At 67.0% G+C, this 113,740-nt stretch carries 106 protein-coding genes, 1 tRNA gene and 1 pseudogene (2 of these 108 only partly in view); 44 read left to right on the forward strand and 64 right to left on the reverse strand.

Annotated elements, in window-relative coordinates; genetic code table 11:
* The 21 genes and pseudogenes from B0B01_RS02510 to B0B01_RS02610 all read right to left on the reverse strand — a co-directional run.
* A protein-coding gene (locus tag B0B01_RS02510) for an NADH-quinone oxidoreductase subunit M (protein WP_076646994.1) crosses the window boundary here: on the reverse strand, positions 1-237 show its 5' portion. 1,305 nt of this gene lie to the left of the window's left edge; only the first 237 of its 1,542 coding nucleotides appear in the window; it begins with the start codon at positions 235-237; its stop codon lies off the left edge, out of view.
* On the reverse strand, positions 238-2,244 hold the full coding sequence (gene nuoL / locus B0B01_RS02515; RefSeq protein ID WP_076646997.1) for an NADH-quinone oxidoreductase subunit L: 2,007 nt from the start codon (positions 2,242-2,244) through the stop codon (positions 238-240).
* A gap of 6 nt (positions 2,245-2,250) precedes the next feature.
* On the reverse strand, positions 2,251-2,556 hold the full coding sequence (gene nuoK / locus B0B01_RS02520) for an NADH-quinone oxidoreductase subunit NuoK (protein ID WP_076646999.1): 306 nt from the start codon (positions 2,554-2,556) through the stop codon (positions 2,251-2,253).
* Positions 2,557-2,698: 142 nt separating this feature from the next.
* Positions 2,699-3,298, reverse strand: a pseudogene (locus B0B01_RS02525) (NADH-quinone oxidoreductase subunit J); the annotation flags it as partial.
* Positions 3,295-3,708, reverse strand: a complete 414-nt coding sequence (locus B0B01_RS02530; protein WP_076647003.1) for a carboxymuconolactone decarboxylase family protein — start codon at positions 3,706-3,708, stop codon at positions 3,295-3,297. The gene B0B01_RS02530 and the pseudogene B0B01_RS02525, both read right to left, overlap by 4 nt.
* Positions 3,705-4,202, reverse strand: coding sequence for an NADH-quinone oxidoreductase subunit NuoI (gene nuoI / locus B0B01_RS02535; RefSeq protein WP_076647005.1), 498 nt, complete (start codon positions 4,200-4,202; stop codon positions 3,705-3,707). Before nuoI ends, B0B01_RS02530 begins: the two co-directional genes overlap by 4 nt.
* 2 nt (positions 4,203-4,204) lie before the next feature.
* Complete coding sequence (gene nuoH, locus B0B01_RS02540) at positions 4,205-5,245, reverse strand: NADH-quinone oxidoreductase subunit NuoH (protein WP_076647007.1); 1,041 nt, start codon at positions 5,243-5,245, stop codon at positions 4,205-4,207.
* Positions 5,246-5,251: 6 nt separating this feature from the next.
* Positions 5,252-5,659, reverse strand: a complete 408-nt coding sequence (locus B0B01_RS02545) for a hypothetical protein (RefSeq protein ID WP_076647009.1) — start codon at positions 5,657-5,659, stop codon at positions 5,252-5,254.
* Entirely contained in the window at positions 5,656-7,722 is a 2,067-nt protein-coding gene (gene nuoG, locus B0B01_RS02550) for an NADH-quinone oxidoreductase subunit NuoG (protein WP_076647011.1), read from the reverse strand. Before nuoG ends, B0B01_RS02545 begins: the two co-directional genes overlap by 4 nt.
* A 3-nt stretch (positions 7,723-7,725) precedes the next feature.
* Complete coding sequence (locus B0B01_RS02555) at positions 7,726-8,133, reverse strand: DUF5333 domain-containing protein (protein ID WP_076650006.1); 408 nt, start codon at positions 8,131-8,133, stop codon at positions 7,726-7,728.
* Between the two features lie 38 nt (positions 8,134-8,171).
* On the reverse strand, positions 8,172-8,501 hold the full coding sequence (locus tag B0B01_RS02560; RefSeq protein WP_076647013.1) for a hypothetical protein: 330 nt from the start codon (positions 8,499-8,501) through the stop codon (positions 8,172-8,174).
* Positions 8,502-8,539: 38 nt separating this feature from the next.
* The gene (gene nuoF, locus B0B01_RS02565; protein WP_076647015.1) at positions 8,540-9,838 is read right to left on the reverse strand and encodes an NADH-quinone oxidoreductase subunit NuoF; all 1,299 of its coding nucleotides are present in this window, start codon (positions 9,836-9,838) and stop codon (positions 8,540-8,542) included.
* The gene (locus tag B0B01_RS02570; RefSeq protein ID WP_076650007.1) at positions 9,825-10,067 is read right to left on the reverse strand and encodes a DUF5337 domain-containing protein; all 243 of its coding nucleotides are present in this window, start codon (positions 10,065-10,067) and stop codon (positions 9,825-9,827) included. Before B0B01_RS02570 ends, nuoF begins: the two co-directional genes overlap by 14 nt.
* 52 nt (positions 10,068-10,119) lie before the next feature.
* Positions 10,120-10,890, reverse strand: a complete 771-nt coding sequence (nuoE, locus tag B0B01_RS02575; RefSeq protein ID WP_076647017.1) for an NADH-quinone oxidoreductase subunit NuoE — start codon at positions 10,888-10,890, stop codon at positions 10,120-10,122.
* 115 nt (positions 10,891-11,005) lie between these two features.
* Positions 11,006-12,241: an NADH-quinone oxidoreductase subunit D gene (locus B0B01_RS02580; RefSeq protein ID WP_076647019.1), complete on the reverse strand. Its 1,236-nt coding sequence runs from the start codon at positions 12,239-12,241 to the stop codon at positions 11,006-11,008.
* Between the two features lie 4 nt (positions 12,242-12,245).
* Positions 12,246-12,677, reverse strand: coding sequence for a thioesterase family protein (locus tag B0B01_RS02585; RefSeq protein WP_076647021.1), 432 nt, complete (start codon positions 12,675-12,677; stop codon positions 12,246-12,248).
* Entirely contained in the window at positions 12,674-13,306 is a 633-nt protein-coding gene (locus B0B01_RS02590) for an NADH-quinone oxidoreductase subunit C (RefSeq protein WP_076647023.1), read from the reverse strand. The genes B0B01_RS02585 and B0B01_RS02590 overlap by 4 nt, the downstream gene beginning before the upstream one ends.
* Positions 13,303-13,836 carry a NuoB/complex I 20 kDa subunit family protein gene (locus tag B0B01_RS02595; RefSeq protein ID WP_200805400.1) on the reverse strand — a complete coding sequence of 178 codons (534 nt, stop codon included), beginning with the start codon at positions 13,834-13,836 and terminating at the stop codon, positions 13,303-13,305. Before B0B01_RS02595 ends, B0B01_RS02590 begins: the two co-directional genes overlap by 4 nt.
* Entirely contained in the window at positions 13,827-14,192 is a 366-nt protein-coding gene (locus tag B0B01_RS02600; protein WP_076647027.1) for an NADH-quinone oxidoreductase subunit A, read from the reverse strand. The genes B0B01_RS02595 and B0B01_RS02600 overlap by 10 nt, the downstream gene beginning before the upstream one ends.
* Positions 14,193-14,559: 367 nt before the next feature.
* Entirely contained in the window at positions 14,560-15,777 is a 1,218-nt protein-coding gene (locus tag B0B01_RS02605) for a DegT/DnrJ/EryC1/StrS family aminotransferase (protein ID WP_076647028.1), read from the reverse strand.
* Positions 15,774-16,475 carry an HAD-IA family hydrolase gene (locus B0B01_RS02610; protein WP_076650008.1) on the reverse strand — a complete coding sequence of 234 codons (702 nt, stop codon included), beginning with the start codon at positions 16,473-16,475 and terminating at the stop codon, positions 15,774-15,776. The genes B0B01_RS02605 and B0B01_RS02610 overlap by 4 nt, the downstream gene beginning before the upstream one ends.
* 127 nt (positions 16,476-16,602) lie before the next feature.
* Here B0B01_RS02610 and glmU point away from each other — a divergent pair, with 127 nt between their 5' ends.
* Together glmU and glmS are read left to right on the forward strand one after the other, a co-directional pair.
* Positions 16,603-17,955: a bifunctional UDP-N-acetylglucosamine diphosphorylase/glucosamine-1-phosphate N-acetyltransferase GlmU gene (gene glmU / locus B0B01_RS02615; RefSeq protein ID WP_076647030.1), complete on the forward strand. Its 1,353-nt coding sequence runs from the start codon at positions 16,603-16,605 to the stop codon at positions 17,953-17,955.
* Complete coding sequence (gene glmS, locus B0B01_RS02620; protein WP_076647032.1) at positions 17,955-19,778, forward strand: glutamine--fructose-6-phosphate transaminase (isomerizing); 1,824 nt, start codon at positions 17,955-17,957, stop codon at positions 19,776-19,778. The genes glmU and glmS overlap by 1 nt, the downstream gene beginning before the upstream one ends.
* Before the next feature lie 33 nt (positions 19,779-19,811).
* Here the strand turns inward: glmS and B0B01_RS02625 are convergent, their stop codons facing one another.
* On the reverse strand, positions 19,812-20,252 hold the full coding sequence (locus tag B0B01_RS02625; protein WP_076647034.1) for a hypothetical protein: 441 nt from the start codon (positions 20,250-20,252) through the stop codon (positions 19,812-19,814).
* A gap of 78 nt (positions 20,253-20,330) precedes the next feature.
* On the opposite strand from B0B01_RS02625, the gene moaA reads away from it, so the two are divergent.
* Together moaA and B0B01_RS02635 are read left to right on the forward strand one after the other, a co-directional pair.
* Complete coding sequence (gene moaA, locus B0B01_RS02630; protein WP_076647036.1) at positions 20,331-21,356, forward strand: GTP 3',8-cyclase MoaA; 1,026 nt, start codon at positions 20,331-20,333, stop codon at positions 21,354-21,356.
* Positions 21,356-22,666, forward strand: coding sequence for a 3-deoxy-D-manno-octulosonic acid transferase (locus tag B0B01_RS02635; RefSeq protein WP_076647038.1), 1,311 nt, complete (start codon positions 21,356-21,358; stop codon positions 22,664-22,666). Before moaA ends, B0B01_RS02635 begins: the two co-directional genes overlap by 1 nt.
* On the opposite strand, the gene B0B01_RS02640 is transcribed toward B0B01_RS02635, so the two are convergent.
* The 4 genes from B0B01_RS02640 to B0B01_RS02655 form a co-directional block, all read right to left on the reverse strand.
* Positions 22,663-24,108, reverse strand: a complete 1,446-nt coding sequence (locus tag B0B01_RS02640) for an NAD(P)(+) transhydrogenase (Re/Si-specific) subunit beta (RefSeq protein ID WP_076647040.1) — start codon at positions 24,106-24,108, stop codon at positions 22,663-22,665. The genes B0B01_RS02635 and B0B01_RS02640 overlap by 4 nt on opposite strands.
* 13 nt (positions 24,109-24,121) lie before the next feature.
* A complete protein-coding gene (locus tag B0B01_RS02645) occupies positions 24,122-25,696 on the reverse strand; it encodes a Re/Si-specific NAD(P)(+) transhydrogenase subunit alpha (protein WP_076647042.1) in 1,575 nt (524 codons plus the stop codon).
* A 191-nt stretch (positions 25,697-25,887) separates the two neighbouring features.
* A complete protein-coding gene (locus tag B0B01_RS02650) occupies positions 25,888-26,664 on the reverse strand; it encodes a gamma-glutamyl-gamma-aminobutyrate hydrolase family protein (protein WP_234967690.1) in 777 nt (258 codons plus the stop codon).
* A gap of 126 nt (positions 26,665-26,790) precedes the next feature.
* Positions 26,791-27,063 carry a hypothetical protein gene (locus tag B0B01_RS02655; protein ID WP_076647046.1) on the reverse strand — a complete coding sequence of 91 codons (273 nt, stop codon included), beginning with the start codon at positions 27,061-27,063 and terminating at the stop codon, positions 26,791-26,793.
* Positions 27,064-27,180: 117 nt separating this feature from the next.
* Between B0B01_RS02655 and pepN the strand changes: the two genes are divergently transcribed.
* The 4 genes from pepN to B0B01_RS02675 all read left to right on the forward strand — a co-directional run bounded on the left by pepN (position 27,181) and on the right by B0B01_RS02675 (position 32,446).
* Positions 27,181-29,745 (forward strand): aminopeptidase N, encoded by a 2,565-nt coding sequence (gene pepN, locus B0B01_RS02660; protein WP_076647048.1) that lies wholly within the window; start codon positions 27,181-27,183, stop codon positions 29,743-29,745.
* A gap of 93 nt (positions 29,746-29,838) precedes the next feature.
* Entirely contained in the window at positions 29,839-31,356 is a 1,518-nt protein-coding gene (gatB, locus tag B0B01_RS02665) for an Asp-tRNA(Asn)/Glu-tRNA(Gln) amidotransferase subunit GatB (protein WP_076650009.1), read from the forward strand.
* Positions 31,357-31,366: 10 nt separating this feature from the next.
* Positions 31,367-31,873: a thioesterase family protein gene (locus tag B0B01_RS02670; protein ID WP_076647050.1), complete on the forward strand. Its 507-nt coding sequence runs from the start codon at positions 31,367-31,369 to the stop codon at positions 31,871-31,873.
* A 135-nt stretch (positions 31,874-32,008) separates the two neighbouring features.
* Positions 32,009-32,446, forward strand: a complete 438-nt coding sequence (locus tag B0B01_RS02675; RefSeq protein ID WP_076647052.1) for a DUF4177 domain-containing protein — start codon at positions 32,009-32,011, stop codon at positions 32,444-32,446.
* 8 nt (positions 32,447-32,454) lie between these two features.
* Here the strand turns inward: B0B01_RS02675 and B0B01_RS02680 are convergent, their stop codons facing one another.
* Positions 32,455-32,712 carry a BolA family protein gene (locus tag B0B01_RS02680; protein WP_076650010.1) on the reverse strand — a complete coding sequence of 86 codons (258 nt, stop codon included), beginning with the start codon at positions 32,710-32,712 and terminating at the stop codon, positions 32,455-32,457.
* A gap of 119 nt (positions 32,713-32,831) precedes the next feature.
* On the opposite strand from B0B01_RS02680, the gene B0B01_RS02685 reads away from it, so the two are divergent.
* From B0B01_RS02685 to B0B01_RS02770, 18 genes are all read left to right on the forward strand, one after another.
* Positions 32,832-33,458 (forward strand): J domain-containing protein, encoded by a 627-nt coding sequence (locus tag B0B01_RS02685; RefSeq protein WP_076647054.1) that lies wholly within the window; start codon positions 32,832-32,834, stop codon positions 33,456-33,458.
* Positions 33,459-33,542: 84 nt separating this feature from the next.
* Complete coding sequence (gene cobS / locus B0B01_RS02690) at positions 33,543-34,529, forward strand: cobaltochelatase subunit CobS (protein ID WP_076647056.1); 987 nt, start codon at positions 33,543-33,545, stop codon at positions 34,527-34,529.
* 250 nt (positions 34,530-34,779) lie between these two features.
* Positions 34,780-36,651, forward strand: a complete 1,872-nt coding sequence (gene cobT / locus B0B01_RS02695) for a cobaltochelatase subunit CobT (protein WP_076647058.1) — start codon at positions 34,780-34,782, stop codon at positions 36,649-36,651.
* Positions 36,652-36,702: 51 nt separating this feature from the next.
* A complete protein-coding gene (locus B0B01_RS02700; protein ID WP_076650011.1) occupies positions 36,703-38,490 on the forward strand; it encodes an aminopeptidase P family protein in 1,788 nt (595 codons plus the stop codon).
* 117 nt (positions 38,491-38,607) lie between these two features.
* Positions 38,608-38,952 (forward strand): DUF427 domain-containing protein, encoded by a 345-nt coding sequence (locus B0B01_RS02705; protein ID WP_076647060.1) that lies wholly within the window; start codon positions 38,608-38,610, stop codon positions 38,950-38,952.
* Positions 38,953-39,032: 80 nt separating this feature from the next.
* Positions 39,033-39,347 (forward strand): hypothetical protein, encoded by a 315-nt coding sequence (locus B0B01_RS02710; RefSeq protein ID WP_076647062.1) that lies wholly within the window; start codon positions 39,033-39,035, stop codon positions 39,345-39,347.
* Positions 39,348-39,424: 77 nt separating this feature from the next.
* A complete protein-coding gene (locus B0B01_RS02715; RefSeq protein ID WP_076647064.1) occupies positions 39,425-40,711 on the forward strand; it encodes a homoserine dehydrogenase in 1,287 nt (428 codons plus the stop codon).
* A gap of 101 nt (positions 40,712-40,812) precedes the next feature.
* Positions 40,813-41,778, forward strand: coding sequence for a class II fructose-bisphosphatase (glpX, locus tag B0B01_RS02720; RefSeq protein WP_076647066.1), 966 nt, complete (start codon positions 40,813-40,815; stop codon positions 41,776-41,778).
* An 88-nt stretch (positions 41,779-41,866) separates the two neighbouring features.
* Positions 41,867-43,621 (forward strand): single-stranded-DNA-specific exonuclease RecJ, encoded by a 1,755-nt coding sequence (gene recJ, locus B0B01_RS02725; RefSeq protein WP_076647068.1) that lies wholly within the window; start codon positions 41,867-41,869, stop codon positions 43,619-43,621.
* Between the two features lie 66 nt (positions 43,622-43,687).
* A tRNA-Glu gene (locus B0B01_RS02730) sits at positions 43,688-43,762 on the forward strand.
* Positions 43,763-44,137: 375 nt separating this feature from the next.
* Positions 44,138-45,772 carry a cytochrome-c oxidase, cbb3-type subunit I gene (ccoN, locus tag B0B01_RS02735; RefSeq protein ID WP_076647070.1) on the forward strand — a complete coding sequence of 545 codons (1,635 nt, stop codon included), beginning with the start codon at positions 44,138-44,140 and terminating at the stop codon, positions 45,770-45,772.
* A gap of 19 nt (positions 45,773-45,791) precedes the next feature.
* Positions 45,792-46,523 carry a cytochrome-c oxidase, cbb3-type subunit II gene (gene ccoO, locus B0B01_RS02740; protein ID WP_076647072.1) on the forward strand — a complete coding sequence of 244 codons (732 nt, stop codon included), beginning with the start codon at positions 45,792-45,794 and terminating at the stop codon, positions 46,521-46,523.
* 12 nt (positions 46,524-46,535) lie between these two features.
* Positions 46,536-46,691, forward strand: coding sequence for a cbb3-type cytochrome c oxidase subunit 3 (locus tag B0B01_RS02745; RefSeq protein ID WP_076647074.1), 156 nt, complete (start codon positions 46,536-46,538; stop codon positions 46,689-46,691).
* A 1-nt stretch (position 46,692) separates the two neighbouring features.
* Positions 46,693-47,562 carry a cytochrome-c oxidase, cbb3-type subunit III gene (gene ccoP / locus B0B01_RS02750; protein WP_076647076.1) on the forward strand — a complete coding sequence of 290 codons (870 nt, stop codon included), beginning with the start codon at positions 46,693-46,695 and terminating at the stop codon, positions 47,560-47,562.
* Between the two features lie 164 nt (positions 47,563-47,726).
* On the forward strand, positions 47,727-49,289 hold the full coding sequence (ccoG, locus tag B0B01_RS02755) for a cytochrome c oxidase accessory protein CcoG (RefSeq protein WP_076647078.1): 1,563 nt from the start codon (positions 47,727-47,729) through the stop codon (positions 49,287-49,289).
* The gene (locus B0B01_RS02760; protein WP_076647080.1) at positions 49,286-49,789 is read left to right on the forward strand and encodes a FixH family protein; all 504 of its coding nucleotides are present in this window, start codon (positions 49,286-49,288) and stop codon (positions 49,787-49,789) included. The genes ccoG and B0B01_RS02760 overlap by 4 nt, the downstream gene beginning before the upstream one ends.
* On the forward strand, positions 49,786-52,029 hold the full coding sequence (locus B0B01_RS02765; protein WP_076647082.1) for a cation-translocating P-type ATPase: 2,244 nt from the start codon (positions 49,786-49,788) through the stop codon (positions 52,027-52,029). The genes B0B01_RS02760 and B0B01_RS02765 overlap by 4 nt, the downstream gene beginning before the upstream one ends.
* Positions 52,030-52,175: 146 nt before the next feature.
* Complete coding sequence (locus B0B01_RS02770) at positions 52,176-53,057, forward strand: hypothetical protein (RefSeq protein WP_076647084.1); 882 nt, start codon at positions 52,176-52,178, stop codon at positions 53,055-53,057.
* A 33-nt stretch (positions 53,058-53,090) separates the two neighbouring features.
* Here the strand turns inward: B0B01_RS02770 and B0B01_RS02775 are convergent, their stop codons facing one another.
* The 5 genes from B0B01_RS02775 to B0B01_RS02795 all read right to left on the reverse strand — a co-directional run bounded on the left by B0B01_RS02775 (position 53,091) and on the right by B0B01_RS02795 (position 63,480).
* Positions 53,091-53,927, reverse strand: coding sequence for a DMT family transporter (locus B0B01_RS02775; RefSeq protein WP_076647086.1), 837 nt, complete (start codon positions 53,925-53,927; stop codon positions 53,091-53,093).
* Positions 53,928-54,011: 84 nt separating this feature from the next.
* Positions 54,012-56,918 (reverse strand): isoleucine--tRNA ligase, encoded by a 2,907-nt coding sequence (ileS, locus tag B0B01_RS02780; protein ID WP_076647088.1) that lies wholly within the window; start codon positions 56,916-56,918, stop codon positions 54,012-54,014.
* 284 nt (positions 56,919-57,202) lie between these two features.
* Positions 57,203-58,204, reverse strand: coding sequence for a YcjF family protein (locus B0B01_RS02785; protein WP_076647090.1), 1,002 nt, complete (start codon positions 58,202-58,204; stop codon positions 57,203-57,205).
* A complete protein-coding gene (locus B0B01_RS02790) occupies positions 58,201-59,628 on the reverse strand; it encodes a YcjX family GTP-binding protein (RefSeq protein WP_076650012.1) in 1,428 nt (475 codons plus the stop codon). Before B0B01_RS02790 ends, B0B01_RS02785 begins: the two co-directional genes overlap by 4 nt.
* A gap of 189 nt (positions 59,629-59,817) precedes the next feature.
* Complete coding sequence (locus B0B01_RS02795; RefSeq protein WP_076647092.1) at positions 59,818-63,480, reverse strand: vitamin B12-dependent ribonucleotide reductase; 3,663 nt, start codon at positions 63,478-63,480, stop codon at positions 59,818-59,820.
* A 534-nt stretch (positions 63,481-64,014) separates the two neighbouring features.
* On the opposite strand from B0B01_RS02795, the gene B0B01_RS02800 reads away from it, so the two are divergent.
* Positions 64,015-64,452 carry a hypothetical protein gene (locus tag B0B01_RS02800; protein ID WP_076647094.1) on the forward strand — a complete coding sequence of 146 codons (438 nt, stop codon included), beginning with the start codon at positions 64,015-64,017 and terminating at the stop codon, positions 64,450-64,452.
* 205 nt (positions 64,453-64,657) lie between these two features.
* Here B0B01_RS02800 and B0B01_RS02805 read toward each other — a convergent pair whose 3' ends face one another.
* The 3 genes from B0B01_RS02805 to sciP all read right to left on the reverse strand — a co-directional run bounded on the left by B0B01_RS02805 (position 64,658) and on the right by sciP (position 67,038).
* On the reverse strand, positions 64,658-65,701 hold the full coding sequence (locus tag B0B01_RS02805) for a cytochrome-c peroxidase (RefSeq protein WP_076647097.1): 1,044 nt from the start codon (positions 65,699-65,701) through the stop codon (positions 64,658-64,660).
* Positions 65,702-65,944: 243 nt separating this feature from the next.
* Entirely contained in the window at positions 65,945-66,661 is a 717-nt protein-coding gene (gene ctrA, locus B0B01_RS02810; RefSeq protein WP_076647099.1) for a response regulator transcription factor CtrA, read from the reverse strand.
* Positions 66,662-66,759: 98 nt separating this feature from the next.
* Positions 66,760-67,038 carry a CtrA inhibitor SciP gene (gene sciP, locus B0B01_RS02815; RefSeq protein WP_076650013.1) on the reverse strand — a complete coding sequence of 93 codons (279 nt, stop codon included), beginning with the start codon at positions 67,036-67,038 and terminating at the stop codon, positions 66,760-66,762.
* A gap of 132 nt (positions 67,039-67,170) precedes the next feature.
* On the opposite strand from sciP, the gene mnmA reads away from it, so the two are divergent.
* Positions 67,171-68,313 (forward strand): tRNA 2-thiouridine(34) synthase MnmA, encoded by a 1,143-nt coding sequence (mnmA, locus tag B0B01_RS02820; RefSeq protein ID WP_076650014.1) that lies wholly within the window; start codon positions 67,171-67,173, stop codon positions 68,311-68,313.
* Here mnmA and lpxB read toward each other — a convergent pair.
* From lpxB to pyrH, 12 genes are all read right to left on the reverse strand, one after another.
* On the reverse strand, positions 68,283-69,482 hold the full coding sequence (lpxB, locus tag B0B01_RS02825) for a lipid-A-disaccharide synthase (RefSeq protein ID WP_076647101.1): 1,200 nt from the start codon (positions 69,480-69,482) through the stop codon (positions 68,283-68,285). The two genes, mnmA and lpxB, sit on opposite strands and share 31 nt — an antisense overlap.
* On the reverse strand, positions 69,467-70,270 hold the full coding sequence (locus B0B01_RS02830) for an LpxI family protein (protein WP_076647103.1): 804 nt from the start codon (positions 70,268-70,270) through the stop codon (positions 69,467-69,469). Before B0B01_RS02830 ends, lpxB begins: the two co-directional genes overlap by 16 nt.
* Before the next feature lies 1 nt (position 70,271).
* Positions 70,272-71,057: an acyl-ACP--UDP-N-acetylglucosamine O-acyltransferase gene (gene lpxA / locus B0B01_RS02835; RefSeq protein ID WP_076647105.1), complete on the reverse strand. Its 786-nt coding sequence runs from the start codon at positions 71,055-71,057 to the stop codon at positions 70,272-70,274.
* A 4-nt stretch (positions 71,058-71,061) separates the two neighbouring features.
* Entirely contained in the window at positions 71,062-71,526 is a 465-nt protein-coding gene (gene fabZ / locus B0B01_RS02840) for a 3-hydroxyacyl-ACP dehydratase FabZ (RefSeq protein WP_076647107.1), read from the reverse strand.
* Between the two features lie 67 nt (positions 71,527-71,593).
* Entirely contained in the window at positions 71,594-72,322 is a 729-nt protein-coding gene (locus tag B0B01_RS02845; RefSeq protein WP_076647109.1) for an OmpH/Skp family outer membrane protein, read from the reverse strand.
* Between the two features lie 19 nt (positions 72,323-72,341).
* Complete coding sequence (gene bamA / locus B0B01_RS02850; RefSeq protein WP_076647111.1) at positions 72,342-74,699, reverse strand: outer membrane protein assembly factor BamA; 2,358 nt, start codon at positions 74,697-74,699, stop codon at positions 72,342-72,344.
* Positions 74,700-74,822: 123 nt separating this feature from the next.
* Positions 74,823-76,175, reverse strand: coding sequence for an RIP metalloprotease RseP (rseP, locus tag B0B01_RS02855; RefSeq protein ID WP_076647113.1), 1,353 nt, complete (start codon positions 76,173-76,175; stop codon positions 74,823-74,825).
* Between the two features lie 4 nt (positions 76,176-76,179).
* Positions 76,180-77,355 (reverse strand): 1-deoxy-D-xylulose-5-phosphate reductoisomerase, encoded by a 1,176-nt coding sequence (gene dxr / locus B0B01_RS02860; RefSeq protein WP_076647115.1) that lies wholly within the window; start codon positions 77,353-77,355, stop codon positions 76,180-76,182.
* Complete coding sequence (locus B0B01_RS02865; RefSeq protein ID WP_076647117.1) at positions 77,352-78,134, reverse strand: phosphatidate cytidylyltransferase; 783 nt, start codon at positions 78,132-78,134, stop codon at positions 77,352-77,354. The genes dxr and B0B01_RS02865 overlap by 4 nt, the downstream gene beginning before the upstream one ends.
* Complete coding sequence (uppS, locus tag B0B01_RS02870; RefSeq protein ID WP_076647119.1) at positions 78,131-78,862, reverse strand: polyprenyl diphosphate synthase; 732 nt, start codon at positions 78,860-78,862, stop codon at positions 78,131-78,133. Before uppS ends, B0B01_RS02865 begins: the two co-directional genes overlap by 4 nt.
* Before the next feature lie 9 nt (positions 78,863-78,871).
* A complete protein-coding gene (frr, locus tag B0B01_RS02875; protein ID WP_076647121.1) occupies positions 78,872-79,435 on the reverse strand; it encodes a ribosome recycling factor in 564 nt (187 codons plus the stop codon).
* Between the two features lie 53 nt (positions 79,436-79,488).
* On the reverse strand, positions 79,489-80,235 hold the full coding sequence (gene pyrH, locus B0B01_RS02880; RefSeq protein ID WP_076647123.1) for a UMP kinase: 747 nt from the start codon (positions 80,233-80,235) through the stop codon (positions 79,489-79,491).
* 121 nt (positions 80,236-80,356) lie between these two features.
* Here pyrH and miaA point away from each other — a divergent pair, with 121 nt between their 5' ends.
* From miaA to B0B01_RS02895, 3 genes are all read left to right on the forward strand, one after another.
* On the forward strand, positions 80,357-81,250 hold the full coding sequence (miaA, locus tag B0B01_RS02885; protein ID WP_076647125.1) for a tRNA (adenosine(37)-N6)-dimethylallyltransferase MiaA: 894 nt from the start codon (positions 80,357-80,359) through the stop codon (positions 81,248-81,250).
* 55 nt (positions 81,251-81,305) lie between these two features.
* Complete coding sequence (locus tag B0B01_RS02890; protein WP_076647127.1) at positions 81,306-82,145, forward strand: AraC family transcriptional regulator; 840 nt, start codon at positions 81,306-81,308, stop codon at positions 82,143-82,145.
* Between the two features lie 127 nt (positions 82,146-82,272).
* Positions 82,273-83,925: an ABC transporter substrate-binding protein gene (locus tag B0B01_RS02895; RefSeq protein WP_076647129.1), complete on the forward strand. Its 1,653-nt coding sequence runs from the start codon at positions 82,273-82,275 to the stop codon at positions 83,923-83,925.
* Positions 83,926-84,061: 136 nt separating this feature from the next.
* On the opposite strand, the gene B0B01_RS02900 is transcribed toward B0B01_RS02895, so the two are convergent.
* Positions 84,062-84,646 carry a lytic transglycosylase domain-containing protein gene (locus tag B0B01_RS02900; RefSeq protein ID WP_083946215.1) on the reverse strand — a complete coding sequence of 195 codons (585 nt, stop codon included), beginning with the start codon at positions 84,644-84,646 and terminating at the stop codon, positions 84,062-84,064.
* Between the two features lie 236 nt (positions 84,647-84,882).
* On the opposite strand from B0B01_RS02900, the gene ssb reads away from it, so the two are divergent.
* Together ssb and B0B01_RS02910 are read left to right on the forward strand one after the other, a co-directional pair.
* A complete protein-coding gene (gene ssb / locus B0B01_RS02905; protein WP_076647131.1) occupies positions 84,883-85,377 on the forward strand; it encodes a single-stranded DNA-binding protein in 495 nt (164 codons plus the stop codon).
* A gap of 78 nt (positions 85,378-85,455) precedes the next feature.
* On the forward strand, positions 85,456-86,535 hold the full coding sequence (locus B0B01_RS02910; RefSeq protein ID WP_076647144.1) for a site-2 protease family protein: 1,080 nt from the start codon (positions 85,456-85,458) through the stop codon (positions 86,533-86,535).
* Positions 86,536-86,575: 40 nt separating this feature from the next.
* On the opposite strand, the gene aroB is transcribed toward B0B01_RS02910, so the two are convergent.
* Both aroB and B0B01_RS02920 read right to left on the reverse strand, forming a co-directional pair.
* Positions 86,576-87,691 (reverse strand): 3-dehydroquinate synthase, encoded by a 1,116-nt coding sequence (gene aroB / locus B0B01_RS02915; protein ID WP_076647146.1) that lies wholly within the window; start codon positions 87,689-87,691, stop codon positions 86,576-86,578.
* Positions 87,692-87,704: 13 nt separating this feature from the next.
* Entirely contained in the window at positions 87,705-88,322 is a 618-nt protein-coding gene (locus B0B01_RS02920; protein ID WP_076647150.1) for a shikimate kinase, read from the reverse strand.
* Positions 88,323-88,402: 80 nt separating this feature from the next.
* Here B0B01_RS02920 and B0B01_RS13250 point away from each other — a divergent pair, with 80 nt between their 5' ends.
* From B0B01_RS13250 to B0B01_RS02935, 4 genes are all read left to right on the forward strand, one after another.
* Positions 88,403-88,552, forward strand: coding sequence for a hypothetical protein (locus B0B01_RS13250; RefSeq protein WP_200805401.1), 150 nt, complete (start codon positions 88,403-88,405; stop codon positions 88,550-88,552).
* Positions 88,542-90,077: a hypothetical protein gene (locus B0B01_RS02925; RefSeq protein ID WP_076647153.1), complete on the forward strand. Its 1,536-nt coding sequence runs from the start codon at positions 88,542-88,544 to the stop codon at positions 90,075-90,077. The genes B0B01_RS13250 and B0B01_RS02925 overlap by 11 nt, the downstream gene beginning before the upstream one ends.
* A complete protein-coding gene (locus tag B0B01_RS02930; RefSeq protein ID WP_076647156.1) occupies positions 90,074-91,030 on the forward strand; it encodes a site-specific tyrosine recombinase XerD in 957 nt (318 codons plus the stop codon). The genes B0B01_RS02925 and B0B01_RS02930 overlap by 4 nt, the downstream gene beginning before the upstream one ends.
* An 80-nt stretch (positions 91,031-91,110) precedes the next feature.
* Positions 91,111-92,409 (forward strand): HlyC/CorC family transporter, encoded by a 1,299-nt coding sequence (locus B0B01_RS02935; RefSeq protein ID WP_076647159.1) that lies wholly within the window; start codon positions 91,111-91,113, stop codon positions 92,407-92,409.
* A gap of 21 nt (positions 92,410-92,430) precedes the next feature.
* Here B0B01_RS02935 and B0B01_RS02940 read toward each other — a convergent pair whose 3' ends face one another.
* The gene (locus tag B0B01_RS02940; protein WP_083946004.1) at positions 92,431-93,570 is read right to left on the reverse strand and encodes a PQQ-dependent sugar dehydrogenase; all 1,140 of its coding nucleotides are present in this window, start codon (positions 93,568-93,570) and stop codon (positions 92,431-92,433) included.
* A gap of 84 nt (positions 93,571-93,654) precedes the next feature.
* Positions 93,655-95,184, reverse strand: coding sequence for a helicase HerA-like domain-containing protein (locus B0B01_RS02945; protein ID WP_076647161.1), 1,530 nt, complete (start codon positions 95,182-95,184; stop codon positions 93,655-93,657).
* Positions 95,185-95,625: 441 nt separating this feature from the next.
* On the opposite strand from B0B01_RS02945, the gene B0B01_RS02950 reads away from it, so the two are divergent.
* Positions 95,626-96,399, forward strand: coding sequence for an invasion associated locus B family protein (locus B0B01_RS02950; protein ID WP_076647164.1), 774 nt, complete (start codon positions 95,626-95,628; stop codon positions 96,397-96,399).
* Positions 96,400-96,542: 143 nt separating this feature from the next.
* On the opposite strand, the gene B0B01_RS02955 is transcribed toward B0B01_RS02950, so the two are convergent.
* The 4 genes from B0B01_RS02955 to B0B01_RS02970 are packed head-to-tail and all read right to left on the reverse strand — an operon-like array spanning position 96,543 to position 100,816.
* Positions 96,543-97,751: a beta-ketoacyl-[acyl-carrier-protein] synthase family protein gene (locus tag B0B01_RS02955; protein ID WP_076647168.1), complete on the reverse strand. Its 1,209-nt coding sequence runs from the start codon at positions 97,749-97,751 to the stop codon at positions 96,543-96,545.
* 27 nt (positions 97,752-97,778) lie between these two features.
* Positions 97,779-98,036: an acyl carrier protein gene (locus B0B01_RS02960; RefSeq protein WP_076650017.1), complete on the reverse strand. Its 258-nt coding sequence runs from the start codon at positions 98,034-98,036 to the stop codon at positions 97,779-97,781.
* A gap of 34 nt (positions 98,037-98,070) precedes the next feature.
* Positions 98,071-99,162, reverse strand: coding sequence for a UDP-3-O-(3-hydroxymyristoyl)glucosamine N-acyltransferase (gene lpxD / locus B0B01_RS02965; protein WP_076647171.1), 1,092 nt, complete (start codon positions 99,160-99,162; stop codon positions 98,071-98,073).
* A gap of 31 nt (positions 99,163-99,193) precedes the next feature.
* Complete coding sequence (locus B0B01_RS02970; RefSeq protein ID WP_076647174.1) at positions 99,194-100,816, reverse strand: L,D-transpeptidase family protein; 1,623 nt, start codon at positions 100,814-100,816, stop codon at positions 99,194-99,196.
* A 338-nt stretch (positions 100,817-101,154) separates the two neighbouring features.
* On the opposite strand from B0B01_RS02970, the gene B0B01_RS02975 reads away from it, so the two are divergent.
* Positions 101,155-101,724, forward strand: coding sequence for a YcbK family protein (locus tag B0B01_RS02975; RefSeq protein WP_076647178.1), 570 nt, complete (start codon positions 101,155-101,157; stop codon positions 101,722-101,724).
* 99 nt (positions 101,725-101,823) lie between these two features.
* On the opposite strand, the gene betB is transcribed toward B0B01_RS02975, so the two are convergent.
* Positions 101,824-103,281, reverse strand: a complete 1,458-nt coding sequence (gene betB / locus B0B01_RS02980; RefSeq protein ID WP_076647181.1) for a betaine-aldehyde dehydrogenase — start codon at positions 103,279-103,281, stop codon at positions 101,824-101,826.
* 219 nt (positions 103,282-103,500) lie between these two features.
* Here betB and B0B01_RS02985 point away from each other — a divergent pair, with 219 nt between their 5' ends.
* From B0B01_RS02985 to choV, 3 genes are all read left to right on the forward strand, one after another.
* Positions 103,501-104,418, forward strand: coding sequence for a choline ABC transporter substrate-binding protein (locus B0B01_RS02985; protein WP_076647184.1), 918 nt, complete (start codon positions 103,501-103,503; stop codon positions 104,416-104,418).
* Between the two features lie 142 nt (positions 104,419-104,560).
* Complete coding sequence (gene choW, locus B0B01_RS02990; protein WP_076647187.1) at positions 104,561-105,394, forward strand: choline ABC transporter permease subunit; 834 nt, start codon at positions 104,561-104,563, stop codon at positions 105,392-105,394.
* Complete coding sequence (choV, locus tag B0B01_RS02995; protein ID WP_076647192.1) at positions 105,391-106,434, forward strand: choline ABC transporter ATP-binding protein; 1,044 nt, start codon at positions 105,391-105,393, stop codon at positions 106,432-106,434. The genes choW and choV overlap by 4 nt, the downstream gene beginning before the upstream one ends.
* Positions 106,435-106,482: 48 nt before the next feature.
* Here the strand turns inward: choV and B0B01_RS03000 are convergent, their stop codons facing one another.
* Positions 106,483-107,115 carry a class I SAM-dependent DNA methyltransferase gene (locus B0B01_RS03000; RefSeq protein WP_076650018.1) on the reverse strand — a complete coding sequence of 211 codons (633 nt, stop codon included), beginning with the start codon at positions 107,113-107,115 and terminating at the stop codon, positions 106,483-106,485.
* Between the two features lie 116 nt (positions 107,116-107,231).
* Between B0B01_RS03000 and B0B01_RS03005 the strand changes: the two genes are divergently transcribed.
* The gene (locus tag B0B01_RS03005) at positions 107,232-108,095 is read left to right on the forward strand and encodes an SDR family oxidoreductase (RefSeq protein WP_076647195.1); all 864 of its coding nucleotides are present in this window, start codon (positions 107,232-107,234) and stop codon (positions 108,093-108,095) included.
* 7 nt (positions 108,096-108,102) lie between these two features.
* Here the strand turns inward: B0B01_RS03005 and dxs are convergent, their stop codons facing one another.
* The 6 genes from dxs to B0B01_RS03035 all read right to left on the reverse strand — a co-directional run bounded on the left by dxs (position 108,103) and on the right by B0B01_RS03035 (position 113,460).
* Positions 108,103-110,028, reverse strand: coding sequence for a 1-deoxy-D-xylulose-5-phosphate synthase (gene dxs, locus B0B01_RS03010; protein ID WP_076647198.1), 1,926 nt, complete (start codon positions 110,026-110,028; stop codon positions 108,103-108,105).
* Positions 110,029-110,056: 28 nt separating this feature from the next.
* A complete protein-coding gene (locus B0B01_RS03015; protein ID WP_083946217.1) occupies positions 110,057-110,932 on the reverse strand; it encodes a polyprenyl synthetase family protein in 876 nt (291 codons plus the stop codon).
* A 16-nt stretch (positions 110,933-110,948) separates the two neighbouring features.
* Positions 110,949-111,233: an exodeoxyribonuclease VII small subunit gene (locus B0B01_RS03020; RefSeq protein ID WP_076647201.1), complete on the reverse strand. Its 285-nt coding sequence runs from the start codon at positions 111,231-111,233 to the stop codon at positions 110,949-110,951.
* Complete coding sequence (locus B0B01_RS03025) at positions 111,230-112,156, reverse strand: histone deacetylase family protein (protein ID WP_076647204.1); 927 nt, start codon at positions 112,154-112,156, stop codon at positions 111,230-111,232. The genes B0B01_RS03020 and B0B01_RS03025 overlap by 4 nt, the downstream gene beginning before the upstream one ends.
* Positions 112,157-112,258: 102 nt before the next feature.
* Positions 112,259-112,960: a response regulator gene (locus tag B0B01_RS03030; RefSeq protein WP_076647207.1), complete on the reverse strand. Its 702-nt coding sequence runs from the start codon at positions 112,958-112,960 to the stop codon at positions 112,259-112,261.
* A complete protein-coding gene (locus B0B01_RS03035) occupies positions 112,957-113,460 on the reverse strand; it encodes a MarR family winged helix-turn-helix transcriptional regulator (RefSeq protein WP_076647210.1) in 504 nt (167 codons plus the stop codon). Before B0B01_RS03035 ends, B0B01_RS03030 begins: the two co-directional genes overlap by 4 nt.
* A gap of 161 nt (positions 113,461-113,621) precedes the next feature.
* Between B0B01_RS03035 and B0B01_RS03040 the strand changes: the two genes are divergently transcribed.
* Positions 113,622-113,740, forward strand: the start of a protein-coding gene (locus tag B0B01_RS03040; protein ID WP_076647213.1) for a branched-chain amino acid aminotransferase. It continues 751 nt past the right edge of the window; 119 of the gene's 870 nt are visible here — the first part of the coding sequence; the start codon lies at positions 113,622-113,624; its stop codon lies off the right edge, out of view.

Genomic DNA, 113,740 nt, shown 5'->3' on the forward strand with positions numbered 1-113,740 from the left:
CATCTTGTACTGCATCCCGAGCAGCCACTCGTACTGTTCGACGAACTGGAACCCGGTCTCGGCGGGGTCGAAGCCGAACAGGATGAAAAGCGACAGGACGAATGTCACCACCGAGGCGAACAGCGCCACCCACCGCGCATTGCGGTTCGCGGCCTCGTCGTTGCCGCGCAGGAACACGGCAAGGATGATCGCCGCGACCGTCGGCAGAAAGGTGACGATGGAGAGGATATTATCCATTTATTTCACTCCCCAGCCAAGGGTCATCCAGGTGACAAGCAGAACGATCCCGAGCACCATCCAGAACGCATAGGTAAAGATGAAGCCCGACTGCATCCGCCCGGCGAGCCGGGTGAAGAAGGGCACGATTCCCATGGCCACGCCGTTCAGGAACCCGTCGATCACGTTGCCGTCGCCGCGCTTCCAGAACAGCCGGCCGATGCCGACGACGGGCCGCACGATGATCGCGTTGTAGATTTCGTCGAAATACCACTTGTTCTTGAGGAACAGATAAAGCGGGCGCTGGTTCTCCGCGAGGCGCCCCGGGATCGAGGGGCTGAGGATGTAGAACCAGATCGCGAACAGCAGCCCCGCCAGCATGGCGATGAAGGGCGATGCCTTGACCCAGGCCGGGGCGGCATGGGCGGTTTCGAGGATCTGGTTTTCGGGTCCGAAGTAAAGCGCCCCCGCCCCCGGCGCGCCGCCAAAGGCATGGCCGTCAAGCGGAATGCTGTAGAAGGCCGCGACCTGATCGGCATGGCCAAAGAAATCCCCCTGCCAGATCATGCCGGCAAAGACCGCGCCGAGCGACAGAACCCCGAGCGGGATCAGCATGGTCAGCGGGCTTTCCTTGGCATGGGCGTGGGTTTCGGCATTGCCGCGCGGCTTGCCGAAGAAGGTGAGGAAGATCAGCCGCCACGAATAGAAGCTCGTGAGCGCCGCCGCCACCACCAGCAGCCAGAAGCCGTGACCGGAACCGGCGGCCCAGGCGCTCTCGATGATCGCATCCTTGGACTGGAACCCGGCAAAGCCGATCGTGGTGAGCGGAATGCCGACCCCGGTGATGGCCAGCGTTCCCATCATCATCGCCCAGAAGGTCAGCGGGATCTTCTTCCGCAATCCGCCGTAATGCATCATGTCCTGTTCGTGGTGCATGGCGGTGATGACCGAACCCGCGCCAAGGAACAGCAGCGCCTTGAAGAAGGCATGGGTGAACAGGTGGAACATCGCCGCCGAATACATCCCGACGCCGGCGGCCACGAACATGTAGCCAAGCTGCGAACAGGTCGAATAGGCGATCACCCGCTTGATGTCGGTCTGCACGAGCCCGATCGTCGCCGCGACGAAGGCGGTGAGCGCGCCGATGACGGTGACGAATGCCATGGCCTGCGGCGCCTGCTCCATCAAGGGCGACATGCGCGAGACGAGGAACACCCCCGCCGTGACCATGGTGGCCGCGTGAATGAGCGCCGAAACCGGAGTCGGGCCCTCCATCGCGTCGGGCAGCCAGGTGTGCAGGAACAGTTGCGCCGATTTGCCCATGGCGCCGATGAACAGCAGCAGCGCGACGATGTTCGCGGCGCTCCACTCGCCCCAGAGGAAGGTCAGCTGCGTTTCGGCAAGCTCCGGCGCGGCGGCGAAGATGTCGTCGAAGCGGATGCTGTCCACCAGGAAGAAGATCGCGAACATCGCCAGCAGGAAACAGAAATCGCCGACCCGGTTGACGATGAAGGCTTTCATCGCCGCGGCATTGGCGCTCGGCTTGCGGTAGTAGAACCCGATCAGCAGATAGGAGGCGAGCCCCACGCCCTCCCAGCCGAAGAACAGCTGGATGAGGTTGTCGGCGGTCACCAGCAGCAGCATCGCGAAGGTGAAGAACGACAGATAGGCAAAGAAGCGCGGCTTGTAGACCTCGCCTTCCTTCCACTGGGGATCGTCGGCCATGTAGCCGAAGGAATAAAGATGCACGAGGCTCGACACCGTGGTGATCACCACCAGCATGATCGCGGTCATCCGGTCGAGCCGGATCGCCCATTCGGTGCTGAGACTGCCGCTTTCGATCAGGCGCAGGATCTCGATCTTTTCGGGGGTGCCGTCATAGCCGAGGAACACCACCCACGACAGGACGGCGACCAGGAACAGGAGCGCGGTCGCGACCCAGAGCGCCGCCGTCTCGCCGATCAGCTTCCAGCCGAAGCCGCAGATGATGGCCCCGACGAGCGGGGCGAGGAGAATGATGGTTTCCATGTCTGATCACCCCTTCATCATGTTCACGTCTTCGACCGCGATGGAGCCGCGGTTGCGGTAGAAGCAGACCAGGATGGCAAGCCCGATGGCCGCCTCGGCCGCGGCCACGGTCAGCACGAACATGGCAAAGACCTGCCCCGCGAGATCGCCGAGAAAGCTCGAGAAGGCGACGAGATTGATGTTCACCGAAAGCAGGATCAGCTCGATGCTCATGAGCAGGATGATGACGTTCTTGCGGTTCAGGAACAGACCGAAGATGCCGATCACGAACAGGATCGCCGCCACGGTCAGATAATGTTCAAGTCCGATCATTGCTCAACCTTTCGCATTCCGGCTTTCGTATTCCGGCGCCCGTATCCCGCGGTGGCCGGCGCATGTCCCGCATCCGCCTGCATCAGCTTTCCGGTCCGCGCAGAGTGGCCGCGGGCGCCGTCTGCAGCCCCTGCCCCGGCTGCACGCCCTGCCCCGGCGCAACGTCGATCAGTTCGACCGCGGTTGCCGGATCACGCCACATCTGGTGCAGCACGTTCTGGCGCTTGACGTCGGTGCGGTGGCGCAGCGTCAGCACGATCGCCCCGATCATTGCCACCAGCAGGATCAGCCCGGCAAGCTGGAACATCAGGAAATAGCGGTCATAGATGATCTGCCCGAGCGCCGCGGTATTGTGCACGTCCACCGGCGTCTCGTGCAGGCGCAGGGTCGCGGCGGCCTCGTTGCTTTGCCAGACACCGAACGCCATGGCGAACTGCATCAGCAGGATCAGCGCCATCAGCAGCGCAAGCGGCATGTATCGCGCCATCTCGGCCTTCAGCGCCGCGAAGTCGATGTCGAGCATCATCACCACGAAGATGAACAGCACGAGCACCGCGCCCACATAGACGATCACCAGCAGCATGGCGAGGAACTCGGCCCCCAGCATGACGAAAAGCCCGGCCGAGGACAGGAAGGCCAGGATCAGCCACAGGACCGAATGCACCGGGTGGCGGCTCAGCACCGTGAACAGCCCGCCGGCGATCGCGCAGAGGGCGAAAAGATAAAAGGCAAATACGGTCATGACTCGTCATCCTTTGGCTCGCCCATGGCTTCGCGCGCCAGCGCGAGCGCCCGTGCGGTGGCGGGAACGCCGGCAAAGACCGACACCTGGCCGATCGTCTCGACGATCTCCTGTTTCTTCGCCCCCGCCTCGAGCGCATGGCGCACCGTCTGCCGCAGCGCGGTATCGGCCTGCGCCCCGTGTATCGTCAACCCGGCGAGGATCAGCAGCAGCCGCGTACGCGCGTCGAGCCCGTCCTTGTTGACGGTCCGCCCGAACATCATCTCCATGGCGTCCCGGGTCATGGTGGGCCAGAAGGCTTCCAGTTCCTTGAAGGAAAACGCCTCGAGCGCCGGATTGAGGGTCCGCGCCATCTCCTGCGCCTGTTTCATCATGGCGTCGAAAGGGTTCTGGGGGCTCTCGTCGGTCATCGGTAGGGCGCGTCCAGTTCGATATTGCGCGCGATCTCGGCCTCCCAGCGGTCGCCGTTGTCGAGCAGCTTGGCCTTGTCGTAGTAAAGTTCTTCGCGCGTCTCGGTGGAGAACTCGAAATTCGGCCCCTCGACGATGGCATCGACCGGGCAGGCCTCCTGACAGAAGCCGCAATAGATGCATTTCGTCATGTCGATGTCGTAACGCGTGGTGCGGCGCGAGCCGTCCTCGCGCGGTTCGGCGTCGATGGTGATTGCCTGTGCCGGGCAGATCGCCTCGCAAAGCTTGCAGGCGATGCAGCGCTCCTCTCCGTTCGGATAGCGGCGCAACGCGTGTTCACCGCGGAACCGGGGGCTCAGTTCGCCCTTTTCGTGGGGATAGTTCAGCGTCGGCTTGGGCTTGAAGAAGTATTTCAGCCCCACCTTCATCCCGAGGATGTAATCGCCGAGGAGGAAATACCACGCGGCGCGGCGGTAATCTATCTGTTGTGACATGCTCATCCTCCCACGGTCCAGCGGGCGAAGAAGCCCCAGAACCATTCGAACCTGGTCGCGAAGGCCACGAACAGCACCCAGCCGAGCGACATCGGCAGGAACACCTTCCAGCCGATGCGCATCAACTGGTCGTAGCGATAGCGCGGCGTGATCGCCTTGATCATCGCGAACATGAAGAAGGCGACCAGCATCTTGAGCACGAGCCAGCCGATCCCGTCGGGCAGGAACGGCACCGGCGACAGCCAGCCGCCGAAGAACAGGATCGACACCAGGGCGCACATCAGCACCACGGCGACCAGTTCACCGATCATGAAAAGCAGGAAGGGCGTGCTCGAATATTCCACCTGATAGCCGGCCACCAGTTCGGATTCGGCCTCGGGCAGATCGAAGGGCGGGCGGTTGGTTTCCGCCAGCGCCGAGACGAAGAACAGGAACAGCATCGGGAAATGCGGCAGCCAGAACCAGTTGAAGACGCCCCAGCCGCCCTCCTGCGCGCGCACGATGTCGCCGAAGTTCAGGCTCCCGGTCGAGATGATGATGCCGATGATGATCAGACCGATGCTGATCTCGTAGGAGATCATCTGCGCCGCCGAACGCATGGAGCCGAGCATCGGATATTTCGAGTTGCTGGCCCAGCCGCCCATGATCACGCCGTAAACCTCGAGCCCCGAGATCGCGAAAACGTAAAGGATCGCCACGTTGATGTCGGCCAGAACCCAGCCGTCGTTGAAGGGGATCACCGCCCAGGCGACCAGCGCCATGACCATGGTGATCATCGGCGCCAGCAGAAAGACGACCTTGTTCGCCCCGGCCGGAAAGACCACTTCCTTGACGATGTATTTCAGGAAGTCGGCAAAGCTCTGCAACAGGCCGAAAGCACCGACCACGTTCGGGCCCCGCCGGATCTGCACCGCGGCCCAGACCTTGCGGTCGGCATACATCAGGAACGCCAGCGCCACCAGAAGCGGCACAACCAGCAGAAGGATCTGACCGATGATCAGCAGTGCGATTCCGAACGCATTGTTGGTAAAGAAATCAGCCATTGGTCCTCACACCGTGGGTATGTCGTGTTCCGCGCAGGTCTCGACAGCGTCTTTCGTGTCGATCATGACCAGCCCGCGAGGCTTGTCCGACGAGAGGGTGTAAACAGTATCCGCGCTCGATACGCCACCCCGTTCCTGCAGCCTGGTCCGCAAATGCCGCGCAAAGCCGTATCCTTCATCGACCGCAAGCTGCGCCATCGCGCAGGCCGCGTAATCCTCCACGTCGCCGGTGGTGCGCGCACCTCGCATGGCCGCGCTGACCTGCACCAGCCCGGCCTCGCCCGCCCCCTCGTCGCCGTCGCCAAGCAGGGCCGCCTCGGCCCCGAGATAGACCGGCGCATAGGGGCGCACGGCACTCTCGGACGCCGCGCAGGCCGCGAGCATCAGGGGCGATATGAGCACGATCCGGGTCACTCGGCGGCCAGCCCCTCGGCCGCGCGGGCCGCTTCGCGGGCCGACATCAGCGCCATGAGTTCGGAGGCGCGCGCGATCGGGTTGCTCAGCCAGAAGTCGCGCAGCGGATTGATGAAATCTCCGCGCCCGAGTTCCCCGGCCGCGAGCGGCTGCCAGTCGTTCTCCGCCACCTCGTCGATGTCACCGAGATGCGGAACCGCCGCGACCAGCGCAGCGCGCAGCGCCGCAAGCGAATCGAACGGCAGAGCGGCGCCAAGCTCGCCCGAAAGGGCGCGCAGGATGGCCCAGTTTTCCTTGGCCTGCCCCGGCGGGAAAGCGGCGCGCAGGGCCAGTTGCGGGCGCCCCTCGGTATTGACGAAAAGCGCGCTTTCCTCGGTATAGCAGGCCGCCGGCAGGATCACGTCGGCACGGTGCGCGCCGCGGTCGCCATGGCTGCCCTGATAGATGACGAAGGCGCCCGGCGCGATGTCGATCTCGTCGGCGCCAAGGTTATAGATCACGTCCGCCCCGGCGATCGCCTCCATGCCCCCCTCGCAGGTCGCGCCGACATCCATCGCGCCGACCCGGCCGGCGGCCGTGTGCAGGACGAGCAGGCGCGCGCCCGCATCCGCGGCCAGCTTCATCGCATGGCCAAGCACCGCCTCGCCGTCGTCACCGATAAGCGCGCCCTGGCCGATGACGACAATTCCGGCGGAACCTTCATTCGCGCCCGGAAGCCCCTGGCCCATCTGGTTTTCCAGCGCCGCGCGATCGGTGCCGAGGTGGGTGTAATCATAGGTCAGGTCCACCGCCTCGCCGATCAGGCTGATGGTCGCGCCCCGCAGCCAGGCCTTGCGGATCCGTGCGTTCAGCACCGGCGCCTCGACCCGCGGATCGGTGCCGATCAGCAGGATCGCCCGGGCGGTATCCAGATCCTCGACCCGCGCCGTACCCACATAGGCCGAGCGGTTGCCGGCCGGCAGCTTCGCGCCGTCGGTGCGGCACTCGACCGCGCCGCCCCGCCCCTCGATCAGTTGCTTGAGCGCGAACGCCGCCTCGACCGGGGCCAGATCGCCGATGATGCCGGCCGGTTTCGCCGCCCCCTTGAGCGCAGCCGCGGCCACCGCGAGCGCCTCGGGCCAGTCGGCCTTGCGCAGCCGCCCGCCCTCGCGGACATAGGGCATGTCGAGGCGCTGACGGCGCAGCCCGTCCCAGACATAGCGGGTCTTGTCCGAGATCCATTCCTCGTTCACGCCGTCATGGTTGCGCGGCAGGATGCGCATGACCTCGCGCCCCCTGGTGTCGACGCGGATGTTGCTGCCGAGCGCATCCATCACGTCGATGCTTTCGGTCTTGGTCAGCTCCCACGGCCGCGCGGTGAAGGCATAGGGCTTGTTGGTGAGCGCGCCCACGGGGCAGAGATCGACGATATTGCCCTGCATGTTCGAGCCGAGGCTCGAGCGCAGCGCCGCCGTCACCTCGTCATCCCCGGGCTCTCCGGTCTCGTTGCCGTAGGTGACGATGCGCATGTCCTCGCCCCGGCTGACGGTGCCCATTTCCCGGGTGCCGGCGACCTCGGTCATGAAGCGCACGCAGCGGGTGCAATGGATGCAGCGCGTCATGTAGGTGGCGATGAGCGGCCCGAGATCGAGCGGCGGCACCGCGCGCTTGGGTTCGCGGAAACGCGAGGCGTCCATGCCATAGGCGATGGACTGGTCCTGCAGGTCGCATTCGCCCCCCTGATCGCAGATCGGGCAATCGAGCGGATGGTTGATCAGCAGGAATTCCATCGCCCCCTCGCGCGCCTTGCGCACCATGGGGCTGTTGGTCAGGATTTCGGGCGGCTGGCCCTCGGGGCCGGGGCGCAGGTCGCGCACCTGCATCGCGCAGGAGGCCGCCGGCTTGGGCGGGCCGCCCACCACCTCGACCAGGCACATGCGGCAGTTGCCCGCGATCGAAAGACGCTCGTGATAGCAGAATCGGGGAATCTCGATCCCCGCGTCGTCGCAGGCCTGGATCAGGGTCATGGCCCCGTCCACCTCGAATTCGAGGCCGTCGATGATGAGCTTGCGCAGGTCAGCCATGGTCTATCTCGCCTTCAGCAGCGCACCGATGGCGCTGGAGTTCCTGATTTCTTCGCGCCCGAACACGCAGTAGGTCTCCGGCTCGCCGATCACCACGCCGCGGGACTTGAGATAGGCCTCGCCCTTCGCGCGCATCCAGGCCTTTTCTTCCTTGGATTCGATCTGGGCGCGGATCTCGTCGTCGCTGTAGCCAAGCTTGTTGGCATGGGCGCGCAGGTTCAGCAGGATGCTGAGCCCCTTGAGACGGCGCGGCGTGATGGTCGGGCAGATCTTGGCGACCTCGTTCGCCACCGCGACGATGAAAAGCGTATCCACGATCTCGGGCACTTCGCGCAGCGGCGGTTTGGCCGTGGCGGCGCCGAAGGGCAGCATCAGCGCCATAAGCCCGGCCAGCACAACGCGATTCACCATGCCGCCCCTGCCATGCCCGTTTCTGTACCGGTTGCGCATCATGGGTCGCATGTCCCCTGCAGTGTGAGCATGTCGGCCTCGGAAATGCCGGCCGTCTCCGGCCCCGCCGACCAGAGAATGTCCGAGGTGCCGTAATTCTCGATGCAGTAGCGCGTCGCCTCGTATTCGCCGGCCCGGCGCGCCCCGTCGAGCGATTGCGACGCCTGCGCCACGTTCACGAAGAAGACCGCGCGCGTCTGCTTCTTGTCGACCGGCCCGGCCTTGGCGTCGAAATAGGCCCCGTTGAAGGGATAGCGTTCGGCGCCGCCGCTGCAGGCAGCAAGCAGCCCGGCCAGCGCCAGTGCAAGAACAGGGATCGCTTTTTCCATGCTGTCTGCCTTTCCTTCGTGTTCGCTCGCCGGCCTTTTTACTGCGCGGCCATGACGGTGATGCCGCGCCCGGTCTTGTGGCGGCGGATGCGGTCCTCGATCTCGTCGCGGAAATGGCGGATCAGCCCCTGCACCGGCCAGGCCGCCGCATCGCCAAGCGCGCAGATCGTGTGCCCCTCGACCTTTTTCGAGATGTCGAACAGCATGTCGATTTCCTCGATCTCGGCCTCGCCCCGCACCAGGCGGTCCATGATCCGCATCATCCAGCCGGTGCCCTCGCGGCAGGGTGTGCACTGGCCGCAGCTTTCGTGGCGGAAGAATTTCGACAGCCGCCAGACCGCCTTGATCACGTCGGTGTCCTGATCCATGACGATCATGCAGCCGGTGCCGAAGGACGACTTGTGCTCGCGCATCCAGTCGAAATCCATGATCGCGTCCTCGAGTTCGCTTTTGGGCAGGATCGGACAGGAGGCGCCGCCGGGGATGATCGCCTTGAGATTGTCCCAGCCGCCGCGCACTCCGCCGCCGTGCTTTTCGATCATCTCGCGCACCGAGAGGCTCATTTCCTCCTCGAAGACGCAGGGCGTGTTCACATGGCCGGTGAGCGCGAAAAGCTTGGTGCCCGAGTTGTTCTGCCGCCCGAAGCCCGCGAACCATTCCGCCCCGCGGCGCAGGATGGTCGGCACCACGGCGATCGATTCGACGTTGTTCACCGTGGTCGGACAGCCATAGAGCCCGGCGCCCGCGGGGAACGGGGGCTTCATGCGCGGCATGCCTTTCTTGCCCTCGAGGCTTTCGAGCAGGCCGGTTTCCTCGCCGCAGATATAGGCGCCGGCCCCATGGGTGAGGAAAAGGTCGAAATCCCAGCCCGACCCGGCCGCGTTGTCCCCCAGCAGCCCGTCTTCATAGGCTTCGTCGATCGCCGCCTGCAGCGCCTCGCGTTCGCGGATGAATTCGCCGCGGATGTAGATGTAGGAGGCATGCGCGCCCATGGCGAAACCGGCGATCAGCGCCCCCTCGATCAGCGTATGCGGATCGTGGCGCATGATCTCGCGGTCCTTGCAGGTCGCGGGTTCGGATTCGTCGGCGTTGATCACGAGGTAAGAGGGCCGGCCGTCGCTTTCCTTGGGCATGAAGGACCACTTGAGCCCGGTCGGGAACCCCGCCCCGCCCCGGCCGCGCAGCCCCGAATCCTTGACCTGCTGGATGATCCAGTCGCGCCCGTTCTGGATCAGCCCGGCCGTGCCGTCCCAGTGCCCGCGCGCGCGGGCGCCCTGCAGGGAACGATCGCCCATCCCGTAGAGGTTGGTGAAGATCCGGTCCTCATCTTTCAGCATGTGAGCTTTCCCCGTGCTTCCGGCGCAGGCGCCAGAGTTGGTAACTGTTGATCAGGGCCCAGACGAACCCGCCGATGGCGCCGAAGTAGAACAGCATTTCATATCGGACCGGCAGGGCCAGAAGCTGCACCAGGATCGGGGCCAGGATGGCCGCAAGCCCGCTCAGCGCGATCACCACGGCGATGACCCGCCCCCTGCGCGAAATTCCGATGTCGCTCTCGCCCGTCATGTCGTCCTCGTTGCGCGCCCCCATGCGCGAGCGGCGGTCGGGGGCGGATGCGTCAGTCTTTCGGCGCCCCGTCTCCGGCCGCGCCCTGTGATCCCTTGCCGCGGCCGAGCCAAGGCGCGCGCAGCGGTGTTTCGGTCCCGTCAATGCGCTTCACCGTGTCGCCGAGCGCGAGCGCGAGCGCGACCGAGGCATTGTGGTCTTCGCGTTTGCCCCCGGTTCCCTTGCCCGCGATTTCGGTAAGCGTGGTCGGCCCGCCCGCCGCCTCGGACGAGAACCGCCCGTTCTGCGGCCCCGGCGCAGGTACCTTCCCGGCGGCGAGTTCGTCGATGATCCCGGCCAGACGCTCGGCGGTCAGATCCTCGTAGTAATCCTTGCCGATCATGGCCATGGGCGCATTGGCGCAGGCGCCCTGGCATTCGACCTCTTCCCAGGAGAACTTGCCGTCCGCGCTCAGCGTATGCGGGACCGGGGCGATCTTTTCGCGGCAGACCCCGATCAGATCCTCGGCACCGCAGATCATGCAGGTGGTGGTGCCGCAAATCTGGATGATGGTCACCTCGCCCACCGGCTGAAGCTGATACTGGAAGTAGAAGCTCGCGACCTCGAGCGCGCGGATATGCGCGACACCGAGCATGTCGGCCACATGTTCGATCGCCGGCAGGGTAAGCCAGCCTTCCTGTTCCTGGGCCCGCCAGAGCAGCGGAATGATGGCGCTGGCCTGCCGCCCCTCGGGGAACTTGGAGATCTGCGCCCGGGCCCATTCGAGATTGGCCGGGGTGAAGGTGAAGCTTTCGGGCTGGTCGGGATGAACGCGGCGAAGCATCAGGACGTTCCTCCTTGCAGGTGGGGGCGCCCGGGGAAGCGCGGGCAGCGCCGGTTGCGGGCGGCGGAGCCTCCGGCGGGGATATTTCCGGCCAGAAGAAATGCGGGTGTGGCGCTCAACGGTCGACCTCCCCGAAGACGATGTCGAGCGAGCCGAGCGCGGCCGAGACATCGGCCAGCATATGGCCGTTCATCAGCCAGTCCATCGACTGGAGATGCGCGAAGCCGGGGGCGCGCAGCTTGGCGCGGTAGGGCCGGTTCGTGCCGTCGGCGACCAGGTAGACGCCGAATTCGCCCTTGGGGGCCTCGACCGCGGCATAGATTTCGCCCTCCGGGACGTGGAAGCCCTCGGTATAGAGCTTGAAATGGTGGATCAGCGCCTCCATCGAGGTCTTCATGTCGGCGCGCGCGGGCGGGGCGAGCTTGCCGCGCGCGAGCACCGGGCCCGGCTCGGCACGCAGCTTTTCGACCGCCTGGCGGATGATTTTGGTCGATTCCAGCATCTCGTCCATCCGCACGAGGTAGCGGTCGTAGCAGTCGCCGTTGCGTCCGACCGGAATCCGGAAATCGAATTCGTCGTAGCATTCATAGGGCTGCGAGCGGCGCAGATCCCAGGGGAGCCCCGAACCGCGCACCATCACGCCGGAATAGCCCCACTCGAGCGCATCCTGTTCGGTGACGATGGCGATATCGACGTTGCGCTGCTTGAACACGCGGTTCTCGGTCAGCAGCACGTGCAGGTCCTGGATCACCGAGGGGAACTGCTCGGCCCAGGCGTCGATGTCGTCGAGCAGGTCGGGCGGCAGGTCGCGATGCACGCCGCCGGGGCGGAAATAGGCCGCATGTAGGCGGGCACCGCAGGCGCGCTCGTAGAAGATCATGAGCTTTTCGCGTTCCTCGAACCCCCAGAGCGGCGGGGTGAGCGCGCCCACGTCCATGGCCTGGGTGGTGACGTTGAGCAGGTGGTTGAGAACGCGGCCGATTTCCGAATAAAGCACCCGGATCAGGCTGGCGCGGCGCGGAATCTCGACCCCGATCAGGCGTTCGATGGCCAGGCACCAGGCATGTTCCTGGTTCATCGGCGCCACATAGTCGAGCCGGTCGAGATAAGGCAGGTTCTGGAGGTAGGTGCGGCTTTCCATCAGCTTCTCGGTGCCGCGATGCAGCAGGCCGATATGGGAATCGACCCGCTTCACCACCTCGCCGTCAAGCTCCAGCACCATGCGCAGCACGCCGTGGGCCGCCGGGTGCTGGGGCCCGAAGTTGATGTTGAAGTTGCGGATCTTCTGCTCGCCGGACAGCACGTCCTGACCGCCGCCCTCGAAGCTTTTCTCGCGGATGTCTCCGTCCATGGGCCTAATCCTCCAACCCGAGCGATGCGCCCTGCCTGGCCAGCCGGGCGTCGAACTCCGCCCGCCTGATCAGCGCGCGGCGGTGGCGCCCCCGGCAGATCTCGTTCGCCCCGTCGCGGGCGTTGACGCGGAACCATATGAATCGTCCGTCGATGTCCTCGACCTCGCTCTCCACGGTCACGGTCTGACCCGGCAGCGTGGGCGCGCGGTGGTCGACATCCACGTGCACGCCGACCGATTGCTCGCCGCTCTCGTAGAACGGGCGCAGCTGCTCGACGCAGGCCCATTCGACCAGGGCCACCATCTGCGCCGTGGCGAAGACGGGCGGCATGTCCGCAAAGGGCCGCGTTTCGGGAAACAGCGCCGGCACAAGATGGCTTTCCCGCACCGTCATCGCATGGCTTGCCGTCGCACCGATGGTCAGGCCGGGCGTCATGCGCCGCCCTCCTTCTGATGCTTCTCGTCACCCGGCAGGATATATTCCGCCCCTTCCCAAGGGCTCATGAAATCGAACTGACGGTATTCCTGCACAAGGCTGACCGGCTCGTAGACGACCCGTTTCACGGTCTCGTCATAGCGCACCTCGGTATAGCCGGTGGTCGGGAAATCCTTGCGCAGCGGATGGCCGCGGAAGCCGTAATCGGTCAGCAGGCGGCGCAGGTCGGGGTGGCCCGAGAACAGGATGCCGAACATGTCGAAGACCTCGCGCTCGAACCAGTCGGCGGAGGGGTGCAGCCCGGTGATCGAGGGCACCACGTCCTCCTCGCGGATCGCGGCGCGGAGCCGGATGCGCTGATTCTGGTACATCGACAGGAAATGATAGACCACGTCGAAGCGGCGGGCGCGCTCGGGGTGGTCGATCGCGGTGATGTCGATCAGCGTCGAGAAACGGCAGGAGGAATCGCGCTTGAGGAAATCCACGAGCGCCGGGAGATGCACATGCGCCACCTCGAGCGTGAGCTCGCCGCGCGCCACCTTGTAGCCGAGCACCGCATCGGGGCGGGCCTGCTCGACATGGGCGCCGAGATGATTCAATGCGTCATTGGTCACTGCGTCATCGCTCATCGTCTGATCGTCCCCGTGCGCCGGATGCGGCGCTGCAGTTGCAGGATCCCGTAAAGCAGCGCCTCGGCCGTGGGCGGACAGCCGGGCACGTAGACGTCAACCGGCACGATGCGGTCGCAGCCGCGCACCACCGAATAGCTGTAGTGGTAATACCCCCCGCCGTTGGCGCAGGAGCCCATGGAGATGACATAGCGCGGCTCCGGCATCTGGTCATAGACCTTGCGCAGCGCCGGCGCCATCTTGTTGGTCAGCGTTCCCGCGACGATCATCAGGTCGGACTGGCGCGGGCTGGCGCGCGGCGCGGTGCCGAAGCGTTCCAGATCGTAGCGCGGCATCGAAAGCTGCATCATCTCGATCGCGCAGCAGGCCAGGCCGAAGGTCATCCAGTGCAGGCTGCCGGTGCGGCCCCAGTTGACCACGTCCTCGAGCGACGTGACGAGGAAACCCTTGTCCTGAAGGGTCTTGTTCACCGCGCCCATGGTCGCTTCGCGATCGGCCCCGGCGGTATTGGCTCCGGTCATCACTCCCATTCGAGAGCCCCCTTCTTCCATTCATAGGCAAAGCCGACGGTCAGCACCACGAGAAAGACGATCATCGACCAGAAGCCGACGAGGCTGAGATCCTTGAAGGCCACCGCCCAGGGAAACAGAAAGGCGATCTCGAGATCGAAGATGATGAAGAGGATCGCCACGAGATAATAGCGCACGTCGAATTTCATCCGCGCATCGTCGAAGGCGTTGAAGCCGCATTCATAGGCGCTGACCTTCTCCGGGTCGGGGTTGCGCACCGCCAGCACCACCGCCGCAAGGATCAGGATCAGCCCCAGCGCGATGGCCACGGCGAAGAACATAAGAATAGGGAGGTATTCCCGCAGCATCTCTTCCATGAATCGGCTCCTCGCTTGTCTGCGCGCAGACGTGCCGGCAACTGGCTTCCACGGGCCTCATGGCCTTTCCCGCTGTCTATCCCTGCGCGGCACGAGGGTCAACGGTGGCCGAGGGCGAAACCGCGTCGCAAATGCCGCAGTCCGCAGCCCTCTAACCCGAGGGTTTCACTGCGTTACTCGCCTGCCGTCGCGGCAACCACGACCCCGCGATGCCCCGGGGCCGGGACAGCCCGCCGCGAGTCGCGTCGTATTCCTCGCTTCATCCCCGAGAGAGAGGCATTTTCGTTGGGCGCCCGGCCAACTCGATCCGCTCACGCCCGGCCGGCGCCGGCCCGCCCTGGATCGGCGCTCCCACGGCTGGCAGCGCCTACCCCGCCCCGCCGAAGGCGCGTGCCGCTTCCTCGCGGATGATGCGCGCGACCTGCGCGCAATCCGCGAGGCTGAAGGCCAGCGGAATGCGCATGTCGAGGGTGGCCCGGATGATCCGGTCGCTTTCGGGCAGATCGGGCACCGGGGCAAAGCGCCAGCTGTCATAGCGCGAGGTATAGCCCTCGGGCTCGGGTGCGCCGAACCAGTTGAGCACGACCCCCCGCGCGGCACAGCCCGCAACCAGCGCCGCGATCGCTTCGGGGGGCTGATCCAAGGCAAGGAACTGGATCGAGGATCCGGTGAATCCGGCCTGCGGATGCTGCACGACCGGCACCAGCCCCGCTGCGTCGCGAAGCCCCTCTTCCAGCACGCGGTAACGGCTGCGCCAGGCTTCAACGCGCTCGGGCAGCTTTCGCAACTGCGGGCGCAGGATCGCGGCGCGCAGGTTGTCCATGCGCCCCGAGACATTCGGAACCTCGTAGCGCAGCGCGGCAAAGGCTTCGGCCGGCGGTGCCGCAAGGTGGCGGCCAAAGTGCATATAGGAACCGGACAGAAGTATCGCGCGCGCGGCGATGTCGGCGTCGTCGCTCACCAGCAATCCGCCCTCGCCCGAGTCGAGATGCTTGTAGCTCTGGGTCGAATAGCAGCCGATGACGCCGTGCCGCCCCGAGGGGCGCCCGTTCCAGGTGGCCCCCATGGTATGGGCGCAATCCTCGATCACCGCGACGCGCGCCCGCGCGCAGATCTCGGTCAGGCGATCCATGTCGCAGATATGGCCACGCATGTGGCTCAGCAGCAGAACCCGCGCCTGCCCGGCCTTTGCCGCAAGATCGTCAAGGTCGATGGTCAGATCCGCGCTCGTCCCGACATAGACCGGCACCGCACCGACCGAAGCGATCGCCCCCGCCACCGGCGCAAGCGTGAAGGCGTTGCATAGCACGGAATCACCCGGCCCGACCCCCAGTGCCCGCAGCGCCGTGGAAAGCGCATAGCCCCCCGAGGCCAGCGCGACGCAATAGCGCGCCCCGACAAAGGCCGCGAATTCCCGCTCGAACAGCGCCACCTCGCCCGGCTCGTCGTCGCCGGCGTCGCCGTAACGGTGCAGCCGCCCGCTGCGCATGAGCGCCACCGCCGCCGCGATACCTTCTTCGGGGATCGGCGCGGGCTCGGTAAAGCTGCGGGAAAAAGCCCCGGCGGTATCGCCCTTGCGGGTCATGGCACCCGCGACATCGCCGGGGGGCGCGTTCCGCTCTCGCCGGTCAGGCGGGTGACGAGGCCCGGCAGTTCCGCGAATGATCCCAGCAGCGCCTCGGGCTTCAGCGCCGCCACGCTGTTTCCGGCCGGTCCGAAGGTCACCAGCACCGAGGGCACCCCGGCCGCGCGGGCGGTGGCGTGGTCGGTGTCGCTGTCGCCGACCAGAAGGCAAAGCGCGGGATCGCCCCCGGCGCGGCGCACGGCCTCGCGCAGGGGTTCGGGGTCGGGTTTGCGCACCGCGAGCGTATCGGCCCCGACCAGCGAATCGAACACGCCCCGGATGCCGAGCCGTCCGAGCAGGAGCTCGGCCAGCGCCTCGGGCTTGTTGGTGCAGATGCCGACCCGGTGGCCCGCGGCTTTCAGCGCGCCGATGGCGGTTTCGACGCCCGGATAAAGCACCGTGTGCACGTCGATCGCATCGCGATAGCATTCCAGCAGCCGCGGGTAATAGCGTTCGACCAGATCCGCGTCGAAACGCCGGTGCCGGCGCAGCCCCTCGGCCAGCATCGGACGCCCGCCGCGCAGGGCGATGCCGGCGTCGCGGGAATGATCCAGCACATCGCCAAGCCCCATCTCGCGGAAGCAGGCATTGGCCGCGGCCAGAAGGTCGCCCGAGGTATCGGCAAGCGTGCCGTCCAGATCGAAGATCACCGTGTGCACGCCCAAATCCCCTCCTGCGCGCATTTCTGCCATTGTTTCAGGGCGCAACCTAGTGTGACCCTGCTGCGGCTTGCGCCGTCTTCCCCAGCGGATAGAACGGGCCTGCCCGAAAGACAAAGGAAAACACATGTCGCTTGCCCTCATCATTCTCGCCGCCGGTCGGGGCACGCGGATGAATTCGGACCTGCCCAAGGTGCTGCACCCAATCGCCCAGGCGCCAATGCTCGCCCATGCGATGGCGGCCGGACGCGCGCTCGCGCCCGAACGGATCGTGGTGGTGGCCGGTCACGGGGCGGAGCGCGTGCGCACAGTGGCGCAGGATATCGACCCGGCGGCCGAAGTGGTGATCCAGGACCGGCAGAACGGCACCGCCCATGCGGTCATGCAGGCGCGCGCGCCGCTTGCCGGTTTCACCGGCGATGCCATCGTCCTTTACGGCGACACCCCCTTCATCAGCGCCGAAACACTGGCGCGGATGCGCGCCGCGCGCGGCAGCGCCGACATCGTGGTGCTGGGGTTCGAGGCGGCGGATCCGGGCCGCTACGGGCGGCTCGTGATGGACGGCGATGCGCTGGAGCGGATCGTCGAATACAAGGATGCGACAGATCAGGAGCGCGACATAAGCCTTTGCAACAGTGGACTTATAGCCGCCGATGCGGGGGTTCTGTTCGATCTGGTCGAGGCGGTCGGCAACGACAACGCAGCGGGCGAATACTATCTTACCGACATCGTTGCCCTGGCGCGGCAGAGAGGGCTGCGCAGCGCGGTCGTCACCTGCCCCGAGGACGAGACGCTCGGCGTCAATTCCCGCGCCGAACTCGCCACAGCCGACCGCGTGTTCCAGACCCGCGCCCGTGCCGAGGCGCTGGAGAACGCCGTCACCCTGATGGCGCCCGAGACGGTCTATTTCGCCTTCGACACGGTGATCGGGCGCGACAGCGTGATCGAGCCGAATGTCGTCTTCGGCCCGGGCGTCACGGTTGAATCCGGCGCGACGATCCGGGCGTTCTCGCATCTCGAGGGCTGCCATGTGAGCCGGGGCGCGGTGGTCGGCCCCTATGCGCGGCTGCGGCCGGGGGTGGAACTGGCCGAGGACGTGCGCGTCGGCAATTTCGTCGAGATCAAGAACGCCACGGTCGATGCCGGGGCCAAGATCAATCACCTGACCTATATCGGCGACGCCCATGTGGGCGCGGGCGCGAATATCGGCGCCGGCACCGTCACCTGCAATTACGACGGCGTTGCGAAACATCACACCGAGATCGGCGCGGATGCCTTCATCGGTTCAAGCACCATGCTGGTTGCGCCGGTAACGGTCGGCGCCGGCGCCCTGACCGCGAGCGGATCGGTCATCACCCGCGATGTGGAGGCGGGCGCGCTCGCCATCGGGCGCGCGCAGCAGCAGAACAAGCCGCATTGGGCAGAGCGGCTGCGCGAACTCGCGAAACTCAAGAACACCAAAGAGGCAGGAACAAAATAATGTGCGGTATCGTCGGAATCCTGGGCAGGCACGAGGCCGCGCCCATCCTGGTCGAGGCGCTGAAGCGGCTGGAATACCGCGGCTATGACAGCGCCGGCATCGCCACGCTGAACGACGGTGCCCTCGACCGGCGGCGCGCGGTCGGCAAGCTTGCGAATCTGAGCGACCTGCTGGTGCACGAGCCGCTGCGGGGGAAATCGGGTATCGGCCATACCCGCTGGGCCACCCATGGCGCGCCCTCGGTCGCCAATGCCCACCCGCACCAGACCGGACCGGTCGCCGTGGTGCATAACGGCATCATCGAGAACTATCGCGAGTTGCGGGCCGAACTTGTGGCAGAGGGTGCCGCGTTCGAGACCGAGACCGATACCGAGGTGGTGGCGCAATTGACCGCATCGCACCTGCGGCAGGGTGACGAGCCGGTGCAGGCGGCCTTCCGCACGCTCGACCGGCTGGACGGGGCCTTTGCGCTTGCCTTCCTGTTCGAGGGTCACGACGACCTCATGGTGGTCGCGCGCCGCGGCTCGCCGCTGGCGATCGGCCATGGCGAGGGCGAAATCTATATCGGCAGCGACGCGATCGCGCTGGCGCGCATGACCAGCCGCGTCACCTACCTTGATGAAGGCGACCGCGCCGTGCTGACCCGCGAGGGCGCACGGATTTTCGACGCGCAGGGCATGCCGGTGGACCGCCCGGAAAAGACCATCGAAGCCTCCGCGACCAAGGCGCACAAGGGCGGCTACAAGCACTTCATGGCCAAGGAGATCGCGGAACAGCCGGTGGTCATCGCCGAAACCATCCGCTGCTACCTGCCAAGCGGGGGTGACATGATCGACCTCAAGGAGGCCGATCTCGATTTCAGCAAGGTCAGCCGGCTGACCATGGTCGGCTGCGGCACGGCTTATTATGCGTGCCTGACGGCGAAATACTGGTTCGAACAACTGGCGCGGCTGCCGGTCGAGATCGACGTGGCCTCGGAATTCCGCTATCGCGAGCCGCCGCTTCCCGAAGGCTCGCTCGCCCTGTTCGTGAGCCAGTCGGGCGAGACGGCCGATACGCTCGCCGCGCTGCGGTATTGCCGGGGCAAGGCCGACCACATCCTTTCGGTCATCAACGCAGCCGAAAGCACCATGGCGCGGGAAAGCGACATCGCCCTGCCGATCCATGCCGGGGCCGAGATCGGCGTCGCCTCGACCAAGGCCTTCACCTGCCAGTTGGTGGTGCTCCTGATCCTCGCGCTCAAGGCCGCGGCCGACCGTGGCACCATGAGCGCGGCGCAGATCGCCGAACACGTGGCGGCGCTGCGCAGCCTGCCGGGGGCGGTGAACTCGGCGCTCGAACAGAGCGAGGCGATCCGCAGGGTGGCCCGGCACCTGAGCGAGGCAAGCGACGTGCTGTTCCTCGGGCGCGGCCTGATGTATCCGCTCGCGCTTGAAGGGGCGCTGAAACTTAAGGAAATCAGCTATATACATGCCGAAGGCTATGCGTCGGGAGAACTCAAGCACGGGCCGATCGCGCTCGTTGATACGGACCTTCCGATCGTGGTTCTGGCGCCGAGCGACGGGCTGTTCGACAAGACCATGTCGAACATGCAGGAGGTGATCGCGCGCAAGGCGCGGGTGCTGCTGATCACGGACGAGGCGGGCGTGGCCGCGGCCGGCGGGGACGTCTGGTCCACCATCGCCATGCCGGCCATCCATCCGGCGCTCGCCCCGATCCTCTACGCAATTCCGGCACAGTTGCTGGCCTATCACACCGCCGTCGCCAAGGGCACCGACGTGGACCAGCCGCGCAACCTCGCGAAATCCGTGACCGTGGAATAGTCGCGGCGGGATCGGCCGGAGCGATCAGAGCGGTCAGCCGCCGGCGGTCACGTCGAGCTCCACGAGATCGCCGGGCGACACGCCGAGCTTCTGCATCGCCTCGAGCGATATCCGGCTCCCGGCGCTTGCGGCGCCCGGAATCGGGATCAGCGTGACCTCGGCGCTCCCGCCGGTCCTGACGGCGCTGAGCCTGCCGGGCATTTCGCTTTTCACCAGCGGCGTTTCCAGCCACAGCCCGCCGCGCGCCGGATCGCCAAGGCTGGCGATGGTGCGCTGCGTCTGGCCGCTGGCAAGCACCGCGCCCGCCGTCTCCGTATCGTTCGCGTCCGCGCCGCGTTCCGAAACGGCCCCGGCCCCGGTCCCGGTCCCGGTCGCATCCGCATCAGCGGCCCCGGCCGCATCCGGGGACTCGGCGCCGTTCCACGCCGCGCAGCCCATGAGCAGGATCGGAAAGGCGAAATGTGCGAGTTTCATCGGATATGTCTCACTGTTTCACAATGTTTTGCGACGGCCCTCTTGTAGATGCGCAGGGCGAGTATTACCACATGCAGCATGAACGCTCCTTTTTCCAGTCCGGCCCCGCTGACCGATCCTTTTGCGCGCCCGATCACCTATCTGCGCGTTTCGGTCACCGATCGCTGCGATTTCCGCTGCGTCTATTGCATGTCCGAGCACATGACCTTCCTGCCCAAGAAGGAACTTCTGACGCTCGAGGAACTCGATCGCATGTGCAGCGCCTTCATCGCGCTCGGGGTCGAAAAGCTGCGCATCACCGGGGGCGAACCGCTGGTGCGGCGGGGGATCATGTCCTTTTTCGATGCCATGTCGCGCCATCTGGACAGCGGCGCGCTGCGCGAACTCACGCTGACGACCAACGGATCACAGCTTGAACGCTTCGCGGGCGATCTTGCCGCCGCCGGGGTGCGCCGCGTCAATATCTCGCTCGACACGCTCGACGAGGCGAAATTCGCCGAGATCACCCGATGGGGGCGCCTGTCCCAGGTGCTGCGCGGTATCGACGCGGCACAGAAGGCGGGGCTGCGGGTCAAGATCAACACGGTCGCGCTGCGGGGTGTGAACGAGGACGACCTTCCCCGTCTAACCGAATGGTGCGCGAGCCGCGACATGGACCTGACCTGGATCGAGGTCATGCCCATGGGAGACATCGGCAACGAGGACCGGCTTGGCCAGTATTGGGCGCTCGACGATCTGCGCCGCAAATACGAGGCCGCCTATACGGTCACCGACCTTGCCGAGCGCACCGGCGGCCCGGCGCATTACGTGCGGCTCGAGGAAACCGGCCAGAAGATCGGTTTCATCACGCCGCTCACCCACAATTTCTGCGAAAGCTGCAACCGCGTGCGCCTGACCTGCGTGGGCGAACTGTTCATGTGTCTCGGGCAGGAAGATCGCGCCGACCTGCGCGGCCCGCTGCGCAACCACCCGGACAGCGACGCGCCGCTCAGGGCCGCGATCCGCGCGGCGATCGCGCGCAAGCCCAAGGGGCATGATTTCGACTATTCGCGCCAGCGCCTCGACGGGCAGATGTCGCGCCACATGAGCCATACGGGCGGCTGATGGCACAGCGGCCCGGGGCGCCGACCGCGCTGTTCCGGTTCTATCGTGCCGCAAGCACCGCCCTTGCCCCGCTTGCCTTCGCCATCGCCTCGCGCAAGCTGCGCCGGCACGGCGTCACAGCCACGCGGCAGCGCGAGCGGCTGGGCCATGCCACCCTGCCCCGTTCCTCGGGACGCCTGATCTGGTTCCATGCGGCCAGCGTCGGGGAAAGCCTTTCGGTGCTGACGCTGATCGCCCGCATGGGCGCGCGCCTTCCCGATGCGGAGTTCCTTGTCACTTCGGGCACCGCGACCTCGGCGCGGCTGATCAATGAGCGCCTGCCGCCGCGCTGCCGGCACCAGTTCGCCCCGCTCGACGCGCCCCGGATCGTGGCGCGGTTTCTCGATCACTGGCGCCCGGATGCGGGCATCTTCGTCGAAAGCGAACTCTGGCCGGTGATGCTCGCGGCGGCAGGCGCGCGGGGCATTCCGCTTGCGCTGCTGAATGCGCGGCTGTCGCCCCGCTCCGCCGCGCGCTGGCAGCGCCACCCTGAGACGGCGCGGTTCGTGCTTGGCCATTTCGCACTGATCCTGACCCAGAACCGCGACAGCGCCACGCGGCTTGCGGCCATGCAGGCGCCGCCCGAACGGCTGCGCGAGGGCAGCAACCTCAAGGCGCTCTCGGCCCCGCTGCCGGTCGATCACGGGGCGCTCGACACGCTTCGCGCCGCGCTTGGTTCCCGGCCCCACTGGCTGGCAAGCTCGACCCACGAGGGCGAGGAAAGGATCGTGCTGGCCGCCGCGCAGGAACTTCTGCGCAGCCACCCGGATCTGTGCCTGCTGCTCATGCCCCGCCACCCCGAGCGCGGCGATACGGTCGAGGCACAGATCCGGGCCGCCGGGCTCACCTGCACCCGCCGCAGCCGGGGCGAGCTGCCGGGGGAAGCGCAGGTTTACCTTGCCGATACGCTTGGCGAAACGGGCACCTTCTATGCGCTTTGCCCGCGCGTGTTCCTGGGCGGCTCGCTGCTGCCGATCGGCGGGCACAACCCGTTCGAGCCCGCACAGGCCGGGGCCGCGATCGCGAGCGGCCCGCATGTGGCGAATTTCGCCGAGACCTACGGCGCGCTTGCCGATTGCGGCGCCGCACGCATGGTGCGCGACGGCGACGAGCTTGCGCAGGTGATCGGCACCTGGCTGGACCGGCCGCAGGATCTTTCCGCCGCGCGCGGGGCCGCCACCCGTTTTGCCGCCGCGCGGGCAGAGGAACTCGACACGGTGGCCGAACGGCTCTGCGCCGCGCTCGGCCTCGATGCGCGCCCCGCGCCCTAGTCGATGAGCGGCAGGAGCTTGTTGATGCTGTCCTTGGCGTCGCCGTAGAACATGCGCGTGTTGTCGCGGTAGAACAGCGGGTTCTCGATCCCGGAATAGCCGGTGCCCTGCCCGCGCTTGCAGACAAAGACCTGTCCGGCCTTCCAGACCTCGACCACCGGCATGCCGGCAATCGGGCTGTCCGGATCCTCGGCCGCGGCCGGGTTCACCGTATCGTTGCTGCCGATCACGATGGCCACATCGGTTTCGGGAAAGTCGGCGTTGATCTCGTCCATTTCGAGCACGATGTCATAGGGCACCCGCGCCTCGGCCAGCAGCACGTTCATGTGCCCCGGGAGCCGCCCGGCGACCGGGTGGATGGCAAAGCGGACCTCCTTGCCGGCGGCGCGCAGCTTGGTGACAAGCTCGCTCACCGCGTTCTGGGCCTGGGCGACGGCCATGCCGTAACCGGGAACGATGATGATGCTGTTCGCCTCGTTCAGCGTCTCGGCCACCGCGCCGGCCTCGATCGCGACCATCTCGCCCTCGACCTCGGCCGCGGCGGCCGAGGTGCCGCCAAAGCCGCCGAGGATCACGTTGACGAACTTGCGGTTCATCGCCTTGCACATGATGTAGGACAGGATCGCCCCGGACGAGCCGACCAGCGCCCCGGTGACGATCAGCAGATCGTTCCCGAGCGTGAACCCGGTCGCCGCCGCCGCCCAGCCCGAATAGCTGTTCAGCATCGAGATCACCACCGGCATGTCGGCACCGCCGATGCCCATGATCAGGTGCCAGCCGATGAACCCCGCGATCAGCGTCACCAGCACCATGGTCCAGATGCCGGCACCCCAGAAATACAGCAGGCCGAGGATCAGCGCGAGGATCGCCAGACCAAGGTTCAGCATATGCCCGCCGGGCAGTTGGCGGGGCTTGCTCGCGATGCGCCCGGCCAGCTTGCCGAAGGCCACGATGGACCCGGTGAAGGTGACCGCGCCGATGAAGATGCCGAGGAACACCTCGACCTTCAGCACCGCGATTTCCGCGGCATCCTTGAGCCAGAGCCGCGTCTCGAAGCCGGTCAGCCCCTCCACGACCGAGAAATCCCCGGTCGCCTTCAGCGCCGTCACATGACTCAGCATGATGTCGGCATTGAGCCCGATGAACACCGCCGCGAGCCCGACGAAACTGTGCAGGGCGGCGATCAGTTGGGGCATTTCGGTCATCTGCACGCGCTTGGCGATCACCCAGCCGGCGGCCGCGCCGATCGCCGCCGCGATCAGGATCAGCCACAGGTGGCGCACACCGGGGCCGAACACGGTGGCAAGCACGGCGATGGCCATGCCGATGATGCCATACCAGACCGCGCGCTTGGCGCTTTCCTGGTTCGAAAGTCCGCCCAGCGACAGGATGAACAGCACGGTGGCGGCGATATAGGCGGCGGAAGCCAGTCCGAGGCTCATGGTGCGGCCCTCCTCACGACTTCTGGAACATGGCGAGCATCCGGCGCGTGACCAGGAAACCGCCGACGATATTGATCGACGCGATCAGCACCGAAACGAATGCAAGGATCACCACCAGCCAGTTGCCGGCGCCGATCTGCAGCAGCGCACCGACGATGATGATCCCCGAAATCGCGTTGGTGACCGACATGAGCGGCGTATGCAGCGCATGGGCCACGTTCCAGATCACCTGGAAGCCGATGAAGCAGCCGAGCACGAAAACGATGAAATGCTCCATGAAGCTCGCCGGCGCGAAGGCCCCGACCAAAAGCACGAGCACCGCCCCCGCGGCCAGCAGCGCGACCTGCTGACGGGTCGCCTTGCGGAAGGCCGCGACCTCCTGCGCGCGCTTTTCCTCGCGGGTCAGTTCGCGCGGCGCCTCCTGCGGGGGCCGGGCGGCGATCGCCTGCACCTTGGGCGGCGGCGGCGGATAGGTCACCTCGCCGTCATGGGCAATGGTGGCGCCACGGATCACGTCGTCTTCCATGTCGTGAGTGATGCGCCCGTCCTTGTCCGGCGTAAGATCGGCCAGCATGTGCCTGATATTCGTCGCGAAAAGCGTGCTTGCCTGGTTCGCCATACGGCTCGGGAAATCCGTATAGCCGATGATCGTCACCCCGTTTTCGGTGGTGATCTTCTGGTCGGGGACGGTCAGCTTGCAGTTGCCGCCCCGCTCGGCCGCGAGGTCGACGATCACGCTGCCGGGCTTCATCGCCGCCACCATGTCCTCGGTCCAGAGTTCGGGCGCCTCGCGGTTCGGGATCAGCGCCGTGGTGATGACGATATCCACATCCGGCGCAAGCTCGCGGAACTTCGCAAGCTGCGCCTCGCGGAATTCGGGGCTCGAGGGCGCGGCATAGCCGCCGGTGCCGGCACCATCCGCCTGTTCGCCCCTGAAATCGAGATAGACGAATTCGGCCCCCATGGATTCGACCTGTTCGGCCACCTCCGGGCGCACGTCGAAGGCCAGCGTGACCGCGCCGAGGCTGGTCGCCGTGCCGATCGCGGCAAGCCCCGCCACCCCGGCGCCGATCACCAGCACCCGGGCCGGGGGCACCTTGCCCGCCGCCGTCACCTGCCCGGTAAAGAAGCGCCCGAAATTGTTGCCGGCCTCGATCACCGCGCGATAGCCGGCGATATTGGCCATGGAGGACAGCACGTCCATCTTCTGCGCGCGGGAGATCCGCGGCACCATGTCCATGGCAATCACGGTCGCGCCGCGCTCGGCGGCCTGCTTCATCAGCGCCTCGTTCGCCGTCGGATAGAACAGCGAAATCAGCGTCTGCCCCTCGCGCAGGCGGGCGATTTCATCCTCGTCCGGCGGGCGCACCTGCGTGACCACATCGGCGGCGGCCACGAGCGCCCCGGCGTTCTCGGCGATCTCGACCCCGGCCTCGGCATAGGCCGCATCGGTAAAGCCGGCGGCCGCCCCGGCGCCGGTTTCGATCATGCAGTCATGTCCGAGTTTCTGAAGCTGGCGGGCACTTTCGGGCGTCATCGCCACGCGCGCCTCGCCGGGCCGGGTTTCCTTCGGTGCGGCAATCTTCATCGGTCTGCCCCCTTTTCCTTCGTCATGTGCTGCGGGTCGCAGCGAGCGCGAATTGGAGAATCAGTAGCGCGTGAACGGCCACGCCACAAGCAAAGCCGCGGAATCACGACAAGATCGGGACAATTTACCGGCCCCTTCCGGGCGGGATTTCCCGTATGAAAAAGCGGTTTTTCCCGGATTTCGGGCGAAACTCAGGCGATCCGCTCGATCGCCGCGGGCCGGCGCGCCGTCACCCAGGCTCGGGCGGCCTCGCCAAAGGCCCGGAACAGCGGCCGCGACACCGGGTCGTTCGCGGCGTTCCATTCGGGGTGCCACTGCACGCCCAGCGCAAAGCCGGCAGCATCGCGGATGTGGATCGCCTCGGGGGTGCCGTCGCCCGCAACCCCGTCCACCGATACCCGCTCGCCCGCGCGTTTGATCCCCTGCCCGTGCAGCGAATTGGTCATGACCTCGGTCCGGCCGAACAGACGGTGAAACACGCTGCCCTCGGTAAAGGTCACGGGATGGCGCAGGGCGAAACGCTCCTCGAGCGTCCCTTCGGGGGGCATCCGGTGGTTCATCCGCCCCGGCAGGTCGCGGATCTCGGGGTGGAGCGAGCCGCCCATGGCCACGTTCATTTCCTGAAAGCCCCGGCAGATGCCGAACACCGGCTGTCCGCGCTCGACGCAGGCGCGCACCAAAGGCAGCGTCACCGCATCGCGGGCACGGTCAAAACTGCCGTGCGCCTCGGTCGCGCTCTCGCCGTATTCCTCGGGGTGGACGTTGGGGCGCCCCCCGGTCAGCAGGAAGGCATCGCAGGTCGCCAGCAGTTCCTTGGTCGAGACGAAACGCGGATCGGCGGGGATGATCAGCGGGATGCAGTCGGCCACCGCCGCCACCGCCTCGGAATTGATGGTTCCGCCCGCGTGAACGGGATATTCGTCGTTCTCGAGATAGGAATTGCTGATGATACCGACAACGGGACGCATGACCGGGCCTTTCTGGTTCATGCATCCTGAGATAATGCCTTGGACGACGGGAATAAACACCCCTCTTGGTGCGCGCGCCCATCCACCGGCGGCGCGTGACCCGCGCCGGGCGTGTTAGCAGGCGCGTTATTCGGTGGCCGGCGCTTCCCGGGTCGCGTCCTCGCCCTCGGTCGCGGGCGCGCCCGTATCGCCCCCTTCGCCGGCGCCTTCGGGGGCGGCCATCTCCTCGCTGGTGGTGGTGCCGGGTTCGGTATCGGCGGCCTCGTTCTCGGCCTTGGGCCCGGCGACGAGCCAGACCGCGAGCAGGAGCATCAGCAGGATGATCCCCAGCGCCATGCCGATCAGTGACCAGCGATGGCGGCGGGCCTGTTTCTCGACGTTGGTTCTGGGTGCGGACATGAGGCGCCCTCCTTGTCGATCGTTCGGTCGGATGCGGTCCCGTGCGGATGGTTGCGCAGCACCGGCTACGGACTTAACGTCTGCGGATTCGGATTTGTTCCATGGCGGAGAAGATCAATGAAGGATTCGGCCCCCGGCACGGTTTACCTGTCGGATTACGCCCCGTTCGGCTGGCTGATCGAAAGCGTGCATCTGGAGTTCGACCTCGACCCGGATGCGACGCGCGTCAAAAGCCGCATCGTCTTCAGCCCCAACCTGAACTCGCCCGAGCAGGAGTTCTTTCTTCATGGCGAGAATCTCAGGCTGATCTCGGCCCGGATCGACGGCACCGCGATTTCGCCCCGGATCACCAGAGAGGGGCTCACCTGCCCCGTGCCCGAAGGCGAATTCCTGTTCGAGGCCGAGGTCGAGATCAACCCGGGCGCCAATACCGCGCTCGAGGGGCTTTATCTGTCGAACGGCATGTTCTGCACCCAGTGCGAGGCGGAAGGATTCCGCAAGATCACCTATTATCCCGACCGTCCCGAGGTGATGGCGGTGTTCACGGTCGAGATCAACGGCAGCGCGAGCGTGCTGCTGTCGAACGGCAATCCCGGGCCGCGGGGACCGGGCCATGCACTCTGGCACGATCCCTGGCCCAAGCCCTCCTATCTGTTCGCGCTGGTCGCGGGCGATCTTGTCGCCCATTCGGACCGCTTCACCACCGCGAGCGGCCGGCGGGTCGATCTCAACCTCTGGGTGCGCCCGGGCGGCGACGAGGACAAATGCGCCTTTGCCATGGAGGCGCTCAAGCGGGCGATGCAATGGGACGAACAGGTTTACGGCCGTGAATACGACCTCGACGTGTTCAACATCGTCGCGGTCGATGATTTCAACATGGGCGCGATGGAGAACAAGGGGCTGAACGTGTTCAACTCCGCCGCCGTTCTGGCAAGCCCCGAGACCAGCACCGACGCCAATTTCGAGCGGATCGAGGCGATCATTGCCCATGAATATTTCCACAACTGGACCGGCAACCGCATCACCTGCCGCGACTGGTTCCAGCTTTGCCTCAAGGAAGGGCTGACCGTCTTCCGCGATGCGCAGTTCACCGCCGACATGCGCTCGGCCCCGGTGAAGCGCATCCGCGACGTGATCGACCTGCGCGCGCGCCAGTTCCCCGAGGACAACGGCCCGCTCGCGCATCCCGTGCGCCCGGATCATTTCCAGGAGATCAACAACTTCTACACCGCCACCGTCTATGAAAAGGGCGCCGAAGTGATCGGGATGCTGAAGCGCCTCGTCGGGGACAAGGCCTATGCCGAGGCGCTCGAGCTTTATTTCGCGCGGTTCGACGGGCAGGCCATCACCATCGAGGACTGGCTTTCGGTGTTCGAGGACGTGACCGGGCGCGAGCTCTGCCAGTTCCTGCGCTGGTATACGCAGGCGGGAACGCCACGCGTAGCGGTGAAAGAAGAATACGATTCAGGCACCTACACGCTGACCTTCACGCAATCCACACCGCCAAGCGCCGCCTCGCCCGTGCAGCGCCCGCAGATCATTCCGATCGCGGTCGGCCTGCTCGGCGCGAATGGCGACGAGGTGGTGCCGACGCAGATGCTGGAACTGACGAAGGACAGCCAGAGCTTCACCTTCGAGGGGCTTTCCGGGCGGCCGGTGCCTTCGATCCTGCGCGATTTCTCCGCCCCCGTGATCCTCGAACACGAGATCAGCGATGCCGAGCGCGCCTTTCTGCTGGCCCATGACACCGATCCGTTCAACCGCTGGGAGGCCGGGCAGGCGCTTGCCCGCGAAACGCTCTGCTACATGGCGACGAGCGATGCGCGCCCGAACCCGGATTACCTTGAGGGGCTGCGCGCGGTGCTGCGCGACGACTCGCTCGACCCGGCCTATCGCGCGCTGATGCTGGGCCTGCCCGGCGAATCCGAGATCGCGCTCGCGCTTTCGGCCCATGGGATCATCCCCGCCCCCGAGGCGATCCATGCCGCGCGCGAGCGCCTTCTGGATGCGCTTTCCGAGACGCTGGCCGACGATCTTCCGGCGCTGCTCGATGCGAACGCGGTGCGCGAGCGCTACAGCCCCGATGCCGCGCAGTCGGGCCGGCGCGCGCTGTTCACGGCGGCGCTTGCGCTCTGGTCGCGCCGCGACGGGGGGGCGCGTGCCGCATCGGAATATGCGGCCGCCGACAACATGACGCTGCAACTTGGCGCGCTCGGGGCGCTGCTCGCGATCGGCCGGGGAGAGGCCGAAACGGCTGCCTTCTACGAGCAATGGCGCCATGAGCGGCTGGTGATCGACAAGTGGTTCGCGATCCAGATTTCCCACGCGGCCCCGGACGCGGCGGTCGCGAAAACCCGCGCCCTGGTGCAGCACCCGGATTTCAACTGGAAGAATCCGAACCGCTTCCGCGCCGTGCTCGGGGCGCTTGCGGGCAACCACGGCGGCTTTCACAGCCGCGACGGCCGCGGCTATGCGCTGTTTGCGGACTGGCTGCTGACGCTCGACCCGGTCAATCCGCAGACCGCCGCCCGCATGTGCACCGCCTTCCAGAGCTGGCGCCACTATGACGGCGGACGCCAGATGCTGATCGGGGCCCAGCTCGACCGGATCGCCACCGCCGGCGGGCGCTCGAAGGACATGGGCGAGATGATCGCCCGCATCCGCGCCGCCCGCCCGCAATAACCCGCATCACGTGATCGGCAGCGCCCTTGCCCAGAACCCGGCGCTGCCGTAAAAAGCAGGCCACGCATGATGCGAATGGAAAGGCAGGGCAAGATGCTCGATCTGGTTTATGACACCCCGGCCCCCAAGGTCTTTTCGGGGGCGAAACACGATTGGGAAGTGGTCGTCGGCATGGAAATTCATGCCCAGATCACCAGCAATTCCAAGCTCTTTTCCGGCGCTTCGGCCCGGTTCGGGGCCGAGCCGAACGCCAGCGTCGCCTTCGGCGATGCGGCCATGCCCGGAATACTGCCGGTGCTGAACGAATACTGTATCGAACAGGCGGTGCGCACGGGGCTTGGCCTCAATGCCCGGATCAATCTCTATTCGTCCTTCGACCGCAAGAACTACTTCTATCCCGACCTGCCCTCGGGCTATCAGATCAGCCAGCTTTATCATCCGCTCGTCGGCGAAGGCGAAGTTCTGGTCGAGCTTGGCGAGGGGCTTGCGCGCCATGTGCGGATCGAGCGGATCCACGTGGAACAGGATGCCGGCAAGTCGATCCACGACATGGATCCGCACATGTCCTTCGTCGATCTGAACCGCACCGGCGTCGCGCTGATGGAGATCGTCAGCAAGCCCGACATGCGCAGCCCCGAAGAGGCCGCGGCCTATGTCGGCAAGCTGCGCCTCATCATGCGCTATCTCGGCACCTGCGACGGCAACATGCAGCACGGCAGCCTGCGTGCCGATGTGAACGTGAGCGTCTGCCGCCCCGGCGATTACGAGAAGTTCCGCGAAAGCGGCGATTTCAGCCATCTCGGCACCCGCTGCGAGATCAAGAACATGAATTCGCTGCGCTTCATCCAGCATGCGGTGGATTACGAGGCACGTCGCCAGATCGCGCTGCTGGAAAGCGGCGAGACCTTCGGGCAGGAAACCCGCCTCTACGATCCCGACAAGGGCGAGACGCGCTCCATGCGCAGCAAGGAAGACGCACAGGATTACCGGTATTTTCCCGACCCGGACCTGCTCCCGCTTGAAATCGAACAGGCCTGGGTGGACGAGATCCGCGCCGCCCTGCCCGAACTGCCCGACGCCAAGAAGGCGCGGTTCATGGCCGACCTCGGCCTCAGCGACTATGATGCGGCTGTGCTGACGGCGGAAGTGGAATCCGCCGCCTATTTCGAATCGGTGGCCGAAGGGCGCGACGGCAAGGCGGCCGCGAACTGGGTCATCAACGAACTGTTCGGCAGGCTCAACAAGGACGACCGCCGGATCACCGAAAGCCCGGTTTCGCCCGCGCAGCTTGGCGCCATCATCGACCTGATCGCGAGCGGCGATATTTCCGGCAAGATCGCCAAGGATCTGTTCGAGATCGTCTATACGGATGGCGGTGACCCGGCCGAGATCGTCGAATCGCGCGGCATGAAACAGGTGACCGACCTCGGCGCGCTCGAAGCGGCGGTGGACAAGGTGATCGCCGAGAACCCCGAACAGGTGGAAAAGGCCCGCGCCAATCCGAAACTCGCCGGCTGGTTCGTCGGCCAGGTGATGAAGGCGACCCAGGGCAAGGCCAACCCGAAGGCGGTGAACGATCTGGTCGCGGAAAAGCTCGGCGCCCAGGGATGAGCGCCCGGGGATGACCACCGACTTTCCCGCCCCGGCATTTTCCAGCGAGATGGTGATCGAACCGGCCTGGATCGACTATAACGGCCATCTCAACATGGCCTATTACAGCCTGCTGTTCGACCGCGGCAGCGAGGAGATCTATGGCGACCTCGGCCTTGGTGCGGAATATGCCGCCGCCACCGGCTGCACCACCTTCACCGGCGCGATCCAGATCCGCTATCGGCGCGAGCTGCACGAGGGCGACCGGGTGCGCGCGCGCCTGCAACTGCTCGATCACGATTCCAAGCGGTTCCACTTCTGGCAGGAGCTTTACCACGTTGACGGCTGGCTCGCGGCGACGGCCGAGACGCTCGGGCTGCATGTGGACCGCAGCGGGCCGAAGGTCGCTCCCTTCCCGCCCGAAGTGTCGGCCCGCCTTGCGGCGATGAAGGCGGCCCATGACCGGCTTGGCTGGCCGGCGGGTGCGGGCAAGGCGATCGGCATCGGCATCCGGCGCAACTCTGCCGGCACGGGCTGAGCAACGCGGGAACGGTTGCAAAACACGAGGGAGCGGCCATATGACATCGTGCCGCGTGACACAGGAAACAGGCCCCGCAGGCGGCCCGGCCATGGGCCGGCGAACGCGGCCGGGCAAAGCCGCAGGTTCTGGCGAATGTATGAATACAAGGTGATACCGGCCCCCGAACGGGGCGAGAAATTGCGCAACGTGAAGGCGCCCGAAGCCCGCTTCGCGCTGACCATCGAGGGCACGCTGAACGGCATGGCCGCCGAGGGCTGGGAATTCCTGCGCGCCGAGACGCTGCCGAGCAGCGAACGCAGCGGCTTTACCGGCTCGAGCGTCCATATGCGCAGTCTGCTGGTGTTCCGGCGCGCAAGCGACGAGGCGGTGGAGCAGTTCCAGCCGCGCCGGCTCGATCCGCCGGCCGTGCCCGAAGGGCCGAAGGCACCGTCAGCACCGCGCCCGGCAGCCGAAGCCGCGGGCGGCGGCGCCATGCGGGCCGAACCGGCCCGCGGCGGGCGCAACGGCGCAGCCGCGGTCCGGCGCGAGCCCACGCTCGGCGCCGGTCCCGACAAGGGTGCGGACCGCTAGGCGCGCCTCTAGGTGCCGATGTCGAGCGCCAGCGCGTGGATCCGCCCGATCAGTTCGGGCCCGAGCGCGTCGTGAACCGCGCGGTGCCGCGCAATGCGTGAACGCCCCTCGAAGGCCGCCGCGCGGATGCGCACGTCGAAATGGCTTTCGCCGCCTTCGCGGTAGCCGGCGTGACCGCGATGGCTTTCGCTGACATCCGCCACCTCGAGTTCGCGCGGTGAGAACGCGGCCTCGAGCCGCCCGCGGATCTGTGCGGTCACGGAGATGGGATCGGGATTGGAATCGGGATGCGTCAATTTGTTCGCCTCGGCCTCTGTTATCCTTTGTCCGTTAGCTTAAACTGCACGATCCGAATCTTGAAGGCATGTCCAGGGAGGATCAGTCCATGACAAGACCAGACCCGTTCGGTTTCGACATGTCCGTCTCGTCGGCCAAGAAACGCGGTTCACGCACGAGGCGGGGAATGTCCGGCGCCTCGGAAACCTCGGTGCGCCGCTGCGAGGCCGAGGGCTGCACCGAACCGGGCCGCTACCGCGCGCCCAAGGCGCCCGATGTGCTCGATGAATATTACTGGTTCTGCCAGCAGCACGTGCGCGAATACAACCTGAGCTGGAATTTCTTCGATGGCACCACCGAGGCCGAAATCAACGCCCAGCATACCCGCGATCGCGTCTGGGAGCGCAAGACCCGCCCGCTGAACGACCCGGAGGCGCGCGCCTGGTCCCGGCTTGGCATCGAGGATCCGCACCAGGTTCTGGGCGAGAATGCGACCCGCAATCCCGGGCGGCGCGGCCAGACCGGCCGCCGCCTGCCGCCGACCGAACGCCGCGCGATCGAGATCCTCGAGGTCGCCGAGACCGCCAGCAAGGCCGACGTGCGCCGCGCCTACAAGGCGCTGATCAAGGTGCTGCATCCCGACATGAACGGCGGCGACCGCAGCCAGGAAGAACAGCTGCAGCTTGTCGTCTGGGCCTGGGACCAGTTGAAGGGCAGCCGCAATTTCAAGGACTGATCCCTTGCCCTTACCCGCCGTTTGTTGCACCACCCCGGGAACCGCGCGCAAGACCCGCGCCCTGTTTGAAAGAGGACGACGCAAATGGCCGATGGCATGATCGACGCCGCCGAAAAGCCGACCGAGGAAATCTCGGTCTCGGAAGTCTTCGGGATCGACACGCCGATGCGGGTGAAGGGTTTCGCGCAGCGCACCGGCCGCGTGCCCGAGCTGGACCCCAACTACAAGTTCGATCCCGACACGACGCTGGCGATCCTCGCCGGGTTCACCTACAATCGCCGCGTCATGATCCAGGGCTATCACGGCACCGGGAAATCGACCCATATCGAACAGGTGGCGGCGCGGCTGAACTGGCCCACGGTGCGGGTGAACCTCGACAGCCATGTCTCGCGCATCGACCTGATCGGCAAGGACGCGATCAAGCTCGTGGACGGCAAGCAGGTGACCGTGTTCCAGGAGGGGATCCTGCCCTGGGCGCTGCGCAACCCGACCGCCATCGTGTTCGACGAATATGACGCCGGCCGTGCCGACGTGATGTTCGTGATCCAGCGCGTGCTGGAACATGACGGCAAGCTGACGCTGCTCGACCAGAACGAGATCATCACCCCCCACCCCTCGTTCCGCCTGTTCGCGACCGCGAACACGGTCGGGCTTGGCGACACCACCGGGCTTTATCACGGCACCCAGCAGATCAACCAGGCGCAGATGGACCGCTGGAGCCTGGTCGCCACGCTCAACTACCTGAGCCACGATGCCGAATGCGCGATCGTCCTGGCCAAGGCCCCCCATTACAACACCGAAAAGGGGCGCCGGACCGTCAGCCAGATGGTGCGCGTCGCCGACCTGACCCGCACCGCCTTCATGAACGGGGAACTGTCCACGGTGATGAGCCCGCGCACCGTCATCACCTGGGCGCAGAACGCCTCGATCTTCCGCAACGTGGGCTATGCCTTCCGCCTGTCGTTCCTCAACAAGTGCGACGAGCTCGAGCGCCAGACCGTGGCCGAGTTCTACCAGCGCTGCTTTGACGAGGAACTGCCCGAAAGCGCCGCGAGCGCCTCGCTGGTCTGACGGACGACAAGACCGCGGTGCACCGGCGAGAGGGCCGGGACAGCACCGGCGGCGGGGCCGGATCTTCATGCCTCCGGCGGGGATATTTCCGGCCAGAAGAAGGCCCGGGGCGGATTGTTTTGCAGGCCCGCGCGCGGCGTTCGGGGCGCGGGGCGGCGGCGGAAATCCGGCGAAGCGGCTGGAGTTTGCCGGACCGGGCCTCTAGATATGTGGGGATGAGACCCGTTCCCCAAGATACAGGGCGCTGTTCATGACCCGCGCGAGCGACAATCCCGCCGATCCCTTCAAGAAGGCACTGGCCGGCGCCACCCGGGTCATGGCCAACGACCCCGAGCTTTCCGTCAGCTATACCGTGGACCCCTCGGGCCTGTCGGGAGAGGCGATGCGGCTGCCGCAGGTGAGCCGCCGCATGACCCGCGACGAGGTGGCGCTGGCCCGGGGCACCGCCGATTCGCTGGCGCTGCACCGGCGCTATCACGACCCCGGCACCCACAACCGCTATGTTCCGCCCATGGGCATGGCGCGCGATCTTTACGAGGCGCTGGAAACCGCGCGCTGCGAGGCCATGGGCGCGCGCGAGATGCCGGGCACCGCGCGCAACATCGACGCACGGATCGGCCACGAGGCGAAGCAGCGCGGCTATCACGAGATTACCGATTCGAGCACGGCACCCCTGCCGGTGGCGGCCGGTTACCTCGTGCGCGAAGTCGCCACCGGGCGCGACCTGCCGCCGGCCGCGCATCACCTGGCCGGTCTGTGGCGCGATTTCATGGAGCAGCACGCGGGAGAAACGCTCCGGGATCTGCCGGCGGCGCTGTCGGACCAGACGGCCTTTGCCCGGCTCGCACGCCAGATCATCTCGGACCTGGGCTATGGCGACCAGCTTGGCGATGACCCGGACGCGCTCGACGACATGCAGGACGACGAGGCCGAGGAGGAGCCCGGGGCCGAGGACGACACCCCCGACAGCACCGGCAACGACGAGGAGGACACCGCCGAGGCGGAGGAGTCCGAGGCCCAGCAGCCCGAGCTCGATGACTCCGAGATCGAGGTCAGCATGGACCAGTTGCAGACCGAGGCCGATGTCGATGACGCCGAGACGCCCGAGGGAGAACTGCCACAGGAGCTCCCCGAGCCGGGCCCGAGCGAGGCCGACCCCGATTACCGCGTCTATCTGGCGGCCCATGACGAGGTGGTGCGGGCCGAGGAACTGGCCGAGCCGGTCGAGCTCGAGCGGCTGCGGGCCTATCTCGACCAGCAGCTCGAACTGCTCAAGGGCGCCGTCTCGCGCCTTGCCAACAAGCTCCAGCGCCGGCTTCAGGCCAAGCAGAACCGCGCCTGGGAATTCGACCGCGAGGAAGGCATTCTCGACGCCGGGCGGCTGGCGCGGGTGGTGGCGAATCCGACCACGCCGCTCAGTTTCAAGATCGAGACCGAGACCGAGTTCCGCGACACGGTGGTGACGCTTCTGATCGACAATTCGGGCAGCATGCGCGGGCGGCCGATCTCGATCGCCGCGACCTGCGCGGATATCCTTGCCCGCACGCTCGAACGCTGCAACGTGAAGGTCGAGATCCTCGGCTTCACCACCCGCGCCTGGAAGGGGGGGCAGGCGCGCGAAGCCTGGCTCAAGGAGGGGCGCCCCGAACAGCCCGGGCGGCTGAACGACCTGCGCCACATCATCTACAAATCCGCCGATGCGCCCTGGCGGCGCAGCCGCAACAACCTCGGCCTGATGATGAAGGAGGGGCTACTCAAGGAGAACATCGACGGCGAGGCGCTGGAATGGGCGCATCGCCGCCTGCTCGGCCGCCCCGAAGCGCGCAAGATTCTCATGGTGATTTCGGACGGGGCGCCGGTCGATGATTCGACCCTGTCGGTCAATCCGGCGAATTACCTGGAAAAGCACCTGCGCGACGTGATCGCCATGGTCGAGCGGCGCCACGGGGTCGAACTGATCGCGATCGGGATCGGCCATGATGTGACGCGCTATTACCAGCGCGCGGTGACCATCACCGATGCCGATCAGCTGGCCGGCGCCATCACCGAGCAGCTGGCGGCGCTGTTCGACACCGATCCGCGCCAGCGGGCACGGGTGCTCGGGATCCGCAACGTCGCCTGAGCCGGCACTGGCGTGCCGGCGGATATTTATGGCCAGAAGAAGGATCGGGCGATGTTCCAGACATTCGAGGCCGCGACCCGTCCCGAACAGGGGCCGCCCCGCGTCGCGGCGCTGCGGCGCGAGATGGCGGCGGCGGGGCTGGACGGGTTCCTCGTGCCGCGTGCGGATGCGCATCAGGGTGAATATGTCGCCCCGCGCGATGCGCGCCTGGCCTGGCTGAGCGGATTTACCGGCTCGGCCGGGTTCTGCGCGGTGCTCGGCCATGTTGCGGGGCTTTTTGTCGACGGGCGTTACCGCACCCAGGTGAAGGCGCAGGTCGCCGACTGTTTCACCCCCCTGCCCTGGCCCGAGGTCACGCTTGCGCCCTGGCTGCGCGAGCAACTTCCCGAGGGCGGAAAGATCGGCTATGATCCCTGGCTCCACACTGCAGGGGAGATCGCGAAGACCTGCGCCCTGCTCGAGGGGTCGGGAATCACCCTGGTTGCCGGCGAGAACCTCGTGGACCGCATCTGGCCCGATCAGCCCGGTCCGCCCATGGCGCCGGTCACGGCGCATCCGCCGGAATTCGCCGGCGAAAGCAGCGCAGCCAAGCGCGAGCGTCTTGCCGGGATCCTGCGCAAGGCGGGGCATCGCGCCGCGGTGCTGACGCTGCCCGATTCGATCATGTGGCTTCTCAACATCCGCGGCGGCGACATTCCCCACAACCCTCTGGCCCATGGCTTTGCGATCCTGCACGAGAGCGGGCGGGTCGAACTTTTCATGGCGGAGCAAAAGCTTGTGCATCTCGCGCCGCCGCTCGATTCCGGGGTGGTCCTGCATGAGCCGGGGGCGCTCCTTGCCGCGCTCACGGATCTGGACGGGCCGGTGCGCATCGACGAGGGTAGCGTGCCGCAGATCGTCGCCGAGACGCTGGGCGAGCGCGCCGTGGCGGGACCCGATCCCTGCGCCCTGCCCAAGGCGCGCAAGAATGCGGCCGAGATCGCGGGCAGCATCGCCGCGCATCTGCGCGACGGCGCGGCGCTGGTCGAGACGCTCGCCTGGATCGACGCGCAGGCGCCGGGCACCATCAGCGAGATCGACGTGGTGCGCCGCCTCGAGCAGGAGCGCCGCAAGGATCCCGCCCTGCGCGACATCAGCTTTGAAACCATCGCCGGGACCGGCGCGAACGGGGCGATTATCCATTACCGCGTGACCGAAGCCACCAATGCGGTGCTGGACGCCGGGGATCTGCTGGTTCTGGACAGCGGCGGGCAATATGTCGACGGCACCACCGACGTGACCCGCACCATCGCCATCGGCAGCCCCGGCGGCGAGGAACGCGCGGCCTTTACCCGGGTGCTTCAGGGCATGATCGCCATGAGCCGGCTGCGCTGGCCCGGGGGGCTTGCCGGGCGCGACATCGAGGCGATCGGACGCATGCCGCTCTGGCTTGCGGGGCAGGATTTCGGCCACGGGCTCGGCCACGGGGTCGGCGCCTATCTCTGTGTGCACGAGGGGCCGCAGCGCCTGAGCCGCGCCAGCACGGTCGCGATCGAGCCGGGGATGATCCTCAGCAACGAGCCCGGCTATTACCGGGAAGGTGCCTTCGGCATCCGCATCGAGAACCTGCTGGTGGCGGAGCGGTCCGATTCGCCGGGCGCGGATCCGGCGCGCGAGTGGCTGTCGTGGCGCACGCTCACGCTTGCGCCGATCGACCGCCGGCTGATCCTGCCCGAGATGCTGACTGAGGCGGAGCGCGAATGGCTCGATGCCTATCACCGCGAGGTGGCGGCGGAAATCGCGCCCCGCGTCAGCCCGGCGGCACGGGACTGGCTGGCAGCAGTGACCGCGCCGCTTTGAATTGCCGCGAATTGCTGCGTGCCCCGGGTTGCGCGGCGGGGCGGCCCTGCCCTAAGGTCAGCCCCTGTCCCGCACTCGCGCGCGCCCTGCCGGGCATCCGCCGCAGAAGGAGAAGACATGGCCCGATCGCTCACCATCCGCCGGCTTGACGGACTCTGGAGCCTGCGTGCCGGCGGTGCGGTTCTCGGTGAAAGCCGCGCCGTGCTGGAGTTGGCCGAAAGCGGTCACCTGCCGGTGCTTTACGTTCCCCGCACGGACATCGCGATGCAGTTCTTCGAGCCGGGCGAGCGCCGCTCGGTCTGTCCGCTCAAGGGCACGGCGCGCTATTATTCGATCATCACCAAATCGACAGTGCTGCGAGATGCCGCCTGGAGCTATGAGGAGCCGACCGTGGAGGCCGAGGCGCTGCGGGATCATCTTGCCTTCGAGGCCGATCGCGGCATCACGCTCGAACAGCTTTGAACCGGCATAGCACGCTTGCGCGCCGCCCGCCTCTTCGGGCATGAACGGAAGGCCGGTTCCACTGTCCTGATTGCCATGCCATGCTGCGCTTTCCGCACCGCCCGACGGCCATAGCGGCCCCTGCCCTTGCCCTGCTTCTGGCGGGATGCGCACCGCCGCCCGAACTCGATGCCACCATCTCCCCGGAGCTGGCGGGCGCGGCCTATCCCGATTTCGCGCCGGTCGAGCAACTTCTCGGGCCGACGCGCGAGCCCCCCGGGCAGGCCGCCGCAGCGACCGAGGCCGAACTGCTCGCCCGGCGCGCGCAGTTGCAGGCGCGCGCCGAGCGGCTGCGCGGCGCTGCGATCGGCGCCACCCCCGCGCGGCCCGGCGGGAACAGATCCAGCGGGCGCTGACCCCTGACGCTCACACGTTGCGCCGCTGCGGCGAACCCGATAAAGCCCGGCAGGAGAAGCCTGACGGGAGATCCTGCATGACGGAACCATTGCGCATCGGAATAGCCGGGCTCGGGACGGTCGGGGTCGGCGTGCTGCGGATCGCGCAGAAGCGCGCGGCGCTGCTCGCGGCACGCACCCGGCGCGAGATTGTCGTGACGGCGGTTTCGGCACGGGATTCGTCCCGCGACCGGGGCGTCGATATTTCGGCCTATGACTGGGAGGACGACCCGGTTGTGCTGGCGCGCCGCGACGACGTGGACGTGTTCGTCGAGCTCATGGGCGGGCCGGACGGGCCGGCCAAGGCCGCGACCGAAGCCGCGCTCGATGCCGGCAAGGACGTGGTGACGGCCAACAAGGCGATGCTTGCGATTCACGGGCAGGCACTGGCGCAGCGCGCCGAGTCGCAGGGGCGCGTGATCCGCTACGAGGCGGCCGTGGCGGGCGGCATCCCGGTCATCAAGGCGCTGACCGAGGGGCTGGCCGGGAACGAGATCACCCGCGTCATGGGGGTGATGAACGGCACCTGCAACTATATCCTCACGCGCATGGAAAGCGCCGATCTGCCCTATGACATCGTGCTGCAGGAGGCACGCGACCTCGGCTATCTCGAGGCCGACCCCCAGCTTGACGTGGGCGGAATCGACGCCGCGCACAAGCTCGCGCTGCTGTCGGCGATCGCCTTCGGATCGCGCCCCGATTATGCGGGGATCTCGGTCGAGGGAATCGAGCGCATCATGATCGACGACATCCGGGCAGCGGCCGACATGGGGTTCCGCATCAAGCTGCTTGGCGTGGCGCGGCGCACCGATCGCGGGCTCGAACAGCGGGTGCAGCCCTGTCTCGTGCCGGCGGAATCGCCGCTCGGGCAGCTTGAGGGCGGCACCAACATGGTGGTGATCGAAGGCGATTCGGTCGAACAGATCGTGCTGCAGGGCCCGGGCGCCGGCATGGGCCCCACCGCAAGCGCGGTCATGGGCGATATCTGCGACCTGGCGCGCGGCAGCCGGGTTGCGACCTTCGGTCAGGCGGCGCAGAGCCTCGAGGCGGTGCCTTCGGCGAAGAACGGCGTGCCCGCGCCCTATTACCTGCGCATGGGGCTGATCGACCGGCCCGGCACGCTGGCCCGGATCGCGGCGATCCTCGGCGAGCACGGCATCTCGATCAACCGCATGCGCCAGTATGGCCATGGCGGCGAGACGGCGCCGATCCTGATCGTGACCCATCAGACCACGCGCGATTCCCTCGACGCGGCCCTGCGTGCCATGCGCGGCACCGACGTGATGCACAGCCCGCCGGTGGCGCTGCGGATCGAACGCATCTGACCCGTTTCGCGCGGCTCGCGCCTTGTGCCGCCGGCCCGGCGCCGTTAAACCCGGCACGAAGCCGGGCCGCCCGGCCACCTGCCCGCAACGAGGATCGCGCGATGCCCGCATCACTGGATTTTGACGACCGTCTGCTTTCTCTGGGCCTGGCCCGCGTGGCCGAACAGGCCGCGCTGGCGGCAGCGCCGCTGATCGGGCGCGGCGACGAGAAAGCCGCCGATCAGGCGGCGGTGAACGCCATGCGCGAGCAGCTGAACATGCTCGATATCCGGGGCGTGGTGGTGATCGGCGAGGGCGAGCGCGACGAGGCGCCGATGCTGTTCATCGGCGAGGAGGTCGGCACCGGCCAGGGCCCGGGCGTCGATATTGCGCTCGACCCGCTCGAGGGGACGACACTCACGGCCAAGGACATGCCGAACGCGCTCACCGTGATCGCCATGGGGCCGCGTGGTTCGATGCTGCATGCGCCCGATGTCTATATGGAGAAACTGGCGATCGGTCCGGGATTCGCGCCGGGGGTCGTGTCGCTCGACATGGCGCCGGCCGAACGGGTCGAGGCGCTGGCGCGCGCGCGCGGTTGCGAGACACGGGATATCACCGTCTGCATCCTCGAGCGTCCCCGCCACGCGGCGATGATCGCCGAGGTGCGCCGGACCGGGGCCGCGATCCGGCTCATTCCCGACGGCGATGTCGCGGGTGTGATCCATTGCGCCGACCCTGACGCGACGGGCATCGACATGTACATGGGTCAGGGCGGCGCGCCCGAAGGCGTGCTGGCGGCAGCGGCGCTTAAATGCATGGGCGGGCAGATCATGGGGCGGCTCGTGTTCCGCAACGCGGATGAGGAAGCGCGGGCGGACAAGGCCGGGATCACCGATCTCGACCGGGTCTATACCCGCGACGACCTGGTGCGCGACGATGTGATCTTTGCCGCGACCGGGGTGACGGACGGCAACCTGCTGTCGGGAATCCGGCGCGAACCCGGCTGGCGGACCACGGAAACCCTGCTCATGCGCTCGAAAAGCGGCTCGGTGCGGCGGATGCAGTACCGCGCGCCGCTGCGCTGACGGGACGCGTCGGGGCGGGATTCGCGCCTTCGGCGCGAAGCCTCCGGCGGGGATATTTCTCGCCAGAAGAAGATCCGGGAGAGTTGGATTGGCCTTTCTGGGTGTCGAGGAGTCGCTTTGCGGACGGCGCTGGGTCGGGCCGGGGCTCGAGGCGGAGCGCGCGGCCGCCGCTCTGGCGCAGGGGGCCGGGCTGCCGGATGCGCTGTGCCGGGTGCTGGCGCGGCAGGGCGTCGATGGCGAGGCGCTCGAGGGGTTTCTGGCCCCGACCCTGCGCGATCTGCTGCCCGATCCCCGGGGACTGCGAGACATGGAGATCGCGGCGGAGCGGATCTGCCGTGCGGTGAGGGCCGGCGAGCGGATCGCGGTCTTTGCCGATTACGACGTGGACGGCGGTGCCGCGGCGGCCCTTCTGATGCTGTGGCTGCGGGGGGTCGGGCGCGAGGCGACGCTTTACGTTCCCGACCGGGTCGAAGAGGGCTATGGCCCCAACGAGGCGGCGATGCAGCGCCTTGCGCGCGAACACCGGCTGATCGTCTGCGTCGATTGCGGAACGCTGTCCCATGCCGCCATCGCCGCCGTGAACGGGGCGGCGGATGTGGTCGTCGTCGACCACCATCTGGGCGGCGAGACCCTGCCCCCGGCGCTTGCCGTGGTCAATCCGAACCGGCAGGACGAGAGCGGCGAGCTTGGTCATCTGTGCGCGGCGGGGGTGGTGTTCCTGCTGCTGGTCGAGTTGCGCCGCCAGATGCGCGGTACGGGCGCGCCCGAGGGGCCGGACCTTCTGGGCATGCTTGACCTCGTTGCGCTTGCGACCGTGGCGGATGTGGTGCCCCTTGTCGGCGTAAACCGGGCGCTGGTGCGCCAGGGGCTCAAGGTCATGGCGCGGCGCGAGCGGCCGGGTCTTGTTGCGCTGGCGGATCTGGCCCGGCTCGATTCGCCGCCCGAGAGCCATCACCTCGGCTTTGTCTTCGGCCCCCGGATCAATGCCGGCGGCCGTATCGGCGCGGCCGATCTGGGCGCGCGCCTGCTGATGGCGCAGCAGCGGGACGAGGCCGAATCGCTTGCGCTGCGGCTTGACGCGCTGAACCGGGAGCGCCGCGCCATCGAGGACGAGGTCCGCCGCTCCGCGCTGGCTCAGGCCGAGGCGCGCGGGCTTGATGCGCCGCTGGTCTGGGCCGCCGGCGAGGGCTGGCATCCCGGGGTGGTCGGGATCGTTGCCGCGCGGCTCAAGGAGGCGACCAACCGGCCGGCCATCGTGATCGGGTTCGACGGCGAGACCGGCAAGGGATCGGGGCGTTCGATCCCCGGGGTCGATCTTGGCGCGGCGATCCAGCGCCTTGCGGCCGAGGGGCTCTTGCTGGGCGGTGGCGGGCACCGGATGGCGGCGGGGCTTACGGTGGCGCGCGGGCAGATCGAGCCGGCGATGGCGCGGCTCGGCGAACTGCTGGCGCGCCAGGGTGCGGGCGCCGCCCTGCCCCACGATCTTGCGCTTGACGGGATGCTGATGCCCGGTGCGGCGGATACCGTCCTGATCCGCGAGATCGAGCGCGCGGGCCCGTTCGGGGCCGCCGCGCCGGCGCCGCGCTTTGCCTTTCCCGATCTGGTGGTTCACCACCAGCGCCGGGTCGGGGATGCGCATCTGCGGCTTTCGCTTGGCGACGGGCTTGGCGCGCGGATCGAGGCGATCGCATTCGGGGTCTGCGAATCCCGGCTGGGCCATGCGCTTCAGAACCACGGCGGGGCGCGGTTCCATGTGGCGGGGCGGCTCGAGGTCAACCGCTGGAACGGGCGTGAGCGGGTGCAGCTGCGGCTCGAGGATGCAGCGCCCGCAAGCGAAGGGTGACGGAGCGCGCGAACTTTGTGCTTGCGCAGCCGCACGGGATTTCCTAAAGACCCGCCTGTGCAGCGTGGCCCGTTCGTCTATCGGTTAGGACGCCAGGTTTTCAACCTGGAAAGAGGGGTTCGATTCCCCTACGGGCTACCATTTTTCTCTTGATACCTCTGATCCGCACGGGGGCATTTCGCCCCCACCCCCGGGATCGTCGCGGCTGACAATCCTGTGCCCGCCGGCTCTTTCCGGGCGGCGCGACACATCCCGCAGTTGCACCCCGGACCCCCTGCCCGCCGGTAAAAGCGCGGTTTCGATCGGCGCCCGCCGGTTCCCGTCCGAAGATGCGTCATATGGCCGCGCAAGGTGTTTTGAAGCGTTCAAAACAGTGCGTGGCATGGTCGCAGGCTGTATGGGTGCTGCTTGACTTTGATCGCTCTCCTGTCTGATCAGGGCGCGACAACATGCAAGATACGTTCCGCTTCCGGCGCGAAGGCGGGGCGTGAGTTTTTGTCGGGGGAAACCACTCCAATGAGATACGGACAAGAGATCGTCTTCTCGGCGCTGCTGGGCATTCTTGTTCTGCTCGGCGCGGCCTTTGCGGTCGACAAGGCGTTCGAGCAGCAGATGTGGATCGCCTTCATCGCGATCGGGCTTTTCACCATCGGACTGCTGCGCAACACGAGCTTCCTGCCGGCGGCACCGGTGGACCAGTCGTCCTACATGGACGGCCCGATCCGTTACGGGGTGCTGGCCACCGTGTTCTGGGGCGTCGTCGGTTTCCTCGTCGGCGTGATCATCGCCGCGCAACTGGCCTTTCCGGACCTGAACCTCGAACCCTGGTTCAACTTCGGCCGGATGCGGCCGCTGCATACATCGGGAGTGGTCTTCGCCTTCGGCGGCAACATCCTGATCGCGACGTCGTTCTACGTGGTGCAGCGCACCTGCCGGGCGCGGCTCTGGGGCGGCAACCTCGCGTGGTTCGTGTTCTGGGGCTATCAGCTGTTCATCGTGCTCGCGGCCTCCGGCTATCTTCTGGGCGTCACGCAGAGCCGCGAATATGCCGAGCCGGAATGGTATGTGGATCTCTGGCTGACCATCGTCTGGGTCGTCTACCTGATGGTGTTCATGGGCACCGTGTTCCGCCGGAAGGAGCCGCATATCTATGTGGCCAACTGGTTCTACATGTCCTTCATCATCACCATCGCCATGCTGCATATCGTCAACAACCTGGCGATCCCGGTGTCGATCGTGGGCTCGAAGAGCTATTCGGCCTTCTCGGGCGTGCAGGACGCGGTGACGCAGTGGTGGTACGGCCATAACGCGGTGGCCTTCTTCCTGACCATCCCGTTCCTGGCGATGATGTATTACTTCGTCCCCAAGCAGGTGAACCGGCCGGTCTATTCCTACCGGCTGTCCATCGTGCACTTCTGGTCGATCATCTTCCTGTATATCTGGGCCGGGCCGCACCACCTGCATTACACGGCGGTGCCGGACTGGGCGCAGACGCTGGGCATGGTGTTCTCGATCATGCTGTGGATGCCGTCCTGGGGGGGCATGATCAACGGGCTGATGACGCTTTCGGGCGCCTGGGACAAGATCCGCACCGACCCGATCGTGCGCCTGATGGTCACCGCGATCGCCTTCTACGGCATGGCGACCTTCGAGGGGCCGATGCTGTCGATCAAGGCGGTGAACTCGCTGTCGCACTACACCGACTGGACCATCGCCCATGTCCATGCCGGCGCGCTTGGCTGGAACGGGATGATCTCCTTTGCGGCGGTCTATTTCCTGGTGCCCAAGCTCTGGGGGCAGCCGCGCCTTTATTCGATCCGCATGGTCAACTGGCACTTCTGGCTGGCGACGCTCGGCATCGTCATCTACGCCTCGGCCATGTGGGTGTCCGGCATCATGCAGGGGCTGATGTGGCGCGAATATGACGATCAGGGCTTTCTGGTCTATTCCTTCGTCGAAACGGTCGCCGCCATGCACCCCTATTACGTGATGCGCGTCCTGGGCGGGCTGCTCTATCTCGCCGGCGGCGTGGTGATGGTCTGGAACGTCTGGCAGACCATCAAGGGCCGGACCCGCAACGAATCCCCCATGGGCGGTGGCGAACGGCCTTCCGCCCCGACCAGCACGCCCGCGGCGACCCCCGCCGAGTAACGAGCAAGGAGCACGATCCATGTCCATTCTGAACCGACACTCCAAGCTCGAACGCCATGCGACGGCTCTGCTGGTCGGGGCGCTCGCCGTGGTGACCATCGGCGGCATCGTCGAGATCGCACCGCTGTTCTACCTGCAGAACACAATCGAAAAGGTCGACGGCATGCGCCCATATACGCCGCTCGAACTGGCGGGGCGGAACGTCTATGTGCGCGAGGGCTGCTATACCTGCCACAGCCAGATGATCCGCCCCTTCCGCGACGAGGTGGAGCGTTACGGCCACTACAGCCTGGCGGCGGAATCGATGTATGACCATTCGTTCCAGTGGGGATCGAAGCGCACCGGGCCGGATCTGGCGCGCGTCGGCCAGCGCTATTCCAACGAATGGCATGTCGAGCACCTGATCGAGCCGCGCGCCGTGGTGCCGGAATCGGTGATGCCCTCGTATGCCTTCCTGATGGAGCGGCCGCTGAACCCGAGCGACATCACCGCGCATCTGACCGCCAATATCAGGGTGGGCGTGCCCTATACCGAAGAGATGGTCGCCAATGCCGCCGCCGACATGCGCGCCCAGGCCTCGCCCGACGCCGATACCAGCGGACTGGAAGAGCGCTATCCCAACGTCAACTACGGCGATTTCGACGGCCAGCCCGGCCGCCTGACCGAAATGGACGCGCTGGTGGCCTATCTGCAGATGCTCGGCACGCTGGTCGATTTCTCGACCTACGACGAATCCACCGGTTATCGCTGAGGAGGGAACGGCATGGAAACCTATACCGCCATGCGGCACTTTGCAGATGTGTGGGGTCTGGTGGGCATGACCCTCTTCTTTGTCGGCGCCATCATCTACTCCTTCCGCCCTGGAAGCCGGGAGCTTTCCGATGATGCGGCCCGCATCCCCTTCAAGGACGAAGACTGACATGAGCGACAAGCAGATCGACGATGTAACCGGGGTTTCCACCACCGGACATGAATGGGACGGCATCAAGGAACTCGACAACCCGATGCCGCGCTGGTGGCTGTGGGTATTCTACGCCACCGTCGTCTGGGCCGTCGGCTATGCCGTTGCCTATCCGGCATGGCCGCTGATCAACTCGGCCACTTCGGGGCTGCTCGGCTATTCGAGCCGCGCCGAGATGCGCGCGCAACTGGATGCGATCGAGGCCGAGAAGTCCGGCTATCTCGCCACCATCGCCGACAGCAGCATGGACGAGATCTTGGCCGACGACGCGCTTTACACATTCGCGGTGTCGGCGGGTGCGGCGGCGTTCCGGGTCAACTGCGTGCAGTGCCACGGAACCGGTGCGCAGGGCTCTGCGGGTTATCCGAACCTCAATGACGACGTCTGGATCTGGGGCGGAACCGCCGAGGACATCCGCCAGACCATCGCCCATGGCGTCCGTTTCGAACAGGACGACGACACGCGGTTCTCGGAAATGCCGGCCTTCGGGGACATGCTGGACACGAGCGAAATCAACCAGGTGGCAACTTTTGTTGCATCGCTTTCGGGCGAGCAGGGCGACGCGGATGCCGAGGACATGGCGGCAGGGGCCGAGGTCTATGCCGACAACTGTTCCGTCTGCCATGGCGAGACCGGCGAAGGCGACCGCAATGTCGGAGCCCCAGCGCTCAACCACGCGATCTGGCTTTACGGCTCTTCGGTGGAGGACATCGCCCGTCAGGTGCGCAACCCGCGTCACGGCGTGATGCCGGCCTGGCAGGCGCGGCTCGGCGATGCCACGGTCAAGGAACTGGCCGCCTATGTCCATTCGCTCGGCGGCGGCGAATAGGCGGCAGGCCAGCACAAGACCGGAGCCCAGACAGGGACAATCCGGCGCCGCATCAAGAGGGACGACACTATCGCGGGGCCTGATCGGGGTCATGCGCCCCGCGACCTCTTTGGATGAAATATGTGCCGGCATGGCCCCCAAGGCCCCGGCAGGAGGAAGACGACATGTCCGACGCGTCGGAAATCGAAACCTTTGACGCCGAAGCGGTTAACTCCGCCACGAACCGCACCCCCCTCTATGCCGCCCGCAGGAAGATCTTTCCCCGGAGGGTGAAAGGCCAGTTCCGCCGCTTCAAGTGGATCGTGATGCTGATCACCCTCGGCATCTATTATATCACCCCGTGGCTGCGCTGGGATCGCGGCCCCCATGCGCCCGATCAGGCGGTGCTGATCGACCTTGCGAACCGGCGCTTCTATTTCTTCTTCATCGAGATCTGGCCGCAGGAATTCTATTTCATCGCCGGCCTGCTCATCATGGCCGGCTTCGGGCTGTTCCTGCTGACGTCCTCGGTGGGACGCGCCTGGTGCGGTTACACCTGCCCGCAAACGGTCTGGGTCGACCTGTTCCTGGTCGTGGAACGCGCGGTCGAGGGCGACCGCAACGCCCGCATGAAGCTGGACGCGGGCCCCTGGTCGGCCAACAAGCTGTTCAAGCGGGTGATCAAGCACGGCACCTGGCTGCTGATCGCCATATCGACCGGCGGCGCCTGGATCTTCTATTTTGCCGATGCACCGACACTTTTCGTCGATTTCTTTACCGGCTACGCCTCGCCCGTGGCCTATATCACGGTCGCGATCCTGACCGCGACGACCTATGTTTTCGGCGGGCTGATGCGCGAACAGGTCTGCACCTACATGTGCCCGTGGCCGCGCATCCAGGCCGCAATGCTGGACGAAAACTCGCTGACCGTCACCTATAACGACTGGCGCGGGGAGCCGCGCACGCGTGGGTCCAAGAAGGCCGCCGCCGCCGGGCAGGTGGTCGGGGATTGCGTCGACTGCAACGCCTGCGTAGCGGTCTGCCCGATGGGCATCGACATCCGCGACGGCCAGCAGCTCGAATGCATCACCTGTGCGCTCTGTATCGACGCCTGCGACGACGTGATGGACCGGCTTGGCCGGCCGCGCGGGCTGATCTCCTATGCGACGCTCGCCGAATACCAGTCGAACATGGACCTCGCGACCGAGGGCGGCAGCCAGCCGATCGACCCGCGCCGCGTGCATGACGCAACCGGCGGGATCCTCGACAAGGTGCAGCGCTTCCGCCTGCGCAAGCTGCTGCGGCCCCGCACCATGGCCTATTTCGGCGCCTGGTCGCTGGTCGGCGTCGGGCTCCTGTTCGCGCTGACGACGCGCGACCGGCTGCAGGTGAACGTGCTGGCCGACCGCAACCCGCAATACGTGGTGCTGTCGGACGGGTCGATCCGCAACGGCTACACGGTCAAGCTTCTGAACATGATCCCGGAGCCGCGCACCTTTGTGGTGTCGCTCGACGGGCTGCCCGAAGGGGAGATGAGCATCTCGGGTTTTGATGCCCCGGTCAGCGGCTCCTACGACGTGGAGGTCGAACCGGACCGCCTGCGCACGCTGCGGGTCTTTGTGCGCCAGCCGTCCGAGGCCGTCGCCGGGCCAAGCCAGTCCTTCACCTTTACCGTGACGGATCGGGACGGAAGCGAAAGCGACACCTACAACGCAACCTTCGATGCACCAGCAGGAGCGGGAAAATGAGCACGACGAAACGCAAGGGCGAATTCACCGGCCGGCACATGCTGGCAATCATGGTGGTGTTCTTCGGCGTCGTGATCGCCGTGAACCTGACCATGGCCTTCATGGCCCGCAAAAGCTGGACCGGCACCGTTGTGGACAACACCTATGTCGCCAGCCAGGAGTTCAACACCCGCGTCGCCGAGGGCCGCGCCCAGGCCGCGCTCGGCTGGGACTCCGATCTGGCGATCAGGGATGGTGTCCTGACCTACCACCTGACCGATGCCGCGGGCGAGGCGGTCATCACCCCGGCCGACACGGCAACCGCCAGCTTCCGTCACGCCGCCTACGAGGCCGACGACCGGAGCGCGGTGCTGGTGCGCCAGCCCGACGGGACATTCTCGGCCCCGGTCGACCTGCCCGATGGCCAGTGGATCGTCGAGATCACGACCGAGGTCCGGGGCCTTGACCATCCCTATCGCGACGCGCAGCGCATCGTCATGGCCGACGGGGTGATGAAATGACCTGCTGTGCCTCGGGCGTGGAGCATTTCGCAAAGGGCGCGGGGGCGGGCCCCTCCGCCGAGGAACTGCACCACGCGGCGCGCAAGCTTGGCGACGGCACCGTCCAGCTTGAACTTTCGGTGCCCGACATCCATTGCGGCGGCTGCATCCGGTCGGTCGAACAGGGGCTTGGCCGGCTCGACGATGTGGTGAGCGCGCGGGTGAACCTTTCCACCAGGCGGGTCTCGATCCGCTATCGCGAGGACAGCCGTCCGCCGCTGGTCAAGACGCTGACCGATCTCGGCTATCCGCCGCATCTGTTCGACGATTCGGCGCTGACCCGGGACCGCACCCTGCGCGACCTGCTGATCGCGGTCGCGGCGTCGGGGTTCGCGACAGCCAATATCATGCTGCTTTCGGTGTCGGTCTGGTCCGGGGCGGACGGGGCGACGCGCGATCTGTTCCACTGGATCTCGGCCCTGATCGCCCTGCCCGCGCTGGTTCTGGGCGGGCGCATCTTCTATCGCTCGGCCTGGCGGGCGCTGCGTCATGGCAACATGAACATGGATGTGCCGATCGCGATCGGCGTCACGCTGGCCTATGCCATGAGCCTTTACGAGACCGTCCACAGCGGCGAACACGCCTATTTCGACGCCTCGGTGTCGCTGCTGTTCTTCCTGCTGATCGGGCGCACGCTCGACCACATGATGCGCGACCGGGCGCGATCGGCGGTGCTTGGCCTCGCGCGGCTCGCACCGCGCGGGGCCGTGGTGCTCGGGGCGGACGGCAGCCGCGAATATCGCCCGGTCTCCGAGATCCGTGTCGGAGAGCGGCTGATGATCGCGGTGGGCGAACGCATCCCCGTCGATGCGCGGGTGGTCAGCGGCGGCTCGGACCTCGACTGTTCGCTGGTCAATGGCGAAAGCGAGCCGCAGCCGGTCGCGGCGGGCTCCGACGTGCGGGCCGGCACGCTGAACCTGACCGGGCCGCTCGTGCTCGAGGCGACGGCGGCGGCCGAGGATTCCTTCCTTGCCGAAATGATGCGGATGATGGAGGCGGCCGAGGGCGGGCGCTCGCGCTATCGCCGCATCGCCGACCGCGTGTCGTCGCTTTATGCGCCGGTCGTGCATCTGACGGCGCTGTTCACCTTCATCGGCTGGGTGATCATCGGCGGCGACTGGCGCCAGGCCATGACCATCGGCATCGCGGTTCTCATCATCACCTGCCCCTGCGCGCTCGGCCTTGCGGTGCCCATCGTGCAGGTGGTGGCGGCGCGGCGCCTGTTCGAGCGCGGCGTGATGGTGCGCGACGGCTCGGCCACGGAACGGCTGACCGGAATCGACACGGTGATCTTCGACAAGACCGGCACGCTGACGCTCGGACGTCCGCGGCTGGTCGATGCCGCCCGCATCGCCCCCGAGGCGCTCGATATGGCGGCGGCGCTCGGCGCGCATTCGCGGCACCCGTTCTCGCAGACCATCGCCGCCGCCGGGCGCAATGCCACGCCGGTCGCCTTCGACGAGGTGGCCGAGGTTCCCGGCGCCGGGGTCGAGGGGCGGATCGGGGCCACCGTCTGGCGGCTCGGCCGCGCCGGCTGGGCGAGCCATGAGGGCAGCGAGACCGGCACCATCCTGACCCGCGACGGCACCGAGGTCGCGCGCTTCACCTTCGAGGACGTGCTGCGCTCCGGCGCCGCGCAGACGGTGGCGGCGCTCAGGCGCGCGGGGCTGAGGGTCGTGATGCTGTCCGGCGATACCGAAGCCGCCTGCCGTGCCGTGGCCGACGAGATCGGTATCGACGATTATGCCCCGGGCCTGCTGCCGGCGGACAAGCTTGCGCGGATCGAGGCGCTGACCGCCAAGGGCCACCAGGTGCTGATGGTCGGTGACGGGCTGAACGACGCGCCGGCGCTTGGTGCCGCGCATGTGTCGATCGCACCGGCGACGGCCGCCGACATCGGGCGCAACATCGCCGATCTCGTGTTCCTGCGCGAAAGCCTCGACGCGGTGCCGCTGGCGATTGATGTCTCGCACCGCGCCGGGCGGCTGATCCGGCAGAACATCGGCCTTGCGCTGATCTATAACGTGATCGCCGTGCCGATCGCGATTCTCGGCCATGTGACGCCGCTCGTGGCCGCGATCGCCATGTCGGGCTCTTCGATCCTTGTGATCTCGAACGCGCTGCGGCTTGGATGGAAGGGGCGGCGCACGCCGCGCGATCGCATGGCCGAAGCGCCCGCGCAGGTGGTGCAGGCCGGGTGACTGCGCGCCCTGCCCCGCGCGACGCATTCGCCCGCCGTTCGCGCGCAAATCCTGTAGCGCGGCCGGGGGCGGCGCTGTAACATCGGCAGTTCGTGACACGCGGGACCACCCGAATGGCCGGTCCCATTCAATATCAGGAGCGAAAATTGCGCCGACGTGATCTGATTCTTGCCGCCGGTGCCGCGGGCGGGCTGGCCGTATTTCCGGGCCAGGCATTCGCCGCGCCCGAGAGCGGCACAAGCGGCCTGCGCATCGTGCAATCCGGCCACAGCCTGACCGACGGCATCCTTGAGCCGCTTGCCGGCATGATCCGGCTTGGCGGCATCCGCGGCGGCACGCTGGTCAAATCCACCATTCCCGGCAGCCCGATGGAGTGGCGCTGGAACAATGCCCCGGGCGGGGACGAGCCGGACATCCGCGACCCCGACGTGATGGCCGGGTTCGACGTTCTGGTGATCACCGAGCGGGTCTCGCTCGCGAATACGGCCGGTTATCACGACAGCAGCGGCATGGCGCTGCGCTGGGCCGAACATGCCTGGCGCTACGGGAACAGCGGCAAGGGCGCACGCAGCATCCTTTATGCCACCTGGGTCTCCGTGACCTCGGGGCCCGACTCCGACAACCCGCACAACGACCCCGAGGCGCATCTCACCTTCCGGGAACGGCTGCCGCTGGAAATGGCCGGCTGGGAGGAGATCCGCGCTTACGTGAACCAGAACCGCCCGGACGACATGCCGGAGATGGAGATGATCCCCGGTCCGCTGATCATGGCCGCTGCCGATGACGACATCCGGGCCGGAAAGGCGCCGGGCCTATCCGATCTGACAGAGCTTTTCGCCGACGACATCCATCTGAACGAACGCGGGAACTACATGATCGCGCTGGCCCATTATGCGGTGATCTTCGGGCGCGATCCGCGCGGCCTGCCGGCGAATATCCCGCCCCGCAGCGGCCCCGGCAAGGAACAGGCCGCCTGGATGCAGGATCTGGTCTGGCGCGTGCTGCGCGATTATCGCGGCGGGGCCTGACAGCGCCGCAGCGTCCGGCCCGGCGACGCCGCATCAGAAGCGCATGAGCACCATGCCGGAGAGGATCATCACCGCCGCCAGCACCTTGGGAAGGTCCATACGGTCGCGGAACACGAGCCAGCCGATCAGGAGCGCGAACAGGATCGAGCTTTCCCGCAGCGCCGCGACCAGCGCGATTGGCGCCTGCGTCATGGCCCAGATCGCGATCACATAGGCCCCGTAGGACGCCGCCGCCGCCACCGTGCCGCGCAGCCATTCGCGCCCGTCCTGCGGCAGCAGCTCGCGCCCGCCCATGAATAGGCTGATCGGCAGAAAGAACACCGCGTTCAGCACGAACAGCCACGAGGTGTAAAGCACCGCATCGCCGGCCGCGCGCGCCCCGAGCCCATCAACCAGCGAATAGCCCGCCGTCATCATGGCCGAGCCCAGCGCCAGCGGCACGAGGCGGCGGTTTTCATCGTTGCGGAATGCCCCCTGCGCCATTACCGCGACGCCGAGCCCGAGCACGATGATGCCAAGATATTCAAGCGGCGCGATCCGGTCGACCAGCGCAAGGACGCTGACAAGGGTCACGACCATCGGCGCCGCTCCCCGGGCAATGGGATAGACGCGGCTCAGATCGCCCTTTTCATAGGCAAGGGCGAGGAACAGCATGTATGAGGTATGGAAAAGCCCCGATCCCACCAGCCAGTACCAGACATGGGTTTCGGGCCACGGGCGGGTCATCACGAGAACCGCGCCGAAGATGCCCTGCAAAAGCACGAGCGTCAGCGCCCCGCCGGTCTTGGAGCGCCCGCTCTTGATCAGCGCGTTCCACGCCGCATGAAGAAATGCCGCGAAGACCACCGCAGCAAAGACGGACACCGGCATCAAACAGACTCCGCGGCCCCTTTCGGGAACCAGATGGGAAAGATCGGGTCCGGCGGATGGGCCGGGCCCGGTTCAAGTGGCCGCTCAGTCGAGCGCCGCCTCGCAGCGCGCGCAGACTCCCGCATGGGCATGGCTGCCGACATCGGGGAGGATTTTCCAGCACCGCTGGCATTTCCGCCCCTCTGCCGGGGCAAAGACCACGCCGATCCCCTCGGTCTCGGGCAGGCGGAAGGACTCGGGCGGCGCGGGATCGGCGGACAGCACCAGATCCGAGGTGATGCAGATATCCGCAAAAGCGACCGACTGCAGCGCGGCGAGCATTTCGGCATCGGCGACATGGACGACCGGCGCGGCCTCGAGGCTGGCACCGATCACCTTTTCCGTGCGCTGCACTTCAAGCGCTGCCGTCACCACGCGGCGGGCGCGGCGGATCATGGCCCATTTCGCCGCCAGCGCATCATCGCGCCAGCCCTGCGGGGTCTCGGGCATGTCCACAAGATGCACGCTGCTGTCCTCGCCCGGATAGCGTTCGAGCCAGACCTCCTCCATGGTAAAGACGAGGATCGGCGCAAGCCAGGTGGTCAGCCGGTGGAACAGGATATCAAGCACCGTGCGGGCCGCGCGGCGGCGCTGGGTGTCGCCGTCGCAATAGAGCGCATCCTTGCGGATGTCGAAATAAAAGGCCGACAGGTCGATCGTGGCGAAATTGAACAGCTTCTGGAACACGCCCTGGAAATCGTAGGCGGCGTAACCGTCGCGCACGGTCCGGTCGAGTTCCGCAAGACGATGCAGGATGAAGCGTTCGAGTTCCGGCATCAGTTCCGGCTCCACCCGGTCGCTGTCGCGGAAATCGGCCAGCGAGCCCAGCATGAAGCGCATGGTGTTGCGCAGGCGGCGATAGCTGTCGGCCACGCCTTTCAGGATTTCGGGGCCGATGCGCTGGTCGGCGGTGTAATCGGTCTGCGCCACCCAGAGCCGCAGGATATCGGCGCCAAATTGCTGCACCACCTCCTCGGGACCGATGGTGTTGCCGAGCGACTTGGACATCTTGCTGCCCTTTTCGTCGAGCGTGAACCCGTGGGTCAGCACGCCGCGATAGGGTGCGCGGCCCTTCGTGGCGCAGGCCTGCAACAGCGAGGACTGGAACCAGCCGCGATGCTGGTCGGTGCCTTCCAGATACAGATCCGCGATCCCGTCCGCGGTGCCATCCGCGCGGTCGCGCAGCACGAAGGCATGGGTCGAGCCCGAATCGAACCACACGTCGAGCACGTCCATGACCGGCTCGTAATCGGAGGGATTGGCGATCCCCTCCAGAACCTCGGCCTTGAACCCCTCGCGATACCAGGCATCGGCGCCATGGATTTCGAACGCGGCCGTGATGCGCGCGTTCACCCTTTCGTCCCGCAGCAGGAAATCGGCATCGAGCGGGCTTGCCCCCGTCTTTACGAAACAGGTGAGCGGCACGCCCCATGCGCGCTGGCGCGACAGCACCCAGTCGGGGCGGGTCTCGACCATCGAATGAATCCGGTTGCGCCCCGATTGCGGGGTCCAAGTCACCAGTTCGTCGATGCTTGCCAGCGCACGGGCGCGGATCGTGTCGCCATATTCGCTCAGGCCGTCGGCAAGGTGGCGGTCGATCGCGGCAAACCACTGCGGGGTGTTGCGATAGATCACCGGCGCCTTGGAGCGCCAGCTATGCGGATAGCTGTGCTTGATCTTTCCCTTGGCCAGAAGCGCGCCAGCCCAGGCCAACTGCTTGATGTTGCTGACATTGGCCGGGCCTTCCGTGCCGTCCCCGGTAATGATCGCCTGCCCGCCGAAAAGCGGCAGATCGGCGCGATAGGTGCCGTCCGGCTCGACGTTATAGGTCATCGGCAGACCGTGCTTCTGCCCGAGCTGATAGTCCTCGTCCCCGTGGCTCGGCGCGGTATGGACAAAGCCCGTGCCGGCGTCCTCGGTCACATGATCACCGGGAAGGAGCGGCACGTCGAAATCCCATTCGCCACCGGCGTCCTCGACCCCGCGATAGGGGTGCGCAAGCGTGAGACCGGCAAGTTCATCCGCCGTTACGTCGCGCAGGCGGCTGTGGGTTTCGACCTTCGCGGCCTGCAACACGCCCTCGGCCAGCGCATCGGCGAGCAGGAGCGTTTCTCCCACGCCGGCACTCGAATTTTCGGATGCGGAGTCAATGCGATACAAGCCATAGCTGATCTCGGGACCAAAGGCCACCGCGCGGTTCTGGGGGATCGTCCAGGGGGTCGTGGTCCAGATCACGACCGAGGCCCCGGCCAGGTCGCCCGTCGCCGTGAGGGGGCGGAACCGCACCCAGACCTGATGGCTGGTGATGTCGTGGTATTCGACCTCGGCCTCGGCCAGCGCGGTCTTTTCCACCGGCGACCACATCACCGGCTTGCTGCCCTGATAGAGGCTGCCGTTCATCAGGAGCTTCATGAACTCCTCGGCAATCACCGCCTCGGCGTGATGATCCATCGTCAGATAGGGATCGTCCCACTTGCCGGTGACGCCGAGGCGCTTGAACTCGTCGCGCTGCACGCCGATCCAGTGTTCGGCGAAATGGCGGCATTCGCGACGGAACTCGACGATGTCCACCGCATCCTTGTCGCGGCCCTGTTCGCGATAGCGTTCCTCGATCTTCCATTCGATCGGCAGTCCGTGGCAGTCCCAACCCGGCACATAGCGGGCATCACGCCCCATCATCTGCTGGCTGCGGGTGATGAAATCCTTGAGCACCTTGTTCAGCGCATGGCCGATATGCAGATGCCCGTTCGCGTAGGGAGGGCCGTCATGCAGGATGAAGGGCGCCCGCCCCCTGCCCCGCTCGCGCAGGCGGTCATAGATGCCGATCCGTTCCCACCGGGCGAGCCAGTCCGGTTCGCGTGCAGGCAATCCGGCCCGCATCGGGAAATCGGTGCGCGGCAGGTTCAGCGTGGTCTTGTAATCGACGGTCTCGGCGGTGGTGTCGGCGCCCATGGATTTCGCGTCCTTCGGAAGATGGCATGTCGATGGAAAGGGTCCGTCAGCTAACGGCATGATGGCGGTGCGATGGATCCGGCACCTTGTCCCGACGCTCCCGGATCAGGGCGCCGGGACGGTAATTCGCATGATGGCTGGGCTTACGTGACGCATGGCGCGGTTATAGGCGCGCCCCCCGACCGGGTAAAGGGCATCGCACCCGCACGCGCGCGTCGCTTCGGCGGTGCGGCCGATCCGCGGACGGGGCACCCGCGCAAGCCCGCATGGTCCGGTCCGGCGGTTCAGGCCGGTTTCTCGGGCAGGATCCCCCGCAGGGCGCGGCGAATCACTTCGCGCACCGAAGGGCGCTTGCGGCGCGTGAAGGGCAGCGGGCGGCAGACCTCCATCGCGGCGACGCCGACCCGCGCGGTCAGCGCCCCGTTCACCGCCCCCTCGCCGAAGCGGCGCGAGAGCTTGCCAAGAAGCGACCCGCCCACGAGCGGCTCGATAAAATCATCACCCGCGGCGATCGCACCCGTGGCGATCAGGTGGGCAAAGACCGCGCGCGTCAGGCGCCAGCTTCCGATCAGCCCGCTGCGCCCGCCATAGATCGTCGCGATCCGGCGGATCATGCGCAGGTTGGCGATGAGCGCGACCAGCACATCGGCAAGCGCAAGCGGCACGAAGGCGGTGACGGTCGCGACCTGCCGCGCGGCCGCCTCGACCTCGCGGCTTGCCGCCGCATCGAGCGGGGCGAGAAGCTCGGCCTCGATCAAGGTGATGACGGAATGTGCGTCGAACTGTTCGCCCATGCGCTCGGTTATGCGTTCGCGGCTCCAGCCGGTATCGCTGCGCGCGTGGTAGAAACCGAGCAGCCGCTCGCCGAGCGCCCGCGCCGCCTCCAGATCGCTGTCCGCAAGCGCCGCATCCGCCGCGCGGTGCAGCCCGTCGAGCCGCCCGAGCCGCCCGAGCGTGGCAAGCTCGCGCAGCACCATGAGCAGCACGACGATGACAAGCGCGACCAGCCCTGCCGATACCGCCCAGCCAAGGACCGGCCAGCGGGCGAGCAGCGAGAGGGCGAAATCCCAGGCCGCGACCGATACGGCGGTGGTGACAAGCGCCGCGGCAAGCCCCCAGAACCAGCGCGCAAGGCGCGAGGGGCGGCGGGCCGCAAGCTGCGCGGCAAGCTGCATCGTCTGCCCGGACGGCGCCGGAGCCTCGTCCGGGACCGGCGGCGCCGCGCCGACATCCACGCGCGGCTCGTCGCTGTCCCCGAGGTCGAAGAACATGGGCCCCCGGCTCACAGCCGGTCCCCGATCAGGAATTGCGCCGCGCGGTCGAGCCGGATATGCGGCGGCCCCTCGCCCGGCCTCAGGCTCAGTTCGGGCGGCGCGAAATTCATCACCTCGTAATCCTCGTCAAGCCATGTTCCCGCGCCGCGCCGCGCCGGCCCCAGAAGCGCGGCCGGATCATCAGGCAGGCGACCCGGATAAAGCGCCGCCTGCCGCCCGGTTTCCAGCAGCGTGCCGCGCACGCAGGGAAACTCCTGTCCCTCGTGCCGGCGGATTTCCTCGACCGTGGCGCGCAGCGACGCGATCGCCATGGATTCGGTGCGCGCCCCGGCAAAGCGCGCCCGCTCACGTGCGCCCTCGGTCAGCGCCGCGGTGATCGCGGCAAGACGCGCGTGTTCGCTATGGTGCAGGTGGTCCGCCTTGGTCGCGGCGAACAGGATCCGCTCGACCCGGCGCCCGCGCAGAAGCCGCGCGAGCAGGGCGTTGCGACCCGGGCGGAAGGCACCGAGGATATCGCCCATGGCGGCGCGCATGTCCTCGAGCGCGGCCGGCCCCTTGTGGATCGCGCCAAGCACGTCAAGCAGCACGATCTGCCGGTCGATCCGGGCAAAATGATCGCGAAAGAAGGGCCGCACCACCTGTGCCCTGTAGGCATCGAATCGCCGCTCCATCTCGCGCCAGAGCGATCGGCGCGGCACGCGTGCGGGCTCGGCCAGCGGCGCAAAGGTCAGCACCGGCGATCCCGCCAGATCCCCGGGCAGCAGGAACCGCCCCGGCGTCACGTCATAGGCGCCGTTGTCGCGCGCAGCGGCCAGATAATCGGTGAAGGCACGGGCAAGCGCCTGCGCGCGGGGCTCTTCCAGTGTGCCTGCCGCGTCTTCCGCTTCGGCCAGTGCAAGATAGCGCGCGGCCTCATTGCTGGTCGCCTTGCGGGCGGAGAGGCGCGCAAGCACTTCGCGCGACCACTCGGCATAGCTTTTTTCCAGCAGCACCAGATCAAGAAGCCACTCGCCCGGATAATCGACGATATCCAGATGCACGACCCGCGCGCCCTGAATCCCGGACAGCAGCCCCGACGGCCGAACCCGGAGCGAAAGGCGCAGTTCGCTGATCGCCCGGGTGCTTTCGGGCCAGTGCGGCGGGCGGGCGGTGAGCGCGCCCCAATGCGCCTCGTAGTCGAAACGCGGCACCGTGTCGTCGGGCTGCGGCTGGAGATAGGCCGCTGCGATGCGCCCCTCCTGCGCGGCGACGAGCCCATGCATGCGCTCGCGTTCGCGCAGACTGGTGACCAGCGAGGTGATGAACACCGTCTTGCCGGCACGGGCCAGCCCGGTGACGCCGAGGCGGATCACCGGCTCGAAAAGCGTCTCCGAGGCGCGGGTGCCCACGTTTTCGACCCCGCGCAGAATACTGTCGGCCAGTGACGTGATGCCCACCAAACGGCTGCCCTCTTCCACGGTTCCCTGCGGAAAGATAGGAGCGCACCCCCCGGGATGCCAGCGCGAAGGACGGCGCGAAGGGCGCAGATGCCCGCACCCGGAACGGCAAAAGCCGGCGTTGCGGAAAGCATGTGCTGTCGCAACGCCGGCCAATCTCCGGGCGGGGCTGTGCCCCGCCTGCCCCGTTCAGCTACAGCCGCTGGTGGCGCCGCAGGTGTTGCACTTCATGCAGGTGCCGTTGCGCACGAGGGTGTAATTGCCGCATTCGCCGCAGGCTTCGCCCTCATAGCCCTGCATCCGCGCCCGGGTGCGCTCATCCAGCGCAACCGTGCCCGATGTCACGGTGGTTGCCGTCGCTGCCGCGACCGTGGCGGTGCTCGTCGCGAGCAGCCCGGTTGCCCCCGTCCGGGGCGCCTCGCCTATGCTCCCGCCCTGCAGAACCAGCAGTTCCTGCGGCATGCGCTTGCGCAGATAACCGCTCGAACTGATGCGCCGCAGCACCTCGAAGGATCGCGCCGCCGATTCGCTGACTTCGGCCACGTTCGATTCCTCGCTTGCGCCGTCGCCGTCGCCATCGCCGTGACAGATCGAGTCGAAGGTCGCGCCCTGGGGTTCCACATGGGCAAGGTCCGTGCGGTCGAGATAGCTCACCGCCAGTTCACGGAAGATGTAGTCGAGGATCGAGGTCGCGTTCTTGATGCTGTCGTTGCCCTGAACGATGCCCGCGGGCTCGAACTTGGTGAAGGTGAAGGCATCGACGAATTCCTCGAGCGGCACGCCGTATTGCAGCCCGACCGACACGGCGATGGCGAAGTTGTTCATCATCGCGCGGAAACCGGCGCCTTCCTTGTGCATGTCGATGAAGATTTCGCCAAGGCTGCCGTCGGTATATTCGCCGGTGCGCAGATAGACCTTGTGCCCGCCGATCAGCGCCTTCTGCGTATAGCCCTTGCGCCGCTGCGGCATGCGTTCGCGGTGGCTGCGCACGACCTCGCGCACGACCACCTTTTCGACCACCTTTTCCGCCAGCACCGCCGCCTTTTCGCGGGGATTGCCGGTTTCAAGCACCTCGGCCGCCTCGTCGTCATCCTCGATCAGCGCCGAGGCAAGCGGCTGGCTGAGCTTGGAGCCGTCACGGTAAAGCGCGTTCGCCTTCACCCCGAGCGACCACGAGAGTTCGTAGGCGCGCAGGCAGTCCTCGATGCCCGCATCGTTGGGCATGTTGATCGTCTTGCTGATCGCGCCGGAAATGAAGCTCTGCGCCGCCGCCATCATGGTGATGTGGCTGTCGACCCCGAGATAGCGCTTGCCCTTGCGCCCGCAGGGGTTGGCACAGTCGAAAACCGGATAGTGGCGCGGATCGAGATGCGGCGCACCCTCGAGCGTCATGGTGCCGCAGACGTGATCGTTCGCCGCGCTGATGTCGGCCCGCGAATAGCCGAGGTGCGCGAGCAGATCGAATCCCGGATCGTTCAGCTTGTCCTGCGGGATACCGAGCACATTGGTGCAGAACTCGGTCCCGAGCGTCCACTGGTTGAAGACGAAGCGGATGTCGAAGGCGCCCTCGAGCGCGGCATCGACCTTGGCCAGTTCCTGCGCACCGAAACCATGCCCGGCAAGCGAGGTGTGATTGACCCCCGGCGCATTGCCGATGGTGCCGTGGCCCACGGCATAGGCGATGATCTCTTCGATCTGGGCGCTGGAATAGCCGAGCCGCTCGAGCGCCGCCGGAACCGAACGGTTGATGATCTTGAAATAACCGCCGCCGGCCAGCTTCTTGAACTTGACCAGGGCGAAATCGGGCTCGATTCCGGTGGTGTCGCAATCCATCACCAGCCCGATGGTGCCGGTCGGAGCGATCACCGTGGCCTGCGCGTTTCGGAACCCGTGCCGTTCGCCCAGCGCAAGCGCCTCGTCCCAGGCCGAGCGCGCGAGATCCACAAGCCGCGCATCCGGGCAGTTCGCCGCATCGAGCGGCACCGGAGCAACCGCAAGCCCCTCGTAGCCATCGACATCGCCAAGGGTGGCGCGGCGGTGGTTGCGGATCACCCGCAGCATATGGTCGCGGTTGCGCGCATAGCCGGCAAAAGCCCCGAGTTCACCCGCGATCTCGGCCGATGTGGCATAGGCCACCCCGGTCATGATCGCCGACAGCGCCCCGCAGAGTGCACGCCCCTCGGAGGAATCATAGCCGAACCCCATGTTCATCAGCAGCCCGCCGATATTGGCAAAGCCAAGGCCGAGCGTGCGGAAATCATAGGAACGGCGCGCGATTTCCTGGCTCGGGAACTGCGCCATGGCAACGCTGATTTCAAGCGTGAGCGTCCAGAGCCGGGCTGCATGCATGTAGTCCTCGGCCTGAAACGCCCCGTCGCGCAGGAAGGTCAGCAGGTTCATCGACGCCAGATTGCAGGCCGTGTCGTCCAGGAACATGTATTCCGAACAGGGGTTCGAGGCGCGGATCTCGCCGTCTTCCGGGCAGGTGTGCCACTGGTTGATGGTGTCGTGGAACTGGATGCCGGGATCGGCGCAGGCCCAGGCGGCATGGCCGACCTGCTGCCAGAGGTCGCGCGCCTTGACCACCTTGGCGACCGTGCCATCGACCCGGTTGACGAGTTCCCAGTCCGCATCCTTTTCAAGCGCGGTCAGGAAGGCATTGGTCACGCGGATCGAGTTGTTCGAGTTCTGCCCCGAAACGCTGCTGTAAGCCTCTGAATCCCAGTCGGTGTCGTAGGTCGGGAACTCGATCGAATCGAACCCCTGCCGCGCATAGTCGAGCACGCGCTTGATATAGGTTTCGGGGATCAGGTCGCGCTTGGCCGCACGGATCGCGCCTTTCAGCGCGGTGTTCTTCTCGGGATCGCTCGCCGCGTCCGCATCGCCGTCCCAGCAGCGGATCGCCTCGAACAGCGCGTTCAGGCGGCGTTCGTGCATTTTCGAGCCGGCGACGAGGCTTGCGACCTTCTGTTCCTCAAGCACCTTCCAGTTGATGAAATCCTCGATGTCGGGATGATCGGCATCGACAATCACCATCTTGGCCGCGCGCCGCGTGGTGCCGCCGGATTTGATCGCTCCGGCCGCACGGTCCCCGATCTTGAGGAAACCCATGAGGCCGGAGCTCTTGCCGCCGCCCGACAGTTTCTCGCCCTCTCCGCGGAGCGATGAAAAATTCGTGCCCGTGCCGCTGCCGTATTTGAACAGCCGCGCCTCGCGCACCCAGAGATCCATGATGCCGCCGTCGTTCACCAGATCATCCGCCACGCTCTGGATGAAACAGGCATGGGGCTGCGGGCGTTCATAGGCGGATTGCGACGGCACGACGTCACCGGTCGCGTCATCGACATAGAAATGCCCCTGCGCCGGCCCGTCGATGCCATAGGCCCAGTGCAGGCCGGTGTTGAACCATTGCGGGCTGTTCGGCGCGCCCATCTGGCGGGCCAGCATGTGGCGCATCTCGTCGTAATAGGCGCGGGCGTCCTCTTCGCTCGTGAAATAGCCACCCTTCCAGCCCCAATAGGCCCAGGCACCGGCAAGGCGGTGGAACACCTGCCGCGCCGAGGTCTCGCCGCCGAATTCGGTGTTGTCGTCGGCCGCGACCGAACGCCAGAGGAACTCCGGCACGCCTTTCTCGGGCAGCGTCTTCAGCCGCAGCGGCACCCCGGCCTTGCGGAAATATTTCTGCGCGATGACGTCGGATGCGACCTGGCTCCAGCCGGCGGGAACCTCGATGTCCTCGAGGCGGAAGACCACCGTTCCGTCCGGATTGCGGATCTCCGAAGTCGCCCGGGCAAAGGCGAGATTGCCGTAAGCGCCTTCTCCGGCGGTGGTGAATTTCCTGTCGATCTTCATCGCTGCGACCTTTCCTCAATTGTCCCGTTCCGCGCCGGCGTTGCGGCCCTGCACCCCGGGGTCAGCGGACAAAGACATCCCGTCCCGCCGGCAATCCGGGCGGGCGACCCGCCGTCATGGCAGGTGTATCGAGTATGTCAGTTTTCTCCGCGTCCCTCTGGAGCCAGCGTTCGGCCACCACATCTTGTGTCGATGTATTGCGCAAACACAACCTGACGCGAGTCGCCGCGCATTGCAACAGAGAATATAAGCCGGATCGCCCCTCGGCCGTTAACTGCGTGTCAACTATTTTCTGGCAGGCGGACATTTTTCCGCGCCGCTGCCGGCGGCCGTGGCGGGACGGCGGCGGGCAAGGATGATGCGCATCGCCATGCGAAGACAGGCGGAATCGCGTTGTCCCCGGACTGTCCCGGAATTGTCCACAGAGTCGCCCCATGCCGGGCGCGCCGGCGATTGACAGGCGCGGGTGCAAGCCGCAGTCTTTGGGCGACCGTTGCGCCAGCCCGTGCAGCACTTTTTGCAAAGGCCCTCCTGATGCGCGCCGCCCTGCTCCTCACCTGTTTCACCCTCGCCGCCTGCGGAGCCGAGCCCGAACCCGAATCGAAACCGGGCAGCCGGGCGCGGTTTGATTCCTACCCCCACCTGCTGTTCACGGCGGTGGAAATGGCCTGTTCCTCGCCCGCGCAGCATTTCGAGCGCCCGGAGCGCGACCGGGTGGAATGCCGCGAATACCTGCCCCCCGAACCCACGGCGGCGCTGATCCTCATGCATGACGGCACGCCCGAGGATCTGCCGCAGGTCGTCATGCGATTCGATACCCGCGCCGAGGCGAGCGGATGGCTGGTCGAGAACGATCTGTTCGTGAATGTTCCCCGTCGCGGCAGCACAGCGCTTGAACTGCGCGATGCGGATGCACCGCCCCGGCGCACGCTGCACCGGCTCTATCGCGATGCGGGCGGGCGTCCGGAATAGCCGGAACAGAAAGCACGCCGGAACAGGCCCGACCGGGCGGAATCGGCACCGCCTGCGGGGCATCGGCAGGCGGCCCTGGCGGGTTTCGCAGGTCGCCGGTGCCCGGCTGGTCAGGGCCCTGCAGGGACGAGCGGTTGCCCGGGGCCTCAAGGACGGCACCGGCCCAGCAGGGCCGGTGCATTTTCGCGCGTCTTGTGAGGGCCGCTTACTGGAGTTCCAGGATCTCGGCCTTGGGACGCGGCGTATCGGCGGTCTCGACCGGCAGCACCGGCACGGTCACCTCGGGCACATTGCCGGTCAGGCTTTCCAGAAAGGCCACGATCCGCGTTGTTTCCTCCGGCTCCAGCGCCTCGCCAAGCTGGCTTTCCGCCATGATGTCGACCGCGACATCCAGATCCCAGACCTTGCCCGAATGGAAATAGGGCGCGGTGACCGCGACGTTGCGCAGCGGAGAGGCCCGGAACACATATTCGTCGTCGGCGGTCTCGGTCACGACGAAGCGGCCCTTGTCGCCGACCGGAAGCACATCGGCGCCCGGCTTTTCCACGAGGCCAAAGGGATAATAGCCGTTGCCGCCCACGTTCACACCGGAATGGCAGCTTGCGCAGCCTTTATCCATGAACAGTTCGAGCCCCGCGAGCGCATCTTCCGAAAGCGCGCCATCGTCGCCGTTCAGCCAGGCATCGAACGGCGCCGGGGTCAGCAGGGTCGCCTCGAAGGTCTCGATCGCCCTTGCCATGTTGTCGAAGCTGACCGGCTCTTCCTCGTCGGGAAAGGCGGTCTCGAAGGCGGCGATGTAATCGGGCATCGAGTTGAGCGTTGCCACCACGTTTTCGGGCGTGTTCGCCATTTCCACGCTGGCCTGGATCGGGCCCTTGGCCTGTTCCTTCAGGTCGGCGGCGCGGCCATCCCAGAACTGCGCCTCGTTCAGCACCGAGTTGAACACCGTGGGCGAGTTGCGCGGCCCCTTCTGCCAGCCATGGCCGATCGAGGTCTCCATGTTGTCGTCGCCGCCGGTGGCGAGGTTGTGACAGGAATAGCAGGAGAACAGCCCCGAGGCCGACAGCCGCGGATCAAAGAACAGCCATTTGCCGAGCTCGACCTTTTCGGGCGTGGCGGGGTTGTCCTTTACCGCCGGCACGGTGGAGGGCAGCGCCCTGAATATATCAAGCGCGTCCTCGCGCAGCGAATCGGCCTGGACCGCCGTTCCGCCGAGAACAGCCGCGAGTGTGAGAATCGAAAGTCGCATAGGATGTTTCCTGTCTTGCGTGAACATGTTTCCCCGCCGTGCTTTCGCCGCAGGGCTGTTTTTATTTCTTTTGATTCTAATCCGCCAGTCGCCGCACGGGATGATCTGGATCAAGGAAACCGTCAAAGAGCACGTGAGTTCCGGGATCGCGAAGCCGAACGCACCCGGTCCTTTCGTTCCGGGCGTTCGGCATCGCGATCGTTATAACCGGTGGCGTCGGATCCGGCTGCCGCCGCAGCGGCCTCAGGCACCCACGGCGAGCGAGGGTTCGGTGGTGTCGGCAGTTTCCGGGTCGCGCAGCACATAGCCCCGCCCCCAGACGGTCTCGATGTAGTTTTCGCCCCCCGTCGCCTGGCCGAGCTTCTTGCGCAGCTTGCAGATGAAGACGTCGATGATCTTGAGCTCCGGCTCGTCCATGCCGCCGTAAAGGTGGTTGAGGAACATCTCCTTGGTGAGCGTGGTCCCCTTGCGCAGCGAGAGCAGTTCGAGCATCTGGTATTCCTTGCCGGTCAGGTGCACCGGTGTGCCGTTCACCTCTACCGTCTTGGCATCCAGGTTGACCGAGATCCGGCCGGTGTGGATCACCGATTGCGAATGGCCCTTGGAGCGGCGGATGATCGCGTGAATCCGCGCGACCAGTTCCTCGCCATGGAACGGCTTGGTCAGGTAGTCGTCGGCACCCGAGCCAAGCCCCCTGATCTTGTTGTCGGGGTCGTCAGCGCCCGAAAGGATCAGGATCGGCGTCTCGACCCGCGCCATGCGCAACTGCCGCAGAACGTCATGTCCGTTCATGTCGGGCAGGTTCAGATCCAGCAGGATGAGGTCATAGTCATAAAGCTTGGCCAGGTCGATGCCCTCTTCCCCCAGGTCGGTGGAATAGACATTCAGGTTGGCATGAGCCAGCATCAGTTCGATGCTCTTGGACGTCGTCGGGTCATCTTCGACCAGCAGCACACGCATGATCCGGTTACTCCACTAATTACTGTCCCTTCAGGTTCAGACCCTGTCCAATAAAAGTTAACCACACGTTACCGTAGTTTCATCTGGCGAAATACACGTCAGGATTGACGGAATTTCTGCAACGCCGTTGCCTTCAAAGCCTCCTCTCCGTGCAGTGTGACGGCCCGGGACCAGGATGCAAGCTCTTCCTCGCTCAATCCGTATGTCTCCATCGCCTCGCGCTTTGTCATCAGCCCGTAAAGGACACCCCACACCACCGCCGCCTTGCGCGAGGCCACCCAGCGCCGGGTCGTGGCCGGCGGCAGATCGGCGCGGGTCATCACCTTCCCGTCCGGCAGCGTCACCGCCCGCGGACCATCCACTTTCTTCAGAAACATCTGCGTCATTCCTCGTTTCCCGCCCGGAACCTTGCGTGCCGGGGCTTAACGAGCGATGAAACCGCACCCTTGAGAATCCATCGGATTTTCCTATATTTCGGCGCAGTCCTTCCCGATCAGGAGTCGTCCATCATGACGCTGGAGCTCGACAGCCGGCTGAACTCGCTCGGTTTCGCCAAGCCGCCGGCCGAGACGCGCGTGGTCGTGGCCATGTCGGGGGGCGTGGATTCCTCGGTTGTGGCCGCGCTCCTTGCGGACGAGGGCTATGACGTGGTCGGGGTCACGCTCCAGCTTTACGATCACGGCGCGGCGCTGGCGAAAAAGGGGGCCTGCTGCGCGGGGGCCGACATTCACGATGCCCGCCGCGTCGCCGAGGAACGCGGCTTTCCCCATTATGTGCTTGATTACGAAAACGTCTTCCGCGATGCCGTGATCGACGAATTCGCCGACAGCTATCTTGCCGGCGCAACGCCGATTCCCTGCGTGCGCTGCAACGAGCGGGTGAAGTTCAAGGATCTTCTGGCAACCGCCCGCGACCTCGATGCCGACTGCATGGCGACCGGGCATTATATCCAGCGCCATGCGGGACCGCAGGGGGCCGAGCTTCACCGGGCTGTGGATGCGGCGCGCGACCAGAGCTATTTCCTGTTCTCGACCACCCGCGAGCAGCTCGAATTCCTGCGCTTCCCTCTTGGCCATCTGCACAGCAAGGCCGAGACCCGCGCGCTCGCCCATCGCTACGGGCTGATCGTCGCGGACAAGCCCGACAGCCAGGATATCTGCTTCGTGCCGAACGGCGATTACGCCAGCGTCATCAAGAAGCTGCGCCCCGGTGCCGCCGACCCGGGCGAGATCGTCCACGCCGACGGGCGGGTGCTCGGCACGCATGAGGGCATCATCCATTACACGGTCGGGCAGCGCCGCGGCCTCGGCATCGGCGGGCTTTCGGATCCGCTTTATGTGGTGCGGCTCGATGCCGAAAAGCGGCAGGTGATCGTCGGCCCGCGCGAGCTTCTGGCGACGCGCGCGGTTCCGGTGCGCGAGATCAACTGGCTGGGCGATGCGCCCTTCGCCAGCCGCGCCGAGTGGCCGCTTTCGGTCAAGCTGCGCTCGACACGGCCGCCGACCGAGGCGGTGCTGCGCCCGGTTTCCGAAACCGAAGCCACGGTCGAACTGCTCTCCCCCGAGGAAGGCGTCTCGCCCGGGCAGGCCTGCGTGTTCTATGATCCGGATGGCAGCCGCGTCTATGGCGGCGGCTGGATCTGGCGCGGCTGAGCGCCGGCGCGGTCGAGCCCGGCAAGCACCGCCCGCGCGGCGCGCAGCCCCGGCGCCTCTCCCCCCTGACCGAGCCGCTCCATGGTCAGCGCCATCGCCGCGCGTTGCGCCTGCGGCGCGGCGCGGACCTCTTCCAGCCGCGCGGCAATCAGCCCGGGGCGGCAGTCAGGCCCCAGGCATTCGGGAACGGTGCGGCTCTCCGACACGAGATTGACCAGCGTCACCGTATCCACGAGCGCCATGCGCCGCATGATCTGCCAGGTCAGCCACTGGAAATCATAGGCGATCACCATGGGTGTCGCCGCCGCCGCAAGTTCAAGCGACACCGTTCCCGACGCGGCAAGTGCCAGATCGGCACCGGCAAAGGCCGCCCGCTTCTGCTCTGCCGCCGCCTCCGGCGACAGCCCGCCCGGATCGAGCACCAGGGGCCGCACCGGCCAGTTTTCGACCTGCGCGCGCACATGGGATGCGACCGCCCCGGCCGCCGGCAGGACCACGCGGTGTTCGGGGTGACGGGACACGAACTGCCCGATCGCGGCGCCAAAGACCGGCGCAAGGCGCGCGATCTCGCCCGCGCGCGATCCCGGCAGCGCCAGCACGTAAGCCCCCTCGAGCCCATGGGCGGCGCGGAAAGCCGCGATCCCGGCCTCGGTGGCGCGGGGGGCGGCAGCAACGGGATGGCCGACAAAATCGCAATCCATGCCCGCCGCCTGCATGAGCGGCGGCTCGAAGGGCAGCAGCGCCAGCACATGGTCGATGAAACGCGCCATCTTCGCCGCGCGCCCGGGCCGCCAGGCCCAGACCGAGGGGGCCACGTAATGCACCGTGCGCACCTGACGCCGCGGGTCCGCGGCCCGCACCTGCCGCGCCACGCGCAGGCAGAAATCGGGGCTGTCGATGGTGATCAGCACATCGGGCTGCGTGGCAAGCACCGCCTGTGCACATTCAGAAATACGCCGCTTGAGTTGCCGATAGCGCGGCAGGACCTCGGCCAGCCCCATGACGCTGAGTTCCGCCATGGGAAAGCGGCTCGCGAGCCCCTGCGCCTCCATCAGCGGGCCGCCGACACCGTCAAAGGCGACATCCGCAACAAGATCGCGCAGGCCCTGCATCAATGCGGCCCCGAGCGCATCGCCCGAGGGCTCTCCCGCGATCAGGAAGACGCGCATGCCGGCTCCCGCTCCCAGAGGAAAAGACCGCGCCGGTCACATTCCGCCACCACCTCGTCGCGGTGCAGGACCAGCACCCCGCCCGAGGCAACGACGATCCCGTCAAGCCCCGCCAGAACCGCGTTTTCGACCGTGCGGGGGCCGATCGCCGGAAGATCGGCGCGGCGGTCCTGATCGGGTTTCGGCGCCTTGAACAGGATGCCGCCCCCGCGATCCGGGCGCGCGGCAAGGCTTTCCAGCATCCAGTCGGTGCCAAACAGCGATTCAATTGCCAGCGCCTGCCCGCCCTGCACCACGCAGCATTGCCCCACATCGACCCGCGACATGGCCGCGACGATGGCTTCGCCCCGCTCCGCATCACGCTGCGCGGCCGCATCGGGCTGGCGCCGCGTCGGGCAGCCCTTGCGTGCAAGCAGCGCCGGGGCGATTTCGTGGGCCGCGCGGATCGCAAAGCCCATTTCCTCGACCACGGTGATCAGCCCGCGCAGCGCGCCATCATCGCCCTGCATCATCGCGCCCTGCAGAAGCGGGATCAGCGGCCGGGTCGCCGCGTCGATCGCGCCGGGGTCGATCACCGGGCGGGTGATCGCGCCGGCAAGGCAGATGTCCCGCACCCCCCGCGCGCGCAGATCCGCAAGCAGCGTGCCGAAATGTTCAAGCCGGAACGGAAGATCGACCGCAACGCCCGAGGGATCGTGCCCCGAAAGCGCACAGACCAGCGGCGGGCGGGGCAGCGCCGCGACCAGCGCCGCCGGCAGATCGCCCGCCCCTGCGATCACCGCCAGCATCTCAGTCTCCGGGGGTAAGGAAATGGCGATCGCTCCCGGCGGTCACGAAATCGACGATCTCGCGCACATAGTCGCTCGTCGTGTCCTGCCCGAGCGCGCGGGCGCGTTCGACAAAACTGCCCTGTCCCGCCGCAAGCGCCTGGAAGGCGGCGCGCAGGACTCCGATTTCCTCGCGCGGGACGCCGCGGCGCTTCAGCCCGACGAGGTTCAGCCCATGCAGCCGCCCGCGCGATGCCTGCACCAGCCCGTAGGGGATCACGTCATGGGTGACCATGGTCACCGCCCCGATGATGGCGCCCCGGCCGATGCGCACCCATTGATGCACGCCCGAAAGCCCGCCGATGATCACATCGTCGCCAAGCACGCAATGCCCCGCCAGCGCCGAGGAATTCACCATGATCACCCGGTCCCCGACCAGTGAATCATGCGCCACATGGCAATTGGCCATGAACAGCCCGTCGTCGCCGATCCGGGTGATGCCGCCGCCGCCGCTCGTGCCCGGGTTCATGGTCACGTGTTCGCGGATCCGGTTGCGTGCCCCGATCACGAGCCGGCTGTGTTCGCCGCGGTATTTCAGATCCTGCGGGATTTCCCCGATGACGGCGAATGGAAAGATCACCGTCTCGGCGCCGATCTCGGTGTCGCCGGTGATGACGACATGGCTTTTCAGTTCGACCCGGTCATGCAGCACGACCTCGGGCCCCACCACGCAGAACGGACCGATCACGACCCCCTCGCCAAGGCGCGCGCCGGGTTCGATCACCGCCGTGGGATGGATGCCCGCCATCTGCTCAGTCCTTCCGGTAATCGACCATGGCCGAGAATTCGGCCTCGGCGGCCAGTTCACCCTCGACCGAGGCGCGGCCGGCGAATTTCCAGATCTTGCCGCCGGGCTTGCCGCGCAGGGTGGTCACCTCCATACGGAGCACATCGCCCGGGCCGACCTTGCGGCGGAACTTGCACTTGTCGATCGACATGAAATAGATCAGCAGATTGTGGTCGGCGAGATCGAGCGCGGTGCCGATCATGACCCCGGCGGTCTGGGCCATGGCCTCGACGATGGTGACCCCGGGCATGACCGGGGTGCCGGGGAAATGCCCCTGGAAATGGGGCTCGTTCATGGTCACGTTCTTGATCCCGATCGCGCCGGTGGTGCCGTCGATGTCGATCACCCGATCCACCAGGAGGAACGGATAGCGATGCGGGAGAATGGCCTGAATCGCCTGGATATCCGCGCTCTGCAAAGTCTCTGTCATGTTCGGGCTTTCACTGTGGCAACCGCGCGGCCTAGCTAGCAACCGGGACGGGCTTCGGCAAGACGGGCTATTCGCCGGTTCCGCCGCTGTCGTCGCCGTCCCTGGACCCGGCCCCGCTGCTGCTGTCGCGATCAGCAGCGGCGCCATCATCCCGCGGGTGATCTTCGGCGCCATCCCGATTGCCGTCAGCACCGGCGGCTGCGCCGTCGCCGCTCTGGTCCCCGGCATTCCCGCCACCGTCGCCGCCACCGTCGCCGTCACCGTCGCCTATGCTCGCGTCGATCCGCCCGATCGCAATGTCGGTAATGTCGGTGCTGTCGGCGCTCAGGAAGACGCTCGAGCGCTCAAGAATGATGCTCGCGCCGGTTTCGCGCATCAGAGCCACGAGAACCGGACGCACCTGACCAAGAAACTCGCTGCGAGCCTGTTCCTGCCGTTCGCCGAGTTCACGCGCCTTGGCGTCCTGTTCGCGCCGGATACGTTGCACCTTGGCGTCGAAATCGTCGGCAAGCCTGCGGAAGGCCTCGGCCTCCATTTCGGCGCGGAGCTGGGTCAGCTCGCGCTCCTCGGCCATGAGTTCGGCCTCGATACGGCGGTTTTCCGCTGCCAGCACCGTTCCTTCGGATTCGATTTCGTTCAGGACCCGCTGGCCATAGGCGGAATCGATGAAAAGTCGGTCCGAAGCCACGGTGAGGATCGCGCTTTCCGGCAGGATCGCGCCGTCCGCTTCCTGTGCGGGCGCCGGCGTCGTGGTCGCGAGCGCAAGCGCGAGCGCCGCCGCACCGGTGCGGATCATGCGCCCCGGTGCGGACAAGTCAGAATCTCGCCTGGATGGTCAGGTCGAAGGAGCGCTCTTCATCGTAATCCTCCTTGCTGATCGCCTTGGAGAAGTTGAAGCGCAGCGGCCCCATCCCCGTGGTCCAGAGCAGCGAGACCCCGACCACATGACGCCACGAGCCGTTTTCGCCAACGATGTCGCCGCCGGTCAGATCCGCATGTTTCAGATCCCAGAGGTTGCCGACATCATAGAACACCCCGCCGCGAAGCCCGTATTCCTCGGGCAGGCCGAGCGGAAATTCCACGTCGAACCGCGCCACCGCATAGAGGTTGCCGCCGAGCGCGTCATTGACGCCGTTCGACTGGTCCCGCGGGCCGATCCCGCCCGGGTCGAAGCCGCGGAACGTGTCCGACGTCAGCAGATAGCGATCCACCACGCGGCTGTGGTTGTCGCCCCGCCAATGGAGCGACCCCGCCTCGAAGGTGGCGCGCAGGGTCACTTCCTCGTTCATGATGCGGGTCTGTGCGACGGCTTTCGCATTGGTGCGGATGAATTCGTTGTCGCCGCCGAGCCCGGCATAGTCGGCCCCGAGTTCAAGCAGCCAGCCGGCATTGGGATTGAGCCCGGTGCGGCGGGTGTCATAGCTGTAGGTAAAGCCGAGCGCCGAGGTGTTGCGCTTGCCCATGGCGATTTCGTTCGCGGTCACAGCGCCGGTCGTGACGGCGTCGCTGCGCGCCTTCATCTCGCTCTGCTGCCACGAATAGCGCAGCTGCAGCTTGCTGTCCTCGCCGATCGGGAAGGTCAGCGACGGATTTACGAAGGCGCGGCTCCAGTCATAGGTCGCGTAGTTCGAGTTGCGCTTGGACATGCCCAGATTTATGCCGAAGGACAGATCCCGCCCAAGCAGGTAGGGCTCGGTAAAGCCAAGCACATATTCCTCGGTATCCCGCGCCGTGGAGGCGGAGAACGAAAGCCGCTGCCCGCGCCCCATGAAGTTGTCCTCGGACAGGCCGAAGGCGACGCCGAAACCGTCATTGGCCGAATAGGAGCCGCCCAGGCTGAGCGAGCCGGTGGGCTGTTCCTCGACATCCACGTCGATCACCACCTGCTGCGGGCTCGATCCCTCGTGCGCGTCAACCTCGGCGTCCGAGAAATAGCCGAGCGCCCGGACCCGCTCGGCACTCTCGCGGATTTCGCGGGGATTGAACGGGTCGCCCTCGGCGATGCGGAACTGCTGGCGGATCACGCGATCGAGCGTGGTGGTGTTGCCCTCGATGTCGATGCGCTCGACAAAGACGCGGGGGCCCTTGGTCAGCACGAACTGGACATCAAGCGTGCGGTTGCGGTCGTTGCGGGTGATGCGCGGCTCCACCCGGAGGAAATCGACCCCCTTGCGCAGGCCGAGACGTTCAAGCCGCGCAATGGAATTCTCCACCTGCGTCGGCGAATAGATCGCGCCGGGCTTGACCTTGAGCGCGGCCTGGAATTCGGCCGCGTCTGCCTCGGGGATCTCGCTCACGGTGGTGATCTGGCCAAAGCGGAACTGCTGGCCTTCGGTGATGTTCATTACCAGGTAGAAGGCGTCGCGCTCGCGGGTGAATTCGACATTGGCGCTGTTGACGCGGAAATCGGCATAACCGCGGGACAGGTAGAAATCGCGCAACACCTGCTTGTCGAATTCGATCCGCTCCTCGATCAGCGTGTCGGAACTGATGAACATGCGCAGCAGCCCGGCCTGCTTGGTGCCCAGCACGCGGCGCAGCCGGTTGTCGGAAAAGGCGCGGTTGCCGACGAAGCTGACGCGCTCGATCTCGGTGGTGCCGCCTTCGGCGATCTCGAACACCAGATCGACGCGGTTGTTGCTGCGCCGGATGATGCGCGGGCGCACCGTGGCGGCCACCCGACCCTGTTGCGAATAGGCTTCGGCCAGGGTGGCGGCGTCGCGTTCGGCCTGACCGGGATTGAAGACGCGCCGTTCGGTGGATTCGATGATCTCGGCGAGCTTTTCACTCTTGATCCGGCGGTTGCCCTCGAAATTGATGCGGTTGATGATCGGGTGTTCGGTGACCCTGACGAACAGCGTGCTGCCGCGCGGTTCGATCTCGACCGATTCAAAGGCGCCGCTGCCGAGGATGCGCTGGTAGGCATCGTTCAGCTGCGCCGCCGAGACCGGTTGCCCGGCCTGAATCTCGGTGTAATTGGCGATGGTGGAGGTCGGAATCCGCTGGTTTCCCTCGACCTCGACGCGGTTGAAACTGTAGTTCTGGGCACTGGCACTGCCCGGCACCAGCGCGGCCGCGAAAGAAATCGCGGCAGCCGATACCGCGCCACGAAGGATTCTGGCCCCACGGCTGCTCTGCCCGCAGGAGCCATGCGTGAACTTGCCGAGGCTCATCTTGTAAAATCCTGTTTCCTGCCCTGTTCCGCGGTCGTGACTAGCCGGATTAACAAACCTTGTCAAAACCACAGAAGCGCGGGAGACACTTTATTTCATGACTGATGTGCAGGCGGCACGGGTTCAGCAGAAGAGATCGTTGCTGAGCGCGAATATCATGAGCCCCAGAATGAGCGAAATGCCGAATGCCATGAACAGGCGCAGCATCCGGTCGCTCAACGGCCGCCCGGCCACGGCCTCGTAGGCATAGAACAGCAGGTGCCCCCCGTCGAGCGCCGGGATCGGGAACAGGTTCAGCAAGCCGATCGCGGTGGACAGCACGGCGATGAACCAGATGAAGCTCTGCGTGCCCTGGCTGGCCATCGCGCCCGATGCCTCGGCGATGCCGATCGGGCCCGACATGTTGCAACTGCTGATCGCCCCGGTGAGCATGTGCCAGAGCCCGCTGAGCGACCCCGTGATCACCGCCCCCGTCTGGGCAAACGCGCTGCCCAATGCCTCGAGCGGCCCGGCGGTGCGGGTTGCGGGGGCAAAGGCCATCTCGCCGGCGATGCCGATGCGCCACTGATTGCTGAAGCCGCCGCCGGCCGCCGGTTCGTCGGTGCGCCGCGGCGTGAGGGTGAAATCCTGCACCTCGCCCCTGCGCCAGACCTCGATCAGGAGCGGCGCGCCGTCGGAGTCCTCGACCATGTCGCGAAGCTGCTCGAACGCCGTGATCGGCTGGCCCTCCGCCGCCACGATCACGTCGCCGGGGCGGAGCCCGCTGTCCATGGCGGCGCTGCGGGGCGCGACCTGGGCAATGAGCGGCGGCATGGGATAGGGGCCGCTCACGGTGATGCGGCTCCCGTCGCGGCGCACGTCGTAATCCAGCACATCATTGACGGGGATCGCAGGCAGGAAATCGCTCCAGCCGGCCGGATCCTCGGCGTCCGGCAGCGGCTCTCCGGCGATCGCGAGAATTTCGTCCCCGGCACGGAGTTCATAGGCGCCGGCCTCGGGCAGCGGGTTCATGGCGCCGACCGTCAGGGGCTCGGCCACCACGCCACGCAACATGAAGATCGCCGCGAAAACCATGATGGACATGGCAAAATTGAACATCGGCCCCGCCGCGACCGTGGCGGCCCGCGCCCAGAGTGGCGCGCCGTGCATGGTGCGCCGCAGCCGCGCCGGATCCTGCTCTGCAGCGGCCATCGCCTCTGCATCCCTGCCCGATGCGGCATCTGCATCGCCGAGGAATTTCACATAGCCGCCGAACGGCAGCGCCGCCACCTGCCAGCGCGTCCCGCGCCGGTCCCGGCGCGAAATCAGCACCGGGCCGAAGCCGATGCTGAACACCTCGGCATGGATGCCCGACCAGCGCCCGACGATGTAATGGCCGAACTCATGCACGAAAACGATGATCGAAAGCGCCACGATGAAGGCCGCGACGGTGTAGAGCAGCCCGCCGAATTGCGGAATGAGCGAAAGAATGTCCAAAATCTCAACCAGTCCGTTGCGTCATGGCTTCATCGGCACGCCTGCGTGCCAGATGGTCGGTTGCCATGACGTTATCAAGGGTCATTTCGCCGTCGATCAGCGCCGCGTCGCCCTCCATGCGGGCAAGCACCGTCTCGACCACGCGGGCCATGTCGCAGAAACCGATCCGCCCGGCGATGAATCCGTCCAGTGCGCGTTCCTTGGCGGCGTTGAAGGCGGCGCCGCGCAGCCCGCCCGCTGCCATCACCTCGCGCGCGAGGCGCAGCGCCGGCCAGCGCCCCTCGTCGGGCGCGGCAAAGCTCATCTGCCCGATCCGGGCCAGATCCAGCCGCTCGACCGGGAGCGCGCGGCGTTCGGGCCAGTGCAGCGCATAGCCGATCGCATGGCGCATGTCGGGCACCCCCACATGCGCCATGAGCGCCCCGTCGCGGAAGCCGACCAGCGCATGAACCAGCGATTCCGGGTGGATCAGCACCTCGATCCGCTCGGGCGCAATATCGAAAAGATGTTGTGCCTCAATTACTTCCATCGCCTTGTTGAACATGGAGGCGGAATCGATCGTGATCCGCTGCCCCATGTTCCAGTTCGGATGACAGGAGGCTTCGGCCAGCGTCGCATGTTCAAGCCGCTCGGCCGGCCAGTCGCGGAAGGCACCACCGCTCGCGGTCAGGATGATGCGGTCGACGGCGTCCATATCGGCGCCGGCAAGCGCCTGGAACACCGCCGAATGTTCGCTGTCCACAGGCAGGATCCGCGCGCCCGCCCGCGCCGCCACCCGGCGCACGAGCGCGCCGGCACAGACCAGCGTTTCCTTGTTGGCAAGGGCAAGCACAGCGCCCTGTTCGAGCGCCGCGAGGCCCGGCCGCAGCCCCGCCGCGCCGATGATCGCCGACATCACCCAGTCGGAGGGGCGCGCCGCCGCCTCGATCAGCGCCGCCTCTCCCGCCGCCGCCTCGATACCGCTGCCGGCAAGCCGCGCGCGCAGCTCTTCCAGACACTCTTCATGGGCGGTCACCGCGATTTCGGCCGAAAGCGCGACGGCATCGCGGGCAAGCCGTTCAACATTACGCCTGCCCGTGAGCGCCACGACCTGATAGGAGTCACGCGCCCGCGCGATCAGGTCGATGGTGCTCTGCCCGACCGAGCCGGTCGCGCCGAGAATGGTGATGCGCCGTGTCATGCGAGCCCTTGCGGCAGCCCCGCGAGCGCCGTGGCCAGCGACAGCACGAGCGCCCCGCCAAGCATCGCGTCGAAACGGTCCAGAAGCCCGCCATGGCCGGGGATGAGCGCGCTTGAATCCTTGACCCCCGCATGGCGCTTGATCGCGCTTTCCACGATGTCGCCCGCCTGCCCCGCCACGGCAACCAGCACCGACAGCGCGACCAGCGCAAGGCCGCCCCCGAGCACCAGCGCCGCCGCCGCCCCGACCAGCGCCGCGCCCAGCCAGCCGGCAACGGTGCCCGACCAGGTCTTGTTGGGGCTGACCCGCGGCCAGAGCTTTGCCCCGCCGATCGCCTTGCCGGCGAAGTAACCGGCGACGTCAGAGGCCACGATCACGAGGGTGAGCCAGATCATCACCGCAAGCGACGCCTCGCGCAGCACGATCACGGCAAACCCCGCAACCAGAATGGCGGCAGCGTAGGGAATGATGATCGCCTGCCCGCGCGGCGCCAGCGCGCCGCCGATCAGGGCCCCGAGCGGAAGCAGCCAGAGCCCGTGCGGCAGGACGACCGCAAGCAGCATCAGCAGGCCGGCCCCCGCAGCGACAGGCAGCGCACGGCCCCCGCCCGCCGGCTCGAACATGCGCAGCAGTTCCCAGACCATGATTGCGCAGGCGAGCGCGATGAACAGCGTGAAAGGAACCCCGCCCGCAAGGACCGCGCCCAGCGCCAGCGCGGCGAGGATCGCGGCCGAGACGATGCGCGGCCCGAGATCGGCCCATCTGCCCGGCGCCGTCATGAGGGCACGGCGCCGAAGCGGCGGTCGCGCGTGCCGTAGCTGCGGCAGAGGCGGCCCAGTTCCTCGGCGCTGAAATCGGGCCAGAGCGTGTCGATGAATTCATATTCCGCATAGGCCGACTGCCAGAGCAGGAAATTCGAGATCCGCGCCTCGCCGCTGGTGCGGATCACCAGATCCGGGTCGGGCAGAACATGGGTATCAAGGTAACGCGGCAGCGTTTCCTCGTCGACTTCATCGGGGTTCAGGGTTCCGGCGGCGACGTCATGGGCCAGGCGGCGCGCGGCGCGGGCGACCTCGTCACGGCCGCCATAGTTCAGCGCGATGGTCAGATGGACCCGGTCGTTGCCGGCGGTGGCCAGTTCCAGGTCGTCCATGAGCGTGATCAGCTTGGCATCGAGCCGCACCCGGTCGCCGATGAACCGCACCCGCACGCCCTGCGCCTGCAGCGCCTTGGTTTCCTTCATGATATAACGGCGGAACAGCCCCATGAGCCCGGCCACCTCAAGCTGGGTGCGTTTCCAGTTCTCGGTGGAAAAGGCGAATATGGTCAGGTACCGGATGCCGAGATCGGGGCAGGCCTCGACCACCTCGCGCACGCGGCGCGCCCCGGCATGATGACCGAACAGGCGCGGCCGGCCGCGCATCGTCGCCCAGCGACCGTTGCCGTCCATGATGATGGCGACGTGGCGCGGGCCGCCTTCCGGCGCGGAGGGGTTGCTGGCCGACATCGCCCCGGGTCAGACCTGCATGATTTCGGCTTGCTTGGTTTCCAGGTGGCTGTCCACGGCAGCGATCATGCGGTCGGTCAGTTCCTGCACTTCGTTTTCCCAAAGTTTCTGGTCGTCCTCGGACAGGTTGTCCGATTTCGCCTTGCGGATCTGCTCCATGCCGTCGCGGCGCACGTTGCGGATCGCCACGCGGGCGCTTTCCGCATATTGCCCCGCGACCTTGCCAAGCTCGCGGCGCCGTTCCTCGTTCAGCTCGGGGATCGGCAGCATGATGATGGTGCCGTTGGTCTGGGGATTGATGCCGAGCCCGCTTTCGCGGATCGCCTTTTCCACCTTGGAAACAAGGCTCTTGTCCCAGACGTTCACGGTCACCATGCGCGGTTCGGGCACGTTCACCGTGCCGACCTGGTTGATCGGCGTGCGCTGGCCGTAGGCCTCGACCATCACCGGCTCCAGCATCGAGGCGCTCGCCCGGCCGGTGCGCAGCGAGGCGAATTCGGTCCGAAGCGCGGCGAGCGCGCCGTCCATGCGCCGTTCCAGGTCGCTCATATCGAGTTGAAATTCGTCTGACATGCCGTTTCCTCGTTCGTCATCGTCCCGCAAGGCGTCCTGCCGGGTCTATAGCGTCAGCCATGCACCTTTGTATAGGTGCCTCGTCCGGCCAGTATGCCCCGGAAGCCGCCGGGTTCATCCAGCGAAAAGACGATGATCGGCAGGTTGTTGTCGCGCGCGAGCGCGATCGCGCTCGCGTCCATGACATTGAGCCGCCGCGCCAGCACCTCGTCATAGGTCACGTCATCGAAACGTTTCGCATCCGGGAAGCGCACCGGGTCGCGGTCATAGACGCCGTCCACCTTGGTGCCCTTGAAGATCGCCTCGCAGGCCATTTCGTTGGCCCGCAGCGTCGCCGCCGTGTCGGTGGTGAAATAGGGGTTGCCGGTCCCGGCGGCAAAAATGCAGACGCGCTGCTTTTCCAGGTGGCGCACGGCGCGGCGGCGGATATAGGGTTCGGCCACCTCGTCCATGCGGATTGCGCTGATGACCCGGCAATGCAGCCCGAGCGCCTCGAGCGAGGACTGCATCGCCAGCGCGTTCATCACCGTCGCGAGCATCCCCATGTAATCGGCGGTGGCGCGCTCCATCCCCTGCGCGCTGCCCTGCAACCCGCGAAAGATGTTGCCGCCGCCGATCACCATGCAGATCTCGACGCCGAGCTCGTGCACCGATTTCACCTCGTCCGCGATCCGTGCCACGGTGGGCGGATGCAGGCCGTATCCCTGGTCCCCCATCAGCGCCTCGCCCGAGATCTTGAGCATGACCCGCCGGTATTTCACCGGCTCCTGCGGCTCGGGGGATGTCGGGTTCAGGGTCATGGTGCACTCCGCCGCAGGTCATTGTTGAACTCGGGCGCAAGATGAAGCAAATCGCCGCCATGCGCAATCTGCCCCGGACCGCCCCTGCCCCGCGCCGCCGCCCGCATGGGAGCGGCACGCCGTGACCCCGCGCCCGGGTCCGGCGGCGCTGCCCCCGATTCCGCCCGACCGCCCGGTGCTGATCGCCGGGCCGACCGCCTCGGGGAAGTCGGCGCTCGCGCTCAGAATCGCGCAGGACGGCGGCGGGGTGATCGTGAACGCCGATGCGGCACAGGTCTACGACTGCTGGCGCGTGATCACCGCCCGGCCGAGCCCGGCCGAGGAAGCCGCCGCGCCGCATCGCCTTTACGGCCATGTGCGCTGGGACCAGCCCTATTCCGCCGGTCACTGGCTGCGCGAGGTGCGCGCGATCCTTGCCGAGGGGCTGCGCCCCATCATCACCGGCGGCACCGGGCTTTATTTCGCCGCCCTGACCGAAGGGCTGGCCGAGCTTCCGCCGATTCCGCCCGACATCCGCGCCCGCGCCGACGCGATGACGCTTGCGGCGCTGCGCGACGGGCTCGACGCGGCGACGGCTGCCCGAATCGATCTGCAGAATCGCGCCCGGGTGCAGCGCGCATGGGAGGTCCTGACCGCGACCGGTCGCGGGCTGGCCGCGTGGCAGGATGCAACCCCGCCGCCGGACCTGCCGCCCGGCGCCGCGGTTCCGCTGCTGCTCGAACCCGATCGCGACTGGCTGGAGCAGAGGATCCGCCGGCGCATCGCCCGGATGCTGGCCGAGGGCGCGGTGGACGAGGCCGCCGCCATGGACCGGCACTATGACGCGAACCGCCCGGCATTCCGGGCCATCGGCGTTCCCGAGTTGATATCCTGCCACCGCGGCATGTATAGTCTGGACGAGGCGTGCGAACGCATGGCCGTCGCGACCCGGCAATATGCCAAGCGCCAGCGCACATGGTTCCGTTCCCGGCGGGAACGCTGGCATCGGCTGGACCCGCAGGACGTCGCCTCCTGACCCGGACCGCGCCTCCGGAGAAAATGCACTCGCCAACGAAAGAACAGCGCCCCATATGCTTGACGCGCCCGAACCCGCATCCCTGTCGCCCGATCCGGCCTCGATCCGCGTTGCCACGCTCGGACAATTGACGCGCGAGGGCGCATGGGAACTCGGCCTTCTGCACAACCGGCCCGATCACATGCTGATCTGGATCACCCGCGGCCAGGGGGTGGCGCTGCTCGAAGGAGCGCGAAAGGGGATCGGCGCGCATAACGTGATCTTCGTGCCCGCCTATCAGCTTTTCGCGCTGGATACGGGACGGCAGGGTTTCGGGCAGGCGCTGATCGTGCCGCCGAACATGCCCCTGCCGTTGCCCACCGGCGTGCATCATCTGCGTATCCGCGACGCAACCGCACAAGCCGAGATGACCATGCGGATGGAGGCGCTTGCCCGCGAACAGGCCACCTCGCAGGAACTCCGCGATCACGCCATCACTGCCCATGCCGAACTGGTCGCGATCTGGCTGCGGCGCCAGATCGCCCATGCCGCCCACCCGGCCGAGCCTGCAAGCGACCGGCAGCGCCTTGCCCGCGCCTATTTCGCGCGCCTCACCCGCGATTTCGCGAGCGGGGCCAGCATATCCGACCATGCCGGGGCGCTCGGCGTGAGTGCGGGCGAACTGACCAGCGTCTGCCGCGCCGAGACCGGGCGCAGCGCCGCCACGCTGCTGAGCGAACGGCTGCTTCATGCCGCCCGCCGGCGCGGGCTTGGCGCCGGCGGCACGCCGGTCGCGGACATCGCCCGGGATCTCGGCTTTTCCTCGCCGGTGCAATTCGCCCGCTTCCTGCGGGACCACAGCGGCAAGGCGCCCGAAATGCTGCAGCAGGTGGCGACCGGAGACCCGGACGCCTGACCCCGACCGCGCCCGATTGACAGGAGCGCGAAACTGCGGCGCAATACCGGCAATTGCGGCTTGCTTTGATGCGCGCGCGCCCCGTTCGCGCGCCGCCCTGCCCCGCCGCCGGACCGAAGGAAGCACGATGGCGCAGCCCGGCCCGATCCACCCCGCCGCGCGGATGCACGCGCAGGAGCTTCGCGCGGGCCGGCTCGGGCGGCGGGAGTTCCTGACCCGCGTGACCGCGCTTGGCGTCTCGGCTGCGGCGGCGCTGCGGTTCGTCGGCGCTGCATCCCCCGCGCAGGCCAACCCCGCGATCCGCAGGGGCGGCACGCTCAGGGTCGCGATGACGGTGCGGGGCCTCAAGGATCCGCGCTCCTACGAGTGGTCCGAACACGGCAACCTGACCCGGGGCATCCTGGAATACCTGGTCGAATATCAGCGCGACGGCACGTTCCGCCCGATGCTTCTTGATGGCTGGGAAGTCAACGCCGACGCGAGCCGCTATGTGCTGCGCCTGCGGCCCGATGTGCGCTGGAGCAACGGCGACAGGTTCACCGTGCAGGACGTGCGGCGCAATATCGAGGGCTGGTGCGACCAGGGCATCCGCACCAATTCCATGGCGCCCCGCATGAAGGGGCTGATCGACCCCGGGACCGGGCAGGCCCGCAAGGGCGCGATCGAAATCCGCGACGCGCGCACGGTCGTGCTGAACCTGTCCGTGCCCGACGTGGCGCTGATCGCCAGTCTCGCGGACTTTCCGGCGGCGATCACCCATGCCGGCTATGACGAGGACGCGCCCTTTGCCGAGATGATCGGCACCGGCCCGTTCCGGCCGCTCGGCATCACGCCGGGCGAAAGCTGCGTGATCGAGCGCGGCGAACATGAATGGTGGGGCAGCGCCGTGTTTGGCGGCCCGTTCCTCGACCGGGTGGAGTTCGTCGATCCCGGCCCCGACCCGGCGGACTGGGTGAGCGCGGCGCGCGATGGCGAGGTGGACCTGCTTTACGAAACGGTAAGCGGTTTCATCGACGCCATGGACGCGATCGGCTGGACCCGCACCCGCGCCCGCACCGCCGCCACCATCGTGCTGCGCGGCAACCAGCAGGCCGAACGGGACGGGATCCGCCCCTATGCCGACCTGCGCATGCGCCGCGCGCTGGCGCTCGCGGTGGACAATGCGGTGTTGCTGGAGCTCGGCCAGGGCAACCGCGGCGAAATCGCCGCGAACCATCACGTGAGCCCGATCCACCCGGCCTATGCCGATATCGGCGGCGTTCCCTTCGCACCGGGCGAGGCCCGCGCACTTGCGCAGGCGGCCGGCCTGGCCGGTTTCGAACATGAGCTCATCACCATCGACGACGACTGGCAGCGCAATACGGGCGATGCCATGGCCGCACAGATGCAGGACGCGGGGCTGCGGGTGCGCCGCCGGATCCTGCCCGATGCGGCCTTCCGCGCGGACTGGACCCGCCACCCGCTCAGCGCCACCGCCTGGGGCCATCGCCCGCTTGCGGTGCAGGTGCTGGCGCTGGCCTATCGCAGCGGTGCGCCATGGAACGAAAGCGGCTATGCGAGCGAGGAGTTCGATCACCTCCTGACCCGGGCCAGCGCCATCGCCGATGTCGATGAACGTCGCAAGGTGATGGCCGAGATCGAATTCCTGCTGCGCCGCGACGCGGTGATGATCCAGCCCTACTGGCGGGCGCTGTTCAACCATCATGCCGGGCGCATCAAAAATGCCGAGATGCACCCCGCGCATGAGATCCACCTCTACCGGATCGGCTTTGCCGCATAGGCGGGCAGCAGCGCCTGGCGGACTCCGCCCGCCATGGCCCCGACATGGGCACATCCGCCGGAAAGATCGCCCGACACAGCGCCCGGCCTGCCCTGTCAACCGAGGGGCGGCGCCGCAACCGTCTGCCCGGTCCCGGTCAGCGCCCGGCGATCACCAGCACGTAATTGCGGGTTTCGGCATAGGGGGGCACACCGCCATGTCTGCGCACCGCCTCGGGCCCGGCGTTGTAGGCGGCAAGGGCAAGCTCCCAGGTGCCGAATTCGCGATATTGCCGGGCCAGGTAGCGCGCCCCGCCCTCGAGGTTCTGGCCGGGGTCGCTGATATCGACGCCCAGCCCCTGCGCCGTCGCCGGCATGAGCTGCGCCAGACCGAAGGCGCCCTTGTGCGACACCGCCTGCGGATTCCAGCCCGATTCCTGCTGCACGAGGCGGGCGAACAGATCCTCGGGCACATTGTGGCGCCGCGCCGCATCGCGCGCCATCTGCAGGAATTCGCCGCGGTAACGCCCGTCATACTGCGCGCTGATGACACCGGGAACCTCGACCTTCGGCGGCTGAAGATTGACCGAATTGCGATACTGGGCCGCGGCGCGCCCGTCGAGAACGCGGGTCTTGGCCGCATAGGCCGCGTGCCGGTCCTTCATGGCGTCGGCAGCGGCGCTGCCGGAAAGGATCGGCAGCATGATGCCCAGTGCAGCGAATCCCGTCGCAAGACGCAGCATGATCCCAACATCCTGTCCCTCGATGGCGCGCACTATGACGACAGGCGGTCCAAAATGGAAGATCATTCGCACCTGCGGGCAAATCCAGCGGCACAGGACACGGCTCACAAATCGTGTTTCAACCCTGCCGCTCGCCGTATAGGCTGCCGCCGCAGGTAGCGGCGCGGGATTCGTCCGCCCGCAGCCCGGCGCAGGCGCTCGGGCATTGATCGTCACGAACACAGGCAGGGGACACCATGGCCGGATCCGTCAACAAAGTCATCCTTATCGGCAACCTCGGCCGCGATCCCGAAGTGCGGACCTTCCCGAGCGGGGGCAAGGTCTGCAACCTGCGCGTGGCGACCTCCGAGACCTGGCGCGACCGCAACACCGGCGAGCGGCGCGAACGGACCGAATGGCATTCGGTCGCGATCTATGCCGAGCCGCTCGTGCGCATTGCCGAACAGTATCTGCGCAAGGGCTCCAAGGTCTATCTCGAGGGCCAGCTTGAAACCCGCAAGTGGCAGGACCAGAGCGGGCAGGACCGCTACAGCACCGAAGTGGCGCTGCGCCCCTACAGCAGCAGCCTTACCATGCTCGACGGGCGCGGCGAAAGCGGCCAGCGGGGCGACTTCGGGAGCGGCGGCGACCAGAGCTATGGCGGCGGCGACTACAGCGGCGGCAGCAGCGAGGGATCGCAAGGCGGGGGCGGCGGTGCCTCGCAGGGGCTCGACGACGACATTCCGTTCTGATCCGGGGATTGCCGCATCGCCCGTGATGCCCGCGAAGATCGCCATCGCCACCACGGCCGCATGTGATATGTTCCTGTCATGAAATGGTCGTTTTCCATCGGGCGGCTGTTCGGCTCGGAACTGCGCATCCATGCCACGTTCTTCCTGTTGCTGGCATGGATCGGCTGGGAAGGATACGCCCGCGCCGGTGCCCATGCGGCGCTGATGTCGGTGCTGTTCGTGCTGGCGCTGTTTGCCTGCGTGGTCGCGCATGAATACGGCCATGCGCTGACCGCGCGCCGCTACGGGATCCGCACCGTGGACATCACGCTCCTGCCGATCGGCGGGCTGGCCCGGCTGGAACGGATGCCCGAACAACCCCTGCGCGAGATCGCCGTGGCGCTGGCCGGCCCGGCGGTGAACGTGGTGATCTGGGCGCTGCTGTCACTTGTCACGGGGCCGGCGACCATGCTCGGCGACGTGACGGACATTCCGGGCTGGCGCGCCTTTTTCGCACAGCTTGCGGCGCTCAACCTGTTTCTCGCGGTGTTCAACATGCTGCCGGCCTTTCCGATGGACGGCGGGCGCGTGCTGCGGGCGTTGCTTTCGATCTGGACCGACCGGGTGCGCGCGACCCGCATCGCCGCCCGCGCCGGACAGGCGGTAGCGGTCGGTTTCGCGCTGCTCGGGCTGTTCTGGGGAAACGTGATCCTGATCCTGATCGCCGGGTTCATCTTTCTCGCGGCCAATGCCGAATCGAACGACGCCACCGCACGCCGGGTCAGCCGGCGGTTCCGGGCGCGCGATGCCATGATCACCGAATACGAGGCGCTGCACCCGGACGACAGCCTCCAGCTTGCGGCGAATTCTCTGATCCGCACCACCCAGCACGAATTCCCGGTGCTGGATGGCGAGGGGCATATTCTCGGCTTTCTCGAACGCAACGCGCTGTTTTCCGCGCTGGATCAGGGGAGCGCGGCACAGGTGGTGAGCGCAGTGATGACCCGCGACATCGTGACCGTGCCGCTTGATGAAGGGCTCGAGCGCGTTCTCGAGCGGCTGCGCGATTCTCCCTCCGGGCTCGTGGCGGTGGTGGGCCGCAATGGCCGCTTCAAGGGCTATATCTCGCGCGAGAATATCGGCGAACTCCTGATGGTGCACCGCCGCGGGCCGGACTGACGCACCGGGTCCGAAGCGGCAGGCGGGAGCAGGCCGGCGATCAGCCGCGGGCCGAAAGCCCCTCGTCCAGCAGACCGCGCACCACCCCGGGGGGCACGTCCGAAGTGACGAAAGCCTTGCCGATGCCGCGCGCCAGCACAAAGCGCAGTTGCCCGTCCACCACCTTCTTGTCCTGCGCCATGAGCGAAAGCAGCCCCTCCGCATCCGGCAGGGGGCCGGCGATATCGGCAAGGTCGGTCTTCATCCCCATGTCGCGCAGATGGGCGCGCACGCGGCTCGGCTCTTCCTGCGGGCACAGGCCAAGCCGCGCCGACAGGTCAAAGGCCAGCGCGCAGCCGATCGCCACGCCCTCGCCATGCAGCAGCCGGTCGGAATAGCCGGTCGCGGCCTCGAGCGCATGGCAGAAGGTATGCCCGAGGTTCAGCAGCGCGCGATCGCCCTGTTCGGTCTCGTCGCGGGCGACGATATCGGCCTTCATCTGCACCGAGCGCCTGACCGCCGCGACCCGCGCCGCCATGTCGCCACCGGCCAGCCGCGGCCCCTCCTGTTCCAGCCAGGCAAAGAACTCCGCATCGCCGAGCAGGCCGTATTTCACCACCTCGCCATAGCCGGCGATGAAATCGCGCGGCGTGAGCGTGCCAAGCGCGCCGGTATCCGCAAGCACGAGCGAGGGCTGGTGAAAGGCACCGATCAGGTTCTTGCCATGGGCGGAGTTGATCCCGGTCTTGCCGCCGACCGAACTGTCCACCTGCGCAAGAAGCGAGGTCGGGATCTGCACGAAGCGCACGCCCCGGCGCAGCACCGCCGCGGCAAATCCGGCAAGATCGCCGATCACCCCGCCGCCGAGCGCGATCACCACATCGCGGCGTTCGACCCGCTGCCCGAGCAGCCATTCCACCGCGCGGGTGAATTCGGGCCAGCCCTTGGTCGCCTCCCCCGGCGGAAGCGCGAGCGCCTCCATCGCGATCCCGGCCCGCGCCAGTCCCTCGCGCAGCGGATCAAGGTAAAGCCCGGCGACGGTCTCGTCGCTCAGGACGGCCACGCGGCGGCGCACCAGCAGCGGCGCGATCAGGTCGCCGGCCTCGGCGATCAGGCCGGGGCCGATCTCGACATCATAGGCGCGTTCGCCAAGGGGCACATGGACCCGCTCTCTCATGGCTCATTGCCTTTCATTGTTCCCCGCCGGGCGCCGCCCCGCCCGTTTCCAGCACATCCGGCCGCGTGGCGAGCTTTTCGATCACCCGGTCAACCATGGTCTCGATCGGGATCCGGCGCCCCGAGCGCACGGCGAGTTCCGCCTTGGCGTAGAACGGCACACGTTCGCCGTAAAGGCGCGCAAGCGTGGCCTGCGGATCGGCCGTCTGCAGGAGCGGACGGGTATTGCGGTGGCGCACCCGCTCCCACAGCACGTCAAGCTCGGCCTGCAGCCAGAGCGCGACCCCGTTGCGGGCGATGATCTCGCGATTCCGGCCGGACAGGAACGCGCCGCCGCCGGTCGAAAGGATCACCGGCGCCTCTGCCCGCATGAGCCGGTCGATGACTTCGGTTTCGCGCGCGCGAAAGAAGGCCTCGCCGTCGCGGGCAAAGATTTCGGGGATGCTCATGTTCGCCGCCGCCTCGATCTCGGCATCGCTGTCGAGAAAGGGCACGCCGAGCCGCGCCGCAAGGGCGCGCCCCACCGCGGTCTTGCCCGCCCCCATCATGCCGACCATGGCCACGGTTTTCCTGAGGCGGCCGGGATTTGTCCCCATGCTGCCCGGATTCGGGCTCTGTTCGATCTCGCGCATGTTGTCTTGAATGACGGGATATTGCAGAAAAGACCATATACAAGTTGCGCAGAACGCAGCAGCGGGCAGTGAGGTCCCCCATGGGCAGACTCTTCAAGTTCATCATCTTTCTCGTCGTCCTCGCCTTTGTCGCGCTGGTCGCCTACGCTTATGTCGGCCCGTGGTTCGGGGTGGATTTCAGCGCCCCGCAAAGCGAGATTCGCCGTCCGGTGACACTGGATGGTCAATAGGACGGGGGTTCTGCTGGCGCTGCTGCTGGCCCTGCCATCCGGCCTGCGGGCCGAGGCACCGCTTTCGGCGATCGACTGGCTGAACGACCCCGATTCGTCGGATTACACCGGCCCCGTGCTGCTGGAGCCGCCGGTAAGCAGTTCGGCGCGCAAACCCAAAATCCGCGTGACCCCGCTCGATTCAGGCGGCAAGCCGGTCGGGCTCGTGCCCGGCTCGGTGACCGGCCTGCCCGCCAATCTCTGGGCCGGGAGCGAGGTCGAGCAACTTACCACCCTGATCAGGACTGCGCGGATCCGCGACTTTCCCGCGCTCCAGTCGCTGTTCTTCACGCTGCTTCTGGCCGAGACCAACCCGCCCCCGGGAGAGGAGGACGCCGAACGCCTGCTGCTGGCGCGGCTCGACCGCCTGATCGACCTCGGCGCCGTCGATCCGGCGCGCGAACTGGTGAAAGCCGCGGGGCCCGGGCGCAATGCGGCGCGATTCGCCCGCTGGTTCGACAGTTCGCTGCTGACCGGTGACGAGGACCGCAGCTGCGCCCTGCTGATGGAAAAGCCCCATCTCGCGCCCTCGCTTGCTGCGCGCATCTTCTGTACCGCGCGAACCGGCGACTGGGCAGGGGCGATGCTGCTGCTCGAATCGGCCCGCGCGCTCGACCTTCTGCCGCAGCGCGACCTGGCGCTGCTCGATCGCTTCGTTGATGCCGAACTGTCCGAGGATGCGCGCGCCCTGCCCCCGCCCGACAATCCCGATCCGCTGACCTTCCGCCTTTACGAGACGATCGGCGAGCGCCTGCCGACCAGCGACCTGCCGCGGGCCTTTGCCACCGCCGACCTGCGCGATGTGGCCGGCTGGAAGGCCCAGATCGAGGCGGCCGAGCGGCTCGTGCGCTCCGGCGCGCTGGCCCCGAACCAGTTGCTCGGCTTCTATACGGCGCGCGCGCCCGCAGCCTCGGGCGGGGTATGGGAGCGCGTCGCCGCGGTGCAGCGGTTCGAGACCGCGCTCGATTCCGGCAGCGCCTCCGCCATCGGAAAGACCCTGCCGCTGGTCTGGACGGCGATGCAGGACAGCGGGCTCGAAGTGCCCTTTGCCACGCTGCTGTCCGAGCGGCTCGCGGAGCTCGACCTCGGGCCGGGCGCGGCGCAGGATCTGCTCTGGCACATCCGCCTGCTCGGCCCGGGCTATGAAGCGGCGGCGCAGGCCCCCCATCGCCGGAGCGCCGAAAACGATTTCCTGGCGGCGCTGGCGCGCGGCCGGCCGGGCGATGCGCCGGCCCCGACCCCGCTTGCCGAGGCGATCGCGAAAGGGTTTGCCGCCGACGCACGCCCGGCCGACGACCTGCAGGAGGCCCTTGCCGGCGGTCGTCTTGGCGAGGTCATCCTGCGCACCATCGTCCTTTTCGACACCGGGGCCGAGGGCAACCTGCCGGAACTCGCCGGCGCGCTCGCCACCCTGCGCCGGGTCGGGCTCGAGGACACGGCGCGCCGGGCGGCGTTGCAGATCATGCTGCTCGAGCGGCGCACATGAGCGGTGGGCCGGCCGGGGATCACGGCTGGATCGCCCGGTTTCTCGAGGCGCAGGCGGCGGAACTCGGCGCCGCCACCAACACGCTGCTGGCCTATGGGCGCGATCTCAAGGATTTTTCCGCCTGGCTGTCGCCCGGCGCGGGCGGATTCGCGGGTGTCACGCAGGAATGCATCGAATCCTACCTGCTGCATTGCGACGCGCAGGGACTGGCGACATCGACCCGGGCGCGCCGCCTTTCGGCGATCCGCCAGCTTTACCGCTTTGCCTTCGACGAGGGCTGGCGCAGCGACAATCCCGCGATCCGCATTTCCGGCCCCGGCCGCAGCCGCCGACTTCCCGGCACGCTCGGCATGGAAGAGGTGGACCGGCTCCTTGCCGCGGCGCGCGCCAGCGGGCGCGACGACATGGCGCGGGTGCGCAATACCTGTCTGCTCGAACTGCTCTATGCCACCGGGATGCGGGTGTCGGAACTCGTGGCCCTGCCCGTTTCCGCCGCGCGCGGCGATCCCCGCCTGCTGCTGGTCCGCGGCAAGGGCGGCAAGGAACGGATGGTGCCGCTCTCGCCCCCGGCGCGCGAGGCGCTCGCCACATGGCTGCGCCTGCGCGACGCGGCGGAGTCCGGGCGCCGGGCGGAAGCGGGCGCAGGCGCGGGCGGCTCGCCGTTCCTGTTCCCGTCGCGCGGGAAAAGCGGGCACCTGACCCGCAACCGGTTCTATCTGCTGATCAAGGAACTTGCCGTCGCCGCCGGGGTTGCGCCCTCGCGCGTCACGCCGCACCGCCTGCGCCATGCCTTTGCCACCCATCTGCTTGAAAACGGGGCCGATCTGCGCTCGATCCAGATGCTGCTCGGCCATGCCGACCTTGCCACGACGGAAATCTATACCCATGTGCTCGAGGCGCGGCTGCGCGATCTGGTGCTGACGCATCATCCGCTCGCCCGCGATGCGCAGTGACGGGGGCGCGGCGTGGCGCTTGATCGCCCGGCGCCGCACCTCCATAAACGACAACAGCCCAATCACGGGAACGGAACATCATGGCGTCTGTATTCGACAGCGCATTCTGGATCACCAGCACGGCGATCATCCTGCTGGTCGCGGTTTCGGCGTTTTTCTCCGGCTCTGAAACCGCGCTGACGGCGGCGTCGCGGGCCAAGCTGCGGGTGCAGGCCGACAAGGGGTCTCGCGGCGCCGAGCGCGCGCTCGGGATCACCGACGACAATGAACGGCTGATCGGCTCGGTATTGCTTGGCAACAACCTGGTGAACATCCTGTCTGCCTCGCTCGCCACGGCGCTGTTCACGCGCATCTTCGGCGACAACGGCGTGGCGCTTGCGACGCTGATGATGACGTTTCTCGTGCTGATCTTCGGTGAAGTGCTGCCCAAGACCTATGCCATCAGCAATCCCGAGCGTGTCTCTGCCCTGATCGCGCCCGGCATCGCCGTGGTGGTGCGGGTGTTTGCGCCGGTGGTCGGGGCCGTGCGGATCCTCGTGCGCCTGCTGCTGCGCTCGCTCGGGGTGCGGGTCGATCCCGACAGCCACATTCTTGCCGTGCGCGAGGAAATCGCCGGCACGCTGCAGCTTGGTCATTCCGAGGGGCTTGTCGAAAAGGAAGACCGCGACCGCATTCTCGGCGCGCTCGATCTTGCCGATCGCACGGTCGAGGAAATCATGCTCCATCGTTCGGGAATCGAGATGATCGACGCGGACGAGCCGGCCGATACGATTCTCCAGCAATGTATCGACAGCCCGCATACGCGGCTCCCGGTCTATCGCAACGAGCCCGAGAACATCATCGGCGTGATCCATGCCAAGGATCTGCTGCGCACCATCTATCAGCAGGTCAGCGCCGGGGCCGAGGGGCACGAGGCGCTCCGGCATTTCCGCATCACCGATGTGGCGATGCCGCCCTATTTCATCCCCGAGACGACGACGCTCGACGACCAGATGCGCCAGTTCCTGCGCATGCGCACGCATTTCGCGCTGGTGGTGGATGAATACGGCAGCCTGCGCGGGCTGATCACGCTCGAGGACATCCTCGAGGAGATCGTGGGCGAGATCACCGACGAATTCGACCCCGACGCCGATTCCCCGGTCAAGCGCACCGAGGACGGGCAGTTCCTGATCGACGGCGCCATGACCATCCGCGACCTGAACCGCGCGACCGACTGGAACCTTCCCGACGACGAGGCCAACACCGTCGCCGGGCTGGTGATTCACGAGGCGCAGATGATTCCGACCGTGGGGCAGGTGTTTTCCTTCCACGGTTTCCGCTTCGAGGTGATCGCGCGCGACGGCAACCGCGTGACCGGGCTCAAGATCCGCCCGCTCTAGATTCGCCTGCTCTGACCGGTATCATTCCGGGCCTCGCTCGGGCGCCATGCGATACAGCGCACCGTTATCCTCGGACAGGAACCAGATGCTGCCATCCTCCGCCTCGGCAATGTCGCGGATGCGCAGCGTTTCGGGCGTTTTGATGCGCTCGATCTCTTCGAGCGGATCGCCCCCCAGCCGGCTGATCAGGTCGAACTTGAGCGCCCCGACAAGGAACTGCCCCTCCCATTCGGGCCAGAGCCTGCCGGAATAGATCATCATGTCAGAGGGCGCGATGGAGGGATCCCAGTAAAAGGCCGGCTGCTCCATCCCCGCCTTTTCGGTGCCCTCGCCGATCCTGGAGCCATCATAATCCGTCCCGTAGGAAATGACCGGCCAGCCGTAATTCGCACCCTTTTCGATGCGGTTGATCTCATCCCCGCCCCTGGCGCCGTGTTCGACCACCCAGAGCTGCCCCTCGGCGTCGATGGCCGCGCCCTGCGGATTGCGGTGCCCGTAGGACCAGATCCCGGGCAGCGCGTCCGCGTCATCCACGAACGGATTGTCCTCGGGCACGCTTCCGTCGCGCTCCAGCCGCACAACGGTGCCGTTGTGGCTGGCGAGGCTCTGCGCCTCGTCGGCGTTCTGGCGCTCGCCGAGGGTGATGAACAGGCGCCCATCCGGCGCCTCGACCACGCGGGAGCCGAAATGATTGCTGCCGCTGCCCGGATGCACCGCCTCGAAAATGCGCTCGATATCCTCGAGTCGGTCCGCCGCATCCGACAGGCGCCCGACGTCGAGCGCCGTCGCCGCGCCATCATCCGTGCGATGCGCATAGGTAAAGAACACCTCGCGGCTTTCGTCGAAATCCTGCGGCACCATCACATCGAGAAGCCCGCCCTGCCCGCGCGCGTAAACCTCGGGCAGGCCCTCGACCTCCTGCCGCTCGCCGTCCTTGCCGACATGCCAGAGCCGCCCGCCGCGCTCGGTCACGAGCACGCTTCCATCGGGCAGGAAATCGAACCCCCAGGGGATCTCGAACCCCTCGGCAACCTGCGTGATTTCATAGGCGCTCGCCTCGGCCTGCCCCGCCCCGGTTCCATCGCCTGCCGCGGCAAGCACCGGAAGACCCCCGCCGGGCAGGGCAATGCAAAGGACGGATAGAAGGGCGTTGCGCGACATGGAACCGTCTCCCTTGACCTGTGTCGAAAGATAGGGACCGCGCCGCGCCCGTCAACGCATGCGCCGAAAATTGCCGCCGCGAGTTCAGCGCTGCCCCTTGAACAGGCTCCCCAATACGCCGCGCACGAGCCGGCGCCCGCTTGCGCCACCAAGCTCGCGCACCACGCTGCGGGCGAGCGCCTCGCCGATGCCGCCCGCGGCACCCGTGCTGTGCCGGCCGCCGTAGGGGCGCCCGCCGCCCCCGCGGCGCACCGCAGCCTGCCCGCCCTGCCGGTCATCCAGCCTGTCGTCCTGTCCGGCTGCATCGGCCGCGACACGGGCGCGGGCCTCCAGAAGCTCATAGGCCGATTCACGGTCCACCGCCCGGTCATATTTTTCGCCCATGGGGCTTTGCTCCATGATCCGGCGGCGTTCGGCCGCGTCGATCGGGCCCAGCTTCGAGGACGGCGGGCGGATCAGGGTGCGCTCGACCATGCCCGGGACGCCCTTGTCGCCAAGCATCGACGTCACCGCCTCTCCGACACCAACCTCGCGGATCGCTTCCTCGGTCGAAAAGCGGGGATTGTCGCGATAGGTGCGCGCGGCCTGCACAAGCTTTGCCCGGTCATTCGCGGTAAAGGCACGCAGCGCATGCTGCAGCCGGTTGCCAAGCTGGCCGAGCACGGATTCGGGTATATCCGCCGGATTCTGGGTTACGAAATAGATCCCGACTCCTTTCGAGCGGATCAGCCGGGCAACCTGTTCGATCTTGTTCACCAGCGCCTTCGGGGCGCCGTCGAACAGCAGATGCGCCTCGTCGAAGAACAGCACGAGCCGGGGCTTGTCCGGGTCGCCGACCTCGGGAAGGGATTCGAACAGTTCGCTCATCAGCCAGAGCAGGAAGGTCGAATAAAGCGCCGGCGATTGCAGCAGCCGATCGGCGGCGAGGATGTTCACCATCCCCCGTCCGTCCGCGTCGCAGCGCATGAGATCGGCAAGGTCAAGCGCCGGTTCACCGAAGAACTGCGCCCCGCCCTGGTTTTCCAGCACCAGAAGCCGGCGCTGGATCGCGCTTACCGACGCGGTCGAGACATTGCCGTAACGCGCGGAAAGTTCGGCCCGGTTCTCGCCGATCCAGAGCAGCAGCGCCTGCAGATCCTTGAAATCAAGCAGCGCGAGCCCCTCTTCATCGGCGAGGCGGAAGGCGATGTTGATCACCCCTTCCTGCGCTTCGCTGAGATCGAGCAGCCGCGAGATCAGCAGCGGCCCCATGTCCGCCGGTGTGGTGCGGACAGGGTGCCCCACCTCGCCGAACAGATCCCAGAATGTGACCGGGCAGCCGCGATAGCCATAACCGTCGAGCCCGATCTGCCGCGCGCGATCGGCAAAGGCGGCGTGCTGCTTTGCCGTCCCGGATCCGGGCAGCGCGAGCCCGCCGATGTCGCCCTTGGCATCCGACAGGAACACCGGCACCCCCGCCTCGCTGAAGCCCTCCGCGAGGATCTGGAGCGTCACCGTCTTGCCGGTCCCGGTCGCACCGGCAATCAGCCCGTGGCGGTTCGCGTATCGCAGCGCCAGTTCCTGCGCCTCGTCATGATCGGGGCCCCCGCCACCGATGAAGATCGCACCGCTCATACCTGTTCTTGCCTCCTGCATCCCAAGACAAAGTTAACCTTTCTCTGCCAGAGTGGAAATCATTCACCGATGCCCCTGGCGGGTGTGAATGTTTCCTCCCTGTCAGACTGGCCGTGCCCTCGGGCACGGCTTTTTTCCTTACAGGCAAGGAATATTCCTGTCAGTCCGGTAAAGTGAAAATTTATACGGGATCCTATGGTATTCCCTGTTGACCGGATCATTCCGCCTGCATAACGTCCTGCCTTACAAGGTCGGCCAAGTCCGACGGGGAGGAAAATAAACAAAAAGGGGCCATTGGCCCCTTTTTTAATGCGCGCGGTTTTCAACGTGATCTGAAATGCGGCCGTCCGGATTGCCGCCGATCATGCAGAATTCCCTGACATCGGGGAAACGCTGTGCTAGCAGATCCACGGAACACCTCCAGCAACCATGAGAGAGCAGATGCTGAAACACCTTTCCCCGCTGGCCGCTGTCGCAGTCTTCGCGCTGGCGTCCGGCACTGCCGCGCAAGAGGCAGAAACCCCCGAGGCCGAGACCGCCCAGCAGGAAGAGGCGGCACCGGAGAACGCTGCCACCGACGCCACGCAGGACGCAGCCGAATCCGCAGCGGACGACGACGCTGCGGCGAGCGACGCCGAAGGTGAGGCGGCACCGGCAGAGGGCGCGGAAGGCGAGGCACCGGCCGAAGGCGAGGCCCCCGCGGCCAGCGCCGACGATCCGCAGCTCGACCTCGGGCAGCCGATCACTTCGGGCGATCCGCAGCCGGGGCAGCGCTATTCCAAGGAAAAGTTCGGCAGCTGGGATCTCGCCTGCATCAAGACCCAGACCGACGAGGATCCCTGCTCGCTCCTGCAGGTTCTGCATGACGACGACGACAACCCGGTCGCCGAGATCTCGCTGTTCCGCATCAAGGGCGAAGGCCAGGCGGTTGCCGGTGCCTCGGTGATCGTGCCGCTCGAAACCCTGCTGCCGGCGCAGCTCACCATCTCGGTGGATGGCGGAACGGCCAAGCGCTACAGCTATGCCTTCTGCACCGACATCGGCTGCGTCGCACAGATCGGCCTGACGCAGGAAGACGTGGACACCTTCAAGCGCGGCAAGGGCGCCCAGGTCAAGCTGCGCCCGGCCCCGGCCCCCGATCACGAGGTGGTCCTCAACCTGTCGCTGGACGGTTTCACCGCCGGTTATGACGTGGTGGACGTGGTCGAGCAATGATCAAAGGGCCGGTCTCCGGCCCCGGCACATGATCCGGCATCAGGGCCGCCGCACATGATCGCGGCGGCCTTTTCCATGCGACTTCCTTGCGACCTTGCGGCAGCCGCGCGCGGGTTTGCTGATTTCCGATCAGGTCCGGGGGGTCAGACCCGGCGCAGCGCCAGGACCGCGTTCAGCCCGCCGAAGGCGAATGCGTTGCTCAGCGCGACATCGACCCGCGCCTCGCGGGCCGCATTCGGCACCACGTCGAGCATGCATTCCGGGTCCGGCTCCTCGTAACCGATGGTCGGCGCGATCACCCCGTCGCGCAGCGCCATGATGCAGGCCAGAAGCTCCACCGCGCCGGTGCCGCCGATAAGGTGGCCATGCATCGACTTGGTCGAGGACATCATCAGGTTGTCGGCATGGCGCCCGAAGACATCGGCCACGGCGGCGCATTCGGTCTTGTCATTCGCCGCCGTTCCGGTGCCATGGGCGTTGATATAGCCGATATCCTCGGCATTGATGCCGCCATCGCGCAGCGCCCCGGACATGGCCCGCGCCGCGCCGTGTTTCGAGGGCATGACGATGTCGCCCGCATCGGCGGTCATGGCGTAGCCGATCACCTCGGCAAGGATCTCGGCGCCCCGGGCGCGGGCGTGGTCAAGGCTCTCGAACACGAAGATGCCCGCCCCCTCGCCCTGCACCATGCCGTTGCGGTTGGCCGAGAACGGGCGGCAGGCGTCGCGGGACATGACCCGCAGCCCCTCCCATGCCTTCACCCCGCCAAAGCAGAGCATCGATTCCGATCCGCCGGTCATCATCGCCGGCGCCGCGCCGCTGCGCACCATCTCGAAGGCGAGCGCCATGGCGTGGTTGGACGAGGCGCAGGCGGTCGAGACCGTGAAGGACGGGCCGCTCAGCCCGTATTCCATGCTGATATGGCTGGTCGCGGCGTTGTTCATGAGCTTGGGCACGACGAAAGGGTGCACCCGGTTCTTGCCGTCCTCGTAGACGCTGCGGTAATTGTCGTCCCAGGTGCCGACCCCGCCGCCGGCCGTGCCGAGAACCACGCCCGCGCGCAGCCCCGCCTCACCCTCGAAGGTGATCCCCGACTGCGCCACCGCCTCGCGCGCGGCGATCAGGGCGAACTGGGTGAACCGGTCATAAAGCGCGATCTGCTGGCGGTTGAAATGCGTCTCGGGCTCGAACCCGTGCACCTGGCCGCCGATGCGGATCGACAGGCGCTCCACGTCGCGAAGCTCGAGCGGACCGATGCCGCAGCGTCCCTCGCGCATCGCCTCGAGCGTCTGCGGCACGTCATGGCCAAGGGCGTTGATGGTGCCCGCCCCGGTGATGACGACCCGGTTCATGCGAGTCTCATCCTGCCCGGAACCGGCTCACGCCTGCCCGGCCTTCAGCTGTTCGATCCCGCTGATGATCGAGGCGACGCTCGAAATGTCGAAATCGCTGGCCTGCGGCTCGTTGGCGTTGAACGGGATCGAGATGTCGAAGGCTTCCTCGATGGCGAAGATGCTTTCGACCAGACCAAGGCTGTCGATGCCGAGTTCTTCAAGCGTGTTGTCCATCTGGACATCCGACGGATCCAGCACGGCCTGTTCGGCGATGATACTGATCACCTTGTCACGAATGGTCATGGCCGACATCCTGCACTCACGCGTTGCGCCTCACTTAGTCGTTCGATCCCGGATTGAAAACCGCCTTTTTCAGCGCAGCGACATCACGCAGCAGCCGCGGCAGACGACGCTGGGCCTTGTAGATTTCGGTATGCGTCTGCATCCGCACCGCCGGATAGCCCATGAGCACGCGCCCGGCCGGAACATTCGAGAGGATCTTGGTGCCGCCGGCGGCGATCACCCCGTCGCCGATGAAGATATTGTCCACGACGCCGACCTGTCCGCCCAGAACCACGTGGTTGCCGATCTCGACCGAACCCGACACACCGACCTGCCCGCAGAGCAGGCAGTCATGCCCGACGCGCGTGTTGTGCCCCACATGAACAAGGTTATCAAGTTTCGTCCCGTTGCCCAGAACGGTGGCGCGGATCGTGCCGTTATCAATGGTGCTGTTGGCGCCGACCTCCACATCGTCGCCGATCTCGACCGAGCCGAGCGAATGGATGCGCACCCAGCTCTGCGCGCCGGCATCGCCGGTATCGCCGAGCGTCTTGCGCACGTTCTCGACCCCCGACACCTCGGGGGTGACAAAGGAAAACCCGTCCGCGCCGATCCGTGCCCCCGGCTGGGCGATGAACCGCGCGCCGATCCGCACCCTCGCGCCGATGCTGACCATCTCGCGCAGGAAGGCACCCTCGCCCAGCACGGCCTGCGCCCCCACGTGGCATTGCGGGCCGATCACCGAATCCGGCCCGATCCGCGCATGGGCGCCGATCACGCTGAAGGGGCCGATCGACACGCGCGCGCCGATTTCGGCGCTCGGGTCGATCACCGCGCTCGCATGGATGCCGGGAGCAAATCCCTGCCCCTCGTCCAGCAGCGCCGTGAGCCCGGCCATGGCGCGGCGCGGGCGCGGCGCGAACACCGCCGCCTCAAGCCCCATGGCGCGCCAGTCCGCGCCGGGCCAAAGTATTGCCGCACGGGCCTTCCCCTGCGCCAGCGCCTCGCCGTAATTCGGCGTCATCGCCAGCGCGAGATCCTCCGGCCCGGCACTGGCCGGTTCCGCCGCACGATCGACGACGATCGTCACGTCGCCCGCCGTTTCGGCGCCGATCGCGGCGGCGATTTGCTGGATGGTGTGGCTCATCGCTGGTTTCCTGCCGTTGTCCGGGCGCAGATTATCCGCGAACCTCCGGCAGGGCCACCCCCGCGCGTGCCAGCGCCTCCCAGATGCGCGCATCCCGCCCATAGACGTCGCGGCGGAAGTCCACGCTGCCCCGCCCGTCGGTAAAGGCGGTGCGATAGATCAGGTGCACCGGCACCGGCGGCTCGATATTGATGCGGGTCTCGCGCCCCGTGTTCAGTGTCGAGCGGAACAGTCCGTCGGGGTCGTCGGTCTGCGGCGCCAGCAGGGCCTTGGCGAAGTCCACCGGATCCGCAAGGCGGATGCAGCCGTGGGAAAAGGCGCGCGCATCGTGGTTGAACAGCGACTTCGACGGCGTGTCGTGCAGGTAGATGTTGTATTTGTTCGGGAACATGAACTTGACCTGTCCGAGCGCATTGCGCTGGCTGGGCGGTTCGCGCATGGAAAAGGGGAAATTGCGCGCGGTATACTGCGTGAAATCGACCGCCCGGCGGTCGATCTGCCGGCCGCTGCTGTCGGTGATGACCAGATGGCTGACCGCATAGGGGTTCCGGCGCAACTGCGGCAGATATTCCTGAGTCACGATCGAACGCGGCACATACCAGGTCGGGTTCACCACCATATGGCTCATTTCGTCCGAGAATTCGGGGCTGCGCCGCCCGTCGGCGTTCATGCCGATGACCGAGCGGGTCTCGAATGTCACTTCCCCGTGGTCGACGATGCGGGTGGTGAAATCGGTCATGTTGACGAGAATATGCCGCTCGCCCCGGTCCATGTTCAGCCAGCGCTCGCGCTCGAGCGCGACCAGCACCGATTTCAGCCGCTGCTCCATCGGCACGTTGACTTCGGTCACGGTGACCGGCCCGGCGATTCCGTCGGCGGCAAGCCCGTGGCGGTCCTGAAACCGCTGCACCGCCTCCTGCAGGGCCGCGTCATAGGTCGGGCTGGCCGAGCGTTTCATGTATCCCATGGCGACCAGCCGGTTGCGCAGCGCGATCACCCGCTCGCCGCTCTCGCCGGGGCGCAGCGTCGGCCCCTCCGGCACACCGGAACCCCAGCCGCCAGCGGCAATCGCCGTTTCCAGGTCGAGCCGCGCCTTCATCAGGGCGCGGTATTCGGCCGTGGCAGGCGCCAGCGCGGCAAGGAACCCGGCTGCTGATTCCGCCGTCGCAAAGCCGCGCAGCAGCACGAGCGGATCGGGGCGCGTCACTTCGCGCACGAGTCCCGAATCGACCTGGCGCGGCACCAGGATCCCGCTCTGCAGGTCGCGCGCATAGCGCAGGAAGGCCCGGCTCAGCGCCACTTCGACCGCACCGAGATCGCGGATGTCGCGGGCATCGCGCATCTGCGCCAGCAGTTCCGCGGTATCGTGGCGCGCGACCGGCAGCCCGTGCAGCGCCGCACGGCCAAGCGAGTCGAACAGCGCCTGCCGGCGGGCGCGGAACCGTTCCCCCACCCCGGTCCAGAGCGGCGCATAGCCGCGGGCACGATAGAATTCGGCCATCGCCTCATCCCCGGCCGACGCGACCGCAACCGATTGGGAAAAGGCGCCGGCGGGGGCGGATTCCGCGGCGGGCAGCGGATCCGCCACAGGCAGAAGCAGGACTGCGGCAAGCAGACCGGAAATCAGTGAAGGACCGCGCAAGAAAAAGGCCATTGTGGAAATTTCCTCGGGAAAACCGACGCATCCGAAGCAGAGCTCATGTCGCTTCGGACTTTCGGAAACCGGGGGCCACATGTCCATCGGCAATCACGGCCGCGCGTGCGCAGGGCCGGGGATGATGCAAGGTTGCATCGGTTTCCCGCGATTATCGCCAGAGCCGTTCCCTGCGCGAGAATCTGCCGATCCACCGCGTGCGCCGGCGCGGGAAAAATATTTTCTTGGACCGAGAGCCCGTCTGTGCCATAGAAATTCCTATCTCGGAATAGAGAAAAGAACACGGCGTAACACCGCCGACAGGCAGAAAACTACGCAAGGGACGGCGCAGTAACATCATGACAGACCGAGCAGGCACTGGTTTCACCCGGCGTGCCCTATTGGGTGCGTTTGCGGCCACCGCGGTGACGGCGGCCCCTACTTTCGCCAACGCGGCAGGCTTTCTTCGCGGTGGCGGCGACATCCGGCGGATCCGCATGTATTCGGGCCGCACGGGCGAACGCCTCGACACGATCTACTGGATCGACGGCGACTATATCCCCGAGGCGGTGAGCGAGATCAATTTCTTCATGCGCGACTGGCGCTCGAACAAGCAGCACAACATGGATGTGCGCACCATCGACATCATGTCGGCCGCGCATCGCCTCATGGACGTGCACGAGCCCTACATGCTGCTGTCCGGCTACCGCACCCCCGAAACCAACGCGATGCTGCGCGGCCGCTCGGGCGGTGTGGCCAAGAATTCGCTGCACCTCAAGGGGCAGGCGGCCGACCTGCGGCTTGCATCGCGCTCGGTCAACCAGATGGCCAAGGCCGCCCAGGCCTGTCGCGGCGGCGGTGTCGGGCGCTACTCCGGCTCGAATTTCGTGCATATGGATTGCGGCCAGATCCGCACCTGGGGAAGCTGACGCGCCTCCCCTCTTTCTCCGTCGTTCATTGTCCCCTGCGGTTTCGACCGCTTTCCGGGTGGCCCTTCCGGGCCGCCCCGCTGCCGTTTCCGGCGCCTTTCAATAGGGCGCCTCGACCCGGCCCATGCGCACGAACACCGATTTCAGCTCGCTGTAATGCTCGATCGCCGCGCGGGAGTTCTCCCGCCCCACCCCGGATGCCTTGGTGCCGCCGAAGGGGGCCTCGACCGGCGTGTCGTTATAGGAGTTGATGAAGCAGCTTCCGGCACGCAGCCGCGCGACCACCCGGTGCGCGCGCGAGATGTCCCGGGTAAAGACCCCGGCCGACAGCCCGTATTCGGTGGCATTGGCGCGGGCGATCACCTCGTCCTCGGTATCGAAATCGAGCACCGCCATGACCGGGCCGAAGATTTCCTCCCTCGCGATGGTCATCTGGTCGCCGACATCGGCGAACACCGCCGGCGTGATCCAGAAACCCGGGCGGTCGAGCACCTCGCCGCCCACGACGAGCCGCGCCCCCTCCTCGCGCCCCCGGGCCACGTAGGACGTCACGATCTCGAGCTGTTTCGCGCTGACAAGCGGGCCGAAGTTCACCGATTCGTCCATTGGATCACCGATCACCACGTCGCGCAGGCGCTCTTCGAGCCGGGCGAGGAAGCGCTCCTTGATGCCCTTCTGCACGAACACCCGGGTGCCGTTCGAACAGACCTGCCCGGAGGAATAGAAATTGCCGAGGATCGCGCCGCCGACCGCATCCTCGATATCGGCATCCTCAAACACGATGAGCGGGGATTTTCCGCCAAGCTCCATGGTCACATGCTTGAGCCCCTCTCCCGCCGCCGCGTAGATCCGCCGCCCCGTCGCCACCGACCCGGTGAGCGAGACCTTGGCGACGCGCGGATCCGCGACCAGGGCCGCACCGACCTCTCCCATCCCCTGCAACACGTTGAAAAGCCCGGCGGGCAATCCCGCCTCGGTCAGGATCTCGGCCACCTTCAGCGCCGAAAGCGGGGTCGTCTCGGAGGGTTTGAAGATCATCGCATTGCCGCAGGCCAGCGCCGGCGCGCTTTTCCAGCAGGCGATCTGCGCGGGATAGTTCCAAGCGCCGATGCCGACACAGACGCCGAGCGGTTCGCGCCGGGTATAGACCCAGTCTTCCCCGATCTGGATATGTTCCCCGCCGAGCGTCGCCGCGATGCCGCCGAAATATTCCAGTGAATCGGCCCCGCTCACCGCATCGGCGACCAGCGTTTCCTGCAGCGGCTTGCCGGTGTTCAGCGTCTCGAGAATGCTGAGCTCGCGATTGCGCGCGCGGATGAGATCCGCGGCACGACGCAGCACGCGGCCCCGCTCGACCCCCGGCAGGGCGGCCCAGGCCTCCTGCGCCGCGGCGGCGCTGGCGATCGCGCGCTCGATCAGCGCCGGCGTCGCGGCATGGACGCGGGCGATCCGCTCGCCGGTCGCGGGGTTCACGACCGGGATTTCGTCGCCGGCGCTATCCTCGACATATTCGCCGGCGATGTAATGGCTGGCGAGGGGCTGAATCTGGTATGTCATGTCATGCTGCCTTCTGATCGGGTCTGTCCGGGTCGCCCGGGCGCGGCACGCGGGCCTACAGAGCGTTTCCCTGAAGGGAAGGTTCGTGTATGATCGCGGCGGTTGTCCGGCGGCCCGCGCGCGCCGGACATCCCCGAATGCGCAACCCCACGCCCTGATTATCCGTCAGGCGTCGAATGATAACAATACCGACAGCATCACCGACAAGGAGCCCACCCCATGCGTCTGCTTTCCACGATCCCGGCTCTCGCCCTTGCCGCGACGCCGGCATTTGCCGATTGCAATCTGGTTCGTTTTTCCGATGTGGGCTGGACCGACATCACCTCGACAACGGCAGCGACCAGCGTCGTGCTCGAATCGATCGGCTACAAGGTTGACGTCAAGGTTCTCTCGGTTCCCGTCACATATGTGTCCCTGTCCAAGGGCGACATCGACGTGTTCCTCGGCAACTGGATGCCGACCATGGAGGGCGATATCGCCAAGTATCGCGACGACGGCACGGTCGAAACCGTCCGCGCGAACCTCGAGGGCGCGAAATACACGCTTGCGACCAATGCCGCCGGGGCCGCCGCCGGGATCGAAAGCTTTGCCGACATCGCTCCGCATGGCGATCTGCTCGACGACAAGATCTATGGAATCGAACCCGGCAATGACGGCAACCGCACCGTGCAGACCATGATCGACGACGATGCCTTCGGGCTTGGCGGTTTCAAGCTGGTGGAATCCTCGGAACAGGGGATGCTTGCGCAGGTGCGCCGCAGCGGGGACGATCCGATCGTCTTTCTCGCCTGGGAGCCGCACCCGATGAATGCCAACTTCGACATCACCTATCTGCCGGGCGGCGACGATTATTTCGGCCCCGACCTCGGCGGTGCGACGGTCTATACCAACACCCGCGAAGGCTATGCGCAGGAATGCCCGAACATGGGACAGTTCCTTGAAAACCTGTCCTTCACGCTGGAGATGGAAAACGAGATCATGGGCGCGATTCTCGACGACGGGGTCGAGCCGCGCAAGGCCGCGACGGCCTGGCTGACCGCTCATCCCGAGGTGCTCGACACCTGGCTCGACGGGGTAAAGACCGCCGACGAAAGCGAAGATGCGCTTCCCGCCGCCAAGGCCGCGCTCGGGCTTTGATCTGCTGACGTGCTGACGCCCCGGCGAGGCTCGAACCGCTCCGCCGGGGCGTCATGCACCCGATCTGCCGCCGCCGGATCCGGCCGGGACCGAGCGCGGGCCCGGAAATGCATGAAAACCACGCACGGGAGGAAATGCCGTGATGGATTGGCTGACCGGAACGAAGATTCCCGTAGGTCGCAGCGCGGGGCGGTTCTTCGACTGGCTCCAGGCGCACGGGGGCTGGATCTTCGACGGGCTCTCGCATGCCATGCTCGCCATGATCGACGCGCTGCTCTGGCTGTTGCAGACGCCTCATCCGCTTATCGTCGTCGCGGTGATCGCGGGGCTCGGCTGGATCCTCCAGCGGCGCATCACGCTTGCGGTTTTCGTGGCGCTCGGGCTGCTGTTCATCCTCAACCAGGGCTATTGGGAAGCGACCACCGAAAGCCTGACGCTGGTGCTTGCGGCCTGTGTGGTCTGCATGGGGCTCGGCGTGCCGATCGGAATCGCGGTCGCCCACCGTCCGCGCCTGTTCCGCGTGGTGCGCCCGATCCTCGACCTGATGCAGACCCTGCCGACCTTCGTCTATCTGATCCCCGCGATCGTGTTTTTCGGCATCGGCATGGTGCCGGGGCTTATTTCGACGGTGATCTTCGTGCTGCCGGCGCCGATCCGGCTGACCCAGCTCGGCATTTCCTCGACGCCGATGCCGCTGATCGAGGCCGCCCGCGCCTTTGGTGCGACGCCGCGGCAGCTTCTGTGGAAGGTCGAGCTGCCCTCGGCCCTGCCGCAGATCATGACCGGGCTCAACCAGACCATCATGCTGTCGCTGTCGATGGTGGTGATTGCGGCACTGGTCGGTGCCGACGGGCTCGGCGTGCCGGTGGTGCGGGCGCTCAACCAGGTGAACCCGGCGCTCGGTTTCGAATCCGGTTTCATCATCGTCGTGGTTGCCATCATCCTCGACCGCATGCTGCGGGTTGAACGCAAATGACGCAGCCAAACGCCGTTGAATTCGACGCCGTCTCGGTGGTGTTCGGCCGCCACCCCGAACGCGCCCTGCCGCTCATGGACGAGGGACTCTCGCGCGCCGAGGTGCAGAAGCGCACCCGGCAGATCCTCGGGGTCCACGATTGCACGCTCGACGTGGGCGTGGGCGAGATCGTCGTGCTGATGGGCCTGTCCGGGTCCGGGAAATCGACGCTGCTGCGCACGGTGAACGGGCTCAACCCGGTAGCGCGCGGCGAGGTGCGCATCCATGACGGCGAACGTATGGTGGACATCACCCATGCCGGGCCGGCGACGCTGCGGCGGCTGCGCCAGCACCATATCGCCATGGTGTTCCAGCAGTTCGGCCTGCTGCCCTGGCGCAGCGTGGCCGAGAATGTCGGGCTCGGGCTCGAACTTGCAGGGCTGGGCCGGGCGGCGCGCCGCGAGCGGGTCGAAAAGCAACTCGATCTCGTCGGCCTCTCCGACTGGGGCGACTACAAGGTGTCCGAGCTTTCGGGCGGGATGCAGCAGCGCGTGGGCCTTGCCCGCGCTTTCGTGACCGATGCGCCGATCCTGCTCATGGACGAGCCCTTTTCCGCACTCGATCCGCTGATCCGCACCCGCCTGCAAGGGGAGCTCATCGACCTGCAGAAGCGGCTGCGCCGCACCATCCTGTTCGTGAGCCACGACCTTGATGAGGCCTTCCGCCTTGGCGACCGCATCGCGATCATGGAAGGCGGGCGCATCGTGCAATGCGGCACGCCGCCCGAGATCTTCACCCATCCGGCCAGCGGCTACGTGGCCGATTTCGTCGCCCACATGAACCCGCTCGGCGTGCTGCGGGCAAGCGACGTGGCGGTTCCGCTCGACCCGGGCGCGGCCCTGCCCGGCGCACCGACCGTCACGCCCGAAGCCACGATACAGGAGGTGATGCGCATGGCGCGCGATCACGAAGGGGCGGTCCTGGTGCTGCGGGACGGCCAACCGGTCGGGCAGATCACCCGCACCGCGATCCTCGACCGGCTTCTCGATCCGCGCAGATAGGGCAGGCGTGGCCCGGCCCGCCTGCCCGCCTAGCCCGCCTGCCGAGGCTCAGGCCTTTTCGAACAGGGCGATCAGCGCAATCTCGTCCTTGTGCTCACCCCGGGCACCCGGGCCATAGATCCGCCGCTTGGGCAGGGCGAGATTGCGGATCCGGTGGCTTTCCAGCGTCCTGAACATGCTGCCAAAGCCCGCGTCCTCGAAATGGCGCGCATTGATCGACAGGGCGAACTGCGCTCCGCGCCGCGCCACCCGCAACAGCCCGTCGACGGTCTCGGGCCCGGCATGGCCCAGCGTGAACAGCCCCGAGGACACGATCCCGGCATAGCTGTCGGGCGGCACCGGGACGCCCTGGTTCAGGTCGGTCACGATCGCGTCGCGGTAGACATCCTTGCGCATGGCAATGGCCAGCATCGCCTCGCTGATGTCCACCGCGTCGATCGGGCCGACGCCGAGATCGGCGAGCACCGCACCGCAAAGCCCGGTTCCCGCCCCCACATCCAGCACCGGCCCCTGGCCGCCCGCCTCGACAAAGGCATGGGCGGTCTCGACATGCAGGCGGTAATCCTCGCGCGTGGCAAAGCCGGCGTCGTAGCCATCGGCCCAGTCGTCATAGAACCGCCGCGCCTCTTCGGCGGTCTTCGGGGCGTAAACGGCCTTGAGATCGGGAGAATCGTCGCTCATACCCTCCATGAAACGCGACCAGCGCGCAGGAAATCAAGTGCCTTGAACGGCCGGATGTTACGCAGGGTCCGCCCGGGTGGCCTGCGGATCGCGCGAGCAAAAGGAAACCGGCCAGCATGACCGCGCTTCTCTCCTTCGGACACGGCTATTGCGCGCAGGCGCTCTCGCACCTGCTCGTCCCCGCCGGCTGGACCGTCATCGGCACGACCCGCGAGCGGGCGCATTTCGAGGCGATCCGCGCCAGCGGCGCAACCCCCCGCCTCTGGCCCGACGAGGCCGGGACGCTCGCGCTCGAATCCGCGACCCATCTGCTGATCTCGGCCGGCCCGACCGAGGCCGGAGACCCGACACTTGCCCGGCTGGGCGGGCGCATCGCCGCACTGGCCGGCCGGCTCCGCTGGGTCGGGTATCTCTCGACCACCGGGGTCTATGGCGATCATGGCGGCGGCTGGGTGGACGAGGAAACCCCGCTCGCCCCGACCACCCGGCGCGGCGAATTGCGCGCGGAGGCCGAGGCCGCATGGCAGGCGATCCCGGGCCTTGCGCTCCATATCTTCCGTCTTGCCAGCATCTACGGCCCGGGGCGCGGCCCCTTCGAAAAGGTCAGGGCCGGAACTGCGCGCCGGATCATAAAGCCCGGGCAGGTGTTCTCGCGCATTCATGTGGAGGACATCGCCGCGGTGCTCGCGGCCTCGATCCGCCGGCCCCGCCCGGGCGCGATCTACAACCTGTGCGACGACGACCCGGCTCCGCCGCAGGACGTGCTGGGCCACGCCGCGGACCTGCTCGGCCTGCCCCCGCCCCCCGAGGTGCCCCTTGCCGAGGCCGGTCTGTCGCCCATGGGGCAAAGTTTCTATGCCGAAAACAAGCGGGTCCGAAACGCCCTGATCAAGAGCGAACTCGGCGTGCGGCTGCGCTACCCGACCTATCGCGAAGGGCTGGCCGCGATCCTGTCGGCCGAGCGCGAACGCCCCGCATGAGCCGTCCCTAGGCGCGCCGCCCGATCGAGGCGACCCCGAGCGTTTCCAGCACCTTCGCCTCGATATGCGCGGCGTCGAGCCCGGCGCTGGCATACATGTCCGCCGGCGATGCCTGGTCGATGAAGGTATCGGGCAGGACCATGGAGCGGAACTTCAGCCCGCCGTCGAACACGCCCTCGTCGGCCAGAAGCTGCGCCACATGGCTGCCGAAGCCCCCGACCGCGCCTTCCTCGACGGTGATGAGCGCCTCGTGTCCGGCGGCAAGGCGCAGGATCAGATCGCGGTCGAGCGGTTTCGCAAAGCGCGCATCCGCCACGCTCGGCTCGATGCCACGCGCGGCAAGCGCCTCGGCCGCCTTGCTGACCTCGGACAGCCGCGTCCCGAAGGAAAGGATCGCAACGCGACGTCCTTCCCGGATCATGCGCCCGCGCCCGATCGCAAGCACCTCGCCGCGTTCGGGCAGATCGACGCCTTCGCCTTCGCCGCGCGGATAACGGAAGGCGATCGGCCCCTCGTCATGAGCGGCGGCGGTCGCGACCATATGCACAAGCTCCGCCTCGTCCGCTGCGGCCATGACGACGAAACCGGGCAGATTGGCCAGGAAGGCGATGTCGTAACTGCCGGCATGGGTCGCCCCGTCCGCGCCGACGAGCCCCGCACGGTCGATGGCGAAACGCACCGGCAGGCGCTGGATCGCCACATCATGCACGACCTGGTCGTAACCGCGTTGCAGAAAGGTCGAATAGAGCGCGCAGAACGGCCGCATCCCCCCGGCGGCCAGCCCGGCTGCGAATGTCACCCCGTGCTGTTCGGCAATGCCCACGTCGAAACAGCGCGAAGGGTAGCGTTCGGCAAACAGGTCAAGGCCGGTGCCATCCGGCATGGCGGCGGTGATGGCGCAGATCCGCTCGTCCGCGGCGGCAAGCGCGACCAGCGTCTTGCCGAAAACGCTGGTATAGCTCGGCGCGTTCGGCGGCGCCTTGTGCTGCTGGCCCGTCACCAGGTCGAATTTCGCCGTCGCATGACCCCGGTCACGGGCGGATTCGGCCGGGGCATAGCCCTTGCCCTTGCGGGTCAGCGCGTGGATCAGCACCGGCCCCGTCGCCCGTGCCTTGACCGTGCGGAGCACCGCCATGAGCTGCTCCATATCGTGCCCGTCGATCGGCCCGACATAGGAGAGGCCCAGCGCCTCGAACAGGGTGCCCCCGATGGTAAGCCCCTTCAGCGCATCATGGGCGCGTTTCGCCCCGGTCTGGAACGGCTCGGGCAGCAGCGAAACCGCCCCCTTGGCGGCGGCGCGCAATTCCTGGAACGGCCCCTCGGTGTAAAGGCGCGACAGGTAGCGCGACATGGCGCCCACCGGCGGGGCGATGCTCATCTCGTTGTCGTTCAGGATGATGAACAGCCGCTTGCCAAGATCGCCGGCATTGTTCATCGCCTCATAGGCCATGCCCGCGCTCATGGCGCCGTCGCCGATCACCGCAACCACGTCGCCCAGCCCCTCGGGCACCGTGCCGCCCAGATCGCGCGCCGCCGCAAAGCCGAGCGCGGCGCTGATCGAGGTGCTGGAATGGGCCGCGCCGAACGGATCATAGGGGCTTTCGCTGCGCTTGGTGAACCCCGACAGTCCCCCCTTCTGGCGCAGGGTGCGGATGCGGTCGCGCCGCCCGGTCAGGATCTTGTGCGGATAGGCCTGATGCCCCACGTCCCAGATGATCTTGTCGCGCGGCGCGTCGAATACCGCATGCAGGGCCACGGTCAGTTCCACCACCCCGAGCCCGGCCCCGAGATGCCCCCCGGTCTCGGACACGGCCGAGATCGTCTCGGCCCGCAACTCCGAGGCAAGCCGGGTCAGTTGCGCGGTATCGAGGCGCTTCAGGTCGGCCGGGGCGGCCACCCGGTCGAGCAGCGGTGTCTCGGGACTCTTGGACATGGCGGGCGCCTCCTTTCAGGGGGCGAGGTCAGTTATCGCGCGAGATAGCGAAGCGCGCGGCAGCACGCAAGCCGTCGGCACGCGCGCCGAAGGGGGCCAGCGCTTCGCAGGCTTCCCCCGCAAGCTCGGCCGCCCGCGCCCGCGCCCCGGCCAGCCCGAGCAGCGAAACGAAAGTGGCCTTGCCGGCCCGCATATCCTTGCGCAGGCTCTTGCCGGCACGATCCGCATCCCCCTCGACATCAAGAATGTCGTCGGCGATCTGAAAGGCAAGGCCAAGCGCCGCCGCATAGGCATGAAACGGCCCCGGATCGGCCCCGGCCAGCCGCGCCCCGGCACAGGCCGCCCAGTCGATCAGCGCGCCGGTCTTGCCGGCCTGCAGCGCCGTGATCTGGGCCAATGTCAGCGGCACTTCGGCAGTTTCCGCCGCGATATCAAGCGCCTGCCCCATGACCATGCCGCCGGCCCCGCCCGCCCTCGCCAGACTGAGCGCAAGCTCGGCACGGATCCCGCCCGGGCCGGCCCCCGGATGGGCGGCAAGCTCGAAGGCGAGCGCCTGCAGGGCATCCCCGGCCAGCACCGCCGTCGCCTCATCCCATTTCACGTGCACCGTCGGCTCGCCCCGGCGCAGATGGTCGTCATCCATGCAGGGCAGATCGTCATGCACGAGGCTGTAGCCATGCATCGCCTCGATCGCCGCCGCCGGCCAGATCGCACGGCCGGGTGCCACATCATGCAGCGCCGCGCTCTCGAGCACGAGAAACCCGCGCAGCCCCTTGCCGCCCCGGATCGCATGGATCATGGCCTGCGTCACGGTGTGGTCGGGAAAGCCGCGCAGAACCTCGCCGAGATGGGCGTCGATCCGCCGCGCCGCCGCCGCAAGACAGGCGCCGAAACCGGCCGTCATCACCGCCGCGCCCGGCTCAGAACCGGCCGTCGCCACCGCCGCCCTGTCCGGCATCGTTCCCCTCGCCGCCGAGCGGGCGCAGACCCGTCGGGTTGCCCTCTCCGTCCAGCGTGATCGCCGCGACCTTTTCCTCGGCCCGGCGCAATTCGTCCTCGCACCGCTTCTTCAGCGCCGCGCCGCGCTCGTAAAGCTCGATCGAACGGTCAAGCGCCACATCCCCCTGGTCCAGCTGGTTCACGACCTCTTCCAGGGCCTTCATCGCCTCTTCAAAGCTCATCGTCGCGACGGGTATCTCGCTCATTTCGCGGCCTTCATCAGTTCCTGCACATGGGCGCGCACCGAAGCGGCGAGCGCACCGAGATCATAACCACCCTCGAGCGCCGAGACCACCCGCCCGCCGCAGGTTTCGGCAGCGACCGCGCAGATCCCGCGCGTCACCCAGGCGAAATCGTCCTCCGTCCAGTCAAGCTGGGCAAGCGGGTCGGCGCGATGGGCATCGAAACCCGCCGAGATCAGGATCAGTTCGGGCGCGAAATCGCGCAGGCGCGGGAAGACCTGTCTTTCGTATTCGCGCCGCATCAGGGCCCCGCCGCTTCCGGGTGCAAGCGGCAGGTTCAGGATATTGCCATGCGCCCCCCGCTCCTGCGCATTGCCGGTGCCCGGATAAAGCGGCACCTGATGGCTCGAAATCATCAGCGCCCGCGCCTCGTCCCAAAGAATGTCCTGCGTGCCGTTGCCGTGATGCACGTCGAAATCCACCACCGCCACACGGGAAAGCCCGTGGTGGTCGAGCGCATGTTTCACCCCGATCGCCACGTTCGAGAACAGGCAGAACCCCATGGCGGTCTCCCGCTCCGCGTGGTGCCCGGGCGGGCGGGTCGCGCAAAAGGCATTTCCCGCCTCGCCGGCGATCACCATATCCACGGCGCGAACCACCGCCCCCGCGGCACGGAACGCGGCATCGAGCGATCCGGGCGACAGCCAGGTATCGGAATCAAGCGCCCGCCCGCCGTCCTGCGGCAGCGCCGCGCGCAGCCGGGCAAGGTAATGTGCCGGATGCGCCCGCAGAATCGCCGCCTCCTCCGCCAGCGGCGCGTCCGATCGCAGCAGGTCGAGCGGCGCCAGCGCCTCCAGCACCGCCTCGAGCCGCGCAACCTGTTCGGGATGCCCCGCGGGGGTCACATGGGCCAGGCAATCCGCATGGGTCAGAAGCGCAGTCGTCACGTCGATCTCCTTTCACCGGATGCTCCGGCCCCGGCCCGCCCGGGCCCTGCGGCAGCCGGCTTCTTCTGGCCGTAAATATCCCCGCCGGAGGCCCCTGCCCGCTCAATCGGGCGCCAGCATGTAACCCGAGCCGCGCACGGTCTGCAAATAGCGGGGCTGTTTCGGATCGGCCTCGATCTTGCGCCGCAGCCGGGTGATCTGCACATCCACCGCCCGCTCCTGCGCCTGCCCGCCGTCGCGGCCCAGGTCCTCGACAAGGCGCGCCCGGCTGACCGCCTCGCCCGGACGGGCCGAAAAGATCCGCATGAGCTGGCTTTCGGTCGCGGTCAGCCGCACCGGCGCATCGCCCCGCCACATCTCGCCGCGTTCCACGTCATAGCGGATCGGGCCGAGATGCAGGAACTTGGGCAGATCGCTGGCCGCCGAGGGCTCGGGCATGCGGCGCAGGATGGCATTGATCCGCAGCAGCAGTTCCTTCGGCTCGAAAGGCTTGGTCAGGTAGTCGTCGGCCCCCGCCTCGAGCCCGCGGATCCGGTCCCCGGTCTCGCCCCGCGCGGTCAGCAGCAGGATCGGCGTGTCGCGCTGCTCGCGCAAGGACCGGGTCAGGCTGACCCCATCCTCGCCCGGCATCATCACGTCAAGCACCAGGAGGTCGAAGTCGAGCCCCGCGAGCAGACGCCTCGCATGCGCTGCATCGCGCGCCGCCGTCACCAGGAAACCGTTGCGCAGCAGGTATTTGCACAACAGGCTGCGGATGCGCTCGTCATCGTCGATGATCAGCAGATGCGGTTCGGGAGCGCTCATGCCGGCCTCTTTCCGATCCGGGTCCGGATCTCGCGCAGCGCCGGGTCCATCATCGCATCGAGCACGCGGTGAAACCCGGCCACGGCCTCGGGGCCGGCGGCGTCGAAAGCGGCCGAAAGCCGCGCCCGCTGCGCGGCAGACAGCCGGTGCTCGAGCGCCACCCCCGAAGCGGTCAGCGCAAGGTGACGCTCGCGCCGGTCGAGCGTCCCGACCCGGCTTTCCACAAGCCCGTCCCCGATCAGCCGCCGCAGCACCCGGTTCAGCGACTGCTTGGTCACGCCGAGAATCTCCAGCAGGTTGCTCACCGTGGTTCCCGGCATGCGGTTGATGAAATGGATCGCACGATGATGGGCGCGCCCATAGCCGAGATCCGCAAGAATCAGGTCGGGATCGGCGGTGAAGCCGCGATAGGCAAAGAACATCGCCTCGATGCCCCGGCGCAACTGCTCGTCGCTCGGGAACGGCGCGCCCATATTCGTGCTGTCCTGTTCCGCCGTCATGACTCCGCCATCCTGCGCTCTGCCCCGTTTCTCGCCAGAGCATACGTCAGCCTTATTGACATTCCAAGGCTCGAGCAGTATCGAATCCGGGTTTCCATGCTGCTTTCCGCGCCCCGTATTCATTCGGAGTCAGGAGTATCCCCGCAAATCAGGAGTTGAACATGGCAGGCTATGACGACCGCGACGGCCAGATCTGGATGGACGGAAAACTGGTTCCGTGGCGCGATGCGAATGTGCATATCCTGACCCATGCGCTGCATTACGCCAGCGCCGTCTTCGA

The sequence above is a fragment of the Pontibaca methylaminivorans genome (genome assembly GCF_900156525.1).
Classification (GTDB): domain Bacteria; phylum Pseudomonadota; class Alphaproteobacteria; order Rhodobacterales; family Rhodobacteraceae; genus Pontibaca; species Pontibaca methylaminivorans.

Coding starts and splice junctions, on each gene's coding strand:
- nuoL (WP_076646997.1), bottom strand. CDS start 2,244: ATGGAAACCATCATTCTCCTCGCCCCGCTCGTCGGGGCCATCATCTGC.
- nuoK (WP_076646999.1), bottom strand. CDS start 2,556: ATGATCGGACTTGAACATTATCTGACCGTGGCGGCGATCCTGTTCGTG.
- B0B01_RS02530 (WP_076647003.1), bottom strand. CDS start 3,708: ATGACCGACGAGAGCCCCCAGAACCCTTTCGACGCCATGATGAAACAG.
- nuoI (WP_076647005.1), bottom strand. CDS start 4,202: ATGTCACAACAGATAGATTACCGCCGCGCCGCGTGGTATTTCCTCCTC.
- nuoH (WP_076647007.1), bottom strand. CDS start 5,245: ATGGCTGATTTCTTTACCAACAATGCGTTCGGAATCGCACTGCTGATC.
- nuoG (WP_076647011.1), bottom strand. CDS start 7,722: ATGGCTGACCTGCGCAAGCTCATCATCGACGGCCTCGAATTCGAGGTG.
- B0B01_RS02555 (WP_076650006.1), bottom strand. CDS start 8,133: ATGGTGAATCGCGTTGTGCTGGCCGGGCTTATGGCGCTGATGCTGCCC.
- B0B01_RS02560 (WP_076647013.1), bottom strand. CDS start 8,501: ATGGAAAAAGCGATCCCTGTTCTTGCACTGGCGCTGGCCGGGCTGCTT.
- nuoF (WP_076647015.1), bottom strand. CDS start 9,838: ATGCTGAAAGATGAGGACCGGATCTTCACCAACCTCTACGGGATGGGC.
- B0B01_RS02570 (WP_076650007.1), bottom strand. CDS start 10,067: ATGACGGGCGAGAGCGACATCGGAATTTCGCGCAGGGGGCGGGTCATC.
- nuoE (WP_076647017.1), bottom strand. CDS start 10,890: ATGCTTCGCCGCGTTCATCCCGACCAGCCCGAAAGCTTCACCTTCACC.
- B0B01_RS02580 (WP_076647019.1), bottom strand. CDS start 12,241: ATGGACGGAGACATCCGCGAGAAAAGCTTCGAGGGCGGCGGTCAGGAC.
- B0B01_RS02585 (WP_076647021.1), bottom strand. CDS start 12,677: ATGACGCCCGGCCTGACCATCGGTGCGACGGCAAGCCATGCGATGACG.
- B0B01_RS02590 (WP_076647023.1), bottom strand. CDS start 13,306: ATGAGCGATGACGCAGTGACCAATGACGCATTGAATCATCTCGGCGCC.
- B0B01_RS02595 (WP_200805400.1), bottom strand. CDS start 13,836: ATGGGAGTGATGACCGGAGCCAATACCGCCGGGGCCGATCGCGAAGCG.
- B0B01_RS02600 (WP_076647027.1), bottom strand. CDS start 14,192: ATGGAAGAGATGCTGCGGGAATACCTCCCTATTCTTATGTTCTTCGCC.
- B0B01_RS02605 (WP_076647028.1), bottom strand. CDS start 15,777: ATGACCCGCAAGGGCGATACCGCCGGGGCTTTTTCCCGCAGCTTTACC.
- glmU (WP_076647030.1), top strand. CDS start 16,603: ATGTCGCTTGCCCTCATCATTCTCGCCGCCGGTCGGGGCACGCGGATG.
- glmS (WP_076647032.1), top strand. CDS start 17,955: ATGTGCGGTATCGTCGGAATCCTGGGCAGGCACGAGGCCGCGCCCATC.
- B0B01_RS02625 (WP_076647034.1), bottom strand. CDS start 20,252: ATGAAACTCGCACATTTCGCCTTTCCGATCCTGCTCATGGGCTGCGCG.
- moaA (WP_076647036.1), top strand. CDS start 20,331: ATGAACGCTCCTTTTTCCAGTCCGGCCCCGCTGACCGATCCTTTTGCG.
- B0B01_RS02635 (WP_076647038.1), top strand. CDS start 21,356: ATGGCACAGCGGCCCGGGGCGCCGACCGCGCTGTTCCGGTTCTATCGT.
- B0B01_RS02640 (WP_076647040.1), bottom strand. CDS start 24,108: ATGAGCCTCGGACTGGCTTCCGCCGCCTATATCGCCGCCACCGTGCTG.
- B0B01_RS02645 (WP_076647042.1), bottom strand. CDS start 25,696: ATGAAGATTGCCGCACCGAAGGAAACCCGGCCCGGCGAGGCGCGCGTG.
- B0B01_RS02650 (WP_234967690.1), bottom strand. CDS start 26,664: ATGCGTCCCGTTGTCGGTATCATCAGCAATTCCTATCTCGAGAACGAC.
- B0B01_RS02655 (WP_076647046.1), bottom strand. CDS start 27,063: ATGTCCGCACCCAGAACCAACGTCGAGAAACAGGCCCGCCGCCATCGC.
- pepN (WP_076647048.1), top strand. CDS start 27,181: ATGAAGGATTCGGCCCCCGGCACGGTTTACCTGTCGGATTACGCCCCG.
- gatB (WP_076650009.1), top strand. CDS start 29,839: ATGCTCGATCTGGTTTATGACACCCCGGCCCCCAAGGTCTTTTCGGGG.
- B0B01_RS02670 (WP_076647050.1), top strand. CDS start 31,367: ATGACCACCGACTTTCCCGCCCCGGCATTTTCCAGCGAGATGGTGATC.
- B0B01_RS02675 (WP_076647052.1), top strand. CDS start 32,009: ATGTATGAATACAAGGTGATACCGGCCCCCGAACGGGGCGAGAAATTG.
- B0B01_RS02685 (WP_076647054.1), top strand. CDS start 32,832: ATGACAAGACCAGACCCGTTCGGTTTCGACATGTCCGTCTCGTCGGCC.
- cobS (WP_076647056.1), top strand. CDS start 33,543: ATGGCCGATGGCATGATCGACGCCGCCGAAAAGCCGACCGAGGAAATC.
- cobT (WP_076647058.1), top strand. CDS start 34,780: ATGACCCGCGCGAGCGACAATCCCGCCGATCCCTTCAAGAAGGCACTG.
- B0B01_RS02700 (WP_076650011.1), top strand. CDS start 36,703: ATGTTCCAGACATTCGAGGCCGCGACCCGTCCCGAACAGGGGCCGCCC.
- B0B01_RS02705 (WP_076647060.1), top strand. CDS start 38,608: ATGGCCCGATCGCTCACCATCCGCCGGCTTGACGGACTCTGGAGCCTG.
- B0B01_RS02710 (WP_076647062.1), top strand. CDS start 39,033: ATGCTGCGCTTTCCGCACCGCCCGACGGCCATAGCGGCCCCTGCCCTT.
- B0B01_RS02715 (WP_076647064.1), top strand. CDS start 39,425: ATGACGGAACCATTGCGCATCGGAATAGCCGGGCTCGGGACGGTCGGG.
- glpX (WP_076647066.1), top strand. CDS start 40,813: ATGCCCGCATCACTGGATTTTGACGACCGTCTGCTTTCTCTGGGCCTG.
- ccoN (WP_076647070.1), top strand. CDS start 44,138: ATGAGATACGGACAAGAGATCGTCTTCTCGGCGCTGCTGGGCATTCTT.
- ccoO (WP_076647072.1), top strand. CDS start 45,792: ATGTCCATTCTGAACCGACACTCCAAGCTCGAACGCCATGCGACGGCT.
- B0B01_RS02745 (WP_076647074.1), top strand. CDS start 46,536: ATGGAAACCTATACCGCCATGCGGCACTTTGCAGATGTGTGGGGTCTG.
- ccoP (WP_076647076.1), top strand. CDS start 46,693: ATGAGCGACAAGCAGATCGACGATGTAACCGGGGTTTCCACCACCGGA.
- ccoG (WP_076647078.1), top strand. CDS start 47,727: ATGTCCGACGCGTCGGAAATCGAAACCTTTGACGCCGAAGCGGTTAAC.
- B0B01_RS02760 (WP_076647080.1), top strand. CDS start 49,286: ATGAGCACGACGAAACGCAAGGGCGAATTCACCGGCCGGCACATGCTG.
- B0B01_RS02765 (WP_076647082.1), top strand. CDS start 49,786: ATGACCTGCTGTGCCTCGGGCGTGGAGCATTTCGCAAAGGGCGCGGGG.
- B0B01_RS02775 (WP_076647086.1), bottom strand. CDS start 53,927: ATGCCGGTGTCCGTCTTTGCTGCGGTGGTCTTCGCGGCATTTCTTCAT.
- ileS (WP_076647088.1), bottom strand. CDS start 56,918: ATGGGCGCCGACACCACCGCCGAGACCGTCGATTACAAGACCACGCTG.
- B0B01_RS02795 (WP_076647092.1), bottom strand. CDS start 63,480: ATGAAGATCGACAGGAAATTCACCACCGCCGGAGAAGGCGCTTACGGC.
- B0B01_RS02800 (WP_076647094.1), top strand. CDS start 64,015: ATGCGCGCCGCCCTGCTCCTCACCTGTTTCACCCTCGCCGCCTGCGGA.
- B0B01_RS02805 (WP_076647097.1), bottom strand. CDS start 65,701: ATGCGACTTTCGATTCTCACACTCGCGGCTGTTCTCGGCGGAACGGCG.
- ctrA (WP_076647099.1), bottom strand. CDS start 66,661: ATGCGTGTGCTGCTGGTCGAAGATGACCCGACGACGTCCAAGAGCATC.
- sciP (WP_076650013.1), bottom strand. CDS start 67,038: ATGTTTCTGAAGAAAGTGGATGGTCCGCGGGCGGTGACGCTGCCGGAC.
- mnmA (WP_076650014.1), top strand. CDS start 67,171: ATGACGCTGGAGCTCGACAGCCGGCTGAACTCGCTCGGTTTCGCCAAG.
- lpxB (WP_076647101.1), bottom strand. CDS start 69,482: ATGCGCGTCTTCCTGATCGCGGGAGAGCCCTCGGGCGATGCGCTCGGG.
- B0B01_RS02830 (WP_076647103.1), bottom strand. CDS start 70,270: ATGCTGGCGGTGATCGCAGGGGCGGGCGATCTGCCGGCGGCGCTGGTC.
- lpxA (WP_076647105.1), bottom strand. CDS start 71,057: ATGGCGGGCATCCATCCCACGGCGGTGATCGAACCCGGCGCGCGCCTT.
- fabZ (WP_076647107.1), bottom strand. CDS start 71,526: ATGACAGAGACTTTGCAGAGCGCGGATATCCAGGCGATTCAGGCCATT.
- B0B01_RS02845 (WP_076647109.1), bottom strand. CDS start 72,322: ATGATCCGCACCGGTGCGGCGGCGCTCGCGCTTGCGCTCGCGACCACG.
- bamA (WP_076647111.1), bottom strand. CDS start 74,699: ATGAGCCTCGGCAAGTTCACGCATGGCTCCTGCGGGCAGAGCAGCCGT.
- dxr (WP_076647115.1), bottom strand. CDS start 77,355: ATGACACGGCGCATCACCATTCTCGGCGCGACCGGCTCGGTCGGGCAG.
- B0B01_RS02865 (WP_076647117.1), bottom strand. CDS start 78,134: ATGACGGCGCCGGGCAGATGGGCCGATCTCGGGCCGCGCATCGTCTCG.
- uppS (WP_076647119.1), bottom strand. CDS start 78,862: ATGTCGGCCAGCAACCCCTCCGCGCCGGAAGGCGGCCCGCGCCACGTC.
- frr (WP_076647121.1), bottom strand. CDS start 79,435: ATGTCAGACGAATTTCAACTCGATATGAGCGACCTGGAACGGCGCATG.
- pyrH (WP_076647123.1), bottom strand. CDS start 80,235: ATGACCCTGAACCCGACATCCCCCGAGCCGCAGGAGCCGGTGAAATAC.
- B0B01_RS02890 (WP_076647127.1), top strand. CDS start 81,306: ATGCTTGACGCGCCCGAACCCGCATCCCTGTCGCCCGATCCGGCCTCG.
- B0B01_RS02895 (WP_076647129.1), top strand. CDS start 82,273: ATGGCGCAGCCCGGCCCGATCCACCCCGCCGCGCGGATGCACGCGCAG.
- B0B01_RS02900 (WP_083946215.1), bottom strand. CDS start 84,646: ATGCTGCGTCTTGCGACGGGATTCGCTGCACTGGGCATCATGCTGCCG.
- ssb (WP_076647131.1), top strand. CDS start 84,883: ATGGCCGGATCCGTCAACAAAGTCATCCTTATCGGCAACCTCGGCCGC.
- B0B01_RS02910 (WP_076647144.1), top strand. CDS start 85,456: ATGAAATGGTCGTTTTCCATCGGGCGGCTGTTCGGCTCGGAACTGCGC.
- aroB (WP_076647146.1), bottom strand. CDS start 87,691: ATGAGAGAGCGGGTCCATGTGCCCCTTGGCGAACGCGCCTATGATGTC.
- B0B01_RS02920 (WP_076647150.1), bottom strand. CDS start 88,322: ATGCGCGAGATCGAACAGAGCCCGAATCCGGGCAGCATGGGGACAAAT.
- B0B01_RS13250 (WP_200805401.1), top strand. CDS start 88,403: ATGGGCAGACTCTTCAAGTTCATCATCTTTCTCGTCGTCCTCGCCTTT.
- B0B01_RS02925 (WP_076647153.1), top strand. CDS start 88,542: ATGGTCAATAGGACGGGGGTTCTGCTGGCGCTGCTGCTGGCCCTGCCA.
- B0B01_RS02930 (WP_076647156.1), top strand. CDS start 90,074: ATGAGCGGTGGGCCGGCCGGGGATCACGGCTGGATCGCCCGGTTTCTC.
- B0B01_RS02935 (WP_076647159.1), top strand. CDS start 91,111: ATGGCGTCTGTATTCGACAGCGCATTCTGGATCACCAGCACGGCGATC.
- B0B01_RS02940 (WP_083946004.1), bottom strand. CDS start 93,570: ATGTCGCGCAACGCCCTTCTATCCGTCCTTTGCATTGCCCTGCCCGGC.
- B0B01_RS02945 (WP_076647161.1), bottom strand. CDS start 95,184: ATGAGCGGTGCGATCTTCATCGGTGGCGGGGGCCCCGATCATGACGAG.
- B0B01_RS02950 (WP_076647164.1), top strand. CDS start 95,626: ATGCTGAAACACCTTTCCCCGCTGGCCGCTGTCGCAGTCTTCGCGCTG.
- B0B01_RS02955 (WP_076647168.1), bottom strand. CDS start 97,751: ATGAACCGGGTCGTCATCACCGGGGCGGGCACCATCAACGCCCTTGGC.
- B0B01_RS02960 (WP_076650017.1), bottom strand. CDS start 98,036: ATGACCATTCGTGACAAGGTGATCAGTATCATCGCCGAACAGGCCGTG.
- lpxD (WP_076647171.1), bottom strand. CDS start 99,162: ATGAGCCACACCATCCAGCAAATCGCCGCCGCGATCGGCGCCGAAACG.
- B0B01_RS02970 (WP_076647174.1), bottom strand. CDS start 100,816: ATGGCCTTTTTCTTGCGCGGTCCTTCACTGATTTCCGGTCTGCTTGCC.
- B0B01_RS02975 (WP_076647178.1), top strand. CDS start 101,155: ATGACAGACCGAGCAGGCACTGGTTTCACCCGGCGTGCCCTATTGGGT.
- betB (WP_076647181.1), bottom strand. CDS start 103,281: ATGACATACCAGATTCAGCCCCTCGCCAGCCATTACATCGCCGGCGAA.
- B0B01_RS02985 (WP_076647184.1), top strand. CDS start 103,501: ATGCGTCTGCTTTCCACGATCCCGGCTCTCGCCCTTGCCGCGACGCCG.
- choW (WP_076647187.1), top strand. CDS start 104,561: ATGGATTGGCTGACCGGAACGAAGATTCCCGTAGGTCGCAGCGCGGGG.
- choV (WP_076647192.1), top strand. CDS start 105,391: ATGACGCAGCCAAACGCCGTTGAATTCGACGCCGTCTCGGTGGTGTTC.
- B0B01_RS03000 (WP_076650018.1), bottom strand. CDS start 107,115: ATGAGCGACGATTCTCCCGATCTCAAGGCCGTTTACGCCCCGAAGACC.
- B0B01_RS03005 (WP_076647195.1), top strand. CDS start 107,232: ATGACCGCGCTTCTCTCCTTCGGACACGGCTATTGCGCGCAGGCGCTC.
- dxs (WP_076647198.1), bottom strand. CDS start 110,028: ATGTCCAAGAGTCCCGAGACACCGCTGCTCGACCGGGTGGCCGCCCCG.
- B0B01_RS03015 (WP_083946217.1), bottom strand. CDS start 110,932: ATGACGGCCGGTTTCGGCGCCTGTCTTGCGGCGGCGGCGCGGCGGATC.
- B0B01_RS03020 (WP_076647201.1), bottom strand. CDS start 111,233: ATGAGCGAGATACCCGTCGCGACGATGAGCTTTGAAGAGGCGATGAAG.
- B0B01_RS03030 (WP_076647207.1), bottom strand. CDS start 112,960: ATGAGCGCTCCCGAACCGCATCTGCTGATCATCGACGATGACGAGCGC.
- B0B01_RS03035 (WP_076647210.1), bottom strand. CDS start 113,460: ATGACGGCGGAACAGGACAGCACGAATATGGGCGCGCCGTTCCCGAGC.